The organism is Mobiluncus holmesii ATCC 35242 (assembly GCF_000185445.1).
GTDB lineage: Bacteria > Actinomycetota > Actinomycetes > Actinomycetales > Actinomycetaceae > Mobiluncus > Mobiluncus curtisii.
In genome coordinates, this window is sequence record NZ_GL622346.1 from 530239 (window position 1) to 645581 (window position 115343).

Sequence of the window (115343 nt, forward strand, 5' to 3'; positions counted from 1 at the left end):
CCGTCTCGAAGCCGGTCAAACACCAACCCAACAGCACAATCCCTAAACTCCCGCGAATACTTCCAAGGCATAAAACAACCCTCTCAAAAAAACCTAGGAACAAAACCCGGGACACTTCAATTAAACTTGTACGCGAAGCGCTCGTAGCTCAATGGATAGAGCATCTGACTACGGATCAGAAGGTTGGGGGTTCGAGTCCCTTCGGGCGCGCTGCTGAATGATTTTCACCGTCTTGGCGCAGTGTCGTTTTCCCGTTTCCTGGTTTTTCAGTCTGTTTGCGTGTGCCAGTGCCAGCAACGAATGCGCAACCCGTGGAATAACTTGCCAGGCACGGACTCAAATACCCCTTAAAGCCTGACGAGGCGAACAAACCCCACCGACCTTGTGCAGCCAGAGCCCGACGCTTGTGCCACCTCCCGAACGCGCTACCACCCCCCAAAACCGCCTACTGTAACATGAAAATATATGCATTCTCTGGATGCGGACTACAGGGGGACAAAGAAGGGTATACGCATAATTATTCAAATTTGGAAATCCCTCGATTTACGTGTGAACAGGTAATACAATGAATTAGTGCGAAAAATAACAGATGTTTTTAGGGCAGCGGCAATGGGGCGCATACCCCGAGAACGCTGTTTTCGAGACCGCACACTTCACTCCATATAGAAGGGTAAAGAATGAGCAACGACAATGCTGTTGCGGAAACAGAGGAAGTTAAGCTTCCCCTATTCCCGTTGATTGCTTTTGGTATAGGTTCCATGGTTGGAGCGGGTATCTTCGGGATACCGAGCCAGATGGCTGGCAAAGCGGCGCCGGGGCCGCTGTTGATAGGTTGGTTGATTACCGGCATCGGTATGCTGATGCTGGCTTTCGTGTTCCAATCTCTGGCAACAACTCGTCCAGACATCACTGGTGGTGTTTATGGCTACGCACGCGAAGGCCTGGGCAACTTCGGCGGCTTTATGTCCGCCTGGTCATACTGGTTATCGGCTTGGGCCGGCAACCTCTCTTACATTGCCTTTTTCACGTCAGCTCTGGGTGGATTCGCGGTATTCTCCGGCTTGATGCAAGGAGATTCCGTTTCTATCGCGGGGTTGATATTCGGTCTGGTCTGCCTGTGGTTGATTCACTTCCTGATTTTGGCCGGTATCCGTACCGCAGCGTTCGTGAACACGATTGTTACCGCGGTTAAGATTATTCCGATTGTTGTCTTTATCATCTGTGCTGCTGTGGCTTTCAAGGTCGGTTTCTTTACGGCTGACTTCTGGGGCAACGTGGTGCAGGTTGGTCCCGAGGGCGAAGAAGTCGGGCTTGGTCCGGTGATGGCTCAGGTTTCCCACATGATGCTGGTTACGGTTTGGGTGTTCATCGGTATCGAAGGTGCTTCGGTGTACTCCACTCGTGCCAAGAAGTCCAGCGATGTGGCCAAGGCTACGGTTATCGCTTTCCTTACCGTGCTGGCATTGCTGGTATTTGTGAACGTCCTGTCCTACGGCTTGATGGCCCAGCCCGAGTTGGCTGGACTCGCCGATCCGTCCATGGGCGGTGCGATGGCGGCTGCGGTCGGTCCTTGGGGTGCCGGATTCATCAACATTGCGGTGCTAATCTCCGTGGCTGGCGCTATGCTGACCTGGGTCATGCTGGCCTCCGAGATTCTATTCGTGCCGGCAGCTGACCACAACATCATGGCGGCCTTTGGCAAGACGAACCGGAAAGGCTCCCCGACAGTTTCGCTGTGGGTGACCAACATTGTGTCTTCCATTGTCTACATCATCATGATTTTGGGCTTTGCCTCGAGCTACACCGACTTGATTACCATCGCGGCCTCGCTGATTATTCCGTGCTACGTGATTTCGGCAATCTACCAGATTATTCAGACCTCGCATGGACGCAACGAAGCGGAAGGTGTGAAGTCTTCTAAGGGCTACCGGATGTGCGTTGGCGTCATCGCTACCGTCTACACGGTCTGGTTGCTGTGGGCTGGCGGCATCGGGCTGCTGTTCCTCAACGGTTTGCTGTGGTTGATTGGCTCCCCGCTGTATTACAAGGGACGTAAGGAACAATATCCTGACCGGCCGGCTTTCCAGGGTAAAGACAAGATTTTGCTGGGCGTGGCTGTAGCTTTCACGGTACTGCTGATTATCTGGGTCACCGTATTCAAGGGTGACTTCATCAGCGCTATGTTCTGGAACGGTCTGTAAAGACTACCGACAATTGAATCTTGCGTTTTCTTTGGCGATGGCTCGGTGAGGTCACCCGACCGACCCGGGACATCGCCAAAGAAAACCTCTTGAAAGATAATTTCATATCCACACAGCATGAGGACTAAAGGGGTCCTCTCGGCTCGGTTCGTACACTTGTACCGATGACTATAAGTCTTCGCGCCCTGAGGCGACCTGCGTACGTACCAAAACAACGATTACGTTAGGAAGGAATCAATATGAACAACAAAGTTGGTGTTTACTCTGAGGCAGGGGTTCTGCGTACTGTGATGGTTTGCAGGCCTGATTTAGCTCATAAGCGGCTAACTCCTGAAAACTGCTCGGACCTACTATTCGATGATGTCTTGTGGGTCGAAGAAGCGCAGAAGCACCACGATGACTTCGTGGCTCAGATGAAGGCCCGCGACATCGAAGTACTCGATATGCAGGTCATGCTGAGCGAAATCCTGGATAACAAGGAAGCTCGCAAGTTTATCCTGGATCGCCGTGTCGCCGACGACATGGTTAACCCCATCGTCGCCAAGGACTTCCGTGATTACTTCACGGAAATGGACTCCAAGGAACTGGCACGTTACCTCATCGGCGGTATCAACCTCGATGAGATTCCCGATGAAGTCGGCGGCGTGTACAAGAAAGCTGTGACCCCTGACGGTTACAACCTGCACGACTGGATTTTCAATCCGCTGCCCAATACTCAGTTCACTCGTGACAACTCCGCTTGGGTGTTCAATGGCGTGTCCCTGAACCCGATGTACTGGCAGGCTCGCCGTCAGGAGACCCTCCTGACTCACGCGATTTACCAGTACCACCCGCGTTTCGCTAACGAGGACTTTAACATCTGGTTCGGCGCTGACCCAGACAAGAAGTGGCACCCCAACACCTTCATCGAAGGCGGCGACGTGATGCCTCTGAAGGATGGTGTGCTGCTGGTCGGCATGGGCGAGCGTACCTCGCTCAACGCCACTACGGAGCTGGCCAAGGAATTGTTCGCCAAGAAGGCTGCTGAGCGCGTCATCGTGGCGCGTATTCCGCGGACTCGTGCGGCAATGCACCTGGACACCATCTTTACGTTCTGCTCCGAGGACGTCGTAAACGCTTACATGCCTTACGTCGACAATACTTGGACCTTCTCGCTGCGTCCTGATGAGTCCAAGTCCAGCGGCGTCGACATTCGCCGCGACGGCACGAAGCTGGTCGACACCTTGAACGAAGCGCTGGGCGTGAAGTTCCATGTCTGCCCCACCGGCGGCGACTACTTCAACGTCGAACGCGAACAGTGGAACGACGCGAACAACACCCTGGCTATTGCACCGGGGGTTGTGATGGGCTACCGCTCCAACATCGAGACCAACAAGAACCTGCGCAATGCTGGTATCGAGGTCCTCGAGATTGACGGCGCCGAACTCGGTCGTGGCCGCGGTGGCTCGCGTTGCATGAGCTGCCCGATTGCTCGCGACCCGCTCTACAAGTAGAGCCACTCGTAAGCGGTTATAAGTTTCCCCTCCGGGCTGCCTCGGAGGTTATCAACGGGGCAGCCCACGGGGGTATGTTTTTTCTGGCCGGTAACCGTAGCGGTGCTGTTATGGTACTATCCAGAAATTTGGAGATTATTCTCCACGCATTACCCATCAACAAGAAAAAACCTATTTGAAAGGAAAACCCATGACTGATTTTCACGGTCGTCACTTTTTGAAAGAACTCGACTTTACTCCTGCCGAGTGGCTGGAACTGCTCGAGCTGGCTGCTGAACTGAAAGCCGCGAAGAAAGAAGGTCGCGAAGTTCAGTACCTGAAGAACAAGAACATTGCTCTGATTTTCGAAAAGACTTCGACCCGTACCCGCTGCTCTTTTGAAGTTGCTGCCTACGATCAGGGCGCTCACGTAACCTATCTGGATCCCTCCGGCTCTCAGATGGGTCACAAGGAGTCTATTGAGGATACTGCCCGCGTGTTGGGTCGTTTCTATGACGGTATCGAATACCGTGGTGACTCCCAGCACAAGGTAGATGTCCTGGCTGAAATGTCCGGCGTGCCGGTGTGGAACGGCTTGACCGATGCTTGGCACCCCACCCAGATGCTGTGTGACATGCTGACCATGCACGAGCAGAGCGGCAAGCCTTACAACGAGATTTCTTTCGCTTACGTGGGCGACTCCCGCTTCAACATGGCTAACTCTCTGTTGATTTCCGGCGCGATGCTGGGAATGGACGTGCGGATTGTGGCTCCTAAGGAACTGTGGAACTCCCCGGAGATTATTGCTAAGGCTGAAGAAATCGCCAAGCAGACCGGTGCCAAGATCCTGCACACCGAGAGCGTTGATGAAGGCGTCAAGGGCGTGGACTTCGTCTACACCGATATTTGGGTTTCCATGGGTGAGCCGAAGGAAGTTTGGGATGAACGCATCAAGCTGCTGAAGCCCTACCAGGTGAACGCTGAACTGATGGCCAAGACTGGTAACCCGAACACCAAGTTCCTGCACTGCTTGCCGTCTTTCCATGACCGCCACACGACCGTTGGTGAAGACATCTACCAGAAGTACGGCTTGGACGGTATGGAAGTAACCGACGATGTCTTTAACGGTGAATGCTCCGTGGTGTTCGATCAGGCCGAAAACCGGATGCACACGATTAAAGCCGTAATGGTGGCGACGCTAGGAGAGAAGTAAGAGATGCGTATAGTTATTGCTTTGGGCGGCAACGCCCTGCTGCGCCGTGGAGAAAAGCCGGATTCCGCCACGCAGATTGCTAACGTTGAGCTGGCAGTGCAGAAACTCGCGCCCTTGGCGGAAGAACATGAAGTGGTTATCACCCACGGTAATGGTCCCCAGGTTGGCGTGTTGGCTTTGCAGTCAGCTAACGATCCGAATCTGACCCAGCCCTATCCTTTCGATACTTTGGGTGCACAAACCCAGGGCATGATTGGTTACTGGCTGTTGCAGTCTCTGCAGAATAACCTTCCGGGGCGGCATGTGGCTTCTTTCGTGAACCAGACTCTGGTTTTGGCTGGAGACCCTGCATTCGATAACCCGACCAAGTTCGTAGGCCAGGTTTACAACAAGGAAGAATCCGAAGAGCTGGCGAAGTCTCGTGGCTGGATAATGAAAGCTGACGGAGAGTACTTCCGTCGCGTTGTCGGCTCGCCTAAGCCGCAGCGTGTGGTAGAGACCCGGTTGATTCGCCGGATGCTCGACATTGGCGCTGTCGTGGTCTGCGCGGGTGGCGGCGGTATTCCTGTCGTCCGTAATGAAAAGGGCAAGCTGCAGGGCGTGGAGGCAGTAATCGACAAAGATTTGACTGCCGCGACCCTGGCCGAGCACCTGGATGCCGATTTCCTGATGATTTTGACCGATGTTCCCGCTGTAATGGAGAACTTCGGCACTCCCGAGCAAAAGGAAATTCACCGGGCCAGCCCTGCCGCTATGCGCGCGGGTGGCTTCCCCGCCGGCTCTATGGGGCCGAAGGTCGAAGCAGCTTGCCGCTTTGTCGAGCTGACCGGTGATGTTGCTGCGATTGGGCAGCTCAGCGATGCTCAAAAGATTATCGCGGGTGAATCTGGCACCATCATTACCCCCGGCGGTAATTACAGTGGTCCCGATGAGATTACCCGTCGCGGCTGCAAGAAGATGTAGTACCAAGATGGTGCGGCTGTCACCATCTCGGAAGGCTTGAAAACGCCTTTCGTTGCGAATAATCTGTATTCGCGGGGAAGCTTAGGCTTCCCCGCGAATCGCATTTAACTGCATGAACCACAAGGCCTTCGACCTGATTTGGTAGCGTAACTCAAAAATGAAATAGTTTAGGATTATAGCGTTTGCAGATGCAGTCAAGAGTGCGATGGACTTGGATAAGGGCATCCGGTGGATCCGCGGGGAGGACAATGCTAACCGGTATGGAACGAACCGAACTGGAAAAATTTTCACCGCAGGTCAATTTGCCCGCGGACTTCGTAACTTTTTGGAGCAACACGCTGCAGGACTCTCGTCAGATTCCAGCACATATTCAACTGCAACAGGTCAATACCCCGATAGAGACCGTCGAATTTTACGATGTGACCTTTCCCGGATTTGCCGGGGAGAGCATCAAAGGTTGGTTGGCAGGAGCGCCTGGATTTACCAAGTGTGAAGGTCAACCCCTCATCGTGGAGTACCTCGGCTACGGTGTGGGGCGTGGGGTACCCGGAGAACGCCTGTTCTGGCCTTCTGCCGGTTACGTGCATCTCATTATGGACAGTCGCGGTCAAGGTGGAGACTGCGGCACCGGGGGAGCCACTCCTGACCCGCATCCAGCCCCTCCACACGCCTTCGGGTTCTTTACCCTGGGCATCGAAAATCGTGAAACCTATTATTTTCGCCGTCTGATAACTGACGCCCACCGAGCTATTGATGCCGCAGCGACCTTAAACTTTATCGACCCGAAACGAATTTTTGTAGCTGGAGCGTCCCAAGGCGGAACCTTGGCGGTTTGTGTCGGAGCGTGGCACCAGGGCGTGCGGGCAGTGTTGTCGGATTTAGCTTTGGGCAACGTAATGTATGGGGTCAGCCATAATAATCACATGCCTTACCGGGAAGTGCAGCGTTATCTGCGTGCCTATCCGGATCAATACGAGCAGGTAGAAACAACCCTGTCGTATTTTGATGCCGTCAATTTTGCGCGACAAGCCATGCACCCGGCCTATTTCTCAGTGTCGCTCAGCGATGAGTACGTGCCTCCCGCCTGCACCTACTCAATCTTCAACGAGTGGAGCGGAGATAAATGCCTGGAAGTGTATCCCTTTAACGAACACGACGACCCGAATCTGCACCACCTGTTAAAGCAACACGCCTGGTTGGAGCAGTTCCACTAACTTTCTATGGCGTCCCAGTCCGGGGTGTGCGCTGAAAGCGGAGGTCGCCAATCGGGCGCCGATTGCGGGCTTGCCAGCAGGGCGATTTGGGTATTGACCCCTTTCACCGTATCTAGGGCGAGTTTACGTCCGGAGATAAACCCCAGCGCTCCGCCAATACCCAGGGGAATGAAACGCCCCACAAGGTGTCCCGAAAGTTTTTTAGAAATCTTTTTCCCCGCGAACTGAGCCAAAGCCTTATTGGCTGAGCTCAGAGTGGCGGTAGCATTGTTGGCAACTTGAATTCGTGCCCAATTCCAGATGCCCACTCCAGCTTGGTCATAGACCACTTTGCTCGCCTCATCCCCAAGGATTGCCGAGAGCACCAAAGTCTTGCGCGCTTCCAAATTTTCGGTGGCAATACCGGAAAGCCGCGCCATAGTCAACACATAAAGCGCCGTATTGGCAGCAAATACGCTCAGTTCTAGCCCGGTCAAAGCTGCCCCGATTGCCAGCCCGGAGCCAGGAACCGCGGCTCCTGCCCCCACTCCTGCCGATGCCGTTTGAGATACCCGCACGTAGCGCCGCGTCACCAAATCCATCAGCTCAGGTGTGGAAATCCCCCGATGCTTATCTAGTAGCCGGGCAACTGTTCGCTCGATATGCCGTTCCGGCAGACCCAACATCGCATCCAGCAGGGCATCAATATTTGGGGAGAGTTTCTGCATATGACCAATCTATCGCGAAGAGCGCGATTTCTCGCGGGGACGGTGTATCTGAGAACAGCTAAAACAAAGTTCCCTGAATCCCTGCGCCTCCAGTTTCTAGTGGCGCGTCGGCTGTAATCGGGCTTACAGAAGAACAGGCATTTACAGGCGACTGGGATGGTGCTGCCAAGGCACACAGCTCCGGGCTCAAGCCTGGACCAGTTTGAGGGGAACGTCCCTGTTGATATGCGGTAGCAGCCCCCCGAGCCAGCTTGTCGACTTTCTCGTTGAGAGTGTGTCCGGCGTGACCTTTTACCCAGCGGAAGTCCACCGCGCGTCCCGACAGTTCAGCATCTAGGCGTTTCATCAGGTCATCGTTCAGCACCGCTTTGCCGTCAGCTTTGCGCCAGCCGCGGCGTTTCCATCCCGGCATCCACTTCGTTACCGAGTTGATGACATATTGAGAATCACACAGGAAATGAATGGTCAGGTTGGGAATATCGGAAGTCTTTTCCAAAAAGTCCACCACCGCCATCAGTTCACCACGGTTGTTCGTGGACTTTGTCCAGCCGCCTGCTGACCAACAATTTTCGTCAACGTACCACGCCCATCCGGCTGGTCCGGGATTTCCCAAGGCAGAGCCGTCCGCCGCTACTGTGATTTCCATGTTTTCCATCCTAAGGGCAAGAGGTGCGAAAACGACAGCGGTACTAGCACCTGCAGAAAAACAAAACTGAGGATTTTAACTGCTCTAGGTACGTGTAGACTTAATGATGAAAACAGAATAGTGGATCGATTGCAAAGGATAAGAACAGTGACAGAATCAGACAATCCTCGTCCTTGGGAAAACTTGGCAGAGGAACCGAAAGAAAATTGGCGCGAGCGCAAAGGCGAGTCTCGCGAAAATGAGGGGGACGACCGCGGGTCGCGCGGTGACAAACGAGATAACGAACGTAAAGGTCGCGGGGGGTTCAAAGGCGACCGTAAAGGCGGATACAAGTCAGGTGGCAAGTACAGTCGCGAGGAACGCGGTGGAAAACGTGGCGGCTACTCGGGACGCCCTCGTCGCGACAACGACCGCGATGATTGGCGGCGCGATGACCGGGGTGGCAAACGTAACTTTGAGCGTGGCGGGGAACGCCGTGACTCGGGGCGCTCGGGTTTCCGCTCCGCAGGTTCGGAACGTGGCTCACGCTACAACGATCGGGGATACAACCGCAGTCGCACCGGGTCGGATAAACGCGGTCACGGTACGACCGGACGCTCCCGGTATCTGGAAATCCCCGCTTCAATTACTTGGGATATGTTGGATAAAGAGGCTTGGTCTCGCCTGAGTCCGCTGCCGAAAGAAACCGCGGAAAACGTGGCTCGGCACCTGGTCATGTCCGCGGAACTGTTCGACACGCAGCCCGAACTGGCTCATGAATATGCGCGGGCAGCCCTAAAGATGGCTTGGCGTATCGACGTGGTTCGTGAAGCTGTTGCTTTGACTGCCTACGCCTGTGGCAAGTACAGTGAAGCACTGCGCGAAGTGAAAACTGCCCGGCGGATGAGCGGCATCGAAGTGCTGAAATCGGTAGAAGCCGACTCGGAACGCGGTCTGGGACGTCCCGAAAAAGCGTTGGAAATCATCAAGTCGGTGAAACCGGGGGATTTGGATCGAACGGAACAATTTGAACTTGCTTTGGTGGAGTCCTCTGCCAGGGCAGATTTGGGTGAATATGAGACCGGGCTGGCAGTCATTGAAGCAGCCTTGGCTCAGGTGGATTCCGATGCAGAGAGCTTTGAATATGGACGACTACTCAGCGTGAAGGCTGACCGGCTGCGTGAGCTGGGGCGGGATGAGGAAGCCGCCGCTGCACAGGCGTTAATTCCGCGGGAACCAGAGGACGTTGAAATCCTCGATATTCAAGAAGCTGAAGAAGCCGAGCAAAAGGCTAACCCGACCACTTTGCAAGGGGCGAATGTCCCCCTGGCTCAGCTTTACCCCCTGTTACTTACCGATTTGGACGGGGTAACCTGGAATGGGGCGCAACCGGTAGACGGGGTCGCGCAAAGCATTTCCGCAGGTCGCGAATTGGGTGGGAAGTTCGTGTTCCTGACCAATAATGCTGCGCGCATACCGCAAGACGTGGTGGCGAAATTGGTCTCTGCTGGGGTTGAAGTCGAACCCGATGACATCGTGACTTCCGCGCAAGATGGGGCAGCAAAGCTCAGCGAACTGCTGGAACCGGGGTCGAAAGTCCTGTGCGTCGGGGGCGAAGGAGTGCCGCATGCGGTGCAGGAGGCGGGCTTTGAAGCCGTGTCCACGGCTGACCAAGAGCCTGCGGGGGTCTTGCAAGGACTCGGTTTCGAGGTGGGCTGGGCAGAACTGTCCGAGGCCTGTTACGCCATCGCGAACGGCGCGAAGTGGGTGGCTACAAATATGGATTACTCCCTGCCGACCGAAAAAGGCCGAGGCATCGGTAACGGTTCCCTGGTGGAAGCGATTCGTCGTGTTACCAAGAGCGAACCGATAGTGTGCGGTAAGCCGGAGCTTTCTATCTACGATTTAGCGATTAAGCGTTGCCACGATTATTTGATGGGAAATGAAGAAATCGCCGCGGAAGTCAAAGCCAATGAAGAAGCCGCTGCGGCGGCGCGTGAGCAGGCAAAGCAGGCTCGTGAAGCCAAAGAGGATCCGGATAGCGAACCCGTAGTTCTCAGCGAGGCGGACCTGGCGAAAGAAAAAGAATTCGATCGGGTGAAGGCGGCGGAACGCAAACATAGAATCTTGAAACGGCACGCACTGGCCATTGGCGACCAATTGGCAACCGACATCCTCGGGGCAAACAACGCCCAGTTGGCGTCTTGTGTAGTGCTGACCGGGCTCACTAAACCCCGTGATTTAGTGATGGCTCCGCCCGCCCAAAGACCCACTTTTGTGGCTCTGGATTTGGCTGACCTGTCAGTACCGATTGAACGTCCGGAACTGCGCAATCGCGGCTGGTGGTACACCGAAAACACACGGGCTCGGGTCAATGGTCACGATATTGAAGTCCGCGGGCTGGGAGTGTTAAGCGAGGACGGTACCGTCGTATCTCTGGGAGAATTCCGCGCTATTCTGGCAGCCGTATGGTACGCCCGCGAGCAGGGCAACCGAGTGGATTGCCCCGAGTTTAGCGTGGTGCGTGAAGTCGAACGAGACTACGGCGAGGAAGACGACCTAGACCCCGACGAAACCGCTCCTGAGTTCAACGACGCAAAACCGGTGGTGGGACAAGGGACCACAGATGTCGAATAAACAAGCTCCCACCCCTGCGGCATTGAATTCCCAGGACCTGCATGATTACCGGGAAGAAATTGAAGCTGCGCACGAAGCACCCCTGGAATCACAGCTGGAACTGTTGCAAAAGGTAGCCACCGACCTGCAGACGGTCTTACACGGGGACGAGGCGCTGTCAGCGAGTCATGGGTAAACGCGCGAGGCTAGACACGGAGCTGGTGCGCCGCCACTTGGCTCCCAGCCGTACCCAAGCGGCAGCGATGATTACTGCCGGGCAAGTGCTGGTCGATGGTCAGGAGGCCCTGAAACCTGCTCGGCAGGTCGAATTGAGCTCGGCTATCGTGTTGCGCGACCCGGACACAGTCCACTATGTGTCTAGGGGCGCCCACAAATTGTTGGGGGCGCTAGATTACCTGGAGCTTCATGGACCATCGACACCGGTGATAGCCGGGGCCGTGTGTCTCGACGCAGGTGCTTCCACGGGCGGATTTACCGACGTGTTATTGCGTCGTGGCGCGACCAAAGTGTTTGCCGTTGATGTGGGCTATGGTCAACTGGCATGGAGTTTGCGCACCGACAGTCGAGTGGTAAACCTCGAACGAACCAACGTGCGCACACTGGATTCCGCCCTCATCTCCCCGCCTGCGGACCTGGTCGTGGGGGATTTGTCCTTTATCTCACTAGGCTTGGTCCTGCCGGCACTACAACGCGCCGCAAACTCGCAGGCGCAGTACCTACTGATGGTGAAACCTCAGTTTGAAATCGGTCGCGACGGCTTGGGGCGCGGAGGCGTGGTCAGGAATCCTGATGATCGGGGAGAGACCGTCAAGAATGTTGCCCATCAGGCGCACGCGGCAGGGCTGGCAGTACTGAACGTGGCTCCGGCTGGACTGCCAGGTCCCAGTGGGAACGTTGAATACTTCCTCTACCTCACCGCGCAGTCTGTGGCGCGGCAGCGAAATCTTTCCGATCTGGAGGGGGAGTCGTTGGAAAATGCCGTTGCGGAAGCTATTGCCAAGGGACCGCAGACGTAAATATCTGTGCCCAATGGCTTGTGGGTGTGAGAAAATAAGGTGGACAGAAGGGAAAGTTATGGAACAGGAAGTCCGGGGTATGCTGGGGACGACACCGCCGGAACAACCGCAGACAGGAGACGACGTGTGTCAGGATTTGGGAGGATACGCGGATTGCTGCGGAGCCAGCGAAGCTGAGCCCGCTGATGAGTATCAACCTCCCAGCCCGGAATTAGTCCAGAAATATGCACGAAAGGCGCATCCTGGTGAGTAAAGAACGAACCATTATGGTGTTTCACCACCATTACCGCCAGCCCGCTATTGTGGCGGCAGCCAGTGTCCGTGGATACCTGGAAAATGCGGGAATCACTGTGGTAGATCGCACCAGTTCGGAGCCGATTGAGCTCATCATTGTGCTGGGTGGGGACGGAACCATTCTGGAAGCTGCGAATATCGCTCATCGTCAGGGCGTCCCGGTCATTGGAGTTAATCTGGGGCACGTGGGATTCCTCGCAGAAGCGGAGGAAGAAGAGCTTGGCGAGCTGTGTGAGCGGGTGGTGCGCGGTGAGTATCAGGTGGAACGCAGAATGTGCATCGACGTGGAAGTGCGTCATCCTGATGGTTCAGTGCAATCAGAGTGGGCTGCCAATGACATCGCGGTATTGAGCACCGATAAAGGTCATCCCGCCCTGCTGGCTTTTGGTGTTGATGGAGAAGCGGTTTCCGAGTACGGGGCGGACGGTTTAATCGTATCGACTCCGACGGGGTCTACTGCCTATAACTTTTCGGTCGGGGGTCCGGTGGTATGGCCTGATGTGCAAGCCTTGGTGCTTTCCCCACTAGCTGCGCACGGTTTATTTACTCGTTCCCTGGTGCTGGGTCCCTCATCAGTGCTAGAGATTCAAGTGCTGCCCCAACAGGTGCAGGACTGCGAAGTCTGGGCTGATGGGAGACGGATTTTGCCCGCACCTTTAGGGTCTTCTATTCGGGTCACGAAGTCCACCACCGATATGCAGTTGGCGCGATTGGTATCCCTGCCGTTCTCCGCCCGGTTGGTGAAAAAGTTTGGTCTACCCGTGGAAGGGTGGCGAGGTCGCTAATGCTGGAATCGCTGCGGATTGAAAATTTGGGGACGATTAGCTCCGTCGCGCTGGAGTTTAGTCCAGGGTTTACGGTCATTACTGGCGAAACTGGCGCCGGTAAAACTATGCTGCTGACTTCGCTGGACTGGCTGCTGGGGGCAAAAGTCGAGCCCGCACTGGTTTCCCACGGTGCTCAGAAGGCCGTGGTGGAGGGTAGTTTTCAGGTGGATAACGCGGCTGGGGCAGTCGTGGAAGAAGCTGGTGGGGTGGTTGAGGACGGCGTAGCCGAGGTGTCAAGAGTGGTGCCCCTAGCTTCACGTTCCAAGGCTCACCTGGGAGGACGCACGGTTCCTGCCGCTATCTTGGGGGAGTTCGGTTCTAGCTTGGTGTCGGTTCATGGTCAAGCCGCGCAAGGTCGGCTACGTACCGAGCGGGCTCAACGTGACGCGTTGGATGCTTATGGAGATGAACCTCATAGGCGGGCTTTGGAACGGTACCTTCGAGATTGGGAGGCTTTGAGTCTCGCCCAGAAGGCTTTTACTCAGTGGGAAACCAATGCTGAAAAGCGCGAACAACGCCGTGAAGTGCTGGAACGGTTTTGCGAGGAGTTTGACACTCTCCGACCTGAAGATGGCGAATTTACGGAACTTAGTGCCAGTGTAGCGAAACTGTCCAATGTGGAAAGTTTGCGTGAAAATGTTGCGGCGGCGCTGGGGGTAATCGAAAATGAGTCAGATTCCACCCCGGCAGCCACCGATTTGGTCGCCGTGGCTACCCGAGCGTTACAGCGGGCGGCGGAAGAGGACTCGAGCTTGCAAGAAGTCGCGCAAAGCGTGAGTGGAGTCGGGTATGCCCTCGACGATGCGGCTCGTGAGTTGGGGGTTTATCTGCAGGATTTGAATGCTGACCCGGAGGCGCTCCAGGAGGCTTTAAGCCGGCGAGCCACGTTTACCGATTTGAGTTTACGCTTGGGAGTGGAACCGGAAAACTTGGGCACGGCGTGGCAGGATACCGTTACCGAGCTGCAAGGTTTGCAGGGGGGAACGGAACATTTAGAGCAGCTGCGCCTCGCGAAGGAAGCTGCGACCGAGGCAGTAAACCAGTCGGCAGCAAAACTGCATGAGGCTCGTGAAAAAACGGCACGCGCGCTCTGCAAGGCGATTAATGCGGAACTGGTGGGGCTGGATATGAAAGACACCCAGGTCAACGTGGAGGTCCGCCAAAAGGAGCCGGGTGCCCACGGCGCTGACCGGGTTGAGTTTATGCTGCGCCCGCATCCGAAAGCTCCTGTGCTGGCATTATCTAGCGCCGCCTCTGGCGGGGAACTTTCCCGTATCATGCTAGCTCTGGAAGTGACCCTGGCAGACCGGGGTTCTCGGTTATCCCAGACCAATCAAGCTGTCCATAACCCGCAGAACGTCGGGACTCGTGGCACTTTTGTGTTCGATGAAGTCGACGCGGGGATTGGAGGGCAAGCTGGTATTGAGGTCGGGCGGCGTCTGGCACGTCTGGCTCAGGAATATCAGGTCATTGTGGTGACTCACCTGGCACAGGTCGCGGCGTTTGGAGACAGCCAGGTGCAGATTACCAAGAGTGGTGGGGAGAGCCGGATTACCGTGCTGAATCAGGAATCGCGACGCGAGGAGCTGGCGCGGATGATTTCCGGGACGAAGCTCACAAAAACGGCGCTTGCGCACGCCGATGAGTTAATCGAACTGGCTCGTGTGGGACAATCGGAGTCATGATGGCATTGTTTGGCCGAAAACGTAATCAAAAGACAGGAACCAACCTGGGCGGTCTGGTACGCATTGATACGCGTACCAAAAATCTGACAAAACGCTTGGGTGCTGGAGAAGTCGCCGTTATTTCGCACCAAGATTTAGACTGGGTGGCTGCCGAGTCACTGAAGGCAATTGAACCTGCCGCGGTGCTGAATGCAGAAAAGTCCACTTCTGGACGATACCCGAACCAAGGACCGAAAGTCCTCATTGAGGCAGGAATTCCCCTCATAGATGACTTAGGTTCCGACATTATGAGCCTGAAAGAAGGTCAACGCGTCGAAATTCGGGATAACCAGGTGTTTTGTGAGGGCAAGCTGGTTGCAGAAGGAGTGCGACAGACCGAGGAAACGAACGCTGCCAATATGGAGGCTGCGAAGGCTTCCCTGGGCGTCCAGATTGAGGCTTTCACTGCCAACACTATGGAATACCTAAAGAAAGAACGGGATTTGATTCTTGATTCCGTGGGTGTTCCGGATTTGCGGACGAACTTTACCGGGCGCCAGGTCTTGATGGTGGTACGTGGTTACAACTACAAAGAAGACCTGTTGATGCTCAAGCCCTACATTCGCGAGTATCGCCCCATCCTGATTGGAGTAGATGGCGGTGCGGATGCGCTGTTAGAGAACGGTTTGAAGCCTGACCTGGTGGTGGGCGATATGGACTCCGTGACCGATAAGGCACTGACCTGCGGGGCGGAAATCGTGGTACATGCCTATCCCAATGGAAAAGCCCCCGGTTTGACCAGGGTGCAGGAACTTGGTGTGGAGCACGTAGTGTTCCCGGCCGCGGGCACGTCTGAAGACATCACGATGCTTTTGGCAGATGAAAAAGGTGCCGAACTCATCGTCGCCCTGGGAACCCACGCCACCCTGGTGGAATTCCTGGACAAGGGGCGTGCCGGAATGTCCTCAACCTTCCTGACCCGCTTGAAAGTTGGCAGCAAACTCATCGATGCCAAGGGCGTTTCCAAACTTTATCGTCCTCGAATTGCGAACTGGCAGATGGGCTTGTTAGTGGTGGCTGGTCTGTTGGCAATGCTGGCAGCATTGGGCTCAACCACCGGCGGACAGACTTTCCTGGGGCTGGTGGCTGCGAACATGGATGCCTGGTGGCATGGCCTGAGGGGCTTGATTGGATAACTGAGATTGTGAATTTGTGAAAGTTAGATTGGAAGAAAACTTATGATTGATTTTCGGTATCACCTGGTTTCACTGGTGGCGGTTTTCTTGGCTCTCGCGGTGGGGATTATCCTTGGCGCTGGACCGTTGGCGGATCCCATCGGGGATACTTTGACTGGGCAAGTCGACAAGCTCCGGGAAGATCGTAATCAGCTCAACGATCAACTGACCCAAGCCCAGTCTCGAATCAATGTGCAAGACCAGACGGTGGAACAGTTCGCGCCGCGGATATTCAACGGACTTCTGCAAGGTACGGGGGTCGCGCTGGTGGTGCTGCCGGATGCCGAAGCTGAAGACGTGAAATCCGTGAGTGAAATTGTTACCGCGGCGGGTGGTAGCGTCAACGCTCAAATCAACTTACAAGACAGCTTCTTCGCCCCCGCTAAACAGGCTTATCGGGAGGCGCTTTCCGGTCAAATCAGACAGTATCTGACCGATACCGCCCGCGCCACCACACCGGAATCCACTTTGGCAGCGGCGATTGGTCAGCTGATTTTCACCGGTCAGAATGATTCACTTTCTGGAATTCTGACGGTGGAAGAAACTCCCCTCATTCAGGTTGCTAACCCGGCGGCTCAACCGGCTCGCTCCGCGATTATCGTGGGTTCCGGTCCGCTGAAACCGCAGAATGAGAAACAGCAGAAGGCGTCGGAAAAAAGAACCAAGAGCATCGTTGAATTCGCACAGACCCTCAATACGTTTGCCTCGGGAGTGGTGCTTTACGGTTCGGCTCACGGAGAGAACGACCTCTTGACCAAAGTGCGGGCGGACGGAAACCCCGTTCCCACGGTGGACGGTATCGGTACCAAAACGTCACTCCTTTCTCTGCCGTTTGCTTTGGTGGCGCGCATGAATGGCACCGCTGGAGCCTGGGGCAGCGAACAGAAAGCCTCCGCCCTGGTGCCGCCCTTCATGGAAGTTCCTGCTCCACCCGCCACAACTGAGGCCCCCGCCGCCCCAGCCGAGTCTCCAGCTCCACAGTGAGACTCGGTCAAACGATTCAGGAACAAAACCGGAAGGCGAGTTATGCAGATTAACTTCCAGCGCACGAATTTCCACGGCCGGAATGTGAGCCTCTGGGGAGGGACAGCAGTCGGTGTCTTGCTGCCGGTAGCTCAAATCATTTCGGGAAGGCGGAATTCTGCGGCTCTGCAAGTCGCTATAGCTGCAGCGGGTAGTGCCGCGGCAGGGTTCTTTGACGACATGTCTGACGGCGATGCCACCAATAAGTCCACGAAAGGGCTGCGCGGTCATATCGGGGCATTGAAAGAGGGGCGATTGAGTCCTGGCTTGATTAAAATGTTGGCTCTCATGGCTACGGGGGCTGTGGCAGCTCGCCCACGTCGCGATATTTGGGGTTGGATGATCCAAGCCGGGGTTATCGCGGGGAGTGCAAACTTGGTCAATCTGTTGGATCTCAGACCGGGACGGGCTCTCAAAGTGGCGTTACTGGGAGGCGCTGCCGGATTCTTACCCGCTCACAGTGGGTGCAACTTCGCACGTCGACGCCTGGCGGCAACAAACTGTGCTGTTATCGTCGCAGCCCTGCCCTTAGACCTGCGTGAAGTCACCATGTTGGGTGACACGGGCGCAAACGCTTTGGGAGCGGCTTTGGGAGCCACCTGGTCGCAGGGAAGAACTACCCGCACCAACCTCATGACCTTGGCGGGAATTGCTGCCCTGACCTTGGCTAGTGAAAAAATCAGTTTCTCGAAAGTTATCGACAGTCACCCGGTGTTAAAAGCTGGGGACAACTGGGGACGTCTGCCCGCGTAGGATTCGCGTGGAACGCCGCGTTACATAAACAGTCCGAAAGGTGAGTAAACCGATTTGAGAAAGCGTGAAAAAACCGTTACGAACCCGGTAGCCGCTTTAGCAGGGGCAGCCGGGACCGTAGCGGTGATGACGCTAGTCTCCAGGATTTTTGGTTTCGGACGATGGTTGGCGCAAGCCACCTGGGTCGGCGCGGACACGGTCGGCAACGCCTATGCCTCGGCGAACCAAATCCCCAATGTGATTTTTGAGGTCGTGGTCGGGGGTGCTTTGGCTTCCATTACCATCCCCCTGTTGGCTCAAGCCATTGCCGGCTCGCTGAAAGACGATGTGAATCGTATCGCTTCGGCGTTGCTCACCTGGACACTGACCCTGCTGGTTCCGCTGGGGTTAATAGTTTTCGTGGCAGCCGAGCCCATTGCCGCGGTGCTGCCTGTCTCGGTAGGTTCCGACGTTGCCACGCAAAATGCGCTGACAGCTTATTTCCTGAGGGTGTTTGCCCTCCAGATTCCCCTCTACGGGGTCGCCGTGGTGCTAGGGGGAATCCTCCAAGCTCACCATCGGTTTGCCTGGCCAGCCCTGATGCCGGCGTTTTCCTCCGTAGTAACCATTGGTGCCTATGCAGCCTACGGCGTCGGGAGCGGCTCTGACCCGACCGAATACACGGCTATTACCGCCCTGGCATGGGGAACTACCGCAGGCGTGCTGGTGCTGAGCGTTCCACTTTTTATTCCCGTCTGGAACCTGGGGGTGCGCCTCAAACTCGTATGGAAGATGCCCCGGGAACAATTTCGGCAAGCTCTCACTTTGGGAGCCTACGGTATCGGTGCTCTGCTGGCAGCCCAAGGCTACATGCTTGCCACATTGTTCCTGACCCGGTGGGGCGGGGTGGAAGGCACGATTAATGTTTTTCAGTATTCCCAAGCTATCTATCTGCTGCCCTACGCGCTGTTCACCTTTCCGGTCGCGACTGTCGTGTTCCCGCTATTGACCAGGAGCTTCGCCGCGGGACAGACCGCAAAAGCTGGAGAGCTGACCACCAGTTCCACCGCGTTGATTGCGGGTCTGTCTCTGCTGGGTGCCTCCGGTTTGATCGTGGTGGCACCCGGTATGGCAGCCATTTTTGCATGGAACCGACCCATTCCGGGACTGGAAATGGCAGTCGTAGCGATGGCTCCCGCCCTGGTGGGATACGCCTTGCTCTATCACCTGTCAAGAGTGTTTATTGCCCTTAATCATGCCCAGCATTCCTTTTTCGCAGCACTGCTGGGATGGGGGATAGCTGCTATCAGCGGATGGCTGCTGATTCTCGTTTTGGCGCCTTCGCGCGGTAACGGTGTTGCGACGCTCCTCGCACTGGGCGCTGGCAATGTCCTGGGTATGAGCGCCGCAGGGGTTTATCTGCTGATAATGTGGGGACGTCTCCAGGTGGGTTCTCCGGCACAAGTGTTGCGGGCACTGTTGATTGCTCTGCCGGGCGCTGTCCTGGGGGGCGCTTTCGGGCGCTTATCCTATGCGGGGATCATGACCCTAGACCTGCCCCTGGGAGTGCTCTGGGCAATTCTCGCAGCCGGTTTTGTGGCGGTAATCTGTGCCTTGCCGGGACTGAAAATCATTGCCACGCCCTTCTGGAAACAAACCCGGGCCGCCCGCCAGGTTCCCGAAACCGTCGAAACAAGCGAGAACCTTGAGCAATACTCCTCCCCGCAGAATCTCCGACAGTCCCAACTGCAGACACCGCGTTCGGAAGAAGGCGAATCGTGAAAATAACCATGGTGATGGGTGAAGCCGCACACTCGATGGGCACTTTCGTGGCATCCCTTTCCAGCGCTCTGGTAGCGAAAGGTCACGATGTTCAGATTATCGCGGAACCCACCAGCGCTAAGCGGTATCGTCTCAAGAATGTTTTGCCACTGTGGCTCGTGACACCCCGGAGATTGTTCCTGATAGGTACGAATTTGCGACGATTGCGCCGGGCACAAGACGTGTTAAAAAACTCTGATGTCATCCACGTTCACGGGTTGAAAGCGGCGCTGTATGCTCTGGTATTGACCACGTTCATGCCTAACGCTCCGCCACTTTTAGTCTCGCTTTATGAACTGAATGATGAACGTCGGGATACTGTTTGGCGGCGGTTGCTGTTTCGGTGGATGGATAGCCGGGCCTCTCTCATTTCGGGGTCCTCGCTGCGCTTGACCGCAAAAATTGACCGCAAATCCTCGGCGGATACTGATTCGGCAGTGTCTTTCCTGGTCAGCCCCAGGGTAGAGAAACTCTTGCAGACCGGAATGCTCAATCGTAAGGAGCGGGTGAGTAACTGGACCAAATTGGCAGCCGCGGAACGGTTGCGCAACCGTGGTCAGCTGGTGCTGGGAATTGGTCCAATTGAGCAAGGAAAGCGTTTTGACCGGTTCGTTCGTGCTATGCAGCGGGTGACTTATCCAGCCACAGGAGTGGTCATCGGGGATGGGGATCCGCAGCTGCTGGCGGGTTTGCGTTCTTACGGCACCGACGCACAAGTATCTTTCCTGGGGTGGCGCAAGTCCTTGGATACCTGGTTGCAGGCAGCGAGCGTGTTGGTGATTACTTCGGAGTGGGAGTCGCGGGGTTTCATCGCCCAAGAAGCCATGAGCTTGGGGCTGCCGATTGTGGCTGCTCCGGTTGGAAAATTGCGGGATATCCTGCTGCCCGCCGGAGTGGCGGTGGAAAGCCCCCCCGGTGAAAGTTTGGCCAGAGGGGAACACCTCGCGGGAACGTCGCCAGAGGCGGAACTGGGCATCGGCAGCCTTGTGGTAGACACAGACGATGCTGATGCGACAGCTCAAGCCATCACAAAACTGCTCGCTAACCCCAGTATTTGGTATGAAAAGCAAGAGTCTGCGAGACATCGCGCCGCAACCTGGCCGACTACCGACCAAGTCGCTAGTGAATGGCTGGGATTCTATCGGCGATTCCAATCGGCGCAGTCCCAGCCAGAAAACCAGAGCACCCCGAAACCACAAACAGGAGACCACAATGACTGATAACCCCTCGCAGTTGGCGTCACCAACAGATGAGCGAACCGAATTTCCCGTAGTGGATTCCAAGGAAGTGTTTAGGGGTAAAGTCTTTTCTTTGCTCACCGAGCAGGTTAGCTATGGAGACGGGATGGCGACTCGGGATTTTGTGAAGCATCCGGGGGCGGTAGCCATCGTTCCTCTGCGGGAAGGCGCAGAGAGCGATTCGGGAGGGCCGGAAGTACTGCTGATTAGCCAGTATCGTCACCCGGTGAGGGCGACCTTGTGGGAGATTCCTGCGGGACTGCTGGACATCGCGGGGGAGGACCCGCTGCGGGCAGCGCAACGGGAACTCGCGGAAGAAGCCGACTTGCGGGCTGCACGGTGGGATGTGCTGGTGGATTATTTCACCACGCCAGGCGGATCGTCTGAAGCCCTGCGCGTGTTCTTGGCTCGCGATTTAACTCTGATTCCGGTACCGGAGCGCAGTTTTCAACGTGAAGCTGAGGAAGCGTTCATGACGCGACGCTGGGTGGGGCTGGGAGATGCCGTGGCAGCGATTTTTGCGGGTCAGATACACAATCCTTCTGCGGTCGTGGGAGTGTTGGCTATCGCGCTGGCGCTGGGGTTGCCAGATGTTTCCCCGGTTTCGTTACGTCCGGTGGCAGCCCCGTGGTTTCGGAAAATCTATCAGGATTAGCCTTGGTGCTAGCCGGGGAAGGTCCCTTTTCACTGACACTGGCGGGGTTAGACTGACGGGGATTCAAAAATGATTTCTGATACACTTCTGTTGCGCAATTTTTCAATAAAACCCCTGTTTGGCGTGTTTTGGCGGGTTTTAAGCAATGACTAGCTTGGGAAAATATGCTAGATTTAGGAAAGTCATAGTTGATGTAAAGATTTTGACGAAGGGGGAGCGGGATGCCAGCAATCGTAGATGATCAGGGCACCCGTCAAGTCGTTCTGGACCTAATCATTGAAAAGGGTCCCATTACCGCTTCTGTCTTGGCTAATATCCTCAAACTTACTCCGGCAGCAGTTCGGCGCCACCTCATCTATCTGGAAGAAAGTGGGCAAATCGAGAACCTTGAAGCCACCGGAAAGATTCGCGGTCGCGGACGTCCGGCACGTCACTATGTAGCGACTGACGCTGGACGTGCTACGTTGCCAGATGGTTATTCGCAGATGGCGAACAAAGCTCTGGACTACTTGCAGCAGGTCGCCGGGGATCAAGCCATCGAAGACTTTGCCAACCGGCACTCGCGGGAGGTGGAACGCCGCTATGCTCCGGTGGTTCACGCTGCCGGAGACGACCCACAAGCGCGGGTTGTCGCTTTGGCAGATGCACTGGCGCAAGATGGCTATGCCGCGACCGTTCGACAAACTGCGCACGGGTTGGCGCTGCAACTTTGCCAAGGATCCTGCCCGGTGCAGGACGTGGCCAAGTCCTATCCAAAACTTTGCGAAGCCGAAACGCAGGCTTTTTCTCGACTGCTCGATACCCATGTGCAGCGTCTCGCCACTCTCGCCGAGGGGGATCATGCCTGTACCACCAGCGTGCCGCTAACCTTGCGCAAAAACGGAACCGTGAGCAGCATTAATGTGTTGAGCGGGGTGAAGGTCGCGCGTCGGGGGGAATAAAATAGTGAGGATGTCTCCTGGTGGCTCTTGAGAGTTAAGCCCCGGATGAATTGTCTAGACTTAGAGAAAACCTCGGATGAAAGGATAGAGATGAGCGATGCTCTGACTGAGTCAGATCAGAAAAAGCGCGCGGATGATGAGATTATCGAATCTATTTCCGATAAGTACGAGTTCGGCTGGCATGATTCCGATGCTGCTGGGCAAGCCGCAAAGCGTGGCTTGGATGAGGACGTGGTGCGCTACATCTCCAAGATGAAAGATGAACCGGAATGGATGTTGAAACTGCGATTGAAAGCCCTGAAAATCTTTCAACGCAAACCCATTCCGAACTGGGGTCCCGATTTGAGCTTCCTGGACTTTGACGAATTCAAGTACTTCGTGCGGGCAGCCGATAAAGTGGCTCAATCCTGGGATGACCTGCCCGAGGACATCAAACAAACCTATGACCGTCTGGGTATTCCGGAAGCGGAGCGGCAACGCTTGGTGGATGGAGTGGCTGCCCAGTACGAATCGGAGGTCGTTTACCACCAAATCCGTGAGGACCTCGAGAAACAAGGCGTTATCTTCCTTGATACCGATACGGGATTGAAAGAATATCCTGAACTGTTCCAGGAATACTTTGGGCGGGCAGTACCGGCAGGAGATAACAAGTTTGCTGCCCTGAACACGGCGGTATGGTCCGGCGGTTCTTTCATCTACGTTCCCAAGGGAGTGCAGTGCACAGTTCCCCTGCAGGCGTACTTCCGCATCAATACCGAGAGCATGGGTCAGTTTGAGCGGACATTGATCATCGCTGACGAAGGTTCCTACGTACACTACGTGGAAGGCTGCACCGCCCCGATTTACCAATCGGATTCCTTGCACGCCGCCATCGTGGAAATTTTTGTGAGAAAGAATGCCCGCGTGCGCTACACGACCATCCAAAACTGGTCGAATAACGTGTTGAACCTGGTGACCCAACGCGCCTTTTGCGAGGAAGGCGCCACAATGGAGTGGATTGATGGCAACATCGGTTCACGCATCAACATGAAGTATCCCTCGGTGTATCTGCTGGGCGAACACGCTCACGGCGAGACCCTGTCCATTGCCTTCGCGGGCAAGGGTCAGCATCAAGACACCGGCTCAAAAATGCTGCATCGGGCACCGCACACGTCCTCGCATATTGTCAGCAAATCTATCTCGCGGCAAGGGGGGCGTTCGTCATACCGGGGTCTGGTCGATATTGCCGAAAATGCCACCGGTTCCAAGTCCAACGTGCTGTGCGACGCCCTGCTGGTGGACACCATTTCTCGCTCTGATACCTATCCCTATGTGGACGTGCGCAACGACGAGGTCGAAATGGGGCACGAGGCAACTGTTTCCAAAGTGTCCGAGGACCAGCTGTTCTACCTGATGAGCCGGGGACTGACTGAGACGGAAGCGATGGCAACCATCGTGCGCGGATTCGTAGAGCCTATTGCCAAGGAACTGCCGATGGAATACGCCTTAGAGCTGAATCGACTAATTGAACTACAGATGGAAGGCTCGGTGGGTTAAATGACTGAAGTGACTATGCCAACTGGCGATGCGCTGACCGCACCGACCCCAACTCGACTGACCTCCACGTCAGTAGAGGATTTTCCGATGCCTACCGGACGGGAAGAAGCCTGGAGATTTACCCCTCTGTCCCGATTCACCGGTTTACTGGAAGAATCTCTGGAGGGCGGCGGTGCCAAGTTTGCGATAGATGGCGTGGCTTTGCGCGCTGACGAACCAGTCCAGCCCGAGGCGGGTGTGACCCTGAAACTGTCCGCGTTGGTGGGGCTGTCACCACTGGCAGGAGCACCTTTCGATCGTGCCGGAGTGGTGGGTTGGAACAACATTTCCCAGACCCTTGACGTGGCGGTTACAGGCGTGGTTAGTCGACCGGTCTGGATTGATGTCACTGCGGAAGGCACCGACACGGTCGGTCACGTGCGGATACATGCGGAAAAGAACTCCCAAGCCACCATTGTGCTGCGTCACCGTGGTGGCGGTTCCCTGAACGAGACCTTGGAAGTGAAAGCGGAGCCGGGCGCGAAACTGAACGTGGTTAGCCTGCAAACTTGGGACGACACGGCGGTACATGTAGCGACTCAACAGGTGACTTTGGGTGAAAACGCCAGCGTGAAACACGCCAACGTTACTTTGGGAGGGGACTCAGTCCGTATTGCGATGGGAGTGAACCTTCCTGCAGAACGCAGCGATTTGAACTTGTTGGGGCTGTACTTTACTAACTCAGAACAACATCAGGAACACCGGCTGTTCATTGAGCACAAGGGGCAAAAGTCTAAGTCCCGGGTGACCTACAAAGGGGCTTTGCAAGGTCAGGATGCCCATGCCGTATGGGTTGGTGACGTTGGCATCGGGTCGCAGGCTTTCGGGACTGATTCCTACGAACTGAACCGAAACCTGGTGCTGGGTAAAGGACCCCGCGTGGATTCCGTGCCGAATCTAGAAATTCATAACGGCGAAATCGAAGGTGCCGGACATGCTTCCGCAACCGGCAGATTTGACGATGAACAGCTGTTCTATTTGCAAAGTCGTGGCATCGATGCAGTCAATGCGAAACGACTGGTGGTGCGGGCGTTCTATGCGGAGCTATTGAATATGCTAGAAATACCGGAACTGACCGACTATGTATTGGAAACCGTAGATAGCCACCTGAGCGTAGGGAGTTTGCAATGAGCTTTATTAATGTTGCCAGTGTTGACGAGATTGAGCCGGGAACCGGCAAAGAAGTTAGCGTGGAAGGCACCGACATCGTAGTATTGCGCAGCGATGAGGGAGATTTTCACGCGATGGCAAAGGAATGCCCGCACGCCGGAGTATCCATGGTGGACGGCATTATTGAAGATGGCTGTGTGGAATGCGTCGCGCACGGGGCACAATTTGATTTGGAGACAGGTCAGCCCCTGTCTCCGGCGTACGACCCGCTTAAGATTTACCCGGTGCAAATTGTTGACGGATTTATCGCGGTGGATTTGAAAGCATAACAAAGCCCGTCTCAGCGTGGGAAACGTGTGAGTCGCTCGGAATGGAACAAGAAACAGGAGAAAACAGTGTCAGTGTTGGAAGTAAAGAACCTTAAAGCCCAGGTGGAGACTCCAGAGGGACCAAAAAAGATTTTGAAAGGCGTAAACCTGACCATCAACTCCGGGGAAGTACACGCCATTATGGGACCCAACGGTTCGGGCAAATCGACTTTGAGCTATGTCTTGGCAGGACACCCGAATTATGAGGTTACCGGTGGTGAGGCTCTGCTGGACGGAAAGAATATCCTGGAGATGAGCGTGGATGAGCGCGCTCGGGCGGGTTTGTTCCTGGCGATGCAGTACCCCGTCGAAGTTCCTGGCGTGAGCGTGTCGAATTTCCTGCGTGCTGCCAAGACCGCGGTGGCGGGGCAAGCTCCGTCGCTACGCAAATGGATGAAAGAAGTCAACGGCGCTTTTGACGACTTTAAGATGGAGAAAGAATTTGCCAGTCGGGATTTGAACGCGGGTTTTTCCGGCGGGGAAAAGAAACGCTTGGAAATCCTGCAGATGCAGCTGTTGGCACCACAGTTTGCGATTCTGGACGAAACGGATTCCGGCTTGGATATTGACGCCCTCAAAATTGTTTCCGAAGGTATCAACCGGGTTCACGAGTCTGCCAATACAGGAATCCTGTTGATTACCCACTATTCCCGGATTTTACGCTACGTACATCCCGATTTCGTTCATGTTTTTGTGGACGGGCGCATCAGCAAAGAAGGCGGACCCGAACTGGCAGACGAACTCGAAGCTGAAGGCTACGACAAGTACCTGGGAGCCTCGACGGCTGCCTGAATGCGGCACGACAGGCAAAGGGAAGGAGTGGTCATGGTTACAGTCCCGAAGACGACAGATTTTAGCCCGGCGGAGCTCGCCCGGATGCGTGCGGATTTTCCGATTCTGACCATTCCGGGACGTGATGGTCAGCCCCTCGATTACCTGGATTCGGGGGCAACCTCACAAAAGCCGGCAGCGGTGTTGGATGCCATTGACGATTTTTACCGTCGTCACAATGGGGCGGTGCATCGCGGCACCCACCAGCTCGGCGACGAAGCAACCTCCTTGTTTGAAGATGCTCGGCAGGACGTGGCGGACTTCTTAGGGGTGAGCGACCCCGAAGAAATCGTGTGGACTTCGGGGGCAACCGCAGCGTTAAACCTGGTGGCCTACGGGTTTGCAGCTGCTACCTGGGAGCGTGCAGGCGGTCCTTTTGCCTTGCAGCCCGGTGATGAAATCGTGTTCACCAGGGCGGAGCATCACGCTAACCTGGTGCCGTGGCAGTTGGTCGCTAAACGTACCGGAGCTGTGACGAAAGTCATCGAACTCACTCCTGACGGGCGCGTGGACGTGAATCACCTGGAGGATGTCATTACGTCGCGCACGCGGGTGGTTGCGTTCACGCACCTGTCCAACGTGACGGGAGCGGTGACAGACATCGCGCCAATTATTGCTGCCGCCCGGGCAGTTGGTGCCATCGTCGTGATGGATACCTGCCAGTCCAGTGCTCACCTGCCGCTGGACGTGGATCAGCTGGGCGTTGACTTTACGTGTTTTTCCGGGCACAAGATGCTTGGACCCACCGGGGTAGGAGCTTTGTGGGGGAGGCGTGAGTTACTCGAGCAGCTGCCGGTATTCCTCAGTGGCGGTTCTATGATTGAAAACGTCACGGTGGAAGAAACTACTTTCATGCCGGCTCCCTATCGGTTTGAAGCCGGTACACAGCCGGTAGCCCAGATTGTCGGGTGGGCTGCCGCTTGCAAATACCTGCAAGAACTGGGGATGGAACGGGTCGCTGCACACGAACAGGCTCTCACCGCTTATGCCCTGCCGAGACTGGTCGAGATTCCCGGTGTGAAGGTGCTGGGTCCCACCGACATGACGCATCGCGCGGGGGTGTTGTCTTTTGAAATGAAGGGGATTCATCCTCATGACCTGGGGCAATACTTGGATTCTCAAGGGGTGGCGGTACGCGTGGGACATCATTGTGCCATTCCGCTGCATCGGTTCTTTGGGGTAAGCGCCTCCACCCGAGCCACGTTCAGTCCCACCACGACTATTGAAGAGGTTGATCGTTGGCTGCAGGCGTTACCCCAGGCCGCGAAGTTCTTTGGGGTTACACCCGAGGGTGACTGATAGACAGAAGGAATACAAGTGAACGAACTGGAAAACCTGTATCAACAGCTCATCTTGGAGCAGTCCAAAGCTCGGCATGGTGCCGGTACTCTGCCCGGCTGGGCTGCGAGTTCCCACCAGGTCAATCCGACTTGCGGAGATGAGGTTACACTGCAGGTGAAAGTGACAGACGGAAAGTTGCGTGAACTGGTGTGGGACGGGCATGGCTGCTCGATTTCGCAAGCGTCTCTGTCGATGATGTGGGAGCTGGTGCAGGGACAGGACCTGGAAGCCGTGCACGGGCTGGAACAGGATTTCAACGAAATGATGCATTCACGTGGTCGAGGGGTGGACGAAGACCTACTCGATCGCCTGGGCGATGCATCCAGTTTGGAAGGAGTCTCTCGGTACGTCAATCGTGTGAAATGCGCTCTGCTGGGGTGGATGGCTTTGAAAGATGCCCTGGCTCAGGCGGAAGTGACGGATGGAACCGGCGGCGGGACCCAGACGGCGCCGCACTGTGACCCGAAAGTGATGAACCGGACTTGTGACCCGCAACACCCCCAAATGGCAAAGGAATAAATCCATGAGCGAAGAACCCTTGAGCAAAGAATTATTGGACGAATTGGGAACTCCCAACACCAGCGCGATGGTGGAATCCGAGGGCAGCGCCACGCCAGCGGGGGCAGTAACCGTGGTCGAAGGGGTAGCGGCGGACACCGTGTCGGCACCAGGAGCAGAGCTTTCCGAGGAACAGCGAGCTCTGGTGGAAGAAATCGTGGAACTGCTGAAGGACGTCATCGACCCGGAACTGGGCATCAACATCGTGGATTTGGGGTTGCTTTACGGGCTGCACCTGGACGGAGATGCCCTGGTCATTGATATGACTCTGACCTCTGCCGGCTGCCCGCTGACGGATATGATTGAACGCCAATGCCGTTTTGTGCTGGAAGATTTGATGAAAACCGTGTCAATCAACTGGGTGTGGCTGCCACCGTGGGGTCCAGACAAAATCACTGAGGACGGTCGCGAGCAGCTGCGGGCTCTCGGTTTCAACGTGTGATTCACTCAGAGGCGAATTTGTGCTGCCTGGGGCGGGCTAACGTATTTCACAGTTAGATTTGGCTTGAGGAATAACATGGGCGCAAAGATTCCTCGGCTCTTGTTAGAATTACCCCATGTCCCACCTTTTTACGCCGTTTCGACTGAAAAACCTCGAGACCCGCAACCGCTTGTGGATGCCGCCGATGTGCCAATTTACCGCCTCTTCCGAGGGACCGTCTGCGGGTTGGCCTAACGATTGGCATGAAGTTCACTACGGTGCTAGGGCAGCAGGCGGGGTGGGCGCTGTCATCGTGGAAGCGACCGCGGTGAACCCGGAAGGACGCATTAGTCCCTTCGATTTAATGCTGGATCGGGACGAGAAAATCCCCGCGTTCGCGCGACTGGCTACCCTCATCAAGGAAGGTGGCGCGGCTGCCGGCATTCAGATTTCTCACGCGGGCAGAAAAGCCTCCGCTTCTCCGTCCGGTACTCCCTTGGCTCCAGAAGACTCCGACTTGGGAGGAATCGGTTGGCATACGGTGGCTCCCAGTCCGATTCCGTTTACTGCCCGCCACGAGACTCCACGTGAAATGAGCGTCGCGGAGATTCGTCAGACACAAACGGATTTCGTCTCTGCCATCCGCCGCGCCCTGGAAGCCGGGTTTGATTTTGTGGAGCTTCACGGTGCCCACGGTTACCTGTTGAGCCAGTTTATTTCTCCGCTGACGAACCAGCGTACTGACGAGTACGGTGGTGACTTGCAGGGAAGGTTCCGGTTTTGGCGCGAGCTGGTCATTGCGATTCGAGGGGAGCTGGGAGAGAACTTCCCGCTCTTAATGCGAATTTCCGCGACAAACTGGGTACCCAGCGGAGCTTTCGGTCTGCAGCGTGACGTCACTCTAGAGGACTGGGGTCGAATCGTTCAGGATTTGGCAGCCTTCGGCGTTGACTTCATTGACGTGTCCACCGGTGGGCTGATTGCCGGGGTGGAAATTCCGCAGGCCCCCGGTTATCAGGTGAAATACGCCACTGAGATTCAAGACCGAGGCCCGCTTCCTGTTTCAGCAGTCGGCTTGATTACCGAACCGGCGCAAGCTGAGCAGATTTTGGTCAACGGTCAAGCTTCTGTGATTCAGGTTGGCAGACCGCTGCTGACTGATCCCTCGCTGCCATTGGCTTGGGCGGCACGTTTGGGCGATGAAGCCCCGATTCCCAAACCTTATATCAATGGCACTCCGCGCAGCTGATGTCTACCAGCCTTAAGTTCGAGGCGGCGCGACTATTGACCTTAGGGCAGCGGTTCAACGGGAACTACTTTGCCTTCGCAATCAGAGCTTGACCCAGATACGTCACGAATCGCTGCAATTCGGCACGCACCTCGTTAGCGTCCTTGACTGGATTCTTGCCGTCAAAATACACCCGAATTTCCAAGTTACCGACTCTCTGAAACACCCCGACTTCGGTAGTGGCAAGCTGGCCTTCACCGGGGTCCGTTCTGCTAGTCATCATCAAGCCGTCTTGGGCTCCGTCAAGCGGATAATCCGCCGCGGCGGTGGTAAACCGGAGGCTTTTGTCTCCGGGAGCCGTCACCGCATAAGTGGGACAGGCTTGTGCTAAATCCCGCTGGACTTTAATGGCTTTCTGAGCCTGCGCCACGGAATCATAAGCTCGCAGTTGAGTGCGCACAACGGTGGCGTGATTATTAAGGTTAGCTTGGGAAAAAGCAGCGGGGATGCTTTCCTGATCCGCATACGAGTCGAGGACCTTTTGCTGGCACTTTTCAGGTTTAAAGGTCGTCTGCCGTAACAAATCTAACGCTTGGTGATCGGCAGAGCGCATCGAAGCGGTGGTCTCTTCGTCATAGACTTTCAGGCTTTCACCTTTGAGTTTTAACCCACTCAAAATAATGGCCAGATTCGGACCGGAAAACTGTTTCACCATTGTGGGGAGGTCATCTTTTTGCTTGACATAAGCGCTGCCAGGGTCGTCCAGAGTCTGTTTCGTACCGGTGGCACATCCGCTCAATGTTACTGCCAGCAGCGCCGCCCCCAGGACGCTGGCGACGGTCTTTTGATAACGCATCAGTTTTCCTCTCTAGTCTGTTTCAAACAGTTTACCGTTTCGTGTGGTGTGGATAGACAACGGTTTAATCTACTTCAACCAGTTCCAAATAAGTTTCGTCCCACAGGTCCTCATCACCATCGGGCAGCAGCAGGACCCGTTGCGGATCCAGTGCCTTCACCGCGCCCGGATCGTGGGTGACCAAGATTACTGCCCCTTCATAGGTGGCTAAGGAATTTAGAATCTCCTCGCGCGAGGCAGGATCCAAGTTGTTGGTCGGTTCGTCCAGCAGCAGTACGTTCGCCCCGCTCACCACCAATGTGGCTAAAGCTAGACGGGTCTTTTCTCCGCCGGACAGCACTGCGGTGGGTTTATCTGCATCCGCTCCGGAGAACAGGAACTGTCCCAGCAGGGAACGTACCTGGGTATCGTCAAGTTCCGGAGCTGCCCGACGTAAGTTCTCTACCACGGAGAGGGAGTCGTCCAGCGTCTCGTGTTCTTGGGCGTAATAGCCGAGCTTCAATCCGTGACCAGGAACCACTCGTCCCGTGTCGCTGGTCTCCAAGCCAGCTAGGATACGCAGCATGGTCGTCTTTCCCGCGCCGTTGAAGCCTAACACCACCACTTTTGAACCGCGGTCGATAGCCAGCGTCAGATTGGTAAAAACTTCCAAGGAACCGTAAGTTTTAGAAATTCCCTCCGCGGATAGGGGAACTTTTCCACAAGGCTGGGGCTGAGGGAAATCCAGTTTGGCGACTTTTTCCTTCGGACCTTCCGCCTGGGTATTTTCCAGCAGCTGCGCCGCTCGGCGCAGCATCTGTTGGGCAGCCACAGCCTTGGTGGCTTTCGCGTGGAGACGTTCGCCTTGAGCTTGCAGGGCCGCGGCTTTCTTTTCTGCTACCGCCCGTTCCCGTTTCCGCCGTGCCTCATCATCAGCGCGAGCCTGCAAATATGCCTTCCAACCCATGTGGTACACGTCCAACACACCACGCATCGCATCCAAATACAAAACCTGGTTCAGGGTTTCGTCCAAGAGCTTGACATTGTGCGAAATAATCAGGACTCCGCCAGGGAATGAACGCAGGTACCCGCGCAGCCACACTATCGAGTCGTGGTCTAAGTGGTTGGTCGGTTCGTCCAGCAGCAGGGTGTCTGCCCCGGAAAACAGCACGCGTGCCAGCTCGACCCGGCGGCGTTGCCCTCCGGAGAGCGTCCCCAAAGGCTGCCGTAATGTTTCGTTAGAAATCCCTAAGTTAGCGGCGATTTGTGCAGCTTCGGAAGCTGCCGCGTAACCGCCGGACATGTGAAACTCCTGATCCAGGCGCACATATTTTTCCATGGCCTTTTGCTGTTTTTCGCCTGATTCACGACTCATCGCCTCCTCTGCTTTGCGGATGCGAGATTCGATGACATCCAGTCCGCGCACGCTCAAGATGTGGTCGCGCACTATCTGGTCGGGATCAACTTCCCGAGGATCTTGGGGAAGGTAGCCTGGGGCGGTCGACCGGGATACGGTTCCCTCAACTTGAATAGCATCGGGCAGACCGGTACCGCTCAGCAGTCTCATTAGGGTGGTCTTGCCGGCGCCGTTGCGCCCCACCAAACCGACCCGCATACCTTTGTTGACCTGGAATGAAGCGTGTTCCATCAGGATGCGATCCGCGATCCGTAAGGTGAGGTCAGTGGCAGTAATCACCCCAAGAGTTTAGTCGGAAAACCGCTAGAACTGAAAACCTGCTCAACCGACCTTGTGACGTGAGATCGCAATTTACAAAATCCGTCTGACAGAGGACTCTCAGGACGGAAAACCACCCCAAAAGTGTGCGTCTGATTATTTTCGGGTGCGAATCCACAGACGGTCGAATTCCCAGGCGGAGAGTTCCGCAGCGACTTCGCCGTGGCGTTCCATGCCGTGCAGTAACTCCCCGGCTTCGCGCAGCAGCGAGAGCGCCCAATGAATGGTGGTTTCTCGGTCCGACCCGGCGGAATAAACCAGTTGTACCGCGCATTTTCGCAGGTAGCGGGCCCGCAAAAGCGGTCGTTCGCTGTACAAATCCGCAGCGCAACCATAGAGCCCAGCGGCGCGGATGCCCTGCAGATCGCGTGCTGCCAAATCCGCGGCGATAACCGTAAATTCTTGCTCCAGTGCCAGATTCCCGTGGCGCTGCGCCCACGCTGAAACTTCCTCAGCATATTCAATGCCTTTTTTGGCGCGCCCCATCCGCGCCAGCGAACGAGCCAGCACTGCTTTGACGCCGATGCGACGGGATTCTCCCAGATTCAGCTGGTCAAAAAGCCGGAGAGTCTCTATACCGTGGGAAATGACGTCTTGGTCCAGATGCATTTCGGCATCGAGATCAGTTCGAGTGGCGCTCAGCAGGGCTTGCTGGAGCAGCAGCCCCTTCGATTTGGCCTGCTGGAATAACGTTTTTACCCGATTCAGGGCAGCGGCGTAGTTCCCGCTATCCTGATCCATTTGCAGACGAAACATTCCGATGGTCATGCGGGCGCCCTGCAGATCAGAAAAAATCCCCGGGTTGCCCTCTAAATCGTCAAGAAAAAACAGTGCCTGCTCCCGCTGCCCTTGAGCCAGATAGATTTTCACCTGTAACAGAGCGGAATCCAGACGAATCCGGGCTGAGCTGACCGCAGCCTCACCGCGGAGAATCTGGGCGGCTCGCAAATCCCCCAATTCCAGCAGGCTGTTTGCTAAAAGCACCAAGGATTCAGATTTTTCTAATGAATCAGGAACTCTGGCGAGGAATTTAATCAGCTGTGCTGCGGTCTCGGAAGCCTCCGCCGGAGGAATCTGAGGCAATAGTAGGGCGTGTGCCTGCGCCAGGGCATAGGTAGCCCCCCTCAAATCGTCTCGATGATGACACCACACTGCGACTTGTTTCCAGATGGAGGCTGCCGCGCCGTTCTCACCGCGGGCTACCAGCATATCTGCCCATAGGCGCAGAATATTCAGATTTTCTGTCTCGCTTCGACTCGGGCTGGGAACAAAAGGTTCAGCAAGAGGGAAAGCCTGCAGGGCATAAGCCAGCAGACGCAGACTGACGGAATGCGACGAGGTGGCATACTGGCTGGCCAAATCCGGCAGCAGCAGCGTAATATCCATCCGATTTGCCATTACGCTTTTCCCTCCTCGGACGAGTCTGACGGTGGTGGTGCACTTTCGTTAGGCACAATCGAAGTGTCCGCGTCACCCTCGACACTCGCCATCCAGGTGCGCAGTTCATTCCATTTAGCAAGTTCCTGCGCAGCGAGTTCGCGTTCTCCCTCCGGAGTGGACATCAACAGCGAAAGCGCCTCCTCCAAAAGGTCCTTTGCTAGAGACAGTGCAGTCCTTGCTTCAATAGATTTAACATCCGGAGTAATCTCTAGGTGCTGTAGCGTTTCCGCTTCCAGTCTCGCGGCGGGGTCGTCCGGGAATGGCGCACAGGAATCCTCGGGCAGCTCCCGACGCGGAGGTTTCAGACCTACGGTCTCTAAAATCGCCGCGGACTCTTTACGTAGGAAGCGGGCTCGCAGCGATATTTCACCACCGGCTAGTTCCGCGCAGAATCCGTAAAGATTAGCGGCACGAGCCTGATCTCCGCTAGCTCTGGCAGATTTAGCTCCCATTTCAAACAGCACAATGGCGGTATCTACGTCCCCGTGTTCCCGAGCTCGCGTGCCGGCAATCTCAGCGCAATTAACCGCCTGAATATGCCGCCCTAAACTGGCCAAACTTTGAACCAAGACAATGTCCAAAGTCCTCACGACCTCGTTATTGATACCGAGATCGTGAGCTACATCCAGAGCCCAGGACGCTAAATCAACCACGATTTCCGTTTTGTTCAGTTCCACCAGGGAAGAAATCTGTTCCATTGCCGCAATCACAGCCATGTAGGGCAGGTCATAGTCGCGGCACAGGTCGGTCACAATCCGGAGGTGATTGGCGGCATCTACGTGACGACCTATGGCTCGATACCAGGTCCCTAAGAACTCGCGCACCTCGACTTGTAACGCCAGTGGGTCTTCGGAATCGCGCCCTAATATAAGTTCCCCGAATTCCAAAGCCTCATCAATCTGCCCACAGCAAGCCAGCAGCACGGCATCAGCCAGGTCCAAACTGGCTTTGAGAGATTCTTTTTCAGGACAGATAACCCGAGCTTGATCCAGGGTCTCCCGGCCATCAGCATTGGCTCCAATGAGAGCAAAACCGTGCACCAGATGGGCGAGAGTTGCCGTGGACAAATCCGGATTTTGTGCCATAGCTGCGGGATTATCCAAAAGCAGATTCACGATGTCTCGCAAATCCTGACGAATATCTCCCACAAAAGGTGAGCCGTGCTCGGTGTCATCATCGAGACGGAAAGATCGATCCACGTGCAGCTGCGCCAGGGCGGCCGCTTGGGACACTATGTCGCCCGCCCCCGCGGCTTGGGTAGCCGCGAACTTAAAGATAGCCCGACAGGCGCTGACATCCCCCAAAGCATCTAAAATGGTTGCCCGCAGTCGCAGGAACGAGATAGCGTGGCGAGGCGCCACCGCGCTCAGAGGAGCATTCGGAAAAGCCTGCAGCATCCGGTCCGCGAGCCGCCACGCATAAGATCCGGTCGCATCCGTATACGCTTCACACAGCTCATCCAGAGAATCCGGAACAGGAGGTAAAGCGAAACGTTGCATGAAGAAAGTTTATCCCGCCAACAGGGACAAATCGTCCAAGAGCGCGCGAGGTTTGCCCGAAATAGTAGCATCTATAAACTCGTCAGCTCGCACCAGCCAGTTACGCGCCACACTCAAATCGTCCAACTGCCAATAAGCCTGCACCAGGTAGCACGCCAAACGCAGCGACTGACGGTGATCGTCCACTCGTTCACCGATTTCCAGCAGCAGTTCACCCGTATCTATAACCTCGTTCCACTTGCCGGCCGCGGCCAAGAAAGCCACCCGGTTTGTCCCCAGCACCAAGCGTTCTTTATCGGCAGAAATCGCAGCTGGCAGCGCTGAAAAATCAATCGACTCCTCAAAGGCTCGCAGCTGTTTCTCGACGGCAGAGGCCTGTTGAAAGTCCAACAAATGAAACTCTGGAACAGGTTGATGCGCCCAAGACGGATCGTCTAGCTCTGGCAGCACCCATTCTGGACTGTTTTCGCTCAACCCCTGTTCGGCAAGCAGATTCTTTACGCCAAAACGGACTCGCAAAAGGTCTTTCACCGCAGCGAAAGAACACAGGGGAGCTTCGTGCAGACTCTGGGTGACCCTTGTGGACATGGTGTTGTTAGCGTTACGGAAGTCAAAAGCTAACGCAAGTTTCATGGCTACCGATTCCAACCGGGCTTGTGCCAGCGCTAAAGTATCCGCCGGACTGAGACTCTCGAAGGAGAGCCAACGATTCGACCCGTTGATAGCAAATCCGAGGGGCGGCACTTTGGTGCCCGTCCCAATAAAAGCCCCCACGGCGCGGGAGAGGAAAGCTGCCGCGGAGCGGGTCGCCACCAGTAAATCCCAAGGATCCTCAGGATTAGCGAACCATTGCGCATGGGCTTCCAGCAGTTCCAAGCCTTCGGGAATGTTCCACGTCGCCGCGCAAAAACGCAGGTGAGAAGCAATGTCGCCGAGGTATTGGGAAGTTTCGGTTTGGTGACGGTAAGAACGTTCGTGAGCGCGCCACGCCGCATCACCTTCGCCTGCCCAAGACAGTGGCAGCATCAGGAGGGGATTGATGTCATCCGGTTGAATGCACTGCCAGTCAGCGGCAGCGCACCGCTCCAAAGCATCGCGATAGAGGGAGAGCGCTTGGGGAAACTCCGAAGCGTTGACAGCCCAGGCGATGCGGGAACGATAATGGTGCAGGGGACAGTCCGCCTCGTCGCGAACTTCCCGGGGTAGTTCTTCCAAAGCAGAAATAATATCGAGAGCTTCGCGAGCGGCTTCGCGATGTCCCCGTCCCAACTCCACCTGGTGTCGGGTAATCCAGCGGGAACGTAAGGAAATCCCCGCTTCAGTCGTAAAGTATTCCATCCAGTAGGTCAAGTGTTCGAGGAGTTTCGCGCTTACGCCGGGGTGTCGGGCTGCCAAGGTAGGAATTTGCAGCAGCTGTTGGGCGATGACCTGGGTTTGAGTTTCGTTCGGGACCATTTGCCCGTGCGCGACCTGCTGTAGCACCCACGACAGGGTCGCCAAGGCGGATTCGGAGTCGCCGGATTCGAGGGCATCCCACACGACTTCCAGGCGGATGGTGGCTTCCACTTCGTCCAGACCGTGTTTTTGAGCCAGAGTCGCCAGTTCTTCCAGGCGATGCAGGCGATCTGTACTCAATGGTTCACGCAAAGCAGTTTCCAGATCATCGCCAATCTGCATGGTCAGAATTTCTGGATCCACTCCGGGGACGAAGCCGTCGGACTCAAAAATGCTCATTAGCACCCATTCTTACATATTCACAAGGTTTCTCGTCCGGTTTCCCGGTGTGTCACACGTGCTAGGACAGCGCGCCCCGGTATGGTGATTTTAACCGGGATAGGTAAGGGGGAGTCTGTTGAGCATAACGTTTTCCGATGATGCTTACTCTTTTGACTCCGCATCTGATGATTCTGCCCCCCACAGCGCGGCGGTGTTGTCCACGCAATTGATGAATGCTGCCTCGATTCCTCCCGGACTGCCACGTACAAAAGCGACTTTAGACGTGGTGAGTGCAGCTCGTGACGCGGGATATGACGATTTGTTGGCAGGAGCTGAAATTGAGCTGATTGGCTGCTATCTGGAAGGTCGGAATCCCGGCAAGGCTTTGGAAGCATTTTCTTCAACGCTGACCCGCCTGTTGCATCGCCCGGAACTGTATGATTCGCGTCAGTTGGAGCAACTCTCTCGCTTCTATCCCGAGGTCATCGAGAGTGCCTGTACACACCCTGATGTCCCCCTGTCCCTGCTGAATCATTTATTGGCTGGCTTGCAGGCTTTCCAAGCTAGCCTTGGTCCCTCGCCGGCTGCCGGGGATTACCTGCGTCATCGGATGCGGGAAGCCTTGGGGAACCCTGCTGAGGAACGGTATTTTTTGGATCGTGCTATCGACCGGATTACTCCCGCGGATCATCCGGCTCTGGGGCGCGCGATAGATATTTCGCAGGTGGCACTGGCTTGGGAGCATCATCCCGACCAGGCCTTGCAGGTGTCGTGGCGGATGTTGACTCACGAGATTCCGGCTCCGCAAAAGGCGCGGTTGCTGCGGGTGATGCTACCGGGGCTGGTCGCCGCTGATGCTTGGCAGGTTGCCTGGGAAGCGCACTTGGTGGCTTATGAATATGATCGTGAGAACTCCCGGCTTTCCGAGCTGTGCGAACACTTTCAATTTCTAGCGGTGGCAGGGATGTGGTCACGCCTGCTCCTGTTACTGGAGCGGCACCTGGGGTTGATTCGTCAGGCTCACGACCCGTGGGATTTATTGGTCGGGATGCGTGCCCTCGTCGGGGCTTTAGAAGCGTTGGATTGGGCTGGATATGGGAGGTATTCCCTGAAGGTGTCGTTGGCTTCGACTTCGCGTTTCCACGAGATTCCTGCCTTGGTGCACCCAACTGTGGCACAGGCTCGCGATTCACTGGGACAGGCTGCTGCCACGCTGGCAGCCCGGTATGATGAGCGCAACGGCAATGTTGAAGTGTCGTCGTCTTTGGGGTTGCTGGATTCTCACCTGCTTCCCGACGGTTTGTTGCTGCAGGGAACCGAAGGGGACGCGCGGTTTATGGCGCGGCTGTTGCGGGCGAGGGCTCTCTTGGAATGCAACCAGGGTTTTGACGCTTTGCTGCTGCTGGGAGGACTGGAACAGACGAACTTCCCCTCCGTGCGACGTCTGGGTCCCGAGATTCGGATGCTGACCTCCTTGGCGCGGATGCAGATGTCTCATGATTCTGCCAGCGCCGCGGAATCATCGGCTGCCGAATCCTCCTCGGAATCTCAATCTGCCTAGCCTTCTGCGGCTTCGGCGAAAGCAACATTACCGTGGCTGCTCGCCCTGCAGCTTGTGCAGGAATTGGCGAGTCCGTTCCTGAGTAGGGTGGTGAATGAGCTGTTCCGCGGGACCTTCTTCCAACACGGTGCCGCCGTCCATGAAAACGGCACGGTCCGCAACTTGGGCGGCGAACTCCATCTCGTGAGTGACGATGACCATAGTCATTCGTTCGTCAGCCAGAGAGCGGATAATAGCCAAGATTTCGCCAGTGAGTTCAGGATCTAGCGCGGAAGTTGGCTCGTCAAAATACAGCATCCGCGGCTTCAACGCGAGCGCCCGAGCGATGGCCACGCGCTGCTTTTGACCTCCGCTCAGCTCAGAGGGGTAAGCATTGCCTTTATCTCCCAAGTTCATGCGTTCCAAGAGCTGGTGGGCTTCGGCGCGAACCTCGGTTGGATTGCGATGCTGCACTTTAATCGGGGCATCGGTGAGGTTGCGCATGACATTCCAGTGGGGGAACAGGTTGAAGTTCTGGAACACCAGCCCGTAATCATGCCGGAACCGTTTCTCGTCGCCACTCGAGGTTTTTTCACCATTTTTCATGCTCAGGGCAGTTTCTCCGAAGTACTCGATGCTTCCGGTATCCATGCGATCCAGGAACGTGGCGCAACGCAGTAAGGTGGACTTGCCCGAACCGGAAGGACCCAGAATCGCCAGGATCTCGCCCTGCTCGACCTGTATGCAGACTCCCTTCAGGACTTCCAGGTTGCCGAAGCTCTTGTGCATGTCTTTGATGGATAGTGCGGTGCTCATGTTTTCCTGCTTTGCTGGTGACATCTCAGATTTGGTATTTGCTGACGCGTTTTTCCAACTTGTTCATGGTCATAGCCACCACCATGTTAAAGACGTAATAGAAAATCCCGGCAGCGACGAAAGGTGCCATCGAAGCGGTGGTGGAGGCATATTCCCTGGCAATGGAAAACATTTCCAGGAAAGAAATGACTTGGGCCAGGGAAGTGTCCTTGACCAGGGTGATGACTTCGTTGGTGATGGAAGGCAGTACCGTGCGAAACATTTGGGGCAGCTTGATGGTATAGAAAGTGCGCTGCTGGGAGTACCCCAGTACAAAGGCCGCTTCAGTTTGACCCTGGGGGATAGCTTGGAAACCGCCGCGATAGATTTCGGCAAAATAGGCTGCGTAGTTGACGGAAAAAGCGATGATGGCTGCCCAGAAGTTGTATGACGCGCTGATAGGCACTTTGAACAGGTAATACGGTCCGAAATACACGACCATGAGCTGCAGCATCAGGGGAGTGCCGCGCATAATCGAGATATAGAACTGCACTATCCAGTTCAGGGGTTTAAACGGAACCACGCGTCCGGCATACACCAGCAATCCCAAGGGAAGGGAAAGTATCAGGGTCAGCGCGAACAGAATCACGGTGCGACCAAAGCCCAGGGTCAGCTCAGGAAGAAAAGTCCACTCGTTCATAATGTATTCTCAAGCCGAGGAGTTTGCGGTGCCGCTGGTTACGGTACCTAGGAAATCGCGGCACCACAAACTCACTTTTGCATACGTTTACTTGTTGATAACGGCTTTTTCTAAGCCGTATTTCTGGGCGAGTTCCATGAACTTGCCGTCTGCTTTCATCTGGTCCAGGGTGGTTTGTACCTGGTCACGCAAGGCTTTATTGCCGAGTTTGAAGCCTATGCCGTACTGTTCGGTTTGCACCGGTTTTTCCATAATGGTGTACATGCCCTTTTGTCGTGTCTCCAGTTGATAGTTGGCGACCCCTAGGTCCACGACTACCGCATCAGCAGCTCCCGCTTCCAAACTCATGAATGCGTTGTTGTAGTCGGGAACTTTATTGAGGGTCTTAAACGAAGCGAGCAATTCCTTGTTCGATTCGTCCTCGAGGGCTGCTAAACCGGATGAATCAGCTTGCACAATGACGGTCTTGCCTGCCAGGTCTGCAGCATCTTTCAGGTTGTCGGCGCTGCGCGTCACAAAGACGATGGAGTTATCCACATAAGGCTTTGACCAAGTGTATTTGTCCTCGCGACCGTTCATGGTGAAACCGTTCCACAAGCAGTCCACTGAACCTGAAGAGAGCTGCATATCTTTGGAATCCCAGTCGATAGGTTTCTTTTCTAGGGTCCAGTGGTTGCGCTTCGCTACTTCGGTCGCTAAATCCATGTCAAAACCGGTATATTCCCCGGTTTTTTCGTCTTTGTAACCGTAAGGGGGAAAGTTTGCGTCGAAGCCGACCACAAACTTGTCGCCGGCGCTTTTCGCCACATTGTCACCCGCGTTACCGGCATTGTTACTTGCCGCACTGCCGCAACCAGCTAAAGAAAAAGCCAGGGCGAAACCCGCTGCTACGCTGACAATTTTTTTGAAGACCATTGTTTTTCCTTTAGATAGTGAAAAAGTTGTTTTTGTCTTTTGCAGTCTAACAGTGCGGTCGCCGGGAATTAAACCGTGACGGAAATTTGGGTAATTCCAAAACACGCCGAAGTGCATCCCGGTTAATCGCATAACACTCACTAAATTTCTGGCGTCAAAAAGGCGGCGTTACTTTAACCCTTAAGTTCAAGGTTAAGGTTGGAAGGGGAAACCATTATGGAACCAGCACCACTGGCAGTCATCCGTGTCGTAGGCGTCGGGGGCGGCGGTGTCAATGCGGTGAACCGAATGATTGAATCAAATCTGCGTGGCGTGGAGTTCATCGCGATTAACACCGACGCACAGGCACTGCTCATGTCAGACGCGGACGTCAAACTTGAGATTGGCAGAGAGTCCACTCGCGGATTGGGTGCGGGAGCTGATCCGGAAGTTGGCAAGGCTGCCGCAACTGCTCACGAGGACGATATTCGTGAGGTGCTGCGCGACTCTAACATGGTTTTTGTCACCGCTGGAGAAGGCGGCGGCACCGGTACAGGGGCGGCACCGATTGTGGCAGGTATCGCTCGCGAACTCGGGGCTTTGACCATTGGCGTGGTCACCCGACCCTTCCAGTTTGAGGGGCGCCGTCGGGAACAGCAAGCTGATCGAGGCATCGAGGCGCTGCGCGAACAAGTCGATGCCCTCATCGTGATTCCGAACCAGCGTCTGTTGGAATCCACGGAGGAGAACCTCTCGGTTTTGGAGGCTTTCCGTGCTGCTGACCAGGTCTTGCAATCTTCCGTGCAGGGCATTACCGAAATCATCACCATCCCGGGCACTATCAACGTTGACTTTGCTGATGTGACCACCACTTTGAAAGACGCCAAGACCGCTCTGATGGGCATCGGGACGGCTACCGGTCCGGACCGTGCACGCGTTTCGGTTGATATGGCGATTTCTTCACCGCTGTTAGAAAGCTCTATGGACGGCGCTGACCGCGTACTTATTTTCTTCCAAGGCGGAACAGACATGGGCATGCAAGAAATGAACGATGCTGCCGAGATGGTTCGTGAACTCGCCGATCAGGACGCTAACGTCATTATCGGCTATGCCCCGAACGAAGAATTTGCCGATGAGATTAAAGTGACGGTTATCGCCGCGGGTTTCGGAAGTAAGGATGCGAGCGCAGCTTCTGCGCGGGTCGTCCAGACTTCCGCTATTTCCCGCACCGCGGCGCGTCCCGCCCCGGCTGCACCGAGTGCCAAGTCGGCGGTGCCAACTCGGAATAGTGAACCGAGCGAGCCTCGACCCGCGTCCCAGCCTAGTGCAGAAACTCCTGCAGCCCCGCAACCTGCCCCGGCACCGGCTGCCGCCCCGGCTCCGGCTGAGCCCGCTGCAGAGAAAGAAGAAATTCTTGACGGAATAGAAGCTCGGCTGGCACAGCATCGCCATGAGCCGGCAGCAAAAGTCCCGGAGCTGAAAGCGCCGAAGTTCCCTGCGGGAACCGAAGCAGTGGGCAGCTTGCGCCCCAAAGCAGAGCAACACAAACCGGAGATTAAACTCACCGGTTTGAACGGAATTCCTGACGCGAAACACGAGCCTCTGGCTGTCACCTCCGGGATTCGTCCGGTATCTCCCGATGCGGCAAGCCTGCCGGATTACGTGGACTCCTCGCGTGAACAGCGGGCTCCGGCACTGCGCCTGGAACACGTATTCGATGATATTGCGGGAGACGATGAGCTCGACATACCGGACTTCTTGAAATAAATCTGCCGTGCGCAGGCGGTAATGCTGGCGCGGCTGAAGACTTTTTCCTATCTCCCAATAGAAGCCGTTCCCGTCGTTGACTACCAGTCAGCGACGGGGCGGTTTTTGCATTTTCTCGCTCCGATTGGCGACACTCCGTAAAAATTCCCCAATAAACACCGGTTATCGCGTAACCTCGTTCCAGTTGTCTAAAAATACAATCGAGACCTAGGGGAGAAAATATGGGGCTGGCGTTGCGTAACGTTTTAGAGAAAGTCGGTTTGCGGGAACCCGACGTCGATGATTACGAAGACGAGGAATTTATCGAAGACGAGACTCCTTTGGGCGAGCTGCACGAATTTCCCGGCTCTACAGAATCTGAAGCTGCGCCGGAAGCTCCGGTGGAGGCTCCAGTTGTCACTATTGACCGGATTAAGACCGCCAAGCCCACGACGTATTCCGATGCCAAAGAAATCGGCGATTACCTGCGCGACAACGTTCCAGTCATCCTCAATCTTGCTTATCTTTCAGTCAAGGAAGCGCAGCGTATGGTTGATTTTGCATCAGGTTTGACTTACGGTCTGCGCGGTTCTTTCGAGGAAGTTGGCACCCGAGTTTTCTTGCTTTCCCCCCAGAACCTTAAAACTATTGAGGACACACCAAAATCCTCGACTTCTCTGTTGCAGACTTTGTGACCACCAGTTTCCTTCCATCCTGAGGTTCCCCCGTCGCGTCCCCGTGGCGAGGGAATCTCAATCTGTCCGGTCTGCGACTCTCAGGTAGGATGTGTGCTGTGAGTATGGTGCAACTGCTTGGTCTGGTTATTTATTACGTGATAAATGTTTATGTTTTTATACTGATTTTGCGGGTAGTTCTGGACTGGGTACAGATTCTGGCCAGAGACTGGCGTCCCCGGGGAATTATTTTGGTGTTAGCTAACTTGATTTATGCCCTGACAGATCCGCCGGTACGCTTCTTGGGGCGCTTAATCCCCCCGCTACGCATAGGCGGATTGGCTCTTGACATGGGATTTATGGTGCTCTTCATATTGCTGTTCGTGGTGCAAAGGGTGGCAGTCAATATTGCTTTTATGGTTTAGTTGCCACGTTTTCGCTTTTGACGGTCCGCGGAATTAGCAAATTTCCCCCTTTTCGGAGTAAGTTTTAAACCTCAGTATTCACACAAGTAACAAAAAATGTGTAACAATGTCTTTTGTACAAAACGTGCGAATGCCCAAGAGGCTTTGGAAATCGGGGCGCAAGCCCCCTGACACGGACGAGGTGACGAATATGGCGTTGCTCACCACAGATGACATCGTCAACAAGAAGTTTCAGCCCACGAAATTCCGCGAAGGCTATGACCAAGATGAAGTGGACGATTTCTTGGACGAGGTGGTGAATACCCTCGATACCCTGACTAAAGAGCGTGACTCGCTCCGGGCCGAGCTGGATGAAGCAAACCGCAAGATTGCTGAACTGAGCAGCGGTGTGGCGCCAGTGGCGGAAACAGTTTCCGAACCGGTTGTTCCGGAACCTGCCCCGGTGGCAGAACCCGCTCCGGCTACGGGCGAGGTTCCCGAATCGACTTCTGCTGTCTCCATGCTGGATATGGCGCAGCGCCTGCACGACGAATACGTGCAAGACGGTCAAAAGAAGGGCGAAGAGATTATTGCCGATGCCCGCGTCGAAGCTGATCGCATCGTTGCCGAGGCGGAGCAAGAACATACCCGGGTACTGACTCAGTTGGAGCAGGAGCGTGGCATGTTGGAGCGCAAGATCGAAGAACTCAAGACTTTCGAATCAGAATACCGCTCCAAGATGAGTTCTTTCCTGGAAGGTATTCTTTCGGACTTGGCGAACTCTGCCCCGACCAACTAAATTGGCGCTCGCAATCAAACTTGCCCCGCAGTCAACGTGGCACCCCTTCCGGGTCTCACGTTGGCTGCTGGTCATTTTTATCGGATTGATTATTGGTGCGGTTGACCAAGTCACGAAAGCTCTGGCGGGTAACTTGCTGCCCTCCGACGGAACTGCATTGCCTTTGCTCGGATCTTGGGTTTCCTTGCACGTGACGCACAATTCCGGGGCGGCATTGTCGTTGCTCGACTCGGCCACGATAGTTGTCACGGTGTTGAGTTGCATTTTGACTCTCGTTTTACTCGTGCTGGCGTTGATGACCCCCAATAGTATCTGGGCTGGCGTTTTAGCGGTCATTGCCGGTGGCGGGTTGAGCAATATTGTGGATCGAGGTCGCGGCAACCCGTGGGGAACTGGTGCGGTCATTGACTTTATTGACTACTTTGGGTGGTTCGTAGGTAATGTGGCCGACATCTTTGTGGTTGTCGGGGTTGTGGTGGTGTTCGTGTTGATGTTGCGAGGCGCGCCGCTGGGTGTGGTGTGGTTACGGCATGCAGACATCGCAGTGGCCCTTGAAAACGGGAAATCCGTCCAGGGCAAGCACGGTGTTTACATTTTCATAGAGGAAGCAAAGGACGCCTCGTGAGTCGCTTGTTGCCGGTTCCAGAAGGGTTGGCGGGGTTGCGGGCTGACATTGGCCTGTCGCGGCTGCTGGGGCTGTCACGAGCAAAAGCAGGAGCCTTGTTAGAATCCGGAGCGGTCATACAAGACGGGGAAACTCTCAAGAAATCCGATCAGCTCGCCGCTGGCAATCTGCTGGAAATCGATATTCCCGAGCCTACCGGCTATGTTCCCGAAGTCACTCGCGTGGATAACTTGGGAATTTTATATGCCGATGATGATTTGGTGGTGGTGGACAAGCCAGCCGGGGTCGCCGCTCATACCGGTCCCGGTTGGGAGGGTCCCACAGTAGTCGGGGCGCTGCGAGCTGCGGGGATTCGGGTGTCGACCTCCGGTCCAGTGGAACGTGAAGGAATCGTGCATCGTCTGGACGCGGGAACCTCGGGAGCGATGGTTGTCGCAAAATCAGAACTCGCCTACGGAAAACTGAAAAATGAGTTTCGGTATCACCGGGTCGAAAAAATTTATACCGCCCTCGCCACGGGAGGAGTGAAACCCCCGGTGGGAACCATTGATGCCCCTATTGGGCGAGCGCCGGGGCGCGAGTTTAAGATGGCGGTTGTCTCCGGGGGAAAGCCCGCGGTAACGCACTATGACGTCATCGAGGAGCTTCCGGGCGCAACCCTGTTGAAAGTCCAGCTAGAGACGGGGAGAACCCACCAGATTCGCGTGCATCTCGCGGCTATCGGACATCCCTTGGTGGGGGACACGGAATACGGGGCGGATCGGAAGACAGCTGCCCGGCTGGGGCTGGAGCGGCAATGGCTGCACGCCAGTAGGCTGGCGTTTAAGCATCCGCGAACCGGGCTAGAAGTCGCAGTGCAGGCTCCGTTACCAGCTGATTTAGCGACCGCTGTAGAGCTTTTGCGCCAATAATCAAACTGGAATCTGCGAGCCACATCCTCACCGGAGAGACTGGGACCTTTCAGGTTCGGCGTGCAAAATCGACTAAGATTAATCCATGCCTAGTTCCGAATTCGTCCACCTTCACGTCCACACTGATTACTCGATTTTGGATGGGGCAGCAAAGATTAAGCGGCTGGTTGCTAAAGCGGTAGAAAACCAGCAGAAAGCCGTGGCGATTACCGACCACGGTTACCTATTCGGGGCTTTTGAGTTTTATCAAGAATGCCGTAACGCCGGAATCAAACCCATTATTGGTTTGGAAGCTTATGTCACGCCGGGAACTTCGCGTTTTGACACCACGCGGGTGCAGTGGGGGACTTTGGAACAGCAAAAGGCCGGTGACGACGTGTCCGCTCGTGGCGCCTACACGCATATGACACTGCTGTCCCACACGACTGAGGGGATGCACAACCTGTTTCGGCTCGGTTCTTATGCCTCCCTGGACGGTCAGATGGGGAAATGGCCGCGGGCTGACCGGGAACTGTTGGAGCGCTATCACGAGGGACTCATCGGCACAGCAGGATGTCCCTCTGGAGAGGTCCAGACGCGGCTGCGTTTGGGGCAGTATCAGGAAGCCGTGCGTGCCGCCGGGGAACTGCAAGATATTTTTGGCAAAGACTATTTCTATGTGGAACTGATGGATCACGGGTTGTCCATCGAAAACCGTGTGCGGAAAGACCTGCTGCGCTTAGCTCGAGAAATCAACGCACCCGTCATCGCAACCAACGACTCCCACTATGTTTATAAGGAAGACCGGGAGATTCAGGATGCCATGCTGTGCATCAACTCCGGGGATCGTCTGTCTAACCCGGATCGGTTCCGCTTTGACGGTACGGATTATTATCTGCGCCCCAGCGAGGAAATGCATGAACTGTTTGCGGAAATCCCCGAAGCCCTAGATAACACCCTGTTGATTGCGGAACAGTGCAATGTCGAATTTCCAGACGTGAAAGAGGGCACCTTCATGCCGGTGTTCCCGGTACCTGCCGGGGAAGATGAAGTGTCCTGGTTCATCAAGGAAGTCGAACGCGGTTTACAGTATCGTTTCCCAAATGGCATTTCTGAAGAAGTCAGGAAACGTGCCGACTACGAAGTCGAGATTATTGTGCAGATGGGATTCCCGTCGTACTTCCTGATTGTTTCAGACTACATTCAGTGGGCTAAAGACAACGGGATTAGAGTCGGACCGGGGCGTGGCTCCGGCGCAGGTTCCATGGTTGCCTATGCGATGCGCATCACGGACCTGGATCCCATCAAGCACGGGCTGTTGTTTGAACGTTTCCTCAATCCCGAGCGGGTGTCCATGCCGGATATCGACGTGGACTTTGACGACCGCCGTCGTCAGGACGTAATCGACTACGTGACCCGCAAATACGGCAAGGACAAAGTGTCCCAGGTCGTGACCTACGGCACGATTAAATCAAAGCAAGCTCTTAAAGACGCGGCGCGGATTTCGGGCGCGGATTTCTCAAAAGGGGAGAAACTCACCAAGGCAATGCCACCGGCGGTCATGGGCAAGGATATTCCCCTGTCAGGCATGTATAACCCGCAACATCCGCGTTACAAAGAAGCCGAAGAGTTCCGCAAAGTCGTGGCGGAGGATCCCTTTAATCGCCAAATTTTCGACCTGGCAGCCGGGGTGGAAGGCATGGTTCGCCAGTGGGGGGTACACGCCTGCGCGGTCATCATGTCTCGAGAAACCTTGACGGACGTCATTCCAATGATGAAACGCCCGCAAGACGGAGCCATGATTACCCAGTTCGACTACCCTACTTGTGAGCACCTCGGTCTGCTTAAGATGGACTTCCTGGGGCTAAAGAACCTCACCATTATTTCCGACGCCCTGGACAACATCAAGATTAACGGCAATACTCCTCCCGATTTGGAACGCTTGGACGTCGATGACAAGGCGACTTATGAACTGTTGTCCACCGGAGAGACCCTGGGCGTGTTCCAGCTCGATGGTGGGGGAATGCGCACCCTGCTGAAGCAGCTGCGACCCACCGAGTTCGATGATATTTCCGCTCTGGTGGCACTGTATCGACCCGGACCGATGGGCGCGAATTCCCACACGAACTATGCATTACGGAAAAACGGACTGCAAAAGATTGAGCCAATTCATAGTGAGCTGGAAGAACCCCTCAAGGATATCCTTGGCTATACGTACGGTCTGATTATCTACCAAGAACAGGTCATGGCTATCGCCCAAAAGGTCGCCGGGTTCACCCTGGGGCAGGCTGATATTTTGCGTAAAGCCATGGGGAAAAAGAAAAAAGACGTCCTGGACAAGCAATACGTGAAGTTCCACGATGGAATGATTGAACACGGTTATTCCGAGGATTGTTGTGAAACCCTGTGGGGAATCCTGGTGCCCTTCGCCGACTACGCATTTAACAAATCCCACTCCGCGGCATACGGGCTGATAGCATACTGGACCGCCTATCTAAAGGCAAACTTCCCGACCGAGTATATGGCGGCGGTGCTGACCACCCAGACGGATAAAGACAAACTGGGGATGTACCTGAACGAGGTGCGCCGAATGGGAATCAAGGTCTTGCCTCCCGATGTGAACCAGTCTTACGGGGTTTTTGCACCTGATGGAAATGACATTCGTTTCGGACTGGCCTCAATCCGTAACGTTGGTGAAAACGTGGTGGCAGAAATCATCAAAGCACGCCAAGAAAAAGGTGCCTACACGTCCTTTTCCGATTTCCTGAAAAAGGTTCCGGCGGAAGTCTGCAATAAGCGCACCATCGGTTCACTGATTAAGGCTGGAGCTTTTGATGCTTTCGGGGCGCCGCGCAGCGCTCTCACCGCGATTCATGAGCAGGCAGTGGAAGCTGTGGTGTCCACGAAACGGCAAGAGTCCAACGGGCAGTTCGACCTGTTCGCTGCCCTCGAGATGGAGGGGACAGAGTCCCCGGACAATCTGTTAGGTTCAGCCAGTATCGATATTCCGGATATTTCTGAGTGGCCCAAAAACGAACTGCTCGCTTTTGAACGTGAAATGTTGGGCATGTACGTCTCGGATCATCCGCTGTCAGGCATGAATCGGGTATTGGAAGGCTTGGCTGAAGACCGGATTGTTGATCTGACTTCGGACGAGGGGAAAGGCAACGATTCCCCGGTTAAGATTGCCGGTCTGGTGACCGCGGTGAATGTTAAAATTTCCAAACGGTCTGGACAGCAGTGGGCGATTGCCAAAATCGAAGACATGACCGGTTCCGTGGAAGTGTTGTTCTTTGCGAAAACCTATGAAAACATTGCCGGTGACCTGGTCCAGGATAATATCGTGGTGGTCGGCGGACGGCTGCGCCGCGAGGATGAATCTGTCTCGATTTATGCCAGTGACCTGAGCGTACCCAAGATGTCGCTCCATCTGGATCACTTGGATGAGGTTGAGTTATTGCTTCCTGCCGAGCGCTGCACGAAAGAAAACATGCGTGCCTTTGGGGCTCTGCTGGAACGTTTTCCCGGTCAGGCTCCGGTACGTTTACATATCCTGGAGGAAGGGGAACTCCAAGTTTTGGATTTGGGACCCGAACGCCGGGTTAACGCCGGTCCGGACTTCCTGGGCGAGCTGCGTGCCATGCTGGGATATGACTCGATTATCACACCGGGAACTAACCCCTTGGAATCCAACGCGGCAGCTGAAGTTGCTAAACTTTCTCCGGTTAATCCTCTTGCAGAGCAGAGACCGTCGGGTACGACTTTATTTGATGCATCCAGCCTCTAGCCTGTTACTGTATCCTAGAAACGGCGGTCTTTTCATGAATTTGCATTTAGATATCTTCGAAGTTATATGAAAAAAGGTCTGGATTCGGGCGGTAAGTCTCCAACCAGGTTTTAGTGGTGTGAACGTGAGCTTGTGCCAAAAATGATGCTCGTTCAGGGTCCCGTTTTTTGATTGCTTGAACAATCTCTAGGTGGGCGCTATCACTAACTTTTTTCAAATCTAGTCTTTCAGGATTTTCATAAATGTGGTAATCTCTACCGCGTTGACGCAGCACTTTGAGCAGAGAAATGATGGCTTGGTCATTCGCGGCACTGGTTATGAGCTTGTGAAAATCTGTATCAAGGATTTGTGCTTCGTATCCGGGATTGCATTTCCTCAAATCCATTGCTATTCGTTCAAGTTCCTCGATTTGAATGTCTGAGAGTCTCGCTGCTGCTTGGGAGGCACAGTAGCCTTCCAGTATTTCCCTAAGGGTGAATAATTCGATGAAAGAATCAAGGGGTAACAGCGGAACGATAGCGGTAAGTGCATCCACCACGTTTTTTGGCGTTAGTTGGGATACGCGCGCGCTAGCATTCCTTTTTAGATTTAACACTCCAGCCACGCTCAGCATTTTCTGGGCCTCCCGCAGCGAGCTGCGTGAAACTTTAAAGCGTTCGCACAGCTCAATCTCGGAGGGGAGAGCCTGCCCTGGTTTTATTTCTCCAGTGGCAATCATTCTGCACAGACCCAAGCGGGCTTGTTCTACTGCATCTTGCATAGTTCTACCTTACAAGTAAAAGGTCCTAGCACTTCTAAAATCTGAACTGTCAGACAATTAAGTAAAAATTGCGAAAATTATCTCTATTTATTTCTTTAGGTGTTAGAATTGCCAGACAAGGAGGTTTGAACAATGAAGTTCCCCACTATATACCCGTATAACTCAGGTCCCAGCTGGTCTCTCGATCCCAGATGCAAACATCTCAATCACGGTTCCTTCGGTGCAGTACCTGTGGAGGTGCAGGCTGAACAAAATCGGCTTCGTACATTGATGGAACAAAACCCTGTGAGCTGGTTTTCGGCAGCTCACGAGCGGGTAGGTGGTGCGCGCGAGGAAATGGCGAGGCTGCTGGGGGTGGATTCCTCACACCTTGCTTTTGTTTTCAACGTTTCGGCGGGTGCGTCCGTTGTTTACCAGAGATTTATGTCGCGAGGTCCTGTTCACACTCTGGTTACGGATCACGGTTATGGTGCGGTTTCGATGGGGGCTAGGCGTTTGTCTCAGCGTACAGGAGGAACTTTCAATGTGGTTTCTGTTCCTTTGAATGCCACTTCGGCAGAAGTAGTGGATATTCTTACAGAAAAGATGCAAAACACCCCACGCGGATTGCTTGTTATCGATCAGATTACGTCAGCCACAGCCCGACGTTTTCCGGCTAACGAGATTTGTAAAAAGGCTCGGGAACTAGGATTTGCCACCCTAGTGGACGGGGCACATTCCCTCGGCGTTTTGGAAAATCCAATTTCCCTCGACGCGGATTACTGGGTTGGTAACTTGCATAAATTTGCTTGCGCGCCACGCGGTGCAGCTTTGCTATATTCAAGGGATGCTGATCAAGAGCTATTCCCCTTAATTGATTCCTGGGGTGCTGAGCTCGAATTTCCTAGGCGTTTTGACCACACAGGAACTATGGACACCACGGCGTGGCTCACCGCACCATTTGCCTGGAGCCTCATCGACAAGATGGTTGGTTGGGATAATGTTAGGGAGTGGTCTAGTCATCTAGCTGATGAAGGCGAGAAAATCCTTGATGCGCCGCTGCGTCAGTGGATGGACAATCCTTTTCCCGATGTAGGGCAGAAGGTTGGTCCACTGCGATTGGTGCGATTACCGCTTGGCTTGGGACAGACGCGTGAACAAAGCGATGCGTTGCGTATTCCGCTCATTGAAGCCACGGGAATAGCACTTTCCTTCACAAGTTTCCACGGTCAAGGTTTTCTTCGCTTTTCAACCCATATATATAACTCGTTGTCGGATTTTGACTATCTTGCCAGCGAAGGTATCCCCCTGCTGTACCAATGGGCGAGCCAGAATTCGACTGAATCCAACATATGAACAACAAAGAATAGGAGGAATAATGCGTAAACACATCGCCGTGTTAATTGCAGCCTCATTTGCCCTGGCACTTGGGCTTACTGGTTGCAGCTCAAGTAGTGGAGATGACTCACAAGGACTGGTTAAGCTCCAGATGGTTGAGTCACTAACTAATCCGGCTCGTACCGAGTTGATTCGAGGTCTGCTGAAGGATTTTGAAAAAGAACATCCAAATATCAAGGTAGAGTTGATTTCTCCACCAACGGAGCAAGCAGACCAAAAAATTCAGCAAATGCTTCAATCCGGTTCCGGGGTTGATGTTTTGGAAGTTCGTGACCTGACTGTTGGACCTTTCAGTAATAATGGCTGGCTTTACGACATGGCTCCGGATCTTAAAAACTGGGATGGTTTCGATAAGCTCACCAATCAGGCTCAAAAATTCACCGTCAATGCTGATGGGAAATCTTACTTCATTCCTTATGGTTTCTACGGTCTGAGTCTGTTCTACCGAACTGACTTGGTGAAACAGGCCGGCTTCGAGGGGGCGCCAAAGTCCTGGGAGGAATTGACGGAGCAGGCCGCTAAGATTCAGAGTCCTGCGCAAAATCGCTACGGTTACGCCTTCCGCGGGGGTCCAAACTCAGCTGGGCAATTGATGAGTATTCTCGAAGCCTACAATGCAGATAACCTCGACATAGCCAACGCATACAAGGTTAAAAGTGGTAAGACGATTTTTGCGACCCCGGAGTCTAAAACCGCTTTGGATAAATACGTGGAGCTATACAAGACAGGTTCTCCAGAGTCCTCAGTTTCCTGGGGGTATGCTGAAATGGTGCAGGGTTTCACCAATGGCTCTACCGCGTTTTTACTTCAGGATCCTGAGGTTATTGCTACGGTGAAGGAATCATCCCTGTCTGAAGACCAGTGGGGTGTGGCGCCCAATCCGGTGGGACCGACGGGGAAAGCAGCCTGGCCAATGGCTACGGCGGGCTGGGGCGTGACTCAGTTCTCTAAGCACAAAACTGAGGCAGTGGAACTGGTGAAATGGTTGGCTGGGGATTCTTCCACGACTTTTGCGAAGGAAAACTCTCTCGTGCCGATTCTTCAGGCTGCCGGGGAAGACGAATTCTTCAAAACCGGTCCCTGGGCTGCTTACGTAGAAATGACATCTAACCCGGATACCTGGATCTCCGTTGAGGAACCTCGTGGGGTTGCTTGGTGGACCGAATGGATGCAGCGTTCAGAAGCTGATTTACAGAAAGTTCTCCTGAACCAGATGACCGCCTCCCAGATGCTCTCGGGGTGGGATAAATTCTGGACAGAAAAGTGGCAAGGGTAGCTGCGATGTTCTCAGGGAAGAAAGCTGTGGGTGCGTCTGCTGAAGTCGGGCGCGCCCACAGCCGGCGCCCGTTTTCGAGCAGGTTCGCCCTGACGATAATGGTATTTCTAGCGCCCGCTTTCATCTTCGTAGCTATCTTCACCTACTACCCGATGCTACGTGGTGCCCAGATGGCATTCCGAAAATGGGACTTGTGGAATCTTAACGACACGCCATTTGTTGGTTTCGGTAACTTCCAGCAACTCATTTTTAATCCTCTGTTTCTGCACACAATGGTGAACTCTCTCATCTGGGTGGTGGTATCTATCATTCCCCAGTTCGTAATCGGGTTCTTAATAGCCTTAGCTCTACGCAATCGCTTCAGGTTCAGAGGCTTGTATCAAGCTGTTATTTTTTACCCCTGGGCGGTGTCAGGGTTCTTGATTGGCATACTCTTCAGGTGGATGTTTAACAGTGAATTTGGCGTGTTTAATGATTTGTTAATGCGAGCCGGTATTGTAGATTCTCCCGTTCCATGGCTGGCAAAACCAGAATTAGCATTCGTTGCCGTGATTATCGCGAACATCTGGTATGGGGTGGCTTTCTTCGCAATTATGATTCTGGCTGCGTTGCAATCTGTGCCTCAAGATATGTTGGAGGCGGCGGCAATAGACGGCGCGAGTCGTATACGCGCCCTGTTCAGCATAATCATTCCTTCGATTCGTTCAACCTTGATACTCACAATCCTGCTGCGAATAATCTGGATTTTTAACTTTCCGGATATTATTTACGCCATGACGGGAGGGGGTCCTGGTAACCAGACACATATCGCAACGACTTGGATGATTCAGTTCACCCAACAAGGCAGTTATGGCTTGGCTTCCGCACTCGGCTTCATCATTGTTGGCGTACTTACGGTGTTCACCGGCATGTATCTACTGCTCTTATCAAGGAGTGATGATGCAAAGTAGAACCCCCATGTACCTAAAGATAATAAAAGTCTGCGGCTTGACCCTATGGTTTGTCATTACAGTGTTCCCGCTTTACTGGATTCTCCTCACATCCTTTAAGCCAGCAAGTCAAATCGCCGAATATCCTGTTCGATATTGGCCCAGAGTCTTTTCTATAGAGAACTACGTGAATCTCTTTTCCAAGGCTCAGTTCGGAACCTATATGTTCAACTCTTTGACAGTGTCTCTGCTTGGGTCGATTGTTGCCACATTGATTGCCCTTCTCAGCGGCTACACATTGTCGCGTTTTACTTTTCGGTCAAAAGGAGCGGTACTAATCGCATTTCTCGTCACGCAGATGATACCGATGTTTATTGCCCTCGGTCCGCTCTATCAAATGTTCACTACCTTGGGCTTGATTGATACCCGAGCCGGTTTAGTCCTAATCTACATTGCTATGACAATACCTTTTTCCTCGATAATGCTGCGGGGTTTCTTCGATAATGTTCCCGACTCTCTCGAAGAAGCAGCGATGGTAGATGGTTTGAACAGATTCTCCGCTCTATGGCGTATCATTGTGCCGGTTATGCTGCCGGGAATCACAGCGACTTTCATATTTAACTTTGTTAATATCTGGAACGAACTGTTCTTGTCCGTGACACTAATAAACTCGGATTCTAAACGAACAATCCCAACAGCATTGAACAGTTTCATCTCTAGTTTCAACATTGAGTGGGGACCGATGTCCGCTGCTGCCGTGTTAACAATCTTTCCTACTATGATACTGTTTTCTTTCGCTAGTAGGTGGATTGTAGCTGGTCTAACCCAAGGTGCTACTAAGGGATAGCTGTATGATGTTACCGTGTTTAACTTATTGGATTTTTCAAAAGAAGACGTTGATGCTGCAGTGCTGCGCGAGCGCCTTCCACGGGCAGCCCTCGACGTAGAGCAGGCTGTGGCGGCGGTAACGCCCCTGATTGAAGCGGTGCGTCGGGAAGGCGCCAAAGCCTTGCGAGACCAAGCCGAGCAGTTCGACCGGGTCCGCCCGCGCCTGTTACGAGTTCCAGAGACTCAAATTGACCGCGCCTTGCAGGAACTGGATCCGGCGCTGCGCGAAGCGATTGAAACTTCCATTGCCAATAACCGCAAAGGTCACGAGGCACAGTTGCCCCACCCGGTCGTCACCGAGATTATTCCCGGTGGTACTGTTACGCAGCGTTGGATTCCGGTGCGGCGCGTGGGACTGTACGTTCCGGGCGGGCTGGCAGTCTATCCCAGCTCGGTAATCATGAATGTGGTGGCAGCACAAGTGGCGGGGGTGGACCAGATTGCTCTGGCCTCCCCGGCACAGCGGGCTTTCGACGGCTCGGTACACCCGACCGTGCTGGCGACCTGCGCCTTATTAGGAGTGCGTGAAGTCTATGCCATGGGCGGGGCAGGCGCGATTGGTGCATTTGCCTACGGTGCGAGGGGAGAGAACGCAGATGACGGTCAGGTTCTGGTGGAGCCTGTGGACGTCGTTACCGGTCCGGGCAATATCTATGTCGCGGCGGCGAAACGTGTGGTATCCAGTGTCTGCGGTATCGACGCCGAAGCCGGTACCACCGAGATTGCCATCATCGCGGATAGCAGCGCCACTCCGAAATTTGTTGCTGCAGATTTAATCAGCCAAGCCGAACACGACCCCGCAGCCGCCTCGGTCCTGATTACCGACTCGACCGAACTTGTGACCCAGGTGTGCGCCGAACTGGAACGCCAAATTCCCCAACGCGACCACCACGAACGCATCGTCACTGCCCTATCCGGGCCACAATCGGGCACTATCCTCACTCGGGATATTGAACAATCCATTGCCGTGGCAAACGCGTACGGCGCTGAACACCTCGAGATTCAAACCGCTGATGCTCGCGAGGTGGCAGCAAAAATACACAATGCGGGGGCAATCTTTGTCGGTGACTACACCCCGGTGCCCCTGGGGGACTACCTAGCAGGCTCCAACCACGTCTTGCCCACCGGAGGCACGGCCTCCCACGCTTCGGGACTGAACGTGATGGCATTCTTAAAATCCGTGCAACAGATTGAATACACCCAGCAAGCTGCGGATGCGCTGACCGACCGCCTGGTGGTATTCAGTCATGCCGAGGACCTGGAAGGTCACGGAGCGTCCCTGCTGGCACGTCGGGAAGGCAAGTAAATGAGTGCCTCAGATGCCCGTGCCATGACTGAGTGCTCGATTCAACTGCCCGTGCGGACGGACCTGGTCGGGCTAGAACCCTACGGGGCGCCCCAGTTGCAGGTGCCGGTGGCTATCAATGTGAACGAAAACCCCTATCCGGTGCCAGCTCCGGTGATAGAAGCGATAACCACGGCGGTGCGGGAGGTAGCAGGCAACTTAAACCGTTATCCCGACCGGGATTTTCCGGAACTACGCCTTGCTTTGAGCGATTATTTGGAGCGGGAATCCGGGGTGCGAGTGGCTCCCGAGTGGATATGGGCTGCCAATGGTTCTAACGAGGTCATGCATCATTTGTTTAGCGCTTTTGGAGGACCGGGACATCCGGCGCTGTCGTCCTCACCCACGTACTCGATGTATCCCGAATATGCTCGCAACACCCTGACTGAGCTGCTGGACGTGCCGCGGCGGGAGGACTTTTCCGTGGACGTGGTCGCGTTGAAGCAAGCCGTAGACCATGCACACCCGGCGTTGCTGGTGCTGGCTTCTCCCAACAATCCCACGGGTACTCACCTGAGCTCCGCGGACGTGGCTGAAATCTTGAACTTTACCCGTACCAGTGGACCGCAGGGGAGCGCGACACTGGTGGTTATTGACGAAGCCTACGGGGAGTTTCGCCGCGACGGGGTGCCTTCCGCTCTGGAACTGTTGGCGGCGCACCCGCACCTGGTAGTGTCCAGGACCATGTCTAAGGCTTTCGCGATGGCTGGTTTGCGACTGGGATACCTGGCGGCTCATCCGCAGATTATTTCCCAGCTCATGCTGGTGCGATTGCCCTATCATCTGTCGGCTCTGACCCAAGCGGCAGCTCTGGCAGCGCTGTCTCGGGCAGATTTGTTGCAAGCCCAGGTGGCAAAGATTCGCCACGCTCGCGACCGCATGGTGCAAACTCTGCGAGGAATGGGTTTGACCGTGGCAGAATCGGATACGAACTTTGTTTTCTTTGGAAAGTTCGGCAATCGTCAAAAAGTCTGGCAAGATTTACTTGACCGTGGCGTGTTGATTCGCGTAGTCGGACCCGATGGCTGGCTGCGAGCCAGCGTGGGCACTGAGGAGGAAACTGAGGCGTTTCTTTCCGCCCTGAAGGAGGCATTGCAATGAACGAAACTCGAACCCCTAGGGTGGCGGAGGTCACGCGGGCAACGTCGGAATCGCGGGTAAAGGTGCGGGTGAACCTGGACGGTACCGGTCAAGCCAACATTCACACGACGGTGCCGTTTTATGACCATATGCTCATCGCTTTGGCACGTCATTCCCTGATTGATTTGGACATTGAAGCTTCCGGGGACACTGATATTGATGTCCATCACACGGTGGAAGATACGGCTATTGTTTTGGGGCAGGCTTTGCGTGAAGCGTTGGGGGACAAGACGGGTATCCGCCGTTTCGGTGACGCTTGCGTGCCCCTGGACGAAGCCCTGGCTCACGCGGTGGTGGATTTGGCGGGACGCCCTTACGTCGTCTGCGAAGGAGAACCGGAAGGTCAGCAGTATCACCTGATTGGCGGACACTTCACAGGTTCGCTGACCTATCACGTGTTTGAATCTCTGGCGCTAAATGCCGGGATATGCCTGCATTTGCGCCTGCTGGCGGGACGGGATCCGCACCATATCGTAGAGGCTCAATTTAAGGCTTTGGCACGGGCGTTAAAGGTCGCAGTGGAATATGATTCGCGCGTGGTAGGTGTCCCTTCCACCAAAGGAACTCTGTAACATCAGGGAAGGCTAGTGATGAGTGAACCGCAAGAACCCCGAAAACCTGAGGACAACGGGCAGGATTCCGCCGATCAGCAAGCCTATGATGCCGAGTTTGCTGACCTCATCGCAAAATTGGGAGATATTGACTTTGAACCGGAGTCCGCGGTTTCCAGTCAGGACGAACAGCTGGATTTACCTGAGGAATCAGAGCCTCCGCTGGTGAATCGGCAAGCCACTGCATGTTTTCTGACCCCGGTGGCTTCGGCGGAAGCCTTGGGGGCGCTGTGCGCTTTGAGCGGTATCTCGGCGGTTGTGGTGCCCACAGAAGCCGGGGCGATGGTGGTACAAAACCTGGAGCTGACCGAGGAACAGTGGGGAATGGCGCTGTTGGTCGAAAGTCTCAATGAACTCGACTCAGATTTGGACACGGTCGCGTCCACGCTGACGGAGATTATTCGGATGCCGGTGGTGGTGTTTTCTGCGCTGTTGGCTCCCGGCACCGAACAGGAGCCCGGCGTGACCGGTCAGGTTTTGGCGGGTCGTTGGGTCAATCAGGCTTTTGAGTCAGATTTGCCGGCGGGGCTGGTTATTGCACAAATGCCAATCGTGATTGAGGAATTAGTGCTGGGTCGAGTCAATCCGGCGGAGGTGGATGGGGCGGTAGATACCGTCGATATTCCCCGCTGGAAAGCTTTGCGGATGTTGGGCAGAGGCATTAAAAATTCTCGTGAAGAACGCCGGCGCCAACGCGGACAGACAGATTCTCACGATGACGCGATGGGGGACACGGACACAGCAGGGCGGGGGGACGCCTCATGATTGCTCCCCAAGTCGTCGTGCTGGATCACGGATATGGCAATGTTCTTTCCGTTGCGCACGCCCTGGAGCGGGCAGGGGCACGGGTGTCTCTCTCGGCTGACCCGACGGAAGTTGCTCACGCAGACGGTTTGGTGGTTCCTGGAGTGGGGGCATTCGCGGCGGTGATGCGGTCCCTGCAGGCCTCTCGTGCACCCCAGATGATTGAGCGTCGTCTCGCCGGAGGTCGCCCGGTACTGGGCATCTGCGTCGGGTTGCAGGTCATGTTTGAAAGCGGCGACGAAAACGGGGAAGTGACTGAAGGCTTGGGCGAATGGCCCGGAATGGTGACGGCTCTGCCCGCAGCGCGTTTACCACATATGGGCTGGTCAAAAGTGCACGTCCCGGCGCAGTCGCAGCTGTTGGCGGGGCTTGACGGGCAGAGGTTCTATTTTGTGCACTCTTATGCTTGCCTCAGCGACCCCGCCGCAGCCTTAGGGACAGACGAGGAATCGCGGCGACTGTTCCGCCCTCCGCTGGTGTCTTGGGCGCATTACGGAGCCGACTTCGTGGCAGCAGTGGAAAACCGAGCCTTGTGCGCCACTCAATTCCACCCGGAAAAGTCCGGACCAGCCGGGGCGCGCGTGTTCACAAACTGGTTAGAGATGCTCTAGTGGTGGCGGGTCGTGAATCGACCCTGGAAAGGACGCTCAATGACACAATTAGTGCTGTTACCAGCAATTGACTTGGTTGACGGAAAAGCGACCCGGCTGACCGAGGGTAAAGCCGGAACCGAAAAAGTTTACGGCGAGCCCGCACAAGTCGCGGCGGAGTTCCTCGCTGCCGGAGCGCAGTGGCTGCACCTAGTCGACCTGGATGCCGCTTTCGGGCGGGGTTCCAACGCCGACCTGGTGGAGTCGCTGGTGAAAACCTATCCGGGCTTGAATATTGAGGTCAGTGGGGGATTACGTGACGATGACTCGCTGTGCCGCATGCTCGATGCGGGAGCGGCGCGGGTAAACCTGGGTACTGCTGCAATAGAAAATCCCGAGTGGTGCGCCACGGTCATTGAGCGGTTTGGGCAGCGCATCGCAATCGGTTTAGACGTGCGCGGCGAACGGGTGTATGGTCGCGGCTGGGTCAGTGAAGGACCACTGCTGGACCAGATTGTGCGGGATTTGGACGCTTTGGGGTGCGCCCGTTACGTGGTGACGGACGTGTCGAAAGACGGCACTTTGACTGGACCGAACCTGGAGCTGCTGGCTCACGTGTGTCAATCCAGCCCTGCAAAAGTCGTGGCGAGCGGGGGAGTGTGTGCTCTGCGCGACCTGCAGACCCTGCGGGATTTGGCTGTCAAACACCCCAACTTGGAGGGGGTCATCGTTGGTAAAGCCATCTATGAGCGACGTTTCACTGTAGCCGAAGCCTTGGCTAGCCTCACGGCGTGAAGCCGCTGGGTCTGGATTGAAAGTGCGGCGAAATCCATGAAGCATCTGGCAAGCAATCCCTACGCGTCGGATTGTGGTGATTTGCTGCCCGGAACCCAGCGCGCCCTGGAACTTGCCGCGGTCAAAGACGTGGGGGCAGCGCAGACTGAACTGTTTTCAGCGCTGCAAACGGAGCGTCTCATTGTGGAGGCGCCCGTGGCGGTCTCCGGAAGCTGTGAATCACCGACCTTTGCGGGTGTTTATGCCCCCTACGGGTCGGCCTTGCCGGTGTATTCCAGCGCCACGCGTTTCGCGGAGCTAACGAACCCGGAAGACCGACCGTTGCTGGTCAATCCCGCACGAATCGCCTTGGCAGCGCTGGCTACTGAAGGATTTATATGGCTGGATGCCCCGGTAATACTAGGTAGCGCTACTCAGGCCAAGCCGCTGGCGAAAAATCCGGAGTGGATTCACGCCTATGCTCCGAGCATCATGCTGGGACCACCCGCGTTGAATGCCCTAGCCAGCGGCGACAACTGGCTCCCCGCCTGGGAAGATGCCGGACTTGCGACACTGCTCTATTCACTGTCAGCCCATACAGGCGTCGAAATCGAGACCATCGCAGCCGGTCCGGCAGGGGGACTGGTCGTTACAGTCCGCACCCCCGACGACCTAGATGCCGCGAAACTTGCCGTCAAACGGTTCCACAAATCCCTTCTGCGTTCGCCAGAAGTCTCCCCTCGCGCTACTTACGTGCAACTCCTTCCCGTGCGCTGACGACCTCCGCGCTGGCTATCCCTGCGCTCGGTGACGCGACGTTACCGGGTGTGAGCAGGAACACTAGTGAATCTGACACGGGACGCTAGCGCTGCCACCGCCCCACCGCCCTTGTGAAAGGCATTAAGCGTGGGGAATATCGCCCAACCAGTCAGCAACGTGTTGAATCAAGGCTTCGTCAAAGACATCGTCCGAGTGGTGTTCGCCAATCCACTTCTGAATCGAACCACCGGCTGCCGCGTCCATCTGTTTCCGAGCCTCCGCAGGCTTAACCAGGACCTGCCACAGCATGTTCTTGGCTTCTTCCACCGAGTGATAAAAAAATGGGTAGTCTGCCGGCACCAAGGCGTGAGCCCATTCGAGGTCAGGAAAGACGCCGATGACTCCCGCCCCCAAGGCTTCCACGTATTCGATGCCGTAAGATTCTTCCTCAGTGGTCGCCAGGAAAGCGGTCGTATGTGCCAAAGCCTCCCAATAGGACTGGCGCGTGGCTGTCAGGGGTCCCACCCAAATCCAGTCACGATGGGAAAACTTCATGGCCGCTTCGCTGACCAGGTGGGTTTCGTGCAAACGCATCTCGACCCGCAGCGGAATCTGGCGGTGTACCCAGTTGACCACGTCCAAGAAAATATCCGGGCGCTTCTTTGCCGAAAGATAAATCGAGGGGTAGAGCACGACCGGAATCTCCGTCTCTACCCGCGGACGGACATGAGCCAGACGGAACCCCAGGTTTACCCACCCCAGCTGCATCTGTTCATGCAGCGGTTTCACAGTCCATTTTTCTGCCATCTCCCGGACTTCCATAGCGGTGCGTTCCGAGTTCGCAAAAGTGGGGAACAGGGCACAGGACAGAGCCATGGAGGCAATGCCTTCTACCGTCGTCAATTCGCGCGGAGACCACCACATGAAGTTCATGATGTGCGGTTTCGTCGCTCCGGCATTGTGCATTTTTTGCCACAGTCGCGGTGAATCAATGACATCCATATTGATAACCGCCGTGTCAGTCGGGTCGAGCATCTCGAGGGGAGCCACACTGAAGTTTTCGGCGCGCCGGGCGGGACCGCCTATCAGGATGGAGTCGGGGAAGTTACGCAAAATCCGTCGCACCAGAGTGTCGCCGGCAGAATGCCCAGACACCCGCCCGGCTTCGTCAACTTGGGCATTTTCCCACTTGATTGCCAATTTCATGGTTATTCCCCTTTCTGTTCCGCAGTCCGGTCGGATGGCTGCGGGGAATCGCTTTGCGATGGCTCTGCCGTTAATTCGAGGTCGGGAACGTGTTTCAGAAGGTCGGTGTCTGACGGTGATGCCTCGAGGATTTCGTCCAGCGCGGCCGCGTCGATGGGGGCTTCAATGCCTCCAGGGCGAGGAATCGCCTTGAATGAGGAACGGGCGACCCGATTCTTAACACTGGGAATCCCGTTCAACTCAGTGTCAACCGGAGGTTCATGATCATGCATAGCGTCCCGAGAGGCCCCGCGGATACGCATCTGATAGAAACTGCACCACACAAAGTAGGCTGAAGCCACAAAAAAGACCCCAGCTAGGATATGCACCAGCCGTGCCTGACCCTGGTTCGTCAGACTCACTGCCAATTCCACTGCCAACAGACCAAACAGGGTGGTGAATTTGATAATCGGGTTGAGAGCTACCGAGGACGTGTCCTTGAACGGATCGCCGACCGTATCACCGACGATAGTCGCATCGTGCAGTTCGGTGCCCTTCATATGCAAATCGACTTCCACGACCTTTTTCGCGTTGTCCCAAGCCCCGCCGGCATTAGCCATAAATATGGCTTGGTACAAACCAAAAATAGCGATAGAAATCAGGTAGCCGATGAAAAAGAACGGCTCGGCAAAGGCGAAAGACAGCGTGGCAAAGAACACTGCCAGGAAGATAAGCAGCATCCCCTGCTGAGCGTACTGTGTACAAATTTCTACCACCGCGCGGCTGTCCTTTTCGGAGGCCCGTTCGCTGCTGGCATCAAGGTGGATATTATCTTTGATAAACGCCACGGCGCGGTTTGCCCCGGTCGTTACCGCCTGGATAGAGGCCCCGGAGAACCAGTAAATGACGGCACCTCCGGTAATCAACCCCAGCAGGAACGGAGCGTGCAGCAGGGAGAGATTGCCCACGGCTTGTGTGTCCTGCAAACGATTCGTGAGGGTCATGATGATAGAGAAAATCATGGTGGTGGCGCCCACTACGGCGGTGCCGATGAGAACCGGCTTTGCCGTGGCTTTAAACGTGTTGCCCGCCCCATCGTTGTCCTCCAGCATGAGTTTCGCGGTGTCCCATGCGGGTTTAATAGTGAACTCTGCCATCAGCTCGGCTTCGATGTTCTCGACCGATTCGATACGCGAGAGTTCATAGACAGATTGGGCATTGTCAGTGACAGGACCGTAAGAGTCCACGGCGATGGTTACCGGACCCATCCCCAAGAAACCAAAAGCTACCAGTCCAAAAGCGAACACTGCCGGAGCTGCCATCAGGGATTGCGGTATCAGCAGGGAAATCAGGAAGGCAATTCCCATCAAACCCACTATCGTCATCCCCAGCCAGTACCCGGACATATTGCCGGAAACCATGCCGGACAAAATGTTTAGCGAGGCACCGCCCTCACGAGAAGATTTCACCGTTTCCCGCACGAAACGCGCTTTGGTGGAGGTAAATACTTTCACAAGTTCAGGAATCAATGCCCCCGCGAGGGTCCCGCAGGTAATGATGGTCGCCAGTTTCAGCCACAGGTGGCTGCCTTGCTCACCCAGTACAAAGAAAGTCACCAGGAAAATCAATACGATGCATAGCATCGAAGTCAGCCAGACCAGTGTCGTCAAGGGGGTCTCAAAGTTCATGCGTTTCGCGTCTCCGTAACGCCCTTTGACCCACAGGGCATTGAGGGCGTACGCCAGTGCCGCACCCAGAATCATTGCCGCGCGCACCGTAAAAATCCACACCAGCAACAGCGCCTGAATGGAAGTGTCGGGGACTGCCAGGATGACGTAAGTTACCAGGGCTACACCGGTGACTCCGTAAGTTTCAAAGCCGTCAGCGGAAGGTCCCACCGAATCTCCGGCATTGTCCCCGGTGCAGTCTGCGATAACCCCAGGGTTACGCGGGTCGTCCTCGTCAATTTTGAACACAATCTTCATGAGGTCCGCGCCAATATCGGCAATCTTGGTAAAGATACCCCCGGCGATACGCAGGGCGGACGCTCCCAGGGACTCTCCGATAGCGAAACCGATGAAGCACGAACCAGCCACGTCAGCGGGCAGAAACACCAGAATAACCAGCATCATGAACAGTTCGAGGGAAATCAGCACGGTCCCGATGGACATGCCAGCCTGCAGCGGAATCTGGTGGACAGGGTAGGGCTTGCCGCGCAGCGAGGCAAAAGCCGCCCGGGCGTTAGCAAAAGTGTTGACCCGAATGCCAAACCAGGCAACGGCAAACGATCCGCCCATCCCCAACAGGCTGAACAACACCACAATTCCGACTTTACCCCAGCTAAATCCCACCAGTACCTTGTAGTAAATGAGAATGATTACCGTGATGAAAGCCCACAGCAGCAACAGGAATTTGCCTTGCTTCACCAGGTAGGCTTTGCAGGTGGAGTAAATGAGTTCCGCTACTTCTAGCATGGATTGATGCACTGGTAGGCTGCGGAGTTTAAAAAACGTCACGATTCCAAATGCCAGACCTGCCAGGCACACTATCATGCCAAAGCTTAGCAAGCTGGTACCGGCTATGCCGTGAACGTTAGCGAGGGACAAATCGGGAAGCACTAGGTTTGCCTCCCCGCCGCCGGGTCCGTCGCCTGGTTTTGCGCTGATTAGCGGGAATACCCCTGTCGGGCTTGCATCCAGAACCTTTAAGCTAGGAATCATTGGTCAGCCTCGTTTCCATAGGTCGTTACCTTGTTTGTAATTTTAGGAGGTATTTCCGGTATTTTGGGGGATTCTAAGCGGAAGCTTTGATTACGTCTGACAAAGCCGACTCTGTCGGTCTCATAATTGCCCTTAACAACCAATTGTCATTACTTAATGTCGTGGGTGAAATGGCTGATGGCACACTTATTCAGGATAATCAAAATTGTGAGAGTTGAATAAACGAAAAATATGCGTCTGAACTCTAAACCAAACAGACCGTATTGCTGTACACTTTTTGGAAAATATGGCTAAAGAATGTTTAGATTCTCGCCGTATGACGGCAAAAAGTCCATTTATCAAGGAGGAACAATGGCAAAGAGTATCTCTGGTTCGGCGAAACGTTTTACTATCGCCATGAAGCTGGCTTTGATTACCCTGGTAATGGTGCTGGCTATGGCGCTGATTGCCGTGGTTGGGGTGATTGGCTTACGCTCTGTGAATGCTGCCACCGCCGAGACTATGAAAGCTTCGGCGCTAAAGGAACCCATTCAAAAAATTTGGCATGCTGAAGTTTATGTACGCATGATGAGTGACTGGGTAGCACTGGAGCTGAAGCCTAAAGATAAAGATGGCGATAAGGAACGAGTCGATAAACACGATGCCATTATCGAAGAATCCATCCAGGAAATCAGTGAATCCCCGGAATCAAAGTACCTTCCCACCTTCCCGAAATTCGTTGAGACTTACCAGAAGTGGAAGACTCTGCGCGCCAATCAGTTGGTTCCTATGGCATATGCTGTCCAGGACGGTCCGAACTACGCTGCGGATTTTTGGGATTATGGTCTCGAGACTTTTAAAAAAGGACCGCAGGACAACCTCGGACTCATTAACGCTATGGAAGAACAGCTCACCCAGGTTGGCGTAGAAATTGATAAGCGAGTCTCCACGGCAAAAGCGGACGCTGCTCGTGCTCAAACTACTATGTTCATCGAGGTGGGAGGGGTCGCTCTAGTCAGCATAGTCATTGCAATACTGTTGAGTGTAAATATGACTCGACGTATCGTTAATCCCATTCGCCAAGTTAATCAGGGACTGGAGGCTTTAGCTGGCGGTAACCTGACCGTACACATGGACATTAATAGCAACGATGAGGCTGGCGACATGGCTTGTAATATGAACTTGGCCACCGAAAGCTTAAGAGGACTGATTGCCGATACTTACAATGTTTCCGCCAAGGTAAAAGAGTCCTCACAGCACGTTACCAACACTCTGGACGAAGTTGCGAGCAGCGCGTCCCAGGCCAATAGTCTGATTGCAAAAGTCGATAGTAGCTCAGAGCATGTCTTTTCTAATGTGTCCACCATTGCAGCCGGTTCGGAACAGATGGGTGCGTCTATTCGCGAGATTTCTTCTAACGCTACAGAGGCGGCGTCGGTTGCTCGTAATGCCACACAGGTTGCCGAGCGTACGAACAAGGTCGTAGCAAAACTGGGGGAATCTTCACAGGAAATCGGTGAAGTCGTAAAAACCATTACTAAAATTGCGGAGCAGACCAACCTGTTAGCTTTGAATGCCACGATTGAGGCGGCGCGCGCTGGCGATGCTGGGAAAGGCTTCGCAGTTGTGGCCGGTGAAGTCAAGGACCTCGCTGCTGAGACCGGTAGGGCCACGGAGGAAATTTCCACCCGTATTGAGCAAATTCAAAACGATACTACCGGCGCGGTGGAAGCTATCGAAGAAATATCTCAAATTGTCTCTCAAATCTCTGATTTCCAAACTACTATTGCCTCCGCGGTGGAAGAACAAACTGCTACTACGAACGAAATGAGCCGTTCTACAGCAAACGCGGCTTCGATTGCTGACGAAATAAACAGCATGATTACCGCGGTGGCTCAGGGTGGACAAGGCATCTCAGAATCGGTGGAGCACCTTTTAGAGGCGACTTCGGATTTGCGAGCCTTCGCCGATGAACTCGAATGTCACATGAGTGGATTCAAGGTTTAGCACAGGCGTTCGGTCTTTTGCTATACAGGGGGTCGTTGATGCGGCAGCGTCCCCCTGGCTTGAATCTGGTAAAATTCGAATCGGAAGTTCCTTTGCTGTGGATTGAATCTTGTCTAGGTGCGCAAAACCGAAATGTGCGAAAACCTCGTGGATGCGCTAGAATCAACTCTGTTCGGCTGTATGCCGAAGTAAGCGGAAAGTTTTCCCACCTCCACCCGGTGTAGTTTTCCTGAGGGACGCACGTCTTGGGTTACGGTCTAAAGCGCTCGGCTGTGCTTTCTATGCCACGGTTGCGGGGTAACTTTGCGTGTGCTTTGGTTCGCGGCGTGGTTACAAGCAAGGAGTCCTCATTACTGACGTAAGGATTAATGACCAAATTCGGGTGCCCGAAGTGCGCCTGGTTGGTGTCAACGGCGAACAAATCGGAGTGGTGGCCACCATGAAGGCCGTCTCTTTAGCTGATGACGCCGGTCTGGACCTGGTGGAAGTCGCTCCCGATGCGCATCCGCCAGTTTGCAAACTGATGGATTACGGCAAATACAAGTACGAAGCCGCGCAAAAGGCTCGTGATCAGCGCCGGAATCAAGCCAGTACCCAACTGAAAGAAATTCGCCTGGGACTTAAGATTGACAGTCACGACTACGAAGTGAAAAAGGGTCACATTCTGCGCTTCCTCAACGGCGGAGACAAAGTCAAAATCATGATTAAGTTCCGGGGACGGGAACAGAGCCGCCCGGAAATGGGAATCAAACTTTTAGAACGCTTGGCTGAGGACATCGCGGATGATGGTGTTGTCGAGTCTGCCCCCCGTCAAGACGGTCGTTCTATGACTATGGTGATTGGTCCGGTTAAGAAAAAGACTGACGCCATGAGCCAGCAGCGCAAGCGCCGTGAGGACGAACGTCAAGCGAAGCGTGACGCTAAGGCGGAACGGGCGTTACGGAATCAGCAGCGGGTGGCACAACAGGCAAACGCCCCGGTTTTGAAGCCGTTGACATTTGACCAACTCGGTTCGAGCAACCTGAGCGCCGCGGCTCCTAAAGCTACAGAGCCTGCTGATGTAAAGCCGGCGAAAGCGCCAGCCCGAAAGAAACCTGCCAGCTCTGCGGACCCAGAAACTTCGGCGGCAGCGGAAAAACCTGCTGCACAGAGTCCAGCGGCTGCCCAAAGCCCGGAGGTTGGCGAAAAACCGGCAACGCGGAAAGCCCCGGCACGGAAGACAGCCGCCAAGACTGCGACAAAGACCGCTGCTAAAACTGCAAAGGCGAGCGATGCCCCTGCTGAGAGCAGTGCCAAGACTCCTGCCCGGAAAACGACTAGTACTACCAAAAAATCTGCCCCCAAGACAACCGCGGGCAAAACCGATAAACCGGCCACCAAGAAGGCCCCGCTTAAGAAAGAGGAGAAATAATATGCCAAAGAATAAAACCCATTCTGGGACTAAAAAGCGGATTCGTGTTACTGGCTCCGGCAAACTGATGCGTGAACAGACTAATAAGCGTCACCTGCTGGAACATAAGTCGTCTCGGCGCACCCGTCGCCTAAGCCAGGATCAGGTCGTGGCTCCGGCTGACGTGAAACGTATGAAGAAGCTGTTGGGTAAGTAAAGGAAAAAGGAGATAAATCATGGCACGTGTCAAGCGCGCAGTAAACGCTCACAAGAAACGCCGCACCACTCTGGAACGGGCCGAGGGCTACCGCGGTCAGCGTTCCCGCCTGTACCGCAAGGCTAAGGAACAGGTCACCCACAGTTTTGTGTATAACTACCGGGACCGCAAGGTCCGCAAAGGCGACTTCCGTCGCTTGTGGATTACCCGCATCAATGCGGCTTGCCGCGCCCAGGGTATGACCTACAACCGCTTCATGCAGGGTCTGCGTCTGGCTGGTATCGAAGTCGATCGTCGGATGCTGGCAGAACTGGCAGTGAGCGACATTGCTGCTTTCAATGAATTGGTTAAGGCAGCTCAAGCTGCCCTGCCCAAAGATGTAAACGCTCCCGCGGCTGCCTAAGCCCAGCGTTTATCGAGCAAAACTCTATGGTAGAACGCCGCGAAATTCTCGACAACCCCGGAAGCGATCGCATCCGGAAGGTGGCGGGGCTTTCGCGGCGTTCCGCGCGCCTGCGTTCGGGACTGACCCGGGTGGAAGGTCCCCAAGCAGTCACTGAGCTGCTGCACTGTGCGCCCCAGGGGGCAGTCACAGATTTATATGTGACTGAGGCGGGTGCTGCGACTCGTCCGGAACTGCTGGAATTCGCGCAGTCCACGGTATCCGCTGGGGGACTGCATATACATACTGTTTCCCCGCAAGTTGAGAAGGCTCTGAGTGACGCTGCACAAGGGTGGATTGCAGTGGCGCGTTTCGAGGCTTTTCCGTCTGTGACAGGCTCTCCCGAGGGAAGTTTGGCTTTGATTTTGCCTGCCACCCAAGACCCCGGTAACGTGGGGACGCTGATTCGGCTGGCTGATGCTTGTGGGGCATCGACAGTGTTTATGGGGCAGGATTGCGCAGACGCGACCAGCCCGAAAGTAATCCGTGCCTCGGTGGGCAGTGTGTTCCATGTTCCCACCCCGCGGTTCCAGGATTTGGCAGCGGTGGTGAAGGCTCTGCGATCCGAGGGATGGACCATCGTGGGCACGTCCCTATCCGGAGACGTCATGCTGACTCCCGTTACTGCCGGGACTTGGAGCAACAAGAAAGTCGCCTGGGTCATGGGTAACGAGGCACACGGACTGGACGCAACTGAGGAGTCCTGGTGCGACGTGCTGGTGTCCATTCCCATGTTTGGGCGTGCCGAGTCCCTAAACGTGACGTCCGCAGCGACCTTGTGCTTGTGGATGAGTGCGGTTGCGCAACGGATGTAGCCGGTGGTTTTCCCGGTCGCTGCGGATTCGGCACGTAAACGGGGGAGCCTAGTTCAGTGCTTTTAGCGCATCTTCAAAGTTAGGATCCGTGGTGATTTCGTCGACCAGCTGCGTGTATTTCACCACACCGTTCGGATCAACAATCACGATAGACCGTGCGAATAAGCCTGCCATAGGGGAGTCAGCTATCTGCACGCCGTAATCTTCACCAAAACTGGAACGGAAGGCTGAAGTCGTGGTGACGTGATCAATCCCTTCTGCAGCGCAAAACCGACCTAGGGCGAAAGGAAGGTCACGCGAAACACAGATGACTTCCACTCCCTCGAGCTGGGCGGTTTCGGCGTTGAAACGACGTACAGAAGCCGCGCAAACCCCCGTATCGATAGAGGGGAAAATATTGAGAAGCACAGTCTTGCCACGTAAATCAGACAATTTCACTTCGGACAAGTCCTGTTTGACGGTCACGAAATCCGGGGCGGGAGAACCCACCGCGGGCAGTGAACCAACAGTGTTTACGGGATTACCTTGCAAATGAGTTGTTGCCATATACCCATCCTAACAGTGTCCCATCCCGGTCAGGTCAAACCATAGCGGTGCCGGGGTGAGTCTAAATTAACGCCAAAACCCGAATCACACGTTCGTGGCGGGAAGAGACTGCTGCATTTGCTGAAAACAAATACCGCGCCAAGGGCGGACCCTGACGCGGCATTCAAGAAGTGAATTGGGGTTAGCGACCCGTATTACGCACCACTCGATTGGACTTAATGCACTTGGTGCACACGTTCAAATGACGGGGAGTGCCCTCGACGATGGCGCGAACCCGCTGAATGTTCGGGTTGAAACGACGCTTGTTGCGCCGGTGAGAGTGAGACACGCTCATCCCGAAACCGGGACCTTTTCCACATACATCGCATACCGCAGCCATGTTCTTACCTCTGATTTCCTGTAATTTTTCAAAGCCATTCACGGGGTTGAACCCGCAGCTCTAAACGAGCAACCTCACTATGATAAGGCAAAACCCGCTGATTTTCAAATCGTATCCCACTTTGGAGGCGTGTTGTCGCACGACTCCAAGACTACGGTAGTTCCAAACACGGCGTTGAACTCGCAGACTAGAATGAGACTGTCAGGACAATGCAGTCCTGGTAAATCGCGCGTACAAATCCTTTATCCGAGAAAACAGATAGGAGCGATGATGACTGGGCGTATCGAAGAGGACTTGCTCGGGAAACGAGAAATTCCTGAGGACGCATACTATGGAGTACAAACCTTGCGGGCAATCGAGAATTTCCATATCTCGGGCAAGAAGATTCAAGATGTTCCCGAATTCGTACGCGCCATGGTCCAGGTCAAAAAGGCTGTGGCGTTAGCGAACGAGGAACTGCACGTACTGCCTCATGACATTGCCCGTGCCATTGTGGCTGGCTGCGATGAAGTGCTGGTGAAAGGTCGCGCGATGGATCAGTTCCCGGTGGACGTGTTCCAGGGTGGGGCGGGCACCTCGGTGAACATGAACACGAACGAAGTTGTGGCAAACTTGGCGCTGGAACTGTTGGGCTATGAAAAAGGTCGCTACGACATCATTAATCCCAATGACCATGTGAACAAGAGCCAATCTACCAATGATGCCTATCCCACCGGGTTTCGGGTGGCGGTGTTTACCTTGCTGCGTGGGGTCGAGCGGGCGGTGCGGGAACTGTCCGAGGCTTTTGCACGTAAAGGCGAGGAGTTTAAAGACATCCTGAAAATGGGGCGCACCCAGCTCCAGGACGCTGTTCCGATGACGTTGGGGCAAGAATTCAATGGTTTTTCGGTCAACATGACCGAGGAACTGACACGTTTGTCAGTGGCGGGAGATTTACTGCTGGAAATGAACCTGGGCGCGACCGCTATCGGCACCGGCGTGAACACCCCGGAGGGTTATCCACAAGTCGCGTGCCAAAAGCTGGCGGAGGTGACCGGTTACGACATTGTTCCGGCGACGAACCTGTTAGAGGCCACTTCGGATAACGGTGCTTACCTGGCAGTCCATGCGGTGCTGAAGCGGTTGGCATCCAAACTGTCAAAAATTTGTGATGATTTGCGGCTGCTTTCGTCGGGTCCCCGCTGTGGTCTGCACGAAATTAATCTTCCCGAGATGCAGCCGGGTTCCTCGATTATGCCTGCCAAAGTCAACCCGGTCATTCCCGAGGTTGTCGATCAAGTCTGTTTTAAAGTTATGGGCAACGATGTTGCCCTCACCCATGCTGCCGCTGCGGGGCAGCTGCAGCTAAACGTGATGGAACCAGCTGCCGCTCAATGCATGTTCGAATCTATTGAGCTGCTGACCAACGCTATCGACACCTTGCGCACCAAGTGCATTGACGGTATCACCGCGAATCCCGAAGTCTGCGAGGCTTACGTACACAATTCCATCGGTATTGTCACCTACCTCAATGACATTATCGGTCACCATAATGGTGATTTGATTGGTAAGGAAGCTGCCAAGACAGGCAAATCCGTCAAAGAACTGGTAATCGAGAAAGGTCTGATGAGCGCTACGGAACTTGACGAAGTGCTCAGTGTAGAGTCCCTCATGAGTCCCCACTACACTGGCAAGGTTTGGGGTGACGAGGAAAGAGGTTTGCCTTCGCGTTGAATGCGTGGTGAGGACAGTTCCCGAGTCCGATTGGTCCCATTGTCGTTTCGGGTAGCGGCAGTGGGACCAATATGTTGGTCACGGCGCGAAGCGGGCAGAAACCGGAATGGGAATCGGAAAAATTGGTCGATAGCGGGTAACTTGGAAAGAAAACAGAGGGGAACAGTTTGGATACCGCGCGACAAAAGCTAGAGACTAATGACCTGCGTGAGTGGTGCGTGCGCACGGGGGCGGTCCTGAACCAGGCGCGGGAATTGTTGGATGATCTCAACACTTTTCCGGTGCCAAACTTTAATACCGGGACCAATCTGGCGAACTCTTGGGCGGTGGCGACACGGGCGACTCAAACCTTGCCCCTTCCGCTGCTTCCTGCCGAATTTATGGCTGCGGTGAGTCGCGAAGTGGCGAAATTTCCCCACGGTTCGGTCGGAATTTTTCTCGCTTCCGGTTTTGCGGCCTGTGCTGAAGCTTGGGGGGATGCACCGGTGGTGCGTCCTGCTGATTTGCTGATGTCCGTCGACGCTATGGACAGGGCGTTTCGGGAAGTCAGCGGGTCAGATACTTGGGAATTTGGGTTGTCCCGATTGATTACTACCGTTTCAGAACAGCTATCGGAGCTGGAATTATTGACGTTGTCTCAAGTCGTGGACACGGCTTTGGTTTGTGCGCAGGAGGCCACTATTGATTCTGCTGATGCCCACGGTGGGGTGGGGGATGCTGGTCTGGCAGGTGCGTGTTTGATTTTTGCCTCTTTGGCAGACTTGGCGGCAACGGCTGAAGGGGACGTTCCCACCAATGTTTCCACGGTACAAGCCATGCTGAGTGATTGGGCTAATCGATCGCGTAGCGTTGCGGAAAGTCTGCGTCACACGGTGCCGGGCGGCGAATTTGGCGCTACTTTCCATTTTGAAGCCCTGGACATGCCCACCGGAAAACTGCGGGAAAGTCTGCGAGCAGCCAGTTCCGAAGTGCTGATATGTAAGGTTCTGGATGGAATTGGAGCGGGTCGTTTCGTGGCTCACGTACACACTCCATCACCGCTGGCAGCCCTGCCATATCCGCACGGGGCGGTGTTGATTCACCATCTCGGAAGGAACCCCGAGGCTTTCGAAGGCGATGAAGATCCCCTGACTCGACTCACTGCTGATTTTGACAATGTGGTGGTGCTGTCTGACTTTGCTGCCCGTCAGGCTCCGTTGGTGACCCCCGGTCTGCTGGTTCTCAGCGCCGCTCCGGCACTGGTAGAGACCTACGCGAGGGCGGGAGCCACGGTCCTTTTGGGGACGGAAAATTCCGAACAGATTTGCTGGGCGTGGCGTTCTCTCCCGAAAGGTCGCGCTGCTCTAATCATTCCTGCTGACCCCGAAACGCGAAAAATGGCTCTGACGATGCGTGATTCTCTGGATGATGCCGAGTTATCGGATTCTCCCGTGATGGTGGCCGATACCGAAGACGAACTGAGTGCTGCGTGGCTGGTGCAATCTCTGCAGGGGAAGCAATTTCGTGGCAGGAATCTGGAGCAATTGCGCGATCTGGAAACTGCTTGCCGGGATTTGAAAGCCGGCATCCGTGTTGAGCCTTTGTCCCACCATGACCTAGATACCCAAATCCGGGATCTGGTCAATGATCTGGGACCAAACCGGGAACTCCACGCAGTAATCAGTTCTGGAAACGTCAGTACGGACCGGATGAATTTGCAGCTTGCTTTGGCGAACTATGCCGATATCGAACTGGTTGCCTACTACGGAGGACAGCCTGGCTCCACCTACATCGGGGTCAGATTTTGAAGCCTGACCCCGGTCTGACTGTGACGGTCTTCCATTTCTCAAAACTTTCGAATTTTCGGTGCGAGGCTCCCTGATAGGGTGAAATCATGGTGAACTTGCAGACCCCTCTCGAGCGGATAATTAAGGCGAAGTCTGTCGTCTCCAAATTCGCTCACCTAGGAGTGCTAACCTTGGGTGACCTGCTCTGGTATCCGCCACGACGGACTTATAGGTGGGGGGAACTGACAAATTTTGACTCGCTGATTCCCGGAACGGATGTCACCGTTTTTGCGGTGGTCATGGACTCGCACTTGGGCTGGACTCGTCGTCACGACAAAGCCATGCTCACGGTAACCCTGCAGGACCAACTGGAAACCGATGCGCGCAACGAGGGAGGTGCCCGTCCGGACTTGTGGGGTCAGAGAGCTAACCGCCTGACCGTGCGTTTCTTTGCGAAACATCCCAACGCCTTAAATCTGCATGCAAATCGCCTGGAAAAGGGAACGTTAGCGGTTTTTGCCGGGCGGCTTTCGGGGAAACCAGACAGCCTTGCCAGTGAAGCCTTCTTGGCTCATCCGGAATATCGGGTGCTTGCCGATTATGACCCGGAGATCGTGAAAACACTTTCGACCCAACCCCAGCCGCTATATCACGCCACCGCGGGTCTACCCTCGTGGAAGATTGGGAAAATTATCGACGCGCAGCTGCTGATGGTAAACCCTGCGGAGATTCCCGAAGCTATTCCCGACTCGCTGCGCCGGGAGAGGAACCTCCCTGATGCCTATACAGCTTTGCTCGGTTTGCACCACCCGGAGACTGATGCTCAATACCAAGCGGCGCTGGACTATCTGCGTTTCCGCGAGGCTTTCACGCTGGGGGCAGCTCTGGCGAAAGCCCGTAATCAGATTCAATCCCATCCGGCATGGTCCTTGCCGGTTTCGCAGGATGTTTTCGAGTCGAGTACGGACTCAGACGGGGAACCTGGTGACTTGGTCGCACAAGCCGTGGCGGGGTTGCCTTTCCAGCTCACTGCGGGGCAACGCCAGGTTTGGGAAGAAATCTCCGGGGATATTGCCCGCGAAGTTCCGATGAATCGACTGTTGCAGGGGGAAGTCGGGTCGGGCAAGACCGTAGTGTCGGCTTTGGCATGTCTCGCCGCGGTACAAAACGGTTTTCAGGCGGCTTTCATGGCGCCCACCGAAGTTCTTGCCCACCAGCATTTTCAGACCTTGAATCGGCTGTTAGGGGACCTGGCTGACCCTCTGGGGGGTCTTTCCGGGGAACAGCCCGGCACGGATAATGTCCCACTGCGTTTACTGACCGGGTCAACACCCGCCCCGGAGAAACGAGAAATTGCAGACCGGGGTGCGGCCGGTGAGCCGATGCTGGTGGTGGGAACTCAGGCCCTGCTGACTGAGTCGCTGCAGTTATCCCGACTGGCCTTGGTTGTAGTTGACGAACAGCACCGTTTTGGGGTGGAACAACGTGGCGCCCTGCTGACGAGAGGGGAGAGAGCGCCGCATTTCTTGACGATGACCGCTACCCCGATACCGCGAACCGTCGCCATGACCGTGTTTGGGGACCTGGATGTTTCCGTATTGCGCCAGCTGCCCGCGGGGCGTGCGGAGGTTCAGACGTTCCTGGTCAATGAGGCAAATGTACGGTGGGTCACACGTGCCTGGAGCCGAGCCGCGGAAGAAATCAAACAGGGGGGACGTGTTTATGTGCTCTGCCCCAAGATTGCGCCGGATGCCACGGGACAGAACCCTGTTTCCTCCAGTGATTCTCGGCATCCGCCGCAAGGTGACCGAAAAACTCGGAAACCTGCGGTGCAAACCAGTTGGGGTGATGATTTAGCAGGGTTCGGTGAACTCGAGGCACTGGAGCCCGACCGGATTCTGCACACCGTCACCCAGACCGCGGCGCGACTGGCCACCCTGCCTATATTCAGGGATATTCCTATCGGGGTGGCGCATTCCAACCTGGATTCTGCCGCCAAACAACAGGCAGTGTCAGACTTTGCCGCGGGTCGCACCCCACTGTTGGTGTCCACCACGGTTGTGGAAGTCGGCATGGATGTGCCCGAAGCCTCCATGATGATCATCTTGGATGCAGACCGCTACGGGATTTCGCAGCTACATCAGCTACGAGGGCGGATTGGTCGCGGTTCTCGACCTGGCGTTTGCCTCGCTATTGCCCCCCTGGATTTCCCACCCGTTTCGGGCAATCTGCCGGAAATGATGGCACTATCGGGGGCGGGGACACTGTCTCCGGCTCTGGCACGTTTGTGCGCTTTTGCGGCGAGCCGGGATGGATTTGCGCTGGCTGAAGCCGACTTGACTATCCGGCGAGAGGGTGACGTGCTGGGACAGAACCAGTCGGGTCGCCGCTCCCGACTGAAAGTGCTTTCCTTGGTTAATGATGCGGAAGTTATTACTGCCGCGAAAGCTGCGGCGGCGGCATTGGTCGCGGCAGACCCACAGCTTAGCGCTCATCCAGAGTTGGCTAGGCTGGTATTTGAGCTGGGGGATGGTGCCCAGAATCTCACCAAGTCATAGGGGAGTACGGTAGGTGTGTTTAAACTTGGTAAAATTCCACCTATGTGTTCATGGTGGCGGCGTCTGGGAGCATTTGTCGCGATGCTAGCAGTAACGCTGGCAGTACTACTTCCGCAGGCTAGCGCGATGACCGAGGTCGTGCACGAACCACAATTTCCCACCGCGAGGTGGACACAAAACGCTGACGCTATCCTTCCTTCTCCGGATGCCCCCGGCGTGTTGTTTTTAGGGATGAGCGGTCTGAAACCCAGCGATCTTGATTTACAGGGCAATCAACTGGGTCAAATGCTGGTTCCGTTCACATTTTCGGCACTGAGTACCAGGTCTTTTCGGATTTATACCTGCCCCACCGAGGGATGGATGCAACTGCGTGCCCGTGGCGATGTCGCGGACGAAGAAGGACGTCGACTGGCGCAAACTGTGGGGGCGCAGTGCTTGGGGATGAAACTGGTGAAGAGTGACGGTACGACCGCGGAAACCCCAGCGCAGATAACTCCCGCCGCCCCATCCCTGCCCAAAACTACAGCGGTCACCTATGCACAGTTCAAAGGTCGTACGGAAAACATCACCTGGCCCGCGCGCGGGATTTTTGCTCCGGATGCGTGGGCAGTAGGAAGAAATGCGGGAATTCCGCTGGCGAATCACCGCGGTCAGGTCGCGCATTGGCAACCTTTGCCGGTAATCCCTGAAATGGAGCGGATTAATCCCTCCGCGCTGGATTCTCTCTATAACGAGCGTACCGGGGCTGGTGCCCGAGCTGCCTTTGACGCCAAAGCGCAACAGCCTGTTCCGCCGCTGGGCAAGCCCCTAAAGAACCGGACAGCCCTGGCATCCGCCTGGCAAGAACTTCTCGCTGCTGCCCCCAGCGATGTCGTGGTGGATTTGGATACCGTTGACACCGCCGTTCTGAACCAGAACACTTACGACACGGCAAAGACCCTATCCTTACAGCAACTTTCTGCCATCTTGAGCGCAAATCAGAGTGCAGCGCATCCTCGACCTGTGGTTATTGCTTCTTTGGGAGATTTTGAAGGAGCCAGGTCGCTGCAGCTGCTAGCCGCACAGACTCCGGGATTGGCGCTGACGGATGGGAAACCATCCGCGACCCCGAGGAAAGGATTGACTGAAACCACCGGTGTGCTCTATACCTCCACGACTCATGCTCTCGGCTTAGCAACCCTTGCCGACGTACGCGGTTTAGTGTTCAATGCGCGTGCCTATGTGGAACCCAAGATGGTCCCACCGGCAAATATAATCCTTCCCGAGCTGAGCGTCACCCCGGTCGCCGGCGTCGCTAAGGCTTGTGCCATGATTACTGAACAGCAGCGCCATGCTACCTCCGCCCTGCGAGCCAATTCGCCGTGGTATCAGGTGTTTCACCTGTTTTCCTACCTCGCTATGGGGGCGCTGCTAATTTGGGCTTTCGCTTCGTCCGGCACGCGACGCTTGGCGAACAACTGGTGGGTGGTGCGGCTCCTGGGTCTTGTCGCTTTCGCGATGCTTCCAGCTGCGCTGTTCCTGAACTGGATTCCGTGGTGGAACTTGCCCGGTACCGACTCGGCGGTCGGATCAGTCGGGATATCCCTGGCTTTGACCGCGGTGATTACGGCGGTTTTGGTGGCTTCTCTGTGGCGTAGCTCTCACGCGGTGGCTATCCTAGCGGGGATTTCGTGTTTCATTTTAGCGCTGGACATCATGCTGGGATCTGCCCACCAGCGCAACGGATTCATGGGCTCTCTGGTGCTCAGTTCGCGGCGTTACTACGGTATCTCTAATCGCACCTACATCATCCTCATTGCCGGAGCTTTGCTGGCGTTGCTGCCGGTACTGCAACGTTTCTGGGGTCAGCGTCGAGCTGGATGGATTACAGCAGGGCTCGGTGTCGCGGTTCTTTTAGTCGATGCTTTACCCGGTTGGGGCGCCGATTTTGGGGGACCTCCGGGAATTATTCTGGCTTTCGGGATTGTCGCCCTGATGGCTGCGGGGGTGCCGCCACGCTGGTGGCACGCTGGTTTATGGGTGGTGTCTACTCTGGCGGTGATGGGGATTATCGGCTGGTTCTCCCGCGGCTCAGACAGCCATATTGGGAATTTTTGGTCCAATTTGGGCAGCAGCGAAAGCCGGGAGCTAATTGCTGGAAAAGTCCGTGACGTGCTGCGTTCCTTTGTGAACAATCTGGGGGTCGTTATCCTTTTGGTGCTGGTGGTCGCGGTATTAGCGACGACTTTGGTGATTGTGAAACGTCGCCAGGTGTCCTGGCCGCGGTGGGTGTCTTCTTGGAATCAGCTCACCGACCAGCCCGCGCTGCGCGTAGTGGCTTTAGGTATCTTACTGGGCATGGCGGTGGCGGTGCCTATCAACGATTCCGGGATGATGATTGTAAAAGAAGCCATCTATCTGGTGCTGCCGGCCCTTGGTGCCATCATTGCGCAGGGTGCCGCTCAACTGAACCTCAGCTCGACACCCTCTGCAAATAAGTAACCAGGGTATCGCCGTAGTTTTTGGCGGCATAGGCTTGCAGTCCCGAAGGAATTTCAGGAGCAGGAAACTTTTTTGACGTCTCCAAGACCATGATTCCTTCCGGGCTGAGATGCGCGGTCAGACCTGCCAGAATCTCGCAGAGCACATAAGGCGCCAAAGCATAGGGGGGGTCCAAAAAAATGAGGTCAAAACAATACGTCGGCTTCAGCTCCGAAACGAACTTGGCAGCGTCTTTCACCAGGACGCGCACGCGGTCGCGGTAGCGCAGGGCGTCGATGTTCGCGCGCAACACTTTGGCTGCAGACCCGGCGGCATCTACGAAGACCGCAGACGCCCCGCCGCGGGACAGCGCCTCCAAACCGAGAGCTCCTGAACCAGCAAACAAATCCAAAACCGTGGCACCTTGTGGGAACCCCGAACAAAGCAGGTGAGAGAACATCGCTTCGCGCACCCGCTCCGAAGTGGGACGGGTCCCCGACTTCGGGACATTCAGGCGCAAGCCCCCTTTTTCGCCAGCAACAATTCGTGTCACAGACCACAGCCTAGTCGAATTGCCGGTAATCTGGATACGTGACTCAAGCGCTTTGCCCCGGAACTTTTGATCCCTTCACCTATGGGCACCTCGATATGGTGAAGCAATGTTTAGCTTTTGCCGATGTCGTGGTAATCGGAATTGCTAATAACTCAAAGAAAACTCCACTGCTTTCAGTGGAGAAACGTATCGAACTGGCGCAGACCACTATCCGGGAAGCGAAACTCGAGACGCGTGTCAATGTAGAGACCGTGGAGGGACTGTTAGCTGATTTCTGTAAAGAACATCAGATTGACGTCATCGCGAAAGGGCTGCGCACGTCCCAGGACTTTGATTACGAAAATCCAATGAGTCAGATGAATCGCCAAATCGGAGCTCCGCCGACCGTATTCGTGGGCTGCAAACCGGCGTTGATTCACGTCTCAAGTTCTATGGTTAAAGAAGTCGCCAGTTACGGGGCTGATGTCTATACGATGGTATGTGCGGATACTGCGCGGGCTCTGTATGAGGCTTACCAAGTCAGCCCGCCAAACCGGGATAATAATGTCATTGCAGCCCGTTTCGACAAACACAACAGCTAGGGAGAAAAATGAGCGAGGAAAACAGGGACGACGAGATGAAGGAATCGGCGGATTTACCTACCGCAACAGAGGACAGCGTGGACGAAACAGCTGCCGAGCAGGTAACCTCTGAGACTCTCGGCGAGGAGGTGGACTCAGCAACGCCGGAACAGAGCGATAAAGCAGAAATCGTGGAGCCGGAAGCCCTAACCTCGGAACAAATGGTGGCGGCACTGAACGCTCAGGACTATAAAGGCTCGGAGCTGATGGATGTATTAGCCCAGATAGAAGCCTTAATTTCACAAGCGCGCTCCCTGCCGATGAGTTCATCCGTGCTGGTCAATAAGGCTCAGGCGCTCTCCTTGGTGGAATCGGCGCGCGAAGCTATGCCGGCAGATATCCGTATCGCAAACCAGATTGTAGCTGGAGCCAATGCGGTCATCGCCCGTGCCCAAGAGGAAGCAGAGGAAGCTTTGGTGCAAGCAAATTCCACTTCTGAACGTATCCAAGCTGATGCCCATGCTCGTGCCGATGAATTGGTCAATCAGGAACGTATCGTCGTTATGGCCAAGGAACGTGCCGAGATGATTATCGAGACCGCGACCCAACAGGCTACTGACCTAGCGGCGGGAGCGGATCGCTATTGTGAGGAAAAGCTGACGGTGCTGGAAGAAACCCTCGACAAGCTAAAGGAACAGTCCGCCGCGGGGCGGAGAGTCTTAAGTGAACGCGCGCGCTTCAACCCCGACGATTTGCCCCACCTGGAAGGGGAGAACGCGGAGGTTAAAAATGACTAGCAGCGCCACAGCGCGTGATGCCGGTAAACCCTCTGCCCGGTCCACCGGTACGCAGACCGGGTCTGACTACTGCATCGGTTTAACCTCTCTGCCGGGCAATCCCGGAAAGACGCTGGAACTGCACGATTACCTGTTGCCGTTGCCAAGCACGTGGACGAATGGAGTCGTGGCTTTGCGGGAGCCCGAAGGTAGTTTCGAGGTCAGCTTGCAGTCCCTGCACGAGGGGATATTGGTCAGCTTGCAGGGGACGGTGCTGACCGATGCCCAATGCTCGCGCTGTTTGGACCCGGTTCCAAGTACAGTAGAGGTTAACGAAACGCAGATGTTTTTCTTTCCCGGAGCGCGCGAAGCTGCCCGCCGGGAGGGAGACGAGGAATGGGAAGACATCCTTGAAGTGAGTGCCGAAGACGAGGTGGACCTCGAACCGGTGCTGCGGGACGCTCTGGTGCTAGGCATGGAGACTCTGCCATTGTGCCGACCCGACTGTCAAGGATTGTGCCCGGATTGCGGAGAAAAATTTGAGAATTTGCCCGCCGATCACCATCACGAAGTTTTGGACCCGCGGTGGGCGGCGTTGGGAGATTTAGCGAAAGAGCTGCGCGCCCAGGAAACTGGAGGGGACGAAGCCTCGTGAATCAGTCCCCACGAAACACAGACAAAATTGGCGAACCGGGTCAACCTCGAGCCACCCTAGAACGTTTACTGGCGGACTGGGGACAACCGGTCGATACAGAACTTTTGGTGGTCGCGATGACGCACCGGTCCTTTGCCCACGAACATGGGAAAACTGGCTCAACCGGCACGAATGAACGGTTGGAATTCCTAGGGGATGCGGTGCTACAGATTGTGGTCACCGAATACCTGTTCCGTAACTTCCCCGATGTTCCCGAAGGGGAGTTGGCTCCGATGCGGGCCGCCACCGTCAGTCAAACCCCACTGGCGGAAGTTGCACGACGACTGCATCTGGGCGATTACATCTTGCTGGGAATCGGTGAGGACCGACAGGGAGGTCGAGAAAAGGACTCCATCCTGTCCGACACTTTAGAGGCTCTGATTGGTGCGTCCTACCTCACCTCAGGGTTGGAATCGACGCGCGTCACTATCGAGCGTCACCTCCGCCGATACTTGCGCAACGCGCCGCGCCGGGCGGTCGGGATGGATTGGAAGACCCATCTGAGCGAGTTCGCGGCCGCTAATTCTCTGGGTGAACCGGAGTACGTGGTGCAGGGGAGTGGACCGGACCATGCTCGGGTATTTACTGCTCAAATTCGTATAGCCGGTGAAGTGCTGGGCGAAGGTCAGGGAACCTCCAAGAAATCCGCTGAGCACAGCGCAGCCGAGGCAGCTTTCGAAATTTTGCAAGACCGTTTCGGGGAATAGATAGCATATGCCGGAGCTTCCCGAAGTGGAGACAATTCGCCGTAATCTGGAGCAAACCGTGGTGGGGGCGCGGGTTCTCAGTGTCAGCGACCCCACCCATGAGCGGACTTTGCGCAATCAGCAGGGGGGAATCACGGGGTTGCGCGCAGGACTGGTGGGGGCGTGTCTAGGTGCGGCAGTACGGCGCGGAAAGTTTTTGTGGTTTCCTTTGCTAGGGGATACCCCCAGGGAAAAAGGTCCGCTTGCCCTCGTGATGCACCTGGGTATGTCGGGACAGCTGCGAGTGGAATCTAGGGGCGCGACTTTGCACCGTAAAGAGGCAGCCGCGTCACCACAAGGCGCTCCGCAGCATTCGAGAGAGACTCGACTTTTGCCTCATGAACGCCTTCGCTTCACTCTCGACAATGAGAAAGACCTGGTATTTTGCGACCAGCGCACCTTTGGTCATGTCGAACTCCGACCGTTGCAACCCACCGCGGATGGTGCTCCCGGAGGGATGGGTGCCCCGGAACCGCTGCTACCGCAGGGCGTGGAACATATTGCCCGCGATGTGCTCGATCCGTGCCGAGATACAACAGATTTCGTGAAAAAAACTCATGCCAGCACGCGAGCAATCAAAACCAAGTTGTTGGATCAGAGCATTGTCTCCGGTATCGGAAACATTTATGCAGATGAAGGCTTATTTGCTGCCCGGATACATCCCGCTGCTCCCGGTCGGTCGCTCAGCGATAGGAAACTGCGGAAATTGCTAGGTGCCGTGGCGGCGGTGATGGAACAGGCGTTGGTCTTTGGGGGTACTTCATTTGACCGCTTATACGTGAATTCTTGGGGCAATCCAGGCGAATTCGCAAAAGAATTGCAGGTTTACGGACGGGGTGGACAAAGTTGCCACCGCTGCGGGACACGGCTCGATAAGATGATTATTGACGGTCGCTCCAGCGTGTTTTGTCCACGCTGCCAGCGAAAGCGTTAGGAAGGACCAGAGATGACTGAGCTGTCGGAAATTCGCGTCATGATTGTCGACGATCACGAGATTGTACGCCGTGGCATCGCTGAGATCGTGGATAGGGCTGCGGATTTACAGGTCGTCGCCGAAGCCGGCTCAGTTGCCGAGGCCCTCTCGAGAGCCGAGTTGGCAAACCCTAATGTGGTTTTGGTGGACTTGCAGCTGCCCGATGGCACCGGCATTGATTTGATTCGACAACTGCGAGTGATGACACCAAACGCGCGCATGATTGTGTTGACCTCCTTTGATGATGACGAGGCCCTGGCAGAATCCTTGGAAGTTGGGGCGGCTGCTTATTTGTTGAAGACTGTGGCAGGGGTGGAAATCACTAACGTTATCAAAGCAGTAGCGGCAGGCAGAACTCTGCTTGATGAACGCACCGTGACACGCACCAGCGCTAATCGCAGCGGTCCTACCGAACGCTTGACCCCTACCGAAAAGAAAATTCTGGGATTAATCGGCGATGGTCTGTCTAATCGAGAAATCGGGGACACTTTGGGAGTGGCTGAAAAGACCGTGAAAAACCACATTACCGCACTGCTGTCGAAGATGGGTCTGCAGCGGCGCACTCAGGTGGCAGCGTGGGTGGCTTCGCAGCGCTCTGCCGAGTGGCGCAAGAATTCTCCGCGTGCCGAACTGTAACCACCACAGCAGTTGACCAGGGGGTACCTCTCGCGTAGCTACTCAAGCGGAATGCACCAGGTCAGAAGGGTTCCGCTGGCTCCGTCAGGGCGTTTTCCGATGCGCATCATCCCCAGGTGAATCGTGGCGCGGGCGGTCATGTTGGCTAAGCCTGAATGGTGATCAATCCTGGAATCAAGCCCGCACCCGTCATCCTGAATCTCTACTCGCAGCATCCCATTGGTCTGGGTGGGCAGGGGAACGCTTGCTTCATTGAGGGCGCAGCGAGGCGGAACCAACCCCGGATTAAACCAAATATCGACTTCCAGACGTACCTCAGTAGCATGAGCGTGCCGAGCCACATTCGTCAGTCCCTCTCGTACTACCGCAAGAACATCAGAGATGAGAGAATCCGGTAACCTGTGGCGCAGCCGTTCCTCCATCCTTTCCATATTGTCCAGAGTGCAAACTTCATTATCTAGGCGCACAATGAGTGACGGGGCAAAGCCGAGGGAGCGGCGAGACAGCGAAGCCTCCATTCGCAACCCACCCAAAAGTTCCGGTTCGGCAGTGTCTTGATCTTTCAGTTCACTGACAATCCGACGGATTTCCCCTACCGAGTCGCCCACTGAATGCAGCGCTTCATCCAGAGTCGTGCGAATTGTCTGTGCCGTGAGTTCCCGATCGCTGAGGTCTTCCTTTAGCGCTTCGAGATGCAGAGAAGTCGCGAACAATTGTTGGATAGCCAGGTCATGCAGGTCGCGGGCAATGCGCTGGCGTTCTTCCAACAGCTCCGCACGATCCTCGGACTGTCGCACGCCGGACAAGCGCAACGCTAGGGTAGCTTGGGCCGCAAAATTCTCGGCGGAGCGCAAATCCGGGACGGTAAATTCGGGGCTGCCGGGATTGCGAAATAGGATAATCACACCGCTGGCAGCACCGCGCTCGCTCATCGGGGCATAGAGAGCCGGACCAAAAATGGACAGTTCCGGAATTCGCAGTAAGTTGGCGCGCTCCATAGATTCCACGATAATGCCAACATTGTTGCGGATGACCGACTGGGCGCGTCCTTCGGGAGGAAATTCCAAACCAATCATCTGTGCGGCTGCCTCGCCGTCAGCAATTTCACAGATGTATTTTCCGCCCAAGCTGGGCAGCACAATCAAGGTCGTATCAGCCTCCGCCACCCGACGCACGGAGGAAGCAATGAGAGCCAGTGCTTCCTCCTCATCGGTATCTTCCAACAGAGCCGTGGTGATGCTTTGGCTCATGCGGTTCCATCGCTGTAAAGTTTCAAGCTCCAAGTTCAGTGCATTAATTTTTTCACGCAAAACAGCATGACTTTCCCCTAAATATTTATTGACCTTGGGGCTGACTCGCTCAGACGTAGCTCTTCTCCTGTTCTAGGTTCCAACGGTAAGTGGGGTTAGTCTCGACCAAACTAGCGTGTGTTCCCCGCGCGGTGATGCGGGTCACCTCGTCATTTTCGCTATCCAGCTTACCGAGCACAATAACTTCATCGGCTTTGTCCAGGGCGCTGAGCCGGTGAGTGACCAACAGCACACCACGTTCCCCACTCTTGCCGGTAGACAGCAGGTCGGAGACAAGCTGGTCAGCCATAGCCCCGTCCAGATGCTCGCCGGGCTCGTCCAGGGCAAGGAGTTGCGCTGGGGTCGCCAAAGCTCGTGCCAACAGGATGCGTCGGCGCTCCCCGCCGCTCAACGCTGCCCCGTCCATGCCGAGTAGAGTGTCCAGACCATCTGGGGCAGCCTGCAGCCACTGACCCATCCCGGCCTCTTGCAACAGCTTTTCCGCCTCTAGGGTTCCTACATTGGCTCGTGCTACCCGAATGTTTTCCAGGGCGGTAGTGGCAAAAATATGGGCGTCCTCTGCGGTCATCACGATTTTTTCACTCACGATGGACCGCGGCAGCGCGGTGATGTCGATTCCTCCCAGTGTCAGGCTGCCACCTCGGGGGGGAATCAAGCCTGCCAAAGTATAAAGCAGTGTGGATTTGCCAATTCCAGAGCGCCCGACAATTGCCAAAGCCTTGCCGGGGCATAGGTCCAGGTCAATCCCGCTGGCAATAATCGGTCCGCCGGGCCACCCAATCTCCAGGTCTTTTGCCACCAGATGAGCCTCAACTTCGGTGACGGGTGAGATTTCCGCGTGGTGCCCTTCCTCGTTGAAGACTGCCTTCGGGGCAGCATTGCTGTTCGGGGCGGCGTCCGCGGCGTAAATCTGTTTCAGGGCTGTCTCGACATAGTCCGCTCCACCCATCAAATCCACCAGCCGGGTCGCGGCGGCACCGGAGGACACCAGCTGTACCGCAGCGGCAGCCAGTTGGGAGGTTCCTTCAAAGGCTGCCAGGGGAGCCAGCACTAAAATCGCCAGGTTTACGTCCCACAGTTGACCGCTGACGACCAGGGGAGTGCCAATCAGGAAACCGCACAGGACTGCCGCGCCCATCGAAATATTGTCAATAAAGGCGGCGATTGCAGAAGGACGGGCAGCCTTGTCTTTAAGCTTTTGGATGACTTGTTCCACCTGGTTCAGGTGGTCTTGTGCGGCTTGCAAGCGTCCGGAAACCGCCAACTCGCTGGCATTCATCAGCAGGTTTTGGGCGCTGGCAGTCAGCTCTATCTGAGCCTGCTGGGAGGCTAACTCGGCGATACGTGCCGAACGAATCGTCAGGAGGGGTCCCACCACGCCAGCCATCAGCAGACAGATTAGCAGCGTGAGCGCCGCCAGGGGAGCCAGGAACCAGAATAATATAACGGTGGCGATGGCAGTGATAGCGGTAACCATTCCGGGGAGGACAGACTTCACCACGAAGTCTCCGACCGAATCGACATCGCCTCCGGTACGCGCCAAGATTTCTCCGCGTCGCAAAGCCGCGATGTTCTTTGCCGGGCGACCAGCCAAAATGCGGTAAACCGTGTGGCGCAAATCAGCGACTCCCAACAGGGCGACCTTGTGAGACGCTAGGCGCTCCAGATAGCGAAAGAGTGCCCTGCCAATCCCAAAGAAACGTACCGCTACGGCTGCGACCGCCAAATCCATCCACAGAGCGTCAATCTGGGCAGCACGGGCAATGAGCCAAGCCGCCACGACCGACAGCCCGATGGCGCAGACTAGCGTCGAAACACCCAAGAGAATAGCCAGAGCCATATTGGCACGATTCAAGCGCATCATTCTGTAGGTCAGGCGCAGGTTACGCAGCTCCTCGCGAGAAATAAATGCGGTATTTGGCATGGCAGAGCTGGCGGACTCAGCAGCAGATTCCATAAACTCGGCGGGAAAAGTTGACTTGTTGCTACTCATGCGCGCACCTCGTTATCAGCAAAATCAAGATTCAAAATGAGTGGGGGCAAATCCTCACGCCCATCTGGTTTGCGTTTGTGTGCTCGGACCTTCGGCTTTGCCGCAGCTGCTGCCTGGGCTTCCTGTTCCACCTCAGCTGCGGTGAAGGGTCTGGTGTCTACCGGAATGGACACATCGGCTACGTTCAGCACTGCTTGACGGTGGGCAATGACAACTACGGTTTTACCTTGGGACTTTAGGGTTTTAATTCCAGCGATTACCTGGGTTTCCAGGTTCGCATCGAGGTGCGCGGTCGGCTCGTCCAAGACGATGAGCTGCGCCTGTTGAGTCAGTGCATGGGTCAGTGCCAAGCGTTGCCGCTGACCGACGGACAGACCCAAGCCACCAGCGCCAAGCTGGGTCAGCCAGCCTTGTGACAACCCCTGTACCACCTCGTCAAAGTGCGTGATGCGACTGGCTTCCACTAGGGCGGGACTGGGCTCGGTTCCGGACTCGCCTAAGTTTTCTAACACTGTGCCGGGCAGGATAGCAGGATTTTGAGGAACCCAAGCACACTGCTCCCACCACGAGGCGAGGTCGATTTCGGGCAGTGGTACACTCCCCGCAGGTCCGCTCACCGTCAGTTCCCCCTGGTCGATGGTTTGCAGCCCTAGCATGCTCATGGCAGTGGTCGTTTTCCCGGAACCGCTGGCACCGGTCAGAGCATAAATTTTCCCCGGTTCGAGGTTGGCAGTCAGACTGGCAGGAGCCCACATTCCGCGGGCTTTCACCCCTACGTCATGCAGCTGGATAGTGGCTTTGGTCAGGTCAGGAGCCGCGATATGTCCTGTTTTGGGCAACGGTTCTTCCAAGATAGCAAAAGCGGCTTCCGCGGCGGTAACCCCATCAGAGGAGGCATGGAACTGTTTGCCCACTTCCCGCAGCGGGCTAAACACCTCCGGTGTCAGCATAATGACCAGCAGCCCGGTGAACAGGTCAAGTTGGTTATTCAACAAGCGAATTCCGACTTCGACCGCTACCAGTGCTACACACAGTGTGGTCAAGAATTCCAGGGCACCGCCACTCATAAACGCGACACGTAAAGTCTGCATGGTGGAACGGGAATATTCGTAACCGACGCGTTTCACCTGCTTGGCAGGATCTTGTTCGCGACCCAAGGACTTGAGAGTAGCCAGACCAGCCAATAGATCCACCAGCTGACCGCCCATGCGTTTCATGGAGGCCAAACGTTTATCAGAGTATTCCTGGGTCAAAATCCCGATGAGAATCATGAACAGGGGGATGAGTGGGATAGTTGCCAGTACGAAAATGGCACTAATCCAGTCGAGGTAAACGATTACCAACAATGTCAGGGGAGTAACTGTCACCGAGAGTAAAAGCTGGGGGAGAAAAAAGACAAAGTAGGCGTCGAGATCTTTCAAGGCGCGTACGACTGTGGTGACGGTGTCTTGACCGTGTTGGGTTTGCCAGCGGGGACCGAGCTTCGTGGCATGAGTCAGGACTTTTTGCCGGATTTCCCGGATCGCGCCCGTCGCTGCTCGGTGCGCAAACCACTGTCGAATCAGCAGGGACAAGCCCCTGCCCAAAAGGACTAAGACCAACACGCCGAGGGTGGGAACGATGAAAGACAGAGGCTGATGTTCCATGATGACCGGGGTCGCGGCTTTGGAGATAAGCCAATCTTGCGCGATGATGAAAACTGCTGAGAGAAAACCGAAAACGGTGATAAAGATAATGTATCCGCGGGCGGTTTTGGCGTACTTCAGCAGTCGGGGATCCAGGGGTTTCACCCCCTCAGCTTTCCATATTTTAGAGAAAATCTCCACAGCGAGCTCAGCCAAAAATCCCTGATAAAACTGGTGCGGGCGGGTCACCGTGGTGACCCGCCCGTAACGGTTTAGACCGTCGTCGCTTTATTTAGCCAACCAGGAAGTTCGCGCCTTCGCGAATCTTGCCGGGCTCCAGACCGCCCGCAGGCGCCACGCTGATACGAGCGCGGAACATGTAGACCGACCAGATGGTGTAGCCCAACACGATTGGAACCAGGATGATGGCCGCTACGGTCATCACAATCTGGGTACTGGGAGAAGCCGCAGACTGAGCAATAGTCAGCGAGTATGCCGGATCAATCGAGGACTTCATCACGTTGGGGAAGAGCATGGCGAACACCCAGGCAACGCTCATTGCAATCGCAACGGAGTTGAAAGTGAAAGCCTTAGCCGAAGCGCCCTTGAACGCGAAGAGCAGGCTGACGATGAGGCAGACTGCAGCGACAACCAGGAACACCAGGGCGAAGAGGAAACCAGCGCCCTTGAACGCGAAAGTGCCCCACACCGCAAAGACCGCGGTTAGGACGGTCGAAACCAGACCCAACTTCGGGGCAAGCGCGACTGCGCGTTCCTGTACCGCTCCGTCGGTCTTCAGAGCCAAGAAGTTGGCACCTTGGACCAAGGACAGGGAGGCAATCACCAAACCACCGAGAATTGCGAAGCCAGAACCGCCAATCAGCAAGCTCACCAGCTGGCTGAAGGGGAATTCGCCCAAACCAATGAAGGAGTGAATCTGAGACATACCGGCGTTAGCGATGTCAACGTTTTCAGGACCAACCTCGGTGAACGGAGTCTTGGGATCTGCCACGATAATCTTCATGCCAGCGACCAGGTTGCCAAAGGCTACGCCCAGCAGAACCGGAACCAGCCAAGCTGCGATGGTCTGGATAGTATCCCAAGTGCCACGCCACTGCAGCGTGTCCACCTTGTTACGCCATTCAATAGCCGCAATACGACCAATCAAGCACAGCAGAACCAAGAACAAAGCGATGTACATACCGGAGAACATCACGGCGTACCATTCGGGGGATGAAGCGAAAGTCGCACCACCAGCGGTGAGCAGCCACACTTCGTTGCCGTCCCAGTGCGGACCGATGGCGCGAACCATCTGACCACGCTCGTCATCGGTCTTGCCGATGATGCGCAGCAACATGCCCGTGCCCAAGCCGTAGCCTTCGAGGACGAGATAACCAGCCCACAGAACTGCTACGAGGATAAACCAAAGGATTTGCAGAAAAGTCATTGTCTGAATTCCTCCTTAGTAAGCGAACGACAAGTCTTGAGAGGCAGCGTTCGGACCACCATCGGAGGCCGGGGTGTTGATGCCCTCTTTGGAGTAACGAACCATGAGCTTGAACCAGATGATACCGAGCACCAGGTAAACCAAAGTGAACAGAATCAGCGAAATCAAGAACTCAAGCGGGTTGACTACACCAGACAAACCATCGCCAGTCAGCATGAATACGCCGGCAGCGTCGGTCTTAACCGCGAGGTCTGAACCAAAAGCGTCCTGGTTCGGGTACACGATGAAGGGCTGACGACCAAACTCGGTCATAATCCAGCCGAAGGATGCCGACAGGAACGGCATCGGCAGCGTAATCAGGGCGAGATTCTTCAGACCCTTAGAGGTCGAAACCTTGCCACCGCGAGTCTGGTACAGACCAACCAGTGCCAAGACTGCGCAGAACAGCCCCAAGCCCATCATCAAGCGGAAGGACCAGAATACCAAGAGCAGGGAAGGCGAGTAAGGCGCCCAGCTGTAAACACCGGTTTCACCCTTAATCCCGGAGGTGTTAGCGGTGTCGATATTCGGAGCCTTATCACCGAACTTGTCCGCGGCGTTCTCCAACATGGTCTGGGTACGCTCGGAAGAGTCAGCCATACCAGCGATAGAACGGGAGAACGAGTTGTGTGCCACGAAACCGAGCAGACCCGGAATCTTACCGACACCGACCTCGGTCAACGGCCAAGTACCGTCGTCGTTCTTTTGGATGTCCTGCGGGCAATCCGAGAAGGCTAGCAGCGCCAGTGCGCCGGATTCACCGGCACACAGACCCTCAGCGGCAGCCATCTTGGCAGGCTGGTAGTAAACCAGGTGCTGACCTTGCAGGTGACCCGAAGCGATGGTCAAAACACCGGAGACCAACATGATGGTCATGCCCCAGCGGGCAATCGGACGCCAGACTTCGCGAGCTTCGGTATCGCCGATACCGCCAGCGTTGGCGGCGCGAACCATCCACCACAAAGAAATGCCAGCCACGATGGTGGAGGCCAGCAAAATAGAAGAAGTTACTACGTGGAACACCGCGAGCCACATGGTGGAGTTGGTAACAACCTGGAAGAACGCGGTAGCGCCATTCAAGGTTGCACGACCGGTAGCCGGGTCAAAGACTGCCCCTACCGGGCGCTGCATCCAGGAGTTAGCGCCGATAATCCACAACATAGAAGTGTTGACGCCGACCATTACCAGCCAAGACACGACAACGTGAGCTTTCTTGGAGATCTTGCCCCAACCGAAAATCCACACTCCGAGGAACGTGGACTCCATAAAGAACGAGAGCAGAGCCTCAAAAGCCAGAGGAGCGCCGAAGATATCACCGACGAAGCGGGAGTACTCGGACCAGCCCATGCCGAATTGGAATTCCTGCACGATACCGGTTGCAACGCCCAGGGCAAAGTTAACAATAAACAGCCTTCCAAAGAACCGTGTCGCCTTTAGCCAGTATTCCTTGCCGGTGCGGTACCACAGTGTTTCCATCAGTGCTACCAGCAAGGACATGCCAATGGTGAACGGAACCAGGATGAAGTGGTAGACGGTTGTGATACCGAACTGCCACCGCGCCAAGTCGAGGCTTTCAAGCCCCATTGAGACGACGGTCACCTTTTCCGCCTTTCCGTAGAATTTATAGAAATTGCATGAGGACCAGATTTACTTCGTGGTCACGCAGCGTAATCGCCAAGTGAACCTGAGCCATCTCTTAAATCTACCCTAAAATTTTACCAACTTGTACATTTCGGACCTGCGCAGAAGTTTTTTTCTGGGCAAAATTCTCACGGTGCGATAGGATGTCGGACAGAGATAGGAATGTCTTGAGCAGCCCAAGTCGGCGACTCGGAACTTTTTGTGGACGCAGTCTCACGGTTTCATTAGTCCGGTTTATCCCGTCTCTCTCTAGACTTTCCACCGTTTGGTGATGACTGATAACTAAATAGACCGGCAGGTTGCTGGCTGGTCTCTGCAGGAGCTTTATAGTGAATAAGACAACAGAATCTGATGCTAATACGGTTGCTAAAAAAACTTCCCGTAATTCTGGTGCGGCACGCGCGCGTACTCGGGTCTCCGCAGCCAAAGATACGAAAGACGAGACTTTCCAAAAAGTTAATTCCTCAGCCAGCAAGGCAGTAAAGGATTCCAATCCGACTTTCTCTGCTTCGCAAGCGTTGTCTGCCGCCAGTGCGCCCAGTGCCGGGGTAGCTCTGCCTGCTGCCAGTTTGCTTTTCCAGGCCCCGGACCTGTCCAGCTTTGCGCCGGCAGCACCAGCCGAAGAAAAACCCGCTCGTAATTCCCGCTCTAAACAAGGCAGTGGCAGTGGCGCCACAGCTGAGTCGGAAAGCCACGGTCGAAAGAAGTCTGCGGCTACAAAGAATGAATCGGCATCGAGCTCTCGGACTAACTCCAGAACTTCCAGTCGCAAAAAACCTTCGGCGAACGATACCCCAGAGGGAGCTAACTCTCCCGCCGACCGGAAAGACACGACTTCAGAGGACGAGAACAGTACGACGCGTCGGCGCCGTCGCCGGACTCGTTCCGATAGTGGGGAGAACGAGGAAGTCAAGGCTCTCGACGGCTCCACCCGGTTGGAAGCAAAACGGATTCGCCGGAAGGCGGGACGAAAGGAGAGTCGTAAACGGACTCCCATCACGGAAGCGGAATTCCTGGCTCGCCGAGAAAACGTGAAGCGCGAGATGGTCGTGCGCGAACGAGACAATCTGAACCAGATTGCGGTTTTAGAGGACGGCTTACTGGTCGAACATTATGTTTCGCGCCATACCCAAGAGACTGCCGTGGGTAACGTTTACTTGGGCAAGGTACAAAACGTGCTGTCCTCGATGGAGGCGGCTTTCGTAGACATTGGTAAGGGTCGCAACGCGGTCCTCTATGCCGGGGAAGTAAACTGGGACGCCGCCGGTTTGAATGCTAAGACTGGGCGTATTGAGGAAGCCCTCAATCCTGGTGACCTGGTTTTGGTACAGGTCACCAAGGATCCGATTGGTCATAAGGGTGCTCGTTTGACGTCACAAATTACCCTGGCTGGTCGTCACTTGGTGTTGGTGCCCAGCGGTGCGATGACCGGTATTTCACGCAAATTGCCTGAGGAGGAACGTAAACGTCTGAAGGCTCTGCTGAAAACTATGATTCCGGCTGGGTACGGAGTGATTGTGCGGACTGCTGCGGAGGGCGCCACGGAAGAACAGCTGCGTGCCGATGTGGAGCGTCTCACTCGGATTTGGGAAGAAATCGAGACGAAACAGCGCAAGACCCGCAACGGACCGGTCCTGCTGCACGGAGAACCCGAACTGGCAGTGCGGGTCGTGCGTGACATATTTAATGAGGACTTCCGCTCCCTGACCATTCAGGGTGACAACGCATGGAAGACCATTTCCAAGTATGTGCGCGATTTGTCCCCAGAATTAAAGGACCGCCTGAAGCATTGGGAAGGCGAGGATGACATTTTTGCTGCCCATCGTATTGATGAACAGCTCGCAAAAGGCTTTGAACGCAAAGTATGGCTGCCCAGTGGCGGCTATCTCATTATCGATAGAACCGAAGCAATGACGGTCATTGATGTGAACACCGGGCGCTATATCGGGGCGGGAGGCACCCTGGAAGAAACCGTCACCAAGAACAACTTGGAGGCCGCCGAAGAAATCGTGCGTCAGCTGCGGCTGCGAGATATCGGTGGCATCGTGGTCATCGACTTTGTGGACATGGTTATCGAATCGAACCGGGATTTGGTACTGCGCCGCCTGGTGGAATGCTTGGGTCGTGATCGGACTCGTCACCAGGTCACCGAAGTGACCTCCCTGGGTCTGATTCAGATGACCCGCAAACGGGTCGGGCAGGGGCTGGTGGAAGCCTTTTCGACCCAGTGTGAATGCTGTGATGGGCGTGGCTTCATCGTCCACGATGTGCCGGTTGAGAACAATGGGCAAGCCCCGGAAGACGTGGTGTCACATTCCTCTGCCCGACGCGGTTCGGCGTCTGGGACCAGCTCGAAACGTGGTCGGTCCCGAGCGAAATCCGTGAAGGAAACAAATCCGGAAGTGCGTCAGACTATGGCGGCTATCGCTACCGCAGCTCATGCCTCTGAGGAACATGAGTCATCCGCAACCGCCTCGGAATCGCACTCGTCGCGAACTACGGAACCGAAACTTTTGACATCATCGACGGAAAGACCTTCCCTGGAAAAGGCTGCGGAAAAGCCCTCCTTAGAAAGGGTCACCGAGAAACCCGCTTTGGATGGTGCACAAGCGCGCCTAGAACTGACTGAAGCCGAGACTCCCACGGAGAATACTGCGCCGCGTCGTCGTCACCGGAGGGCTGCTTCTACCGGGGTCATCAATACGGATTCCACGAACGCCGATATTGTGGTCTCACAAGGGTAGTTTCCCGGTTTTTTCGCAGTTGGTCCGGTTCCACAGAGGGGTACCGGCAGTTTTGAGAGTGAGGCGTCTTGGGTAACCTTTTGGGTGGGCAAAACCTGCATGTGGAATACCCGGACAAGCTGCTGCTGGACGATGTCACGGTGGGAGTTTCCGCTGGGGATCGTATCGGAATCGTTGGTCGCAACGGAGATGGCAAATCAACGCTGCTCCGGGTGCTGTTTGGAGCCCAACAGCCACATTCCGGGCTCGTTACCCGGTGCAACGGGCTGCGGGTGGCTCTGTTGGGACAAGAGGACGTTTTAAGCGGCTCCGACACTGTGGAAACTGTGCTGTTAGCAGGCTCCAAACACCACGAAGTCCTCAGCGACCCGCGCATTCGCGAAGTGCTGGACGGGCTGCTGCCCGCTATCGCATGGGAATCGCCGGTAGAAGCCCTGAGCGGAGGACAGCGGCGACGTCTCGCCCTGGCCAAACTCCTGATTGGCGATTGGGACGTCATCGGGCTGGACGAGCCCACGAACCACCTGGATATGGAAGGCGTAGCGTGGCTGGCGCACCACCTCAATCGCCGCTGGTCCACGCGGGAGGGTGCCCTGCTGCTGGTGACGCACGACCGGTGGTTTCTCGATGCGGTGTCGCGCGATACTTGGGAAGTTCACGACGGTAGGGTGGAGCCCTTTGAAGGAGGCTACGCGGCATATATTTTGGCTCGCGTGGAACGTGATCGTCAGGCTGCCCTCGCTGCCGAAAAGCGTCAAAATCTGTTACGCAAAGAACTGGCGTGGCTGCGGCGCGGAGCTCCGGCGCGAACTTCCAAACCGAAGTTTCGCATCGATGCCGCCAACGCTCTCATCGAAGATGTCCCGCCGGTGCGCGACACGGTGCAGCTGGTGAAACTGGCCACCAGAAGGCTCGGCAAAATCGTCGTGGACCTGGTGGACGTGGATTTTTCCTACGACGGGTCGGACGATTCACGCCCGGTTTTACGCGATGTGACTTGGCGGGTGGCTCCGGGAGAGCGCGCCGGAATCTTGGGAGCTAATGGGGCGGGAAAGTCAACCCTGCTGGGTTTGCTGGCAGGGGAGCTCACCCCGACTCGGGGACGGCGCCGCGAAGGTAAAACCGTCCAGATTGGCATCTTGGACCAAGAGTTTCGGGCACTGCGTGAAATCGCGGAGTACCGTGTCTATCAGGTACTGGGCAAGCTCAAAGGTTCTTTCGAAGTGGAGGGCAAGGAACTCAGCCCCGCCCAGATGCTGGAACGTTTGGGATTCAATTCCTCTCAGCTACAAGCCAAAGTGGGGGCGTTGAGCGGAGGACAGAAACGACGTCTGCAAATCCTGCTGTTACTGCTGGAAGAACCGAATGTGCTGATTCTGGACGAGCCCACCAACGATATTGATACGGATACTCTGACCGCTTTGGAAGACTTGTTGGATGCCTGGTCAGGAACGTTGCTGGTGGTCTCCCATGACCGCTATCTCATCGAACGCATTACCGATAATCAATACGCCGTTATTGACCACGGGTTGCGCCACCTTCCCGGAGGCGTGGACGAATATTTGGAGCTGGCAGCTCAGGCGCGGCAAGCCAGCCGACCCAAGTCTGACGAGCCGTTGATGTCACAGACTCCCCTTGTGAACGGAAAAACCAGTTCCAAAGCCGATTACGAAACCCAAAAACGTCTGCAATCCGTGGAACGCAAGATTGCCAAGGCCACCGGGCAGGTCACCCAGATTGAATCTCAGCTGGCAGCCACAGACCCCGCAGACTATGAAAAACTGGCAGATTTAGCCAAAGAATTGCACGCTGCCCGTGATCAACTCGAACGACTTGAGGAACAATGGATGGAAGCGGCGGAAGAGCTTTAGATTTGGGCGCTTGCAAATCCTGAACTTCCCCCGGCAACTCGATAAGCTGGAAACATGAGTGAAGATTCCACCCCGACGGTTCCCTCCGGTATTCCCCAGTTGGATGCCCAGTCCGTGCGCGACGTTAGCGAACGCGCCCAGATGATGATTATTACCGGGATGAGTGGGGCTGGGCGCAGCCAAACCGCTCAGGTCTTGGAGGATTTGAACTGGTATGTGGTGGATAATCTGCCTCCCCGGATGCTCGGTCCTTTGGCGCGTATGATGACCCCCGGCGGCGAGGGTGTGCACCGTCTAGCAGTGGTCGTGGATGTCCGTTCGCGCAGTTTCTTTTCCGAATTTATGTCGACCTTGGATGCCTTACGCGAAGCTCAAGTCGATCTGCAAGTGTTGTTTCTCGACTGTTCGGACGCGGTGCTGGTGCGGCGCTACGAACAGGTGCGCCGCCCGCATCCGCTGCAGGGGGAAGGGCGGATTATGGACGGGATTGCCTCGGAACGGGATTTGCTCGGACCGATTCGCGACCGTGCCAATATTTATGTGGATACGACCCACATGAATGTTCACGACCTGGCCAGGAGGATTCGTGAAATCGTGTCCGGAGAATCCGTCAATGGTTTGAACGTGACGGTGATGAGTTTCGGGTTTAAATACGGTTTACCCATGGACGCCGATCACGTGGTCGATGTGAGATTTTTCCCTAATCCTTACTGGGTGACGGAGCTGCGGCATCTGACCGGTCGGGACGAAGCAGTGGCGAAATATGTTCTGAGTCAGCCTGGAGCCAGTGAATTTGCCCAAAACTATGTTGATACTCTGGCGCCGGTGCTGAATGGCTACCTGCACGAGTTGAAGCCGTTTGTGACGATTGCCGTGGGGTGTACCGGAGGTCAGCATCGTTCGGTGGCGATGGCAGAACGCCTGTCTAACCTGTTGCGATCTAAAGGCTTCCAGGTGCGTACCGCGCATCGTGATATTGGTAAGGAATAATTCGGGGGATTGTAAGCATGGAGACACAAGGACATTATTTTGAACCTCCCCAAGATTCCGTGTGGCCGGGGCGCGCGAGCGGTCCGAAAGTGGTGGCTTTTGGTGGGGGACACGGACTGTATGCTACGCTTTCAGCTCTGCGTCACCTTACTACTGACCTCACGGCGGTCGTCACCGTAGCTGATGATGGAGGTTCCAGCGGGCGTTTACGGCAAGAGTTCGACCTGCTGCCACCGGGGGATTTGCGCATGGCTTTGGCAGCGCTGTGCGATGAGTCTGATTGGGGTCTAACCTGGCGTGATATCCTGCAGTTTCGGTTTAAATCGAACGGAGAAATGAACGGCCACAACCTGGGCAATCTGTTGTTGGCTGGCTTGTGGCAGATTCTGGATGATCCGGTGGCGGGACTGGAATGGATGACCCGGCTGTTGGATGCACAAGGTCGAGTGTTGCCGATGTCTACCGTCCCCATGGCTATCGAAGCTGATTTGGAAGTCAACGGAGAAATCCAAACGATACGCGGGCAATCTAAGATCGCGAAAGCGCCGGGAGTGGTGCGCAGAATCCGTTTGGATCCTCCCGACGCTCCGGTTACGCCGCAGGTCCTGCAGGCGCTCACAAGTGCGGATTGGGTGGTTTTGGGACCGGGTTCCTGGTACACCTCGGTGATGCCACATTTGCTGATTGCAGACTTACGGAAGGCGTTGGTGCGCTCTCCGGCACGGAAAGCGCTGGTGCTGAACCTCAGCCGCCAACGCGGAGAGACACAAGACTTGACCCTTCCCGACCATTTGCGGGTATTGCATCAGATTGTGCCGGAGTTGCGACTGTCTGTGGTCATTGGGGATCCCGTTTCGGTGACCGATATTGATGACTTGCAAGATGCCGCTAACGACCTGGGAAGTCAGGTCATGTTGCGCCAGATTTCAATCGGAGACGGCACCCCACGTCACGATTCCTTGCGGCTAGCGGCTGCGTTCAAGGATGCAATGAGCGGAAACTGGGGAGATTTATCCAGTATCGAGGTCCTCGACAATCATTAGCTAGAATGGTGATTGGACTCACTAATCTGCTCATAAACGTGCCGATTCTCACAACCAGGAGGAAGTTACACTATGTCCCTTACGGCAGCCGCGAAAGACGAGCTCGCGGGGGTTCGCGTCGAATCGCGAGCTGATTTTCGCGCTGAGATATCTGCGCTGCTGCGATTCGCGGGGGGAATTCACCTGGTGGCGGGATCCATCGTGGTGGAAGCGGAACTGGATCATGCCAATAGTGCGAAGCGGCTGCAGTTCGCTTTGCAGAACCTGTATCACGCGGCATCTTCCGTGGTGGTGGTCAGTGGAACCGGAATCCGTAAATCGGATCGTTACGTGGTGCGGGTGGTCTCCGGGGCGGAAAAGCTGGCGAAAGAAACTGGTCTGTTGGATAAGCAGGGGCGTCCGGTGCGAGGTCTGGCACCGGAAATTATCGCCGGGTCCCTGTCCGGATGTGTCGCCGCGTGGCGCGGAGCTTTCTTGGCGCGTGGTTCGCTGACGGAACCAACCCGATCATCGGCACTGGAAGTTACGGCGCCCGGTCCTGAAGCGGCACTTGCTCTGGTAGGGATGGCACGGCGGATGGGAGCGAACGCAAAATCACGAGAAGTGCGTCAACTTTGTCGAGTAGCCGTGCGAGAAAACGATTCGATTCGGGCGTTGCTGACGCAGATGGGTGCGTTAAAGGCTTTAAACGAGTGGGCAGATAAACGTGAAAGGCGCGAAAAGCGCGGGGAAGTCAACCGGTTGGCTAATTTTGATGATGCCAATATGCGCCGATCCACCCGGGCTGCCGTGCTGGCAGGGGCACGTGTGCGCCGGGCTTTTGAAATCCTGGGCGATGACATTCCGCCGCATCTCATTTCCGCTGGGCGGCTGCGGCTGGAATACAAACAGGCTTCGCTGGAAGAACTCGGTCAGCTCAGTGAGCCGCAGCTGACGAAAGACGCGGTGGCAGGTCGAATTCGTCGTCTGTTGGCAATGGCTGATAAACGAGCCGAAGAATTGGGGATTCCTGACACCGAGTCAGGGTTAAATTCAGAAGTGTTGGATTCATGACCTTTACCGGCTATGCCGTGTTGTATCCGGGTCAAGTGCCGCGTGACCCTGTTAACGGCGACGTGAGGTATCCATGAAACCGCAGGATTTCCCCAAAGCCTCCGAGATTCCCACGCAACCGGGGGTGTACCGGTGGCGCGATGAACGTAATCGGGTCATCTATGTGGGGAAAGCCAAGAACTTGCGTAATCGGCTGACCTCATACTTTGTAGATCCGGCACGCCTGCATCCGCGCACGGCGAAGATGGTCGCAACTGCCGCTTCTGTGTCTTGGGTGGTGGTCGGTTCTGAGGTTGAAGCCTTGACCTTGGAATACACCTGGATTAAAGAACACGATCCCAAGTTCAACGTGATGTTTAAGGACGACAAGTCCTACCCGTACTTCGCGGTGACGATGAACCAGGAATATCCGCGCATGGGAGTGTTGCGTACTGCCCATCAACGCGGGGTGCGCTACTTCGGTCCCTACACGGCAGTGTGGGCAATTCGTCAAACCCTCGACCTGCTGCAAACGGTGTTTCCGGTGCGGACCTGCTCTGACGGGGTGTTTGCACGGGCTCAAGCCGCTAATCGGGCGTGCTTATTGGGCTATATCGGACGGTGCGCCGCGCCATGTATCGGTCGTGTTAGTGCCGCGCAGCATCGGGAACTGGCAGAAAAAGTCTGCGATTTCATGAGTGGACGCGATGCCGGGTTCCTTCGCGAAATCGAGACTGCCATGTGGGACGATGCCCAGGCTTATCGTTTTGAGGAGGCTGCGCGGAAACGGGACCAACTGGAGGCGCTGCGTAAGGTTTTGGAAAAAAACGCCGCGGTGCTTAGCGATGATACAGATGCGGATTTGTTCGCCCTCGAAGCCGATGAACTTCAGGTTTCTGTCCAAGTGTTTTATGTGCGCGCAGGGCGAATTCGCGGACAGCGCGGTTGGGTGAGTGCGCGGGAAGAGGATCTGGACGAGCCCTCCCTGATGGCACGCGCTTTGGAACAAATTTATGGAGAAGCGGCGGCAGACTTTGCTCACGAGGGGGGAGTCGCGCGACCGCGGCGAGTTGGACCCAGTTCTGCCAACGATACGGCGCATTTTGACACCTCCGTCATCCCTAAAGAAATTTTGGTTTCGGTTTCTCCGGCAGACGTGGGTATGCTGCAGCGTTGGTTGGGTGCCTTGCGGGGCTCCCAAGTGAGCATCCGGGTGCCACAGCGAGGGGCGAAACGTGAAGCTCTCTCGCGGGTACAGCTCAACGCGGTGGAAGGGCTCCGACTGTACAAGACTCGGCGGGCTCGGGATTTGACGCAGCGAAACCTGGCATTGAACGATCTGGGACGGCTGCTCGAGATTGATCCACCGCTGCGCATTGAATGCTACGACATTTCCCATACCCAAGGAACCTTTCAAATGGGCTCCATGGTGGTCTTCGAGGATGGTGCCCCCCGCAAAGACGCCTACCGGAAGTTTTCGATTCGAGGTGAGGACGGCACGGGGACCCCGGATGATACCACCGCCATGAACGAAGTGCTGCGCCGGCGCTTTGAACGTCTCATTCAGGAAGAAAACGGACAGAGCTCGGCGCAATCCGAGCCTAATGCAACAACTACCGCGCGCGGCACGGACCTGGTAGAAACAAAACATCCTTCCCCCCAGACGACGCCTTCTGTTGCCCTACCCCCCTTGGGAACAGAAAGAGAACCACGACGGTTTTCCTATCGTCCCGATTTGGTCGTGGTAGACGGAGCGCTGCCCCAGGTTCATGCTGCTCGGGCAGCGATGGATGAGGTCGGGGTATGGGACATTCCAGTCATTGGGCTGGCGAAACGCTTGGAGGAAGTCTGGCGGGTGGACGACGATTTTCCGGTCATTTTCCCGCGTACCTCCGAGGCTCTGTACCTGTTGCAATATCTACGCGATGAATCCCATCGCTTTGCCATCAGCGCGCATCGTCAGAAACGCGCCCGTGCCATGACGCGTTCGATTTTGGATGCGGCACCGGGCGTGGGTCCCGCTAAACAGAAGGCGTTACTCAGGCACTTTGGTTCGGTGAAACGGTTACGTGAAGCCAGTGCCGCAGAGATTGCCGAGGTTCCCGGTTTTGGCTTGAAATCCGCGGAAAATCTCGTGGCTTTCCTAAATAATTCTGGGAATTCTGGTAAAAATTAACTTATGTCTGATCACCCAACTGAGCTGCGTCTACGCGGAATTAGGTTTAACCTCTTGGTGAAAAACCTGGTCAGCGGGGTTGCGGTGCTGCTGGCTCCGGGACTGATATTTGTAGTCTCCCTAGTGGTTTTGTTCCGCCTGCTGTTGCGGGTCGGCAACCATTCCCAAGGTGCGCTCAGCGTCAACCTACCGCTTGTGATTAGCGCCCTCGTTATTGTGGGAGCGCTCGGGGCAGCGGGGGCTTGGGTACTTATCAGATTCATCTCGCGTTCCATTACCGACACTGCTAGCTCGGTACAGCGCAGTGCTCAAGCGATAGCGGCGGGAGACTTCACGGTAGAGGCCAGGGGCGTGACCAATGATGAACTGTCCGACTTGGCACAGGTGATGAATGAAACTCGTATAGCTCTCAGCCGGCTGATGAATGAAACGCGGAGCGTATATCACCAAGTTTCTGCGGAACAAACTGGATTGAACGGAGCGGTCAATGCCTTGGGGGATACCGGCGGACAGGTCAGTCAGGAAGTCGCCACGGTTACACCACAAGCCCAGAAGCTCACCAAGTCAGCGGAGGAACTGGCTGCTGCCGCTGCCGAGATTTCTGCATCCCGTAGTGACATTGCTCGCCACACTGAGCAAGCCTTAGCGATTGGGCACAGTGAAGTGCAGGACTTGGTTGAAATTTCTCAGGTCATTCAAGAGTTTCAATCCCACAGCCAGGATATTTCTGTTTCTGTGGATAAAATCGCGCAAATTGCGGAAAGAACCAGCTTGCTAGCTTTGAACGCCACCATCGAATCAGCGAAAGCCGGAGAAATCGGCGCGGGTTTTGCCGTTGTGGCAGGTCAGATTAAAGAACTCGCGGTGCAAACCAGCACGGCAGCGGCGGCGGTGACGGAGGCTTCTACAGAAATTCAAGATCGCTGCGACCGGGCTGTCGGTGTGACTGCCGATGTCACCGAAAAATTGAACCAGATTAATGACTCTCAGGAAGTCTCTGCGCAAGCCGTAGCGGATCAGGCTGCGGTAGTAGCGTCGATGGAGGCAGCTTGCACAGGAGCTCTCGCTCAGGCTCGCGCCTTAAGTGAGGAAATCGAGATTATCAATGAGGCTGCTGCCGAATCTAAGACCAGTCTGCAAAATATAGATTCCGAATCCGACAGGGTGGAAGAAATTATTTCCTCCACCCGCACTATGATTCATAACCTCCGGATGATTGCGGAAATGGAGGAGCCTCGTCCGTCAGCATCGGAGGAATCAGAGGAATCGGAGGAACGGCCATGAGGCAAAAGCTGATTTCCATTGCGGGGCAGTTCCGGTTCACCGCCTTTTTGAGTTTTGGATTCTCCGCGCTAGCGGTGGTGTTGCTGCTGGTGGGATTGCAACGAATCCTCTCTCTGGGAGGTCAGCCTCAAGCCCAGCAGCGTGAGATTTTCACCCAAATCATTATTCAGGTCATCTTGATAGGGATTTTGGCAATTCTGGGAACGATAATCGGCTTTACCATGCGGGCTCGAATCCGTCGCTCGGTGAAATCTGTGTCCCTGACCCTGGCAGATTCCGCGGCGGGCAATTTCACGAAACGCGCCCAGATTTATGCCCAAGACGAAATCGGGGAGATGTCGAAAGCTGTCAACGAAGCGATGGTTTCTCTGTCCTCGCTGGTGGTTAATCTGCGCGGTGGGGTGGACGGACTGCGGAATTTTGCCGCGCTTGCCGGCGACCAAGCGGAAATCGTCAAAACGGGCAACGATCGAGTCTTTGAAAGCAGCAACCGGCTGTCTACCACGGGGACGGAATTGGGACAAACAGCGCAAACTTTGACGGATAACGGTACCGCGGTAGCGGGGGACATCGCGCATCTCTCCGAAATTGCCACCAGCAACGAAGTCTTGCGTTCGGAAGGCATCACTGCCGCGCGCAATCTCAATACCGCGGTCACTGAGCTGAAACACTCGGTGGAAAAAATCATGACTTTGATGACAGATATTTCTGTAATCTCTGAACAAACCAACATGCTGGCACTGAACGCCACCATTGAAGCCGCTCGCAGCACGGATGCCGGGCGGGGCTTTGCTGTAGTTGCCAACCAAGCCAAAGATTTGGCTTCGCAAACAGCTCAAACCACCGGTGAGGTCCTCAGCCAGGTCGCCCAGCTGCAGACTCAGGCAATCGCCGGGGAACAGCGCATTGAGTTTCTGTTGACCCAGCTGGAGGCTTTGAGCACGTCCCAACAGGCTGTCAACCTGGACGTAACCCGTCAAGAAACTGCTTTGTCCACAGCTAATACCGGCATCGAACAGGTGCGTGAGTTCTCTGCGGACCTGTTTACCCACTCGCAGTCCTTAGCGTCACTCTCCCATACTGCCCATACGCAATCTGAGCAGTTCCAGGAACACATGAGTGTGGTGCAGGACGCCGTGTCCACCTTGGACCAGCGAATGGCTCGGTTTACGGTCTAGCTTGCCAGGATTGTCTCGTGAGTTGGCACTGTACCTTTCCTGATGATTTGCGTCTGGTTGCTTTTGACCTGGACGACACACTGGCGCATTCAAAAATGCCCCTGGACGAAGAGATGGCAGTTGCCCTGGCTCAGCTGCTGAACAGCTATGAGGTCGCCATTATCTCTGGTGGTCAACTCTCTCAGTTCCAATCCCAAGTTCTGTCCCGACTCGCCAATCAACCGGCTTCGCAATGCGTGCTTCATCTGCTGCCCACCTGCGGCACCCAGTACTACCGGATAGAACCGGGCACGAGACCGGAGCAGCTGGTGCGCGTCTACCGTCGAGATTTGGCGGCGGACCTGCGGCGACAGGCTGTTGAAACCATCGAAAAGACGGCTCGTGAACTCGGCTTCTGGGCTGCCTCGCCGTGGGGAAATATCATTGAGGACCGTGGCACTCAGGTGACATTTTCCGCTTTGGGACAGCAAGCCCCGCTCGCGGCAAAACGAGCCTGGGACCCAGATGGTTCTAAAAAATCCGCTTTGGTGAAAGCTTTGAGAGAACGGCTCTCCCAGCTGGAGGTACGCAGCGGTGGGGCGACCTCGGTGGATGTCACAGCTCGTGGAGTGGACAAAGCCTACGGCATCCGTTCCCTGCTGGAATCTACCGGATATACGCCGCGCAACCTTGTGTTCTTGGGTGACCGTCTCGATGAACGGGGCAATGACTATCCGGTGTTGTCAACCGGGGTGCCGTGTCAAGCGGTGAGCGGTCCCGAGGACACTTTGGACTGGCTGCAGCGGTTGTTGGCGTCGAAATCATAAGTTTGGGTTGGCGAGCAGCCGTTTACGGGCGGTTTGTGGCGGTTGCCCAGCAGGCGATAGCGATAGCACCTGCCACGTTGAGAGAATCGACTCCGTGAGCCATCGCGATGCGCACCACTTTATCGGCGCGAGCAATCGTCTGCGGTTTCAATCCGTCCCGTTCAGCTCCCGCAATCAAAGCTACTTTTCGACTCGGAGCAGCGCCCAGTTCCATCGCGTAATCTCGCAAATCCTGGGAGTCCTCCCGCAATGCCAGAGCAGCCAGTTCAAACCCCGCCTCGTGGAATAGTGCCGGATCAGGCCAGCGCTCCAGCCGGGTCCAAGGCACTTGAAAAATCGTGCCCATGGAAACCCGTACTGCCCGGCGATACAGGGGGTCAGCGCACGAGGGAGTGACCATAATTGCGTCATAGCCGCAGGCCGCGGCGCTGCGCACCGCTGCTCCCACATTTGTGTGATCCACCAAATCTTCCAGAATCAAGACCCGCGAGGCATGTTTCAGGATTTCACGCGGATTTGGGGCAGGTTTGCGGAGCATTGCCGCAATAGCCCCGCGATGCAAATGGAAACCAACCAAGCGTTCCAACAGGTCTTCTGAAGCCACGAATACAGGAATGGGACCACCATCGGGGGCAAATCCGGTGGCGGGGCTGGCAGCGAGAAACGGGCGGATAATCTCTAACCAATGCGGAGCCAATAGCAGGGAACGCGGAGTAAACCCGGCGCGCAGGGCGCGACCGATGACTTCGTTTGATTCCGCCATAAACAGTCCCTGTTCGGCTTCCAAACTGCGGCGCAGATTCACGTCTTTTAACTGGGTATAGTCATGGAGATATTCCGGGTAAGCAGTGAGGGAATCCAAGTCAATCAGCACGCTTAATTGTGCCTGTTATTCTCTATAAATCCCAACTTTAGACCGAAAATACGCGGATTTGCTTGGTTTTCCACAAGGGCGGAAAAATCTGGGTTTTCCACAGGTAACGAAATATTTTCTCGACATTAGTACTGGTTACGAGAACACTGAAAACCAAGAAGTCACACTACCGCCGGGTCTGGGGGAAACAGAAAGGAACATCTATGGCGACTTTGGAAATTATGCAGGAACTGCGCAATTGGAGGGCAAAGGAAGTACCGCATCACGACGTTAGCTGCGATTGTGAGCGCTGTAACTTAGCAAAGACCATGTCTTTGGAAAGTTTGCGGGGACTCATCGGCAATCCGCTGCTGGACCCCGGCATCTATGGTCCTCGGGGTTGGACAGTGATGGAAGGAGTCACCACTCTCACGCTGCCTTACTCGGATTGGATGTGGTTCGACATGGCACGGGAATATCCCGATGTGGAGGTGGAGGAAATGGTTGACTATCTGCCTTACTCGGACGGGGACGCGTGGTTAGCGACTCAGCTGTTGAAAGTGATACCGCCCAATGCATTGGACGAGCGGCAAAACTACGCTCCGCGGGTGCAGGATCTGTTGCAGTTCGTGGCGAAGCATCCCGGTGAGGCGTTCTTTTCCGGATACATGATTGGACCCCAGCGCTTTGATGAACGGTTGAGTATAGATACTATTTTCGTCTCTCCGCAGCTGCTGGGGCTTGCAACTGACAACGAAGATGCACACGCCGCCTATGCCGGTTTGAAACGATTTGAATTGGGAGAGGACGCTTGTCCCGATGAAATCAACGCCTTTCATAACCAACATCTGAATCAGCAGCTGTGGCGTTTTTGGTGGGATTAGGCGGGAATCAGACTCGATACGTGTGGGGTGCAGGCTGTTTCTCCCCGGTCAGTAGCTAGCTGTGGGTCAGTTCCCGATTCAGGTGTGCTGGCCAGGCGGGACCCTCATAGATGAATGCCGAGAATCCTTCAATGAGGTTCGCACCGGCAGCCAGCATGGCGCGGGCATCCTCAGGAGTGGTGATACCGCCGACCCCGATAATGGTTTTTTCAGGACTCAGGTGTTCTCGCAATAATTTCACGACCTCCAGGGCGCGGTTTCGCAATGGCTCTCCAGACATTCCACCGGCTCCCAAATCGTGCTTAATAGTCGTGTTGGTCGCTACCACCCCAGTCAAGCCTTCATCCATGGTCAGCTGTGCCACCGCGGCAATGTCCTCATCGACCAAATCCGGAGCAATTTTTACAAACACGGGCAGCTCGGATAGCCCTTGGGACTCCAGTTCGCGCTGCACCGCTTTGACGATGGGACGCAAGGAGGAAACTGCCTGCAGGTCACGCAATCCGGGGGTATTGGGGGAGGATACGTTGATGACCAGGAAATCCACCAAGGCAGCCAATACCCGCGTGACTTTACGGTAATCTGCGGGAGCTTTTTCGGGGGGAGTGACCTTATTCTTTCCGATATTAGCTCCGATGATGATTCGCTCGCCGTATTCGGCTCGCCAGCGGCGAAGCCGACGGGCTGCTGCACGGGCACCTTCATTGTTGAAACCCATCGCGTTGCGCAGGGCACGCTGTTGCGGGATACGCCACAAGCGAGGACGGTCATTACCGGGTTGCGGCAGGGGAGTGATGGTTCCGATTTCCATGAACCCGAAGCCCAGCGAGTCCCACATGGCGATTGCACGGGCTTCTTTGTCCATGCCTGCTGCCAAGCCCAGGGGACCGTAAGTCCGGAACTTGGTCCCCGCAGGGGCGGAATCGAAGTTAGGACGAGGCAGGGACCAAGTAAAAGTTGGTTCGCCGCGGTGGACTATCCGGGCAGCCACCTGGCGGGTCCACCCGAAACGCCCCCAAAATTCCAGCCAGTCAATAGCGCGCCGGTGGACCCACTCGGCATCGAGTTTCACGAAAAGGTGACGAAACACAAACTTGTACATAATGGCAAGTCTAATCGGGACGGTCGAGAAACGGCACTAGGGACGCTGCAACGGCGACTTGGGATGATCTTCGGGTTGCGTATGAACCACGAATTTACCCAGTACATCGTCAATAAGAGCGTTCAAATGGTCGTCAATAGTTACGTCTAGGGCACCTACATTGTCCTCAATCTGAGATGCTTTGGAAGCTCCGATGATGACGCCGGAAACATTGGGACGTGCCAGCAGCCATGCCAAAGCCAGCTGATTCATGCGGCACCCGGCTTCTTCCGCCACTCGGCGCAAGCCTTGTACCGCTGCCAGCAGGTCGTCCTGCATCCACCGGCGCATGAACTTGGCGCCAGCTTTGTGGGCAGCGCGCGTCTTTTCTTTCGGAGTCTCTCCCGGACGGTACTTGCCAGTCAACACCCCTTGTGCCAGAGGAGAAAAACACAGGTGTCCCATGCCGTTGTGTTCGCAAGCCTCGACGACCCCGTCCTCGACGACTCGCCACAGCAGAGAATATTCAGCCTGATTAGAAATTAGGGGAATCTTTAGTTCGCGAGCCAAATGCGCGGCATCACGAATCTGGTCGGGATACCACTCGGAAACCCCGACATAAAGAATCTTGCCGGCGCGCACCAGGTCAGCAAAAGCCAGCATGGTTTCTTCCAGCGGAGTTTCGTAATCGAAACGATGGGCCTGATAAACATCCAGGTAATCTGTGCGCAGTCGTTTCAACGAGTTGTGGCAAGACTCGAAAATATGCTTGCGGGACAGTCCGGCGTCATTCGGACCGAAGCCCTTGACCGGCCAATAAACCTTGGACATCAGCACCAAGTCCTGACGATCCACGTCCCGCAAAGCCCGACCCAAGACTTTTTCGGCAGCGCCATTGGCGTAAACATCGGCGGTATCGAAAGTAAAGATTCCGTTTTCCAGAGCAACCCGAACGGCTTTTTCAGCAGCCTTATCATCAACTTGAGCGCCATGGGTGAGCCAGTTTCCGAGAACCAGCGAAGAAATCTTAAGTCCAGAGTTACCTAAAAAACGTGTTTCCATGATGCCCAGTCTATAAGTTTTAGGACCGGGGCGGAGACTCTTGCGGTTTCGCTACCGCTGAATTTACGGTGTTTTAATAAAAACCTGTGAAATTACCGGGAATTTTGCTGTTGCTTAGCAGCTTTGCCCCGCGCTACTTGCGGCTTCGGGCTGCGCCACCGGCGAATCATGATGGCGCGGGTAAAGGCGTACCAGCGCAATCCACGTGGGATATTTTCCAAGCCCAGGCGCTTGACGCACTGTCGGTGGGCTCGTCCTGCGATGATACCGCCATCTAACATGCCCAGAATCAAGACTGCGTATGAGCCAAACAAGGTCCATGTGTTGACCTTTTGTGCCAGTTCAGTGTCTTGTCGGTTCAAAATAGAAACAGCAATCAAGCTGAGAGCCATGAGCACCAGCATCGTGACCAGCATAAATTCGGCAAAAGAATAGCGGGAATCGATGAAATCACGGGTCATCCGACGAGCCTGACCGCGATGTTGATAAGGCAGCAAATCCTCGCGACCGGTGCGTAAGCCTTCCTGTTCACGTTCATAGCGACGGCGGGACTCCTCACGTGCTCGTTCTTTCGCGATTTTCTTATCAACGCCTAGCAGCCCTTGATAGTTGCGGGCTTCCTGCTGTTTTCGGGAGGGGGTTGGTCCCTTCTTTTGGCGTGGATTGGTGGAGGATTTAGATTCCCCTGGGTTTTTAGATTCGCTGGGCTGTGGCTTTTTTAATAGACTCATGATAGGCAAATCATGCCACAGATTTTTTATGTTGGAAAACCGGGAAAGCGACCGGCAAATGAATAAAGGGAAAGGAAAATGCGGTGGAGGAAGTAACCTTGCGCGAACGCGTAACTGCCGATTTCAACAATGTCGTCGAGTTCTTGAAAGACCTGGTGCGGATTCCCGCGGTGTCCTCGCTGCCGGAACATGCCTCGGACATGCAGGTCAGCGCGGAATACATCGTGAAAAATTTGGAAGCAGCCGGCGCGACGGCACGCATTGTGACCGTCACAGATTCGAACACCGGGCTGGTTTCTCGTCCCGCAATTTTGGCAGAAAAGTCCGGACCAGCTGAGTCTCCCACCGTGCTGCTCTATGCCCACCATGACGTGCAGCCCACTGGAGATTTAGACAAGTGGGATTCAGACCCGTTTGAGCCAGTGGAGCGCGACGGACGCCTCTATGGGCGCGGTGCCAGTGATGATGGCGCGGGGGTAGCGACCCATTTGGGAATGCTGCGCGCGTGGGGAGACGAACTGCCCGTCAATGTGAAAATTTTTATCGAAGGTGAGGAAGAAGTCGGCTCTCCGACCTTTAACGCCTTCCTGGAACAGAATCGGGAATTCCTGCAAGCCGATGTCATCATCGTGACTGATTCCGGGAACTGGGACGTTCACCAGCCAGCCCTGACCACGGGTCTGCGCGGTGTGTTGAGCGTAGACGTGAACGTCAAGACTCTGGATCACGCCGTGCATTCCGGAGCTTTCGGTGGGGTCACCGTAGATGCCTTGACCTGCCTGTGCCGGCTCCTCGCTACTTTGCACAATCAGAAGGGCAGTGTGGCGGTTCCCGGATTGGTGACGAAGACGGTGGCGGACGTGGACTATCCGGAAGATGACTTGCGGAAACAAATGGGAGCCGTGGCAGGTCTGGAACTGACGGGGACTGGGGACCTTGCCTCCCGCCTGTGGACCCAGCCGGCTATCAGCGTCATCGGGATTGACGCGCCCAGCGTGGCGAACAGCTCTAATACCATCATTCCGCAGGCGAAAGCGCGAATCTCGATGCGTATCGCGCCCGGTCAAGATCCTCAAAAGGCGGCGCAAGCGCTGTCGGATTACCTGGTAGCAAACGCTCCTTTCGGTGCCGAGGTCAGTGTGGAATGCCTGGAAACTGGACCAGCTTATGCCGCCAACCTGGACTCTCCGGTGCTGGCTTTGATGCACGGAGCCCTGACTGATGCTTTTGGGGTCAAGAGCGTCAATATCGGTCAAGGCGGTTCGATTCCGTTCATCGCCACGTTCCAGGAATTCTTCCCCGCTGCCGAAGTCCTCGTGACCGGGGTCGAGGATCCCTACACCAACGCTCACTCTGAGAACGAGTCCCAAGATATAGCGGATTTGCAGGGAGCAGTGCTTGCTGAGTCTCTGTTATTGGGACGTCTAGCCAAGGATGCGAACACGCCCCAGAATTAGGTGGCACTCGGTGCGGATACAAATCCTGGCGACCCCCGAATTCGCCGAATTTGCCCAGGACTTTTGCGGCGCTTGGAGCCAGAACCATCTGGCTGACACCCTGCACCTGGAGGTGGCAGATTTACGGTCAACGCAGTCGTCGCAGCCGGTGAAATCGAGAAACGCGAGTCCCGCCCTAACCACGCCAGCCAATCCCGCCCCGAACAGTGGCGGCACGGCGCTTGTGAGAGGACTGACGATTGCCAGTCCTCGGCAAGTCCAGCTGGATGCGCAGGCGGATTTGTACCTGGTCATTCAGCCGGAAATCACCGACGTCCCCGACCCGACTGACTTAGCGAACCTGGTCGTCGCGAGGGCGACGCGGCGAGGTCTTCAACCGGTGGTGGTTTTGGCTGCCGATTCCCCGCTGTCACGTCGCCAGCTGCAGGAATCTGGCATCGCGCAAGCTTACTTCCTCGCCGAACACCCCGCACGTAGTGCCGCGCAGTGGGGGCGTATCTTGGGTCAAACGTGGCGTTTGCCCGATTGAGAGAAATCAAATGCCTACCGGCGCTGATATTTCCAGTTCGGGAGGGTACAGAAACCGAGGAAGAAAAACGGCGCAAATAAGGTTAAACTAAGTTGCAGTGTTTTCTCATGAAAGGAATATAGATGGAGATTTCTCCCTTGACCCACGAAGTCACTTTAACAGATGCCGCCGTAGCCAAGATTAAATCCTTACTGGAACAGGAAGGTCGCGATGATTTGCGGTTGCGCGTGGGCGTAGCTCCCGGAGGCTGCTCCGGCTTGATTTACCAACTCGAATTTGACGATGAACTGTCTGAAGACGATGCGGTGCGTGATTTTGATGGCGTGGAACTGGTTGTCGACAAAATGAGCGTGCCCTATCTGGCTGGTGCCACCGTAGATTTCCAGGACACCCTGGCTCAGACCGGGTTCGTGATTGATAACCCGAATGCTGCCAATACTTGTTCTTGCGGAGGATCTTTCCACTAGATTCCATTAGAGAAAAATCAACCGGAGGTTACGGCGAGCCTGGTTCTGTAGGCTCGCCGTTTCTCTATCGTCGTAAGGCAATCCAACGGAACGGGAAACACAAAGTTGCAAAGTCGATGACGATTAGGTTCGAATGTCGGTTGGTTCAAGGTAAAATCGGGTTTGGACAATTCTGAACTTGAGTATTCCTGGGGAGTATTGTGTTACGTAAATTTGCTTTCGCCCTAGCGGCTGCCAGTCTCGCGCTGTCGCTGACTGCCTGTTCTAAACCTGCTGGTAGCGAGATGCCCACTGTGGCTTCACCTCAGTTCGGGACGATACCGGAGATTAATTTCCCGGCAGCCCCGCCTCCGGAAGCGCCCGTGATGAAGGTCCTCGATGATGGTGACGGGAAAGGCGAAGAAGTCAAAGACGGTGACCTGGTCGTCGTTGATTATTACGGCAAAGTTTGGGGCGGAGCCGTAATGCCCGATTCCACCATTACTGATACTGCCGGTCCTCGCGCGATTTCGCTGGCTCACCCGCCAATCGAAGGCTGGAAAGAACTTCGTGGGGTCAAGGTCGGTCAACGGGTGTTGATGATTTTGCCTCCAAGCCAGGCTTACGGTGAGATGGGTTCCAGCAGTATCGGGGTTAAAAAGGACGATACGCTAGCGTACGTGGTCGACGTGCGTTTAGCGGTGTCTCCAGACGCCGCCTCCAAGTTCCAAGTCACTCCGACCAATAACCCGCTGCCAAACGGTATCAGCATCAACCCGGACGGACAGGGAGCTTACACTCTGAACACTGCCGCAGCTGGGGCATATCCATCTGCCCAAGACACCGCAGTCTACGCCACCGGTGACGGTCCGGCGGTTAAAGCGGGACAGGGCGTCATTGTGAAGCGGGTCAGCACAGATTGGAACGGACAGACCACCGCTGCGGACTGGAATGCCGGTGAGATGATTTCGGTTTCAGCTGATTCCATGGGACTGGCTGATCTGCCATTGGGAAGTCTGGTCTTGGTCGTCACTCCGGCTACGCCCACTGCTGACCCCCAGGCAACCTTGTTACAGCTGGTTGCCGCTTACGATTCCAGTCGTTAATACCGCAGCGAGCGGGAGACAAAACCTGAATTTTGGAAAAAGAGGAGCAATCTTGCAATACCTACAGAAGAGACTAGCGGTACTTTCCCTGTTTGCTTTAGTGGTCGCGGGTTTGACAGCTTGCCAAGAGACCCCTAAGGAGCAAAATGCTCCGCTTGCCAATCCGAAAAACTGTGTGAACACCATTACCCCAGCCACGTCTGCGGAACCCGCAGCGGTTAAGCCGGTGGAAAATGGACCGGTTCCTGCCGTCGACCCTTCCGATGGTTTCGGAACGGAACCGAACATTGCGGCGGGGACAGGACCGGCTCCGAAAGATTTTATCCGTACGGTCTTGCATGAAGGCGCCGGGACAGTAGTTTCGGCAAACGCAGACGTCATCGTCCACTACAAGGGACAAAAGTGGAACGGTGAGGTTTTTGACGACTCCTGGCAAAAAGGTGAACCCGCTTCTTTCTCTCTGGGTAGCAACATTATTGAAGGCTGGAGATGGGGTCTGGCAGGACGCAACGTTGGCGATCGGATTGAGCTTGTCATTCCGCCGCGCCTAGCCTACGGGGAGCTTACGGAACGGGAACAAGCTGCCAAAGATGCCGGTCAGCCTCTGCCGGGCAAGAATCACCCGTTAGCCGGTGAAACCTTGGTTTTCGTGATAGACATCCTGTTCGCGCCTCCGGTGATGGAGGAAACCCAATTGGCCGCCTACACCCAACTTTTGGGGCAGTCAAAGCCCACCGGGGCAAAACTTCCTGACGGTCTGCGTATCTATTGCGGACCCGGCACCGAACCGCAACCGGCTTATATCGAAGGTTCAAAAGTTCCCGGCAAGCCTTTTAACGTTTGGACTTTGGAAGGTCAGGGACAGCCTATTCAAGCTGGCGACCAAGTGGGATATGTGGTTGTTTCTGGTTCTTGGGGTGATAAACCCACTTCTACCTGGATTAACGGTAAGGGAGTTTTGTGGGCGGATGCGGAAACCATGAAAGCCGTAGGGAAAAATGTCGGTTCCCGCCTGGTGATGGTGGGACCTCCGAACAAATCCGCGCCGCGAGGAGTAGTCCAGATTGTCGATATTGTAGACGCTATCGCTCTTCCGACCCTGGGATAGGGCGGACGTCACAAGGGTTTTCGGCTCTACCGGAGGGGGTGACACCCGACGGTCGTGGGGGATGCTGAACTGTTTGGTGTGCACCCAATAGGTAGGTAAAATGTTTATGTCTTCAGTAAAGGAGCGAATTCTATGGAAGCAAAAGCTGGCACTGATGCCGTGCAAGTCATGCTTTTCAGTGGCAATCCCCATACTCGTCAAGCTGTCATGGATGCTGCCGGACTCAGCGGTAGTTTTGACATGCCACCGATTGAATGGCAGGAAGTAGCGACGTCGGATGCGGTGAAACAAATTTTTGCCGAAGACCGCTACGCGGCACTGGTGCTTGACGCAGAAACCTATCAGGAGGGTGGACAGTCAGTGGCGCGTTGGCTTAATATCCATGCGGATAAGGTCCCGCCTATCATCATGCTGGTGGCTCGTCAACAGGACGAATGGATGTCACGCTGGTCTGGAGCGAGCTATAGCGTGCCCGCTCCTTATGAGGCAGACGCGGTGATGGCTGCCTTGCGACAGGCTCTTGCAGAGACTGCCTGAATGCCTTAGTGAC

Annotated in this window: 102 protein-coding genes and 1 tRNA gene (1 of these 103 running past the window's edge); 77 read left to right on the top strand and 26 right to left on the bottom strand. The window is 55.4% G+C overall.

Annotated elements, in window-relative coordinates:
• Positions 1 to 137: 137 nt before the first annotated feature.
• The 6 genes from HMPREF0576_RS02190 to HMPREF0576_RS02215 all read left to right on the top strand — a co-directional run bounded on the left by HMPREF0576_RS02190 (position 138) and on the right by HMPREF0576_RS02215 (position 7063).
• Positions 138 to 210: transfer RNA gene (locus HMPREF0576_RS02190), tRNA-Arg, on the top strand.
• A gap of 467 nt (positions 211 to 677) precedes the next feature.
• Positions 678 to 2201: a basic amino acid/polyamine antiporter gene (locus tag HMPREF0576_RS02195; RefSeq protein WP_004006598.1), complete on the top strand. Its 1524-nt coding sequence runs from the start codon at positions 678 to 680 to the stop codon at positions 2199 to 2201.
• Between the two features lie 239 nt (positions 2202 to 2440).
• Entirely contained in the window at positions 2441 to 3694 is a 1254-nt protein-coding gene (locus tag HMPREF0576_RS02200; RefSeq protein ID WP_004006599.1) for an arginine deiminase, read from the top strand.
• A gap of 190 nt (positions 3695 to 3884) precedes the next feature.
• Positions 3885 to 4886: an ornithine carbamoyltransferase gene (gene argF / locus HMPREF0576_RS02205; protein ID WP_004006601.1), complete on the top strand. Its 1002-nt coding sequence runs from the start codon at positions 3885 to 3887 to the stop codon at positions 4884 to 4886.
• A gap of 3 nt (positions 4887 to 4889) precedes the next feature.
• Positions 4890 to 5849: a carbamate kinase gene (gene arcC / locus HMPREF0576_RS02210; RefSeq protein ID WP_004010532.1), complete on the top strand. Its 960-nt coding sequence runs from the start codon at positions 4890 to 4892 to the stop codon at positions 5847 to 5849.
• Between the two features lie 260 nt (positions 5850 to 6109).
• Positions 6110 to 7063, top strand: coding sequence for an acetylxylan esterase (locus tag HMPREF0576_RS02215; RefSeq protein WP_236585900.1), 954 nt, complete (start codon positions 6110 to 6112; stop codon positions 7061 to 7063).
• On the opposite strand, the gene HMPREF0576_RS02220 is transcribed toward HMPREF0576_RS02215, so the two are convergent.
• Together HMPREF0576_RS02220 and HMPREF0576_RS02225 are read right to left on the bottom strand one after the other, a co-directional pair.
• On the bottom strand, positions 7060 to 7770 hold the full coding sequence (locus HMPREF0576_RS02220) for a hypothetical protein (protein ID WP_004006605.1): 711 nt from the start codon (positions 7768 to 7770) through the stop codon (positions 7060 to 7062). The genes HMPREF0576_RS02215 and HMPREF0576_RS02220 overlap by 4 nt on opposite strands.
• 58 nt (positions 7771 to 7828) lie before the next feature.
• The gene (locus HMPREF0576_RS02225; protein ID WP_004006606.1) at positions 7829 to 8425 is read right to left on the bottom strand and encodes a ribonuclease H family protein; all 597 of its coding nucleotides are present in this window, start codon (positions 8423 to 8425) and stop codon (positions 7829 to 7831) included.
• 627 nt (positions 8426 to 9052) lie between these two features.
• On the opposite strand from HMPREF0576_RS02225, the gene HMPREF0576_RS02230 reads away from it, so the two are divergent.
• The 21 genes from HMPREF0576_RS02230 to HMPREF0576_RS02330 all read left to right on the top strand — a co-directional run bounded on the left by HMPREF0576_RS02230 (position 9053) and on the right by HMPREF0576_RS02330 (position 29931).
• A complete protein-coding gene (locus tag HMPREF0576_RS02230; RefSeq protein WP_004010533.1) occupies positions 9053 to 11032 on the top strand; it encodes an HAD-IIA family hydrolase in 1980 nt (659 codons plus the stop codon).
• Positions 11022 to 11207, top strand: coding sequence for a hypothetical protein (locus tag HMPREF0576_RS02235; RefSeq protein ID WP_004010534.1), 186 nt, complete (start codon positions 11022 to 11024; stop codon positions 11205 to 11207). Before HMPREF0576_RS02230 ends, HMPREF0576_RS02235 begins: the two co-directional genes overlap by 11 nt.
• A complete protein-coding gene (locus HMPREF0576_RS02240; RefSeq protein ID WP_004009759.1) occupies positions 11200 to 12048 on the top strand; it encodes a TlyA family RNA methyltransferase in 849 nt (282 codons plus the stop codon). The genes HMPREF0576_RS02235 and HMPREF0576_RS02240 overlap by 8 nt, the downstream gene beginning before the upstream one ends.
• 58 nt (positions 12049 to 12106) lie before the next feature.
• Positions 12107 to 12301, top strand: coding sequence for a hypothetical protein (locus tag HMPREF0576_RS02245; RefSeq protein WP_004009758.1), 195 nt, complete (start codon positions 12107 to 12109; stop codon positions 12299 to 12301).
• Entirely contained in the window at positions 12273 to 13127 is an 855-nt protein-coding gene (locus HMPREF0576_RS02250; RefSeq protein WP_004009757.1) for an NAD kinase, read from the top strand. Before HMPREF0576_RS02245 ends, HMPREF0576_RS02250 begins: the two co-directional genes overlap by 29 nt.
• On the top strand, positions 13127 to 14854 hold the full coding sequence (gene recN, locus HMPREF0576_RS02255; RefSeq protein WP_004009756.1) for a DNA repair protein RecN: 1728 nt from the start codon (positions 13127 to 13129) through the stop codon (positions 14852 to 14854). Before HMPREF0576_RS02250 ends, recN begins: the two co-directional genes overlap by 1 nt.
• Positions 14851 to 16029, top strand: a complete 1179-nt coding sequence (gene steA, locus HMPREF0576_RS02260; protein WP_004006614.1) for a putative cytokinetic ring protein SteA — start codon at positions 14851 to 14853, stop codon at positions 16027 to 16029. Before recN ends, steA begins: the two co-directional genes overlap by 4 nt.
• 42 nt (positions 16030 to 16071) lie before the next feature.
• Positions 16072 to 17052: a copper transporter gene (locus HMPREF0576_RS02265; RefSeq protein WP_004009755.1), complete on the top strand. Its 981-nt coding sequence runs from the start codon at positions 16072 to 16074 to the stop codon at positions 17050 to 17052.
• Positions 17053 to 17094: 42 nt separating this feature from the next.
• A complete protein-coding gene (locus HMPREF0576_RS02270) occupies positions 17095 to 17844 on the top strand; it encodes a hypothetical protein (RefSeq protein WP_004009754.1) in 750 nt (249 codons plus the stop codon).
• A 54-nt stretch (positions 17845 to 17898) separates the two neighbouring features.
• Positions 17899 to 19605, top strand: coding sequence for a murein biosynthesis integral membrane protein MurJ (gene murJ, locus HMPREF0576_RS02275; protein ID WP_004010535.1), 1707 nt, complete (start codon positions 17899 to 17901; stop codon positions 19603 to 19605).
• Positions 19602 to 20864, top strand: coding sequence for a glycosyltransferase family 4 protein (locus tag HMPREF0576_RS02280; RefSeq protein ID WP_004010536.1), 1263 nt, complete (start codon positions 19602 to 19604; stop codon positions 20862 to 20864). Before murJ ends, HMPREF0576_RS02280 begins: the two co-directional genes overlap by 4 nt.
• Entirely contained in the window at positions 20857 to 21537 is a 681-nt protein-coding gene (locus HMPREF0576_RS02285; protein ID WP_004010539.1) for an NUDIX domain-containing protein, read from the top strand. Before HMPREF0576_RS02280 ends, HMPREF0576_RS02285 begins: the two co-directional genes overlap by 8 nt.
• Before the next feature lie 221 nt (positions 21538 to 21758).
• Positions 21759 to 22478 (top strand): helix-turn-helix transcriptional regulator, encoded by a 720-nt coding sequence (locus tag HMPREF0576_RS02290; protein WP_004006620.1) that lies wholly within the window; start codon positions 21759 to 21761, stop codon positions 22476 to 22478.
• Positions 22479 to 22568: 90 nt separating this feature from the next.
• Entirely contained in the window at positions 22569 to 24014 is a 1446-nt protein-coding gene (gene sufB / locus HMPREF0576_RS02295; RefSeq protein WP_036324173.1) for a Fe-S cluster assembly protein SufB, read from the top strand.
• Positions 24015 to 25184 (top strand): Fe-S cluster assembly protein SufD, encoded by a 1170-nt coding sequence (sufD, locus tag HMPREF0576_RS02300; RefSeq protein ID WP_004010540.1) that lies wholly within the window; start codon positions 24015 to 24017, stop codon positions 25182 to 25184.
• Positions 25181 to 25492: a Rieske (2Fe-2S) protein gene (locus HMPREF0576_RS02305; protein WP_004006623.1), complete on the top strand. Its 312-nt coding sequence runs from the start codon at positions 25181 to 25183 to the stop codon at positions 25490 to 25492. The genes sufD and HMPREF0576_RS02305 overlap by 4 nt, the downstream gene beginning before the upstream one ends.
• Positions 25493 to 25558: 66 nt before the next feature.
• The gene (gene sufC / locus HMPREF0576_RS02310) at positions 25559 to 26323 is read left to right on the top strand and encodes a Fe-S cluster assembly ATPase SufC (RefSeq protein ID WP_036324481.1); all 765 of its coding nucleotides are present in this window, start codon (positions 25559 to 25561) and stop codon (positions 26321 to 26323) included.
• Positions 26324 to 27661 carry an aminotransferase class V-fold PLP-dependent enzyme gene (locus tag HMPREF0576_RS02315; protein WP_004010541.1) on the top strand — a complete coding sequence of 446 codons (1338 nt, stop codon included), beginning with the start codon at positions 26324 to 26326 and terminating at the stop codon, positions 27659 to 27661.
• Positions 27662 to 27679: 18 nt separating this feature from the next.
• Positions 27680 to 28222, top strand: coding sequence for a Fe-S cluster assembly sulfur transfer protein SufU (gene sufU / locus HMPREF0576_RS02320; protein ID WP_004006626.1), 543 nt, complete (start codon positions 27680 to 27682; stop codon positions 28220 to 28222).
• A gap of 4 nt (positions 28223 to 28226) precedes the next feature.
• Positions 28227 to 28703 (top strand): metal-sulfur cluster assembly factor, encoded by a 477-nt coding sequence (locus HMPREF0576_RS02325; protein ID WP_004010542.1) that lies wholly within the window; start codon positions 28227 to 28229, stop codon positions 28701 to 28703.
• Between the two features lie 115 nt (positions 28704 to 28818).
• Entirely contained in the window at positions 28819 to 29931 is a 1113-nt protein-coding gene (locus HMPREF0576_RS02330) for an oxidoreductase (RefSeq protein WP_004010543.1), read from the top strand.
• Positions 29932 to 29995: 64 nt separating this feature from the next.
• Here HMPREF0576_RS02330 and HMPREF0576_RS02335 read toward each other — a convergent pair whose 3' ends face one another.
• The 5 genes from HMPREF0576_RS02335 to HMPREF0576_RS02355 all read right to left on the bottom strand — a co-directional run bounded on the left by HMPREF0576_RS02335 (position 29996) and on the right by HMPREF0576_RS02355 (position 37153).
• On the bottom strand, positions 29996 to 30766 hold the full coding sequence (locus HMPREF0576_RS02335; RefSeq protein WP_004010544.1) for a hypothetical protein: 771 nt from the start codon (positions 30764 to 30766) through the stop codon (positions 29996 to 29998).
• A gap of 64 nt (positions 30767 to 30830) precedes the next feature.
• The gene (locus tag HMPREF0576_RS02340) at positions 30831 to 32441 is read right to left on the bottom strand and encodes an ABC-F family ATP-binding cassette domain-containing protein (protein ID WP_004010545.1); all 1611 of its coding nucleotides are present in this window, start codon (positions 32439 to 32441) and stop codon (positions 30831 to 30833) included.
• Between the two features lie 135 nt (positions 32442 to 32576).
• A complete protein-coding gene (locus HMPREF0576_RS02345; RefSeq protein WP_004010546.1) occupies positions 32577 to 33878 on the bottom strand; it encodes a hypothetical protein in 1302 nt (433 codons plus the stop codon).
• Positions 33878 to 35419 (bottom strand): hypothetical protein, encoded by a 1542-nt coding sequence (locus HMPREF0576_RS02350; protein ID WP_004010547.1) that lies wholly within the window; start codon positions 35417 to 35419, stop codon positions 33878 to 33880. The genes HMPREF0576_RS02345 and HMPREF0576_RS02350 overlap by 1 nt, the downstream gene beginning before the upstream one ends.
• 9 nt (positions 35420 to 35428) lie before the next feature.
• Positions 35429 to 37153, bottom strand: a complete 1725-nt coding sequence (locus tag HMPREF0576_RS02355; RefSeq protein WP_004010548.1) for a hypothetical protein — start codon at positions 37151 to 37153, stop codon at positions 35429 to 35431.
• 118 nt (positions 37154 to 37271) lie between these two features.
• Between HMPREF0576_RS02355 and HMPREF0576_RS02360 the strand changes: the two genes are divergently transcribed.
• Positions 37272 to 38696 (top strand): hypothetical protein, encoded by a 1425-nt coding sequence (locus HMPREF0576_RS02360; RefSeq protein WP_245527309.1) that lies wholly within the window; start codon positions 37272 to 37274, stop codon positions 38694 to 38696.
• Positions 38697 to 38723: 27 nt separating this feature from the next.
• Here HMPREF0576_RS02360 and HMPREF0576_RS02365 read toward each other — a convergent pair whose 3' ends face one another.
• The 3 genes from HMPREF0576_RS02365 to HMPREF0576_RS02375 all read right to left on the bottom strand — a co-directional run bounded on the left by HMPREF0576_RS02365 (position 38724) and on the right by HMPREF0576_RS02375 (position 41085).
• The gene (locus tag HMPREF0576_RS02365; RefSeq protein WP_004010551.1) at positions 38724 to 39515 is read right to left on the bottom strand and encodes an amino acid ABC transporter ATP-binding protein; all 792 of its coding nucleotides are present in this window, start codon (positions 39513 to 39515) and stop codon (positions 38724 to 38726) included.
• A 1-nt stretch (position 39516) separates the two neighbouring features.
• Complete coding sequence (locus HMPREF0576_RS02370) at positions 39517 to 40170, bottom strand: amino acid ABC transporter permease (RefSeq protein ID WP_004009733.1); 654 nt, start codon at positions 40168 to 40170, stop codon at positions 39517 to 39519.
• A gap of 87 nt (positions 40171 to 40257) precedes the next feature.
• On the bottom strand, positions 40258 to 41085 hold the full coding sequence (locus tag HMPREF0576_RS02375) for an amino acid ABC transporter substrate-binding protein (protein WP_036324177.1): 828 nt from the start codon (positions 41083 to 41085) through the stop codon (positions 40258 to 40260).
• 216 nt (positions 41086 to 41301) lie between these two features.
• Between HMPREF0576_RS02375 and ftsZ the strand changes: the two genes are divergently transcribed.
• From ftsZ to dnaE, 7 genes are all read left to right on the top strand, one after another.
• The gene (gene ftsZ, locus HMPREF0576_RS02380; protein WP_004010553.1) at positions 41302 to 42831 is read left to right on the top strand and encodes a cell division protein FtsZ; all 1530 of its coding nucleotides are present in this window, start codon (positions 41302 to 41304) and stop codon (positions 42829 to 42831) included.
• A gap of 221 nt (positions 42832 to 43052) precedes the next feature.
• Positions 43053 to 43505, top strand: coding sequence for a cell division protein SepF (locus tag HMPREF0576_RS02385; protein ID WP_004006639.1), 453 nt, complete (start codon positions 43053 to 43055; stop codon positions 43503 to 43505).
• A gap of 104 nt (positions 43506 to 43609) precedes the next feature.
• A complete protein-coding gene (locus HMPREF0576_RS02390) occupies positions 43610 to 43909 on the top strand; it encodes a YggT family protein (RefSeq protein WP_004009727.1) in 300 nt (99 codons plus the stop codon).
• Positions 43910 to 44099: 190 nt separating this feature from the next.
• The gene (locus HMPREF0576_RS02395; RefSeq protein WP_036324486.1) at positions 44100 to 44687 is read left to right on the top strand and encodes a DivIVA domain-containing protein; all 588 of its coding nucleotides are present in this window, start codon (positions 44100 to 44102) and stop codon (positions 44685 to 44687) included.
• Between the two features lies 1 nt (position 44688).
• Positions 44689 to 45312 carry a signal peptidase II gene (locus HMPREF0576_RS02400; protein ID WP_004010556.1) on the top strand — a complete coding sequence of 208 codons (624 nt, stop codon included), beginning with the start codon at positions 44689 to 44691 and terminating at the stop codon, positions 45310 to 45312.
• Positions 45309 to 46223 (top strand): RluA family pseudouridine synthase, encoded by a 915-nt coding sequence (locus HMPREF0576_RS02405; RefSeq protein WP_004010557.1) that lies wholly within the window; start codon positions 45309 to 45311, stop codon positions 46221 to 46223. Before HMPREF0576_RS02400 ends, HMPREF0576_RS02405 begins: the two co-directional genes overlap by 4 nt.
• 85 nt (positions 46224 to 46308) lie before the next feature.
• Positions 46309 to 49989 carry a DNA polymerase III subunit alpha gene (gene dnaE, locus HMPREF0576_RS02410; protein WP_004010558.1) on the top strand — a complete coding sequence of 1227 codons (3681 nt, stop codon included), beginning with the start codon at positions 46309 to 46311 and terminating at the stop codon, positions 49987 to 49989.
• A gap of 46 nt (positions 49990 to 50035) precedes the next feature.
• Here the strand turns inward: dnaE and HMPREF0576_RS02415 are convergent, their stop codons facing one another.
• Positions 50036 to 50749: a FadR/GntR family transcriptional regulator gene (locus HMPREF0576_RS02415; protein ID WP_004010559.1), complete on the bottom strand. Its 714-nt coding sequence runs from the start codon at positions 50747 to 50749 to the stop codon at positions 50036 to 50038.
• Between the two features lie 132 nt (positions 50750 to 50881).
• Here HMPREF0576_RS02415 and HMPREF0576_RS02420 point away from each other — a divergent pair, with 132 nt between their 5' ends.
• Genes HMPREF0576_RS02420 through HMPREF0576_RS02470 form a run of 11 tightly spaced genes read left to right on the top strand, consistent with a single transcriptional unit; the run spans position 50882 to position 61260 of the window.
• Positions 50882 to 52084: an aminotransferase class V-fold PLP-dependent enzyme gene (locus HMPREF0576_RS02420; protein ID WP_004010560.1), complete on the top strand. Its 1203-nt coding sequence runs from the start codon at positions 50882 to 50884 to the stop codon at positions 52082 to 52084.
• A 22-nt stretch (positions 52085 to 52106) separates the two neighbouring features.
• Entirely contained in the window at positions 52107 to 53402 is a 1296-nt protein-coding gene (locus tag HMPREF0576_RS02425; RefSeq protein ID WP_004010561.1) for an ABC transporter substrate-binding protein, read from the top strand.
• Between the two features lie 5 nt (positions 53403 to 53407).
• A complete protein-coding gene (locus tag HMPREF0576_RS02430; protein ID WP_004010562.1) occupies positions 53408 to 54352 on the top strand; it encodes a carbohydrate ABC transporter permease in 945 nt (314 codons plus the stop codon).
• Positions 54353 to 54389: 37 nt separating this feature from the next.
• Positions 54390 to 55178 carry a carbohydrate ABC transporter permease gene (locus HMPREF0576_RS02435; RefSeq protein WP_245527310.1) on the top strand — a complete coding sequence of 263 codons (789 nt, stop codon included), beginning with the start codon at positions 54390 to 54392 and terminating at the stop codon, positions 55176 to 55178.
• A gap of 15 nt (positions 55179 to 55193) precedes the next feature.
• A complete protein-coding gene (gene hisD / locus HMPREF0576_RS02440; protein ID WP_004010564.1) occupies positions 55194 to 56525 on the top strand; it encodes a histidinol dehydrogenase in 1332 nt (443 codons plus the stop codon).
• Complete coding sequence (locus HMPREF0576_RS02445) at positions 56526 to 57665, top strand: histidinol-phosphate transaminase (protein WP_004010565.1); 1140 nt, start codon at positions 56526 to 56528, stop codon at positions 57663 to 57665.
• Positions 57662 to 58276, top strand: a complete 615-nt coding sequence (hisB, locus tag HMPREF0576_RS02450; RefSeq protein WP_004010566.1) for an imidazoleglycerol-phosphate dehydratase HisB — start codon at positions 57662 to 57664, stop codon at positions 58274 to 58276. Before HMPREF0576_RS02445 ends, hisB begins: the two co-directional genes overlap by 4 nt.
• 18 nt (positions 58277 to 58294) lie before the next feature.
• Positions 58295 to 59080 (top strand): hypothetical protein, encoded by a 786-nt coding sequence (locus HMPREF0576_RS02455; protein WP_004010567.1) that lies wholly within the window; start codon positions 58295 to 58297, stop codon positions 59078 to 59080.
• The gene (gene hisH / locus HMPREF0576_RS02460; protein ID WP_004010568.1) at positions 59077 to 59730 is read left to right on the top strand and encodes an imidazole glycerol phosphate synthase subunit HisH; all 654 of its coding nucleotides are present in this window, start codon (positions 59077 to 59079) and stop codon (positions 59728 to 59730) included. Before HMPREF0576_RS02455 ends, hisH begins: the two co-directional genes overlap by 4 nt.
• Before the next feature lie 39 nt (positions 59731 to 59769).
• Positions 59770 to 60504 carry a bifunctional 1-(5-phosphoribosyl)-5-((5-phosphoribosylamino)methylideneamino)imidazole-4-carboxamide isomerase/phosphoribosylanthranilate isomerase PriA gene (priA, locus tag HMPREF0576_RS02465; RefSeq protein WP_004010569.1) on the top strand — a complete coding sequence of 245 codons (735 nt, stop codon included), beginning with the start codon at positions 59770 to 59772 and terminating at the stop codon, positions 60502 to 60504.
• Between the two features lie 36 nt (positions 60505 to 60540).
• Positions 60541 to 61260, top strand: a complete 720-nt coding sequence (locus HMPREF0576_RS02470; RefSeq protein ID WP_004010570.1) for a hypothetical protein — start codon at positions 60541 to 60543, stop codon at positions 61258 to 61260.
• A 123-nt stretch (positions 61261 to 61383) separates the two neighbouring features.
• Here the strand turns inward: HMPREF0576_RS02470 and HMPREF0576_RS02475 are convergent, their stop codons facing one another.
• Complete coding sequence (locus tag HMPREF0576_RS02475) at positions 61384 to 62448, bottom strand: hypothetical protein (protein WP_004010571.1); 1065 nt, start codon at positions 62446 to 62448, stop codon at positions 61384 to 61386.
• A 2-nt stretch (positions 62449 to 62450) separates the two neighbouring features.
• Entirely contained in the window at positions 62451 to 65147 is a 2697-nt protein-coding gene (locus HMPREF0576_RS02480; protein WP_004010572.1) for a sodium-translocating pyrophosphatase, read from the bottom strand.
• Positions 65148 to 65498: 351 nt separating this feature from the next.
• Here HMPREF0576_RS02480 and HMPREF0576_RS02485 point away from each other — a divergent pair, with 351 nt between their 5' ends.
• The 5 genes from HMPREF0576_RS02485 to HMPREF0576_RS02505 all read left to right on the top strand — a co-directional run bounded on the left by HMPREF0576_RS02485 (position 65499) and on the right by HMPREF0576_RS02505 (position 69997).
• On the top strand, positions 65499 to 67133 hold the full coding sequence (locus HMPREF0576_RS02485; protein ID WP_036324490.1) for a methyl-accepting chemotaxis protein: 1635 nt from the start codon (positions 65499 to 65501) through the stop codon (positions 67131 to 67133).
• Between the two features lie 307 nt (positions 67134 to 67440).
• The gene (infC, locus tag HMPREF0576_RS02490) at positions 67441 to 68544 is read left to right on the top strand and encodes a translation initiation factor IF-3 (protein WP_004006655.1); all 1104 of its coding nucleotides are present in this window, start codon (positions 67441 to 67443) and stop codon (positions 68542 to 68544) included.
• A 1-nt stretch (position 68545) separates the two neighbouring features.
• Positions 68546 to 68740 carry a 50S ribosomal protein L35 gene (gene rpmI / locus HMPREF0576_RS02495; protein ID WP_004006656.1) on the top strand — a complete coding sequence of 65 codons (195 nt, stop codon included), beginning with the start codon at positions 68546 to 68548 and terminating at the stop codon, positions 68738 to 68740.
• A gap of 19 nt (positions 68741 to 68759) precedes the next feature.
• On the top strand, positions 68760 to 69143 hold the full coding sequence (rplT, locus tag HMPREF0576_RS02500; protein ID WP_004006657.1) for a 50S ribosomal protein L20: 384 nt from the start codon (positions 68760 to 68762) through the stop codon (positions 69141 to 69143).
• A 26-nt stretch (positions 69144 to 69169) separates the two neighbouring features.
• Positions 69170 to 69997, top strand: a complete 828-nt coding sequence (locus tag HMPREF0576_RS02505; protein ID WP_004010574.1) for a TrmH family RNA methyltransferase — start codon at positions 69170 to 69172, stop codon at positions 69995 to 69997.
• 48 nt (positions 69998 to 70045) lie between these two features.
• On the opposite strand, the gene tpx is transcribed toward HMPREF0576_RS02505, so the two are convergent.
• Both tpx and rpmB read right to left on the bottom strand, forming a co-directional pair.
• Positions 70046 to 70543, bottom strand: a complete 498-nt coding sequence (gene tpx / locus HMPREF0576_RS02510) for a thiol peroxidase (RefSeq protein WP_004010575.1) — start codon at positions 70541 to 70543, stop codon at positions 70046 to 70048.
• Positions 70544 to 70724: 181 nt separating this feature from the next.
• Complete coding sequence (rpmB, locus tag HMPREF0576_RS02515) at positions 70725 to 70922, bottom strand: 50S ribosomal protein L28 (RefSeq protein ID WP_036324183.1); 198 nt, start codon at positions 70920 to 70922, stop codon at positions 70725 to 70727.
• A 267-nt stretch (positions 70923 to 71189) separates the two neighbouring features.
• On the opposite strand from rpmB, the gene aspA reads away from it, so the two are divergent.
• From aspA to HMPREF0576_RS02535, 4 genes are all read left to right on the top strand, one after another.
• Positions 71190 to 72635 (top strand): aspartate ammonia-lyase, encoded by a 1446-nt coding sequence (gene aspA / locus HMPREF0576_RS02520; RefSeq protein ID WP_004010576.1) that lies wholly within the window; start codon positions 71190 to 71192, stop codon positions 72633 to 72635.
• 167 nt (positions 72636 to 72802) lie between these two features.
• A complete protein-coding gene (locus HMPREF0576_RS02525; protein WP_004010577.1) occupies positions 72803 to 74422 on the top strand; it encodes a hypothetical protein in 1620 nt (539 codons plus the stop codon).
• A gap of 86 nt (positions 74423 to 74508) precedes the next feature.
• Positions 74509 to 76959 carry an ATP-dependent DNA helicase RecG gene (locus HMPREF0576_RS02530; protein WP_004010578.1) on the top strand — a complete coding sequence of 817 codons (2451 nt, stop codon included), beginning with the start codon at positions 74509 to 74511 and terminating at the stop codon, positions 76957 to 76959.
• A 42-nt stretch (positions 76960 to 77001) separates the two neighbouring features.
• Positions 77002 to 79440 (top strand): tellurium resistance protein TerC, encoded by a 2439-nt coding sequence (locus HMPREF0576_RS02535; protein ID WP_245527311.1) that lies wholly within the window; start codon positions 77002 to 77004, stop codon positions 79438 to 79440.
• On the opposite strand, the gene rsmD is transcribed toward HMPREF0576_RS02535, so the two are convergent.
• Entirely contained in the window at positions 79412 to 79972 is a 561-nt protein-coding gene (gene rsmD, locus HMPREF0576_RS02540; protein WP_004010580.1) for a 16S rRNA (guanine(966)-N(2))-methyltransferase RsmD, read from the bottom strand. The two genes, HMPREF0576_RS02535 and rsmD, sit on opposite strands and share 29 nt — an antisense overlap.
• A 38-nt stretch (positions 79973 to 80010) precedes the next feature.
• Between rsmD and coaD the strand changes: the two genes are divergently transcribed.
• The 6 genes from coaD to HMPREF0576_RS02570 are packed head-to-tail and all read left to right on the top strand — an operon-like array spanning position 80011 to position 84357.
• Positions 80011 to 80553 carry a pantetheine-phosphate adenylyltransferase gene (gene coaD, locus HMPREF0576_RS02545; protein WP_004006666.1) on the top strand — a complete coding sequence of 181 codons (543 nt, stop codon included), beginning with the start codon at positions 80011 to 80013 and terminating at the stop codon, positions 80551 to 80553.
• 8 nt (positions 80554 to 80561) lie between these two features.
• Positions 80562 to 81329, top strand: coding sequence for a hypothetical protein (locus HMPREF0576_RS02550; RefSeq protein ID WP_004006667.1), 768 nt, complete (start codon positions 80562 to 80564; stop codon positions 81327 to 81329).
• The gene (locus HMPREF0576_RS02555; RefSeq protein WP_004006668.1) at positions 81322 to 81963 is read left to right on the top strand and encodes a YceD family protein; all 642 of its coding nucleotides are present in this window, start codon (positions 81322 to 81324) and stop codon (positions 81961 to 81963) included. Before HMPREF0576_RS02550 ends, HMPREF0576_RS02555 begins: the two co-directional genes overlap by 8 nt.
• Positions 81960 to 82709 carry a ribonuclease III gene (rnc, locus tag HMPREF0576_RS02560; RefSeq protein WP_004006669.1) on the top strand — a complete coding sequence of 250 codons (750 nt, stop codon included), beginning with the start codon at positions 81960 to 81962 and terminating at the stop codon, positions 82707 to 82709. The genes HMPREF0576_RS02555 and rnc overlap by 4 nt, the downstream gene beginning before the upstream one ends.
• Positions 82710 to 82716: 7 nt before the next feature.
• Positions 82717 to 83682 (top strand): bifunctional DNA-formamidopyrimidine glycosylase/DNA-(apurinic or apyrimidinic site) lyase, encoded by a 966-nt coding sequence (gene mutM, locus HMPREF0576_RS02565; protein WP_004010581.1) that lies wholly within the window; start codon positions 82717 to 82719, stop codon positions 83680 to 83682.
• Positions 83683 to 83694: 12 nt separating this feature from the next.
• Complete coding sequence (locus HMPREF0576_RS02570; protein ID WP_004010582.1) at positions 83695 to 84357, top strand: response regulator; 663 nt, start codon at positions 83695 to 83697, stop codon at positions 84355 to 84357.
• 38 nt (positions 84358 to 84395) lie between these two features.
• On the opposite strand, the gene HMPREF0576_RS02575 is transcribed toward HMPREF0576_RS02570, so the two are convergent.
• The 5 genes from HMPREF0576_RS02575 to HMPREF0576_RS02595 form a co-directional block, all read right to left on the bottom strand.
• The gene (locus tag HMPREF0576_RS02575; protein ID WP_013189620.1) at positions 84396 to 85607 is read right to left on the bottom strand and encodes a GAF domain-containing sensor histidine kinase; all 1212 of its coding nucleotides are present in this window, start codon (positions 85605 to 85607) and stop codon (positions 84396 to 84398) included.
• A gap of 109 nt (positions 85608 to 85716) precedes the next feature.
• Positions 85717 to 87660 (bottom strand): thiol reductant ABC exporter subunit CydC, encoded by a 1944-nt coding sequence (cydC, locus tag HMPREF0576_RS02580; RefSeq protein ID WP_004006673.1) that lies wholly within the window; start codon positions 87658 to 87660, stop codon positions 85717 to 85719.
• The gene (gene cydD, locus HMPREF0576_RS02585; protein ID WP_181964218.1) at positions 87657 to 89450 is read right to left on the bottom strand and encodes a thiol reductant ABC exporter subunit CydD; all 1794 of its coding nucleotides are present in this window, start codon (positions 89448 to 89450) and stop codon (positions 87657 to 87659) included. The genes cydC and cydD overlap by 4 nt, the downstream gene beginning before the upstream one ends.
• Before the next feature lie 127 nt (positions 89451 to 89577).
• The gene (gene cydB / locus HMPREF0576_RS02590; protein ID WP_004006675.1) at positions 89578 to 90732 is read right to left on the bottom strand and encodes a cytochrome d ubiquinol oxidase subunit II; all 1155 of its coding nucleotides are present in this window, start codon (positions 90730 to 90732) and stop codon (positions 89578 to 89580) included.
• Positions 90733 to 90747: 15 nt separating this feature from the next.
• On the bottom strand, positions 90748 to 92355 hold the full coding sequence (locus tag HMPREF0576_RS02595; protein WP_004006676.1) for a cytochrome ubiquinol oxidase subunit I: 1608 nt from the start codon (positions 92353 to 92355) through the stop codon (positions 90748 to 90750).
• Positions 92356 to 93347: 992 nt separating this feature from the next.
• On the opposite strand from HMPREF0576_RS02595, the gene HMPREF0576_RS02600 reads away from it, so the two are divergent.
• The 9 genes from HMPREF0576_RS02600 (at position 93348) to HMPREF0576_RS02640 (ending at position 105536) form a co-directional block, all read left to right on the top strand.
• Complete coding sequence (locus HMPREF0576_RS02600) at positions 93348 to 95156, top strand: Rne/Rng family ribonuclease (protein ID WP_004010584.1); 1809 nt, start codon at positions 93348 to 93350, stop codon at positions 95154 to 95156.
• Between the two features lie 68 nt (positions 95157 to 95224).
• Positions 95225 to 97027 (top strand): ABC-F family ATP-binding cassette domain-containing protein, encoded by a 1803-nt coding sequence (locus HMPREF0576_RS02605; RefSeq protein ID WP_004010585.1) that lies wholly within the window; start codon positions 95225 to 95227, stop codon positions 97025 to 97027.
• A 54-nt stretch (positions 97028 to 97081) separates the two neighbouring features.
• Positions 97082 to 98017 carry an RNase adapter RapZ gene (gene rapZ, locus HMPREF0576_RS02610; RefSeq protein ID WP_004006680.1) on the top strand — a complete coding sequence of 312 codons (936 nt, stop codon included), beginning with the start codon at positions 97082 to 97084 and terminating at the stop codon, positions 98015 to 98017.
• A 17-nt stretch (positions 98018 to 98034) separates the two neighbouring features.
• A complete protein-coding gene (locus tag HMPREF0576_RS02615) occupies positions 98035 to 99060 on the top strand; it encodes a gluconeogenesis factor YvcK family protein (RefSeq protein ID WP_004010586.1) in 1026 nt (341 codons plus the stop codon).
• 72 nt (positions 99061 to 99132) lie between these two features.
• Positions 99133 to 100113, top strand: a complete 981-nt coding sequence (gene whiA, locus HMPREF0576_RS02620) for a DNA-binding protein WhiA (RefSeq protein ID WP_004010587.1) — start codon at positions 99133 to 99135, stop codon at positions 100111 to 100113.
• 73 nt (positions 100114 to 100186) lie between these two features.
• A complete protein-coding gene (uvrC, locus tag HMPREF0576_RS02625; protein WP_004010588.1) occupies positions 100187 to 102268 on the top strand; it encodes an excinuclease ABC subunit UvrC in 2082 nt (693 codons plus the stop codon).
• 3 nt (positions 102269 to 102271) lie between these two features.
• Positions 102272 to 103552, top strand: coding sequence for a methyl-accepting chemotaxis protein (locus HMPREF0576_RS02630; RefSeq protein ID WP_004010589.1), 1281 nt, complete (start codon positions 102272 to 102274; stop codon positions 103550 to 103552).
• Positions 103549 to 104730, top strand: a complete 1182-nt coding sequence (locus tag HMPREF0576_RS02635; RefSeq protein ID WP_004010590.1) for a methyl-accepting chemotaxis protein — start codon at positions 103549 to 103551, stop codon at positions 104728 to 104730. The genes HMPREF0576_RS02630 and HMPREF0576_RS02635 overlap by 4 nt, the downstream gene beginning before the upstream one ends.
• Before the next feature lie 17 nt (positions 104731 to 104747).
• Positions 104748 to 105536 carry an HAD-IIB family hydrolase gene (locus HMPREF0576_RS02640; RefSeq protein WP_004010592.1) on the top strand — a complete coding sequence of 263 codons (789 nt, stop codon included), beginning with the start codon at positions 104748 to 104750 and terminating at the stop codon, positions 105534 to 105536.
• A 22-nt stretch (positions 105537 to 105558) separates the two neighbouring features.
• On the opposite strand, the gene HMPREF0576_RS02645 is transcribed toward HMPREF0576_RS02640, so the two are convergent.
• Positions 105559 to 106410, bottom strand: a complete 852-nt coding sequence (locus tag HMPREF0576_RS02645) for a TrmH family RNA methyltransferase (RefSeq protein WP_004006687.1) — start codon at positions 106408 to 106410, stop codon at positions 105559 to 105561.
• Between the two features lie 203 nt (positions 106411 to 106613).
• Here HMPREF0576_RS02645 and HMPREF0576_RS02650 point away from each other — a divergent pair, with 203 nt between their 5' ends.
• Complete coding sequence (locus tag HMPREF0576_RS02650; RefSeq protein ID WP_004006688.1) at positions 106614 to 107273, top strand: hypothetical protein; 660 nt, start codon at positions 106614 to 106616, stop codon at positions 107271 to 107273.
• A gap of 55 nt (positions 107274 to 107328) precedes the next feature.
• Here HMPREF0576_RS02650 and HMPREF0576_RS02655 read toward each other — a convergent pair whose 3' ends face one another.
• The 3 genes from HMPREF0576_RS02655 to HMPREF0576_RS02665 form a co-directional block, all read right to left on the bottom strand.
• A complete protein-coding gene (locus HMPREF0576_RS02655) occupies positions 107329 to 108375 on the bottom strand; it encodes a quinone-dependent dihydroorotate dehydrogenase (RefSeq protein ID WP_004010594.1) in 1047 nt (348 codons plus the stop codon).
• 36 nt (positions 108376 to 108411) lie between these two features.
• On the bottom strand, positions 108412 to 109416 hold the full coding sequence (locus HMPREF0576_RS02660; protein ID WP_004006690.1) for an aldo/keto reductase family protein: 1005 nt from the start codon (positions 109414 to 109416) through the stop codon (positions 108412 to 108414).
• 92 nt (positions 109417 to 109508) lie between these two features.
• Entirely contained in the window at positions 109509 to 110147 is a 639-nt protein-coding gene (locus tag HMPREF0576_RS02665) for a DUF3043 domain-containing protein (RefSeq protein ID WP_004009679.1), read from the bottom strand.
• An 83-nt stretch (positions 110148 to 110230) separates the two neighbouring features.
• Here HMPREF0576_RS02665 and HMPREF0576_RS02670 point away from each other — a divergent pair, with 83 nt between their 5' ends.
• The 6 genes from HMPREF0576_RS02670 (at position 110231) to HMPREF0576_RS02695 (ending at position 115330) form a co-directional block, all read left to right on the top strand.
• On the top strand, positions 110231 to 111604 hold the full coding sequence (locus HMPREF0576_RS02670; protein ID WP_004010595.1) for a dipeptidase: 1374 nt from the start codon (positions 110231 to 110233) through the stop codon (positions 111602 to 111604).
• Positions 111605 to 111614: 10 nt separating this feature from the next.
• On the top strand, positions 111615 to 112133 hold the full coding sequence (locus HMPREF0576_RS02675; protein ID WP_004006693.1) for a hypothetical protein: 519 nt from the start codon (positions 111615 to 111617) through the stop codon (positions 112131 to 112133).
• Positions 112134 to 112255: 122 nt separating this feature from the next.
• Complete coding sequence (gene erpA, locus HMPREF0576_RS02680; RefSeq protein WP_004010596.1) at positions 112256 to 112600, top strand: iron-sulfur cluster insertion protein ErpA; 345 nt, start codon at positions 112256 to 112258, stop codon at positions 112598 to 112600.
• A gap of 200 nt (positions 112601 to 112800) precedes the next feature.
• Positions 112801 to 113685, top strand: coding sequence for an FKBP-type peptidyl-prolyl cis-trans isomerase (locus HMPREF0576_RS02685; RefSeq protein ID WP_004010597.1), 885 nt, complete (start codon positions 112801 to 112803; stop codon positions 113683 to 113685).
• A gap of 52 nt (positions 113686 to 113737) precedes the next feature.
• A complete protein-coding gene (locus HMPREF0576_RS02690; protein ID WP_004010598.1) occupies positions 113738 to 114793 on the top strand; it encodes an FKBP-type peptidyl-prolyl cis-trans isomerase in 1056 nt (351 codons plus the stop codon).
• A 132-nt stretch (positions 114794 to 114925) separates the two neighbouring features.
• Positions 114926 to 115330, top strand: a complete 405-nt coding sequence (locus tag HMPREF0576_RS02695; protein ID WP_004010599.1) for a response regulator transcription factor — start codon at positions 114926 to 114928, stop codon at positions 115328 to 115330.
• Positions 115331 to 115335: 5 nt separating this feature from the next.
• Here the strand turns inward: HMPREF0576_RS02695 and HMPREF0576_RS02700 are convergent, their stop codons facing one another.
• Positions 115336 to 115343 carry the 3' portion of a hypothetical protein gene (locus HMPREF0576_RS02700; RefSeq protein WP_004010600.1) on the bottom strand. 337 nt of this gene lie beyond the right edge of the window, so only the last 8 of its 345 coding nucleotides appear in the window; its start codon lies beyond the right edge, outside the window; its stop codon occupies positions 115336 to 115338.

Coding starts and splice junctions, on each gene's coding strand:
- HMPREF0576_RS02265 (WP_004009755.1), top strand. CDS start 16,072: ATGATTGATTTTCGGTATCACCTGGTTTCACTGGTGGCGGTTTTCTTG.
- HMPREF0576_RS02570 (WP_004010582.1), top strand. CDS start 83,695: ATGACTGAGCTGTCGGAAATTCGCGTCATGATTGTCGACGATCACGAG.
- HMPREF0576_RS02470 (WP_004010570.1), top strand. CDS start 60,541: ATGAAGCATCTGGCAAGCAATCCCTACGCGTCGGATTGTGGTGATTTG.
- tpx (WP_004010575.1), bottom strand. CDS start 70,543: ATGGCAACAACTCATTTGCAAGGTAATCCCGTAAACACTGTTGGTTCA.
- HMPREF0576_RS02215 (WP_236585900.1), top strand. CDS start 6,110: ATGGAACGAACCGAACTGGAAAAATTTTCACCGCAGGTCAATTTGCCC.
- HMPREF0576_RS02615 (WP_004010586.1), top strand. CDS start 98,035: ATGGAGACACAAGGACATTATTTTGAACCTCCCCAAGATTCCGTGTGG.
- HMPREF0576_RS02550 (WP_004006667.1), top strand. CDS start 80,562: ATGAGCGAGGAAAACAGGGACGACGAGATGAAGGAATCGGCGGATTTA.
- HMPREF0576_RS02485 (WP_036324490.1), top strand. CDS start 65,499: ATGGCAAAGAGTATCTCTGGTTCGGCGAAACGTTTTACTATCGCCATG.
- HMPREF0576_RS02305 (WP_004006623.1), top strand. CDS start 25,181: ATGAGCTTTATTAATGTTGCCAGTGTTGACGAGATTGAGCCGGGAACC.
- HMPREF0576_RS02665 (WP_004009679.1), bottom strand. CDS start 110,147: ATGAGTCTATTAAAAAAGCCACAGCCCAGCGAATCTAAAAACCCAGGG.
- HMPREF0576_RS02290 (WP_004006620.1), top strand. CDS start 21,759: ATGCCAGCAATCGTAGATGATCAGGGCACCCGTCAAGTCGTTCTGGAC.
- HMPREF0576_RS02420 (WP_004010560.1), top strand. CDS start 50,882: ATGAAGTTCCCCACTATATACCCGTATAACTCAGGTCCCAGCTGGTCT.
- arcC (WP_004010532.1), top strand. CDS start 4,890: ATGCGTATAGTTATTGCTTTGGGCGGCAACGCCCTGCTGCGCCGTGGA.
- HMPREF0576_RS02430 (WP_004010562.1), top strand. CDS start 53,408: ATGTTCTCAGGGAAGAAAGCTGTGGGTGCGTCTGCTGAAGTCGGGCGC.
- HMPREF0576_RS02415 (WP_004010559.1), bottom strand. CDS start 50,749: ATGCAAGATGCAGTAGAACAAGCCCGCTTGGGTCTGTGCAGAATGATT.
- HMPREF0576_RS02240 (WP_004009759.1), top strand. CDS start 11,200: ATGGGTAAACGCGCGAGGCTAGACACGGAGCTGGTGCGCCGCCACTTG.
- cydC (WP_004006673.1), bottom strand. CDS start 87,660: ATGAGTAGCAACAAGTCAACTTTTCCCGCCGAGTTTATGGAATCTGCT.
- sufD (WP_004010540.1), top strand. CDS start 24,015: ATGACTGAAGTGACTATGCCAACTGGCGATGCGCTGACCGCACCGACC.
- rpmB (WP_036324183.1), bottom strand. CDS start 70,922: ATGGCTGCGGTATGCGATGTATGTGGAAAAGGTCCCGGTTTCGGGATG.
- HMPREF0576_RS02325 (WP_004010542.1), top strand. CDS start 28,227: ATGAGCGAAGAACCCTTGAGCAAAGAATTATTGGACGAATTGGGAACT.
- HMPREF0576_RS02530 (WP_004010578.1), top strand. CDS start 74,509: ATGGTGAACTTGCAGACCCCTCTCGAGCGGATAATTAAGGCGAAGTCT.
- argF (WP_004006601.1), top strand. CDS start 3,885: ATGACTGATTTTCACGGTCGTCACTTTTTGAAAGAACTCGACTTTACT.
- HMPREF0576_RS02575 (WP_013189620.1), bottom strand. CDS start 85,607: ATGAGCCAAAGCATCACCACGGCTCTGTTGGAAGATACCGATGAGGAG.
- HMPREF0576_RS02475 (WP_004010571.1), bottom strand. CDS start 62,448: ATGAAATTGGCAATCAAGTGGGAAAATGCCCAAGTTGACGAAGCCGGG.
- hisH (WP_004010568.1), top strand. CDS start 59,077: ATGATTGCTCCCCAAGTCGTCGTGCTGGATCACGGATATGGCAATGTT.
- HMPREF0576_RS02695 (WP_004010599.1), top strand. CDS start 114,926: ATGGAAGCAAAAGCTGGCACTGATGCCGTGCAAGTCATGCTTTTCAGT.
- HMPREF0576_RS02395 (WP_036324486.1), top strand. CDS start 44,100: ATGGCGTTGCTCACCACAGATGACATCGTCAACAAGAAGTTTCAGCCC.
- HMPREF0576_RS02245 (WP_004009758.1), top strand. CDS start 12,107: ATGGAACAGGAAGTCCGGGGTATGCTGGGGACGACACCGCCGGAACAA.
- HMPREF0576_RS02195 (WP_004006598.1), top strand. CDS start 678: ATGAGCAACGACAATGCTGTTGCGGAAACAGAGGAAGTTAAGCTTCCC.
- HMPREF0576_RS02555 (WP_004006668.1), top strand. CDS start 81,322: ATGACTAGCAGCGCCACAGCGCGTGATGCCGGTAAACCCTCTGCCCGG.
- ftsZ (WP_004010553.1), top strand. CDS start 41,302: ATGGAACCAGCACCACTGGCAGTCATCCGTGTCGTAGGCGTCGGGGGC.
- HMPREF0576_RS02250 (WP_004009757.1), top strand. CDS start 12,273: ATGCACGAAAGGCGCATCCTGGTGAGTAAAGAACGAACCATTATGGTG.
- erpA (WP_004010596.1), top strand. CDS start 112,256: ATGGAGATTTCTCCCTTGACCCACGAAGTCACTTTAACAGATGCCGCC.
- HMPREF0576_RS02655 (WP_004010594.1), bottom strand. CDS start 108,375: ATGTACAAGTTTGTGTTTCGTCACCTTTTCGTGAAACTCGATGCCGAG.
- steA (WP_004006614.1), top strand. CDS start 14,851: ATGATGGCATTGTTTGGCCGAAAACGTAATCAAAAGACAGGAACCAAC.
- uvrC (WP_004010588.1), top strand. CDS start 100,187: ATGAAACCGCAGGATTTCCCCAAAGCCTCCGAGATTCCCACGCAACCG.
- HMPREF0576_RS02455 (WP_004010567.1), top strand. CDS start 58,295: ATGAGTGAACCGCAAGAACCCCGAAAACCTGAGGACAACGGGCAGGAT.
- HMPREF0576_RS02345 (WP_004010546.1), bottom strand. CDS start 33,878: ATGGCAAATCGGATGGATATTACGCTGCTGCTGCCGGATTTGGCCAGC.
- HMPREF0576_RS02355 (WP_004010548.1), bottom strand. CDS start 37,153: ATGAGCATTTTTGAGTCCGACGGCTTCGTCCCCGGAGTGGATCCAGAA.
- HMPREF0576_RS02230 (WP_004010533.1), top strand. CDS start 9,053: ATGTTGGATAAAGAGGCTTGGTCTCGCCTGAGTCCGCTGCCGAAAGAA.
- HMPREF0576_RS02235 (WP_004010534.1), top strand. CDS start 11,022: ATGTCGAATAAACAAGCTCCCACCCCTGCGGCATTGAATTCCCAGGAC.
- HMPREF0576_RS02650 (WP_004006688.1), top strand. CDS start 106,614: ATGGCGACTTTGGAAATTATGCAGGAACTGCGCAATTGGAGGGCAAAG.
- HMPREF0576_RS02350 (WP_004010547.1), bottom strand. CDS start 35,419: ATGCAACGTTTCGCTTTACCTCCTGTTCCGGATTCTCTGGATGAGCTG.
- aspA (WP_004010576.1), top strand. CDS start 71,190: ATGATGACTGGGCGTATCGAAGAGGACTTGCTCGGGAAACGAGAAATT.
- HMPREF0576_RS02220 (WP_004006605.1), bottom strand. CDS start 7,770: ATGCAGAAACTCTCCCCAAATATTGATGCCCTGCTGGATGCGATGTTG.
- HMPREF0576_RS02505 (WP_004010574.1), top strand. CDS start 69,170: ATGGTAGAACGCCGCGAAATTCTCGACAACCCCGGAAGCGATCGCATC.
- rpmI (WP_004006656.1), top strand. CDS start 68,546: ATGCCAAAGAATAAAACCCATTCTGGGACTAAAAAGCGGATTCGTGTT.
- HMPREF0576_RS02385 (WP_004006639.1), top strand. CDS start 43,053: ATGGGGCTGGCGTTGCGTAACGTTTTAGAGAAAGTCGGTTTGCGGGAA.
- HMPREF0576_RS02390 (WP_004009727.1), top strand. CDS start 43,610: ATGGTGCAACTGCTTGGTCTGGTTATTTATTACGTGATAAATGTTTAT.
- HMPREF0576_RS02335 (WP_004010544.1), bottom strand. CDS start 30,766: ATGCGTTATCAAAAGACCGTCGCCAGCGTCCTGGGGGCGGCGCTGCTG.
- rapZ (WP_004006680.1), top strand. CDS start 97,082: ATGAGTGAAGATTCCACCCCGACGGTTCCCTCCGGTATTCCCCAGTTG.
- sufB (WP_036324173.1), top strand. CDS start 22,569: ATGAGCGATGCTCTGACTGAGTCAGATCAGAAAAAGCGCGCGGATGAT.
- HMPREF0576_RS02200 (WP_004006599.1), top strand. CDS start 2,441: ATGAACAACAAAGTTGGTGTTTACTCTGAGGCAGGGGTTCTGCGTACT.
- HMPREF0576_RS02425 (WP_004010561.1), top strand. CDS start 52,107: ATGCGTAAACACATCGCCGTGTTAATTGCAGCCTCATTTGCCCTGGCA.
- HMPREF0576_RS02660 (WP_004006690.1), bottom strand. CDS start 109,416: ATGGAAACACGTTTTTTAGGTAACTCTGGACTTAAGATTTCTTCGCTG.
- rplT (WP_004006657.1), top strand. CDS start 68,760: ATGGCACGTGTCAAGCGCGCAGTAAACGCTCACAAGAAACGCCGCACC.
- HMPREF0576_RS02375 (WP_036324177.1), bottom strand. CDS start 41,085: ATGGTCTTCAAAAAAATTGTCAGCGTAGCAGCGGGTTTCGCCCTGGCT.
- priA (WP_004010569.1), top strand. CDS start 59,770: ATGACACAATTAGTGCTGTTACCAGCAATTGACTTGGTTGACGGAAAA.
- hisB (WP_004010566.1), top strand. CDS start 57,662: ATGAACGAAACTCGAACCCCTAGGGTGGCGGAGGTCACGCGGGCAACG.
- HMPREF0576_RS02270 (WP_004009754.1), top strand. CDS start 17,095: ATGCAGATTAACTTCCAGCGCACGAATTTCCACGGCCGGAATGTGAGC.
- HMPREF0576_RS02630 (WP_004010589.1), top strand. CDS start 102,272: ATGTCTGATCACCCAACTGAGCTGCGTCTACGCGGAATTAGGTTTAAC.
- HMPREF0576_RS02595 (WP_004006676.1), bottom strand. CDS start 92,355: ATGGGGCTTGAAAGCCTCGACTTGGCGCGGTGGCAGTTCGGTATCACA.
- HMPREF0576_RS02635 (WP_004010590.1), top strand. CDS start 103,549: ATGAGGCAAAAGCTGATTTCCATTGCGGGGCAGTTCCGGTTCACCGCC.
- mutM (WP_004010581.1), top strand. CDS start 82,717: ATGCCGGAGCTTCCCGAAGTGGAGACAATTCGCCGTAATCTGGAGCAA.
- HMPREF0576_RS02370 (WP_004009733.1), bottom strand. CDS start 40,170: ATGAACGAGTGGACTTTTCTTCCTGAGCTGACCCTGGGCTTTGGTCGC.
- HMPREF0576_RS02285 (WP_004010539.1), top strand. CDS start 20,857: ATGACTGATAACCCCTCGCAGTTGGCGTCACCAACAGATGAGCGAACC.
- HMPREF0576_RS02330 (WP_004010543.1), top strand. CDS start 28,819: ATGTCCCACCTTTTTACGCCGTTTCGACTGAAAAACCTCGAGACCCGC.
- HMPREF0576_RS02480 (WP_004010572.1), bottom strand. CDS start 65,147: ATGATTCCTAGCTTAAAGGTTCTGGATGCAAGCCCGACAGGGGTATTC.
- HMPREF0576_RS02535 (WP_245527311.1), top strand. CDS start 77,002: ATGTGTTCATGGTGGCGGCGTCTGGGAGCATTTGTCGCGATGCTAGCA.
- HMPREF0576_RS02315 (WP_004010541.1), top strand. CDS start 26,324: ATGCGGCACGACAGGCAAAGGGAAGGAGTGGTCATGGTTACAGTCCCG.
- whiA (WP_004010587.1), top strand. CDS start 99,133: ATGTCCCTTACGGCAGCCGCGAAAGACGAGCTCGCGGGGGTTCGCGTC.
- HMPREF0576_RS02445 (WP_004010565.1), top strand. CDS start 56,526: ATGAGTGCCTCAGATGCCCGTGCCATGACTGAGTGCTCGATTCAACTG.
- HMPREF0576_RS02225 (WP_004006606.1), bottom strand. CDS start 8,425: ATGGAAAACATGGAAATCACAGTAGCGGCGGACGGCTCTGCCTTGGGA.
- cydB (WP_004006675.1), bottom strand. CDS start 90,732: ATGACTTTTCTGCAAATCCTTTGGTTTATCCTCGTAGCAGTTCTGTGG.
- dnaE (WP_004010558.1), top strand. CDS start 46,309: ATGCCTAGTTCCGAATTCGTCCACCTTCACGTCCACACTGATTACTCG.
- recN (WP_004009756.1), top strand. CDS start 13,127: ATGCTGGAATCGCTGCGGATTGAAAATTTGGGGACGATTAGCTCCGTC.
- HMPREF0576_RS02365 (WP_004010551.1), bottom strand. CDS start 39,515: ATGTCACCAGCAAAGCAGGAAAACATGAGCACCGCACTATCCATCAAA.